The sequence below is a fragment of the Nocardioides sp. J54 genome, from assembly GCF_000519005.1.
Classification (GTDB): domain Bacteria; phylum Actinomycetota; class Actinomycetes; order Propionibacteriales; family Nocardioidaceae; genus Nocardioides.
Map to the genome: position 1 here is coordinate 1 of NZ_JAER01000016.1, position 101,800 is coordinate 101,800.

Sequence of the window (101,800 nt, forward strand, 5' to 3'; positions counted from 1 at the left end):
ACCTACCGATGGGCGGTCAACAAAGAGCTCCGCGACGCCGTCTGCGACTTCGCCGGCGACTCCCGCCGAGCCAACCCCTGGGCCGCGAAGATCTACAACGACGCCCTCGCCCGCGGCAAGGACCACCCCCACGCCACCCGCATCCTGGCCCGCGCCTGGCTCGGCGTGATCTGGCGATGCTGGCAGAACCAGACCGCCTACGACCCCCACCAGCACGGCGCCCTCCAGGCACTGCTCAGCGGTGTCGAAGCGGCCTGACGTTGACACAGGGCTACTCATCGGTCCTCCTCAGGAGTAAGGGCGGGGGCGGGCCAGTGGGCCCGGATCCGGCAGACGGCGGGGTCGGGGCGGCCGAGCATGTCCTCGCCGGGCTCGACGACCAGCTCCTCGACGACGCCGCCGGCGTCCTCGATCGCGGCGCGGAGGGCCCCAGGGTCGACGCGGCGGACCAGGCCCTCGGGGCGGACCGGCGTCCCGGGGGCGCCGTCCGGGCCGTCGTAGGCGGCCTGCAGCTCGAGGAAGAGCTGGCCGCCTCCCGGCCGCAGCGCCATCCGGCACAGCCGCCACAGCTGGTCGAGCGCAGCGTCGTCGAGGCACCCCACCAGGTGCCGGGCGTAGAGGTGGTGCGGGGCGCGGGCGAGGCGGGTCCCGAGCAGGAGCGTCGAGCGGAGCTCGCCGAGGATCAGCTGGTCGACCTCGACGTCGACCCCGCGCCGGCGGGCACGGCCGCGGACCATGGTCAGGCTGCGCCGGGAGTGGTCGACGGCGAGCGTGCGGTGGCCGCGCCGGGCGAACCAGAGCGCGTCGCGGCCGGTGCCGCTGCCGAGGTCGACGACGCCGGGCGAGTCCGGTCCCGGCCGCCCGAGATGGTGCCCCACCCAGCGCGCGAACGGCGACGGCCCGGCCGGCACCTCCCGGACGTCCGGGCCACTGAGGAAGCCGGTCCACAAACCCATCTCGGTGCGGAAGCCGCGCAGCCACCCGTCCAGGCGGCGTACGCCAGCCGCCGGGTCGGCGTAGCGGAACGACGGGTCGGGGGTGCGCCAGCGCGGGCCGTAGAGGAAGGCCAGCATCCGCTCGGGGTCGCGGGGGGCCGGGAACTCGTGGCCGTGCAGCTCGATGGTGGAGAACGGCTCGATGGCGCTGCGCGGGAGCGACCCGCTGCGGTTGCCGAGCTGGTAGAAGGTGTCGCCGACGTGGAACGCCACGAACACGTCGATGTGGCACTGCCGCCCGTCGGAGAGCGGCAGCAGCAGCTTGATGTCACCACCCGACATGCGCAGCAGGTTCCAGCCACGCTCACGCATCGCCCGGGTGATCCGGTAGGACTCGGCGATGATGTCGGCCGGCGAGGTGTGGTCGGAGAGGTAGCACAGGTCGGTGTCGGAGTCGTGGGCGAGCATCCGCCCCTCCCGGACCGCCCCGAGCAGCGCCCCGTAGTTCAGGTAGGCCGCGACCCCGGCGTGCTCGCGCAGGTCGTCGATCGCGCGGCGGGTGCCGGCGAGGATCTCCTCGCGCACCTCCTCGCCGGTCGCCGCGAAGGAGCGGGTGAGGTGGCCGACCTTGTCGACACTGAGCCGGTGCCCCGCACGGTCGACGACCGCGAGACGACCCTCGCCGGTGCCGAGGCCGACCTCCGCGTCGTACAGCACCTCGGTGCCGGTGGCGTCGGTGACCCGCACCCGACCGCGGCCGGAGAGGTAGGGACGCAGCACCCCGGGCCACGGCACCAGCACTCCCCCGCCCTGGCGCTCGCCGTCGCGGTCCGGCGTCGTCGACCACACGTAGTGGCCGTCGATCTCGACCAGGAAGGGCCGCGAGGCGGCCGGGAGGAGGATGCCGTCGTCGGAGACGGCGGCGCTCATGACGCTCCGCGGTGCGCCAGCGCCTTGCGCAGGGCGGTCGAGGAGGTCTGCAGCGTGTAGGGGAAGTAGGTCACCTCGACGCCGAGACGGGCCATGTCCTCCTCGAGGCGTCGCCCCTTGGCGGTGTCGCGCCAGTCGTCACCCTTGAAGATCCGGTGGAAGCCGACGTCGCGCCACGAGTCCACCTTGCTCGGCGTGGCCTCGGCGTAGACGGCGTCGACGATGCCGATGGCCTCGACGATCTCCAGCCGCTCCGCGAGCGGGACGGTCGGCAGCACGCCCTTCGTCTCCACGCACACCTCGTCGGCCACCACGCCGGCGACGAGGACGTCGCACCACTGCCGCGCCTGGCGCAGCGCATTGAGGTGTCCCACGTGGAACAGGTCGAAGGCACCCGGCACGTAGCCGATCACGGGACCCATTCGAAGCCTCCTTCGGGCGCGCCGTCCTTCGGCACGTATTCCTACTGTATCACTAGAGTTAATCTCCAATGACGTGGAGGCGGGCACGGGAGCCCGTCAGCGCAGCGGTCGACCCCCGACGTCGCGCGGGTTGCCGACCAGCAGGATGATCCCGTCGATCATCGACCAGAGGCCACCGACACCACAGGTGAAGAGGCAGACCAGCAGCTGGGCGACCGCGAGGCCGGTGTGACCGGTGTAGAAGCGCCCGACGCCGAACGGCAGCAGGATCTGCAGCACCCCGGCGACGACCTTCTGCTTGTCGGAGTAGGGCAGGCCGCTGAGCGGGTCGACGCCCCACGGCGCCACGGGCGAGTGCCCGTAGCCGTAGCCGGGGGCCGGCGCACCGTAGGGCGGGTACGGCGGAGGCGTGGGCTGGTACGGGTTCTGCGGGCCCTGCGCCGAGGAGTCCGGGCGGGGCTCCTCCTCCGGGTCCGGGCGCTTGGTGAAGTCGACCATGGGCCTGAGCCTAGGCCGGGCGGCGCTCAGCCGAGCAGGCGGTGCACGACCCCGTCCGCGAGCAGCCGCCCGCGCCGGGTCAGCACCACCCGGCCGGCGGCCAGCGCGGCCGGCTCGACCAGGCCCTCGTCGACCAGGCCGGGCAGCTCGTCGCGCCCGGCGTCGTCGAGCAGCGCCGGGTCGAGCCCCTCGCGCAGCCGCAGCTCCAGCAGCACCCGCTCGACCCGCCGGGTCTCCTCGTCGAGGACCTCCCGAGCGTGGGCCGGGCTGTCGCCGGCGGCCAGCCGGGCGGCGTACGCCGCGGGGTGCTTGACGTTCCACCAGCGCACGCCCCCGAGGTGCGAGTGCGCCCCGGGCCCGATCCCCCACCAACCGGCGCCAGCCCAGTAGCCGAGGTTGTGCCGGCAGCGGGCCGCGTCGTCGCGCGCCCAGTTGGAGACCTCGTACCACCCCAGCCCGGCGGCGGCGAGCCGCTCGTCGCCCTGGACGTACTTGTCGGCGAGGTCGTCGTCATCGGGCATCGGCAGCTCGCCGCGGCGGACCCGGCGCGCCAGTGCAGTGCCGTCCTCCACGATGAGCGAGTACGCGGAGACGTGGTCGGGTGCGCAGGCCAGCGCGGCCTCGAGGGTGGTCGCCCAGTCCTCCGCGCTCTCCCCCGGGGTGCCGTAGATCAGGTCCAGGCTGACCTGGTCGAAGCCGGCGGCACGTGCCGCGGCCACCACTCCCGGGACCCGCAGCGGGTCGTGGGTGCGGTCGAGCACGGCGAGCACCGACGGGACGGCGGACTGCATGCCGAAGGACACCCGGGTGTAGCCGGCCGCGCGGAGCTCGGCGAGGTAGGCCGCGTCGACGCTGTCGGGGTTGGCCTCCGTGGTGACCTCGGCGCCGGGCGCCAGGCCGAACTCGTCGTCGATGGCGCGCAGCAGCCGGCCGAGGTCGCCCGCAGGCAGCAGCGTCGGGGTGCCGCCGCCGAGGAAGACGGTGTCGACCGGGCGCTCCCGGTCACCGAGCACGCGGCGGGCCAGCCGGACCTCGGCGACCGCCTGGTCGACGTACGACGCCCGGGAGACGCCGGGGCCGAGCTCCTCGGCGGTGTAGGTGTTGAAGTCGCAGTAGCCGCACCGCACGCGGCAGAAGGGCACGTGGACGTAGAACCCGAACGGGTCGTCGCCCAGCGCGGCCAGCGCCTGCTCCGGCAGCGACCCGTCGGACGGGGCGGGGTCCCCCTCGGGCAATGCGGACGGCACCCGGCCATCCTCTCAGGAGGTCGGGCCTTCCCGGACCTCGAGGGGTGGGGACGGGAAGGGGGCTGCCCGTTCGCCGTGCTGGCGACGGACAGCCCCCTCCACCGGGACCGTCAGGGACGGAGCGGCCGGCTCAGCCGTAGAAGCTCTCGATGAGCTCCTTGTTGTTGTCCTCCACGACGTTGCGCTTCACCTTCAGCGACGGGGTGAGCTCGCCCGACTCGATGCTGAGGTCGTGGTCGAGGAGCTTCCACTTCTTGATCGTCTCCCAGCGGTTGAGCTGGGCGTTGAGCTGGTCGACGTACTCGCCCACCATCGCCTGCACCGCGGGGTCGTTGACGAGCTCGGTGTAGGAGAGGCCCTCCTTGCCGTTCTCGGCGGCCCAGCCGGCGATGGCGTCGGGGTCCAGGGTGATCAGCGCGGAGACGAAGTTGCGCTCGGCGCCGAAGACCATGAACTGGCTGACCAGCGGGCAGATCGCCTTGAACTTCGCCTCGATGGCCGGCGGGGCGATGTACTTGCCGCCCGAGGTCTTGAAGAGCTCCTTGATGCGGCCGGTGATCGTGAGGTAGCCGTCCTCGTCGAGCTCGCCCTTGTCGCCCGTGCGCAGCCAGCCGTCCTCGGTGATCGCCTCGGCCGTGGCCTCGGGGCGGTTGTGGTAGCCGGCCATGATGTGCGGGCCGCGGAGCTGGACCTCGCCGTTCTCGGCGATGCGGACCTCGGTGCCCGGGAAGGGCTGGCCGACGGTGCCGATCTTGTAGCCGTCGGGGTGGTTGACGGTGGCGCCCGCGGAGTTCTCCGTCATGCCGTAGCCCTCGAGGATGAGGATGCCCGCGGCGTGGAACCACGTGGCGATCTCGGCGTTGAGGGCCGCGGAGCCGGAGATGAAGAAGCGGACCCGGCCGCCGAAGCGCTCGCGCACCTTGGAGAAGACGAGCTTGTCGAACAGGCCGTGCTGCAGGTTCAGCAGGAACGGGACCGGCTTGCCGGCCATCTTCAGCTCGTCGACCTTCCGGCCGACCTCGAAGGCCCGGTTGAAGATCTTCTCCTTGAGGCCGCCCTCGGCCGCCTGCATCGTGACGATGCGTGCGTAGGCCTTCTCGAAGATGCGCGGCGCGGCACCCATGAAGGTCGGCTTCACGACGCCCAGGTTGTCGACGATCTTCTCGACGCGGCCGTCGATCGCCGTGGCGAAGCCGCAGGCGAGCTGGGTGGAGAGCAGCACCTTGCCGAAGGCGTGGGCCATCGGCAGCCAGAGGAACTGCAGGTCGGTCTCGTCGAGGATGTTCTGGGCCTTGATGGCCTCGCCCTCGAAGACCCAGCCGCGGTGAAGGGTGCGCACGCCCTTCGGCTTGCCGGTGGTGCCGGAGGTGTAGATCAGGGTCGCCAGCTGGTCGGGCTTGATGCCGTTCGCCAGCTCCTGCAGGACGCCCTCGTGCTCGGCGAGGTAGGTGTCACCCAGCGCGGCGAGGTCGGCCAGCGAGATCACCCAGTCGCCGTCGGCCGCGGACGCCTCGAAGACGATGACCTTCTCGACCGCAGGGAGCTCGTCGCGGTGGGCCCGCAGCTTCTCGACCTGGGTCTCGTCCTCGGCGAACACGAAGCGGCTGCCCGAGTCGCCGATGATGTACGCCGTGTCCGGCCCGCCCGTCGTGGGGTACACCGTCGTGGTGGCGCCACCGGCACACAGGATGGCCAGGTCGGCGAAGATCCACTCGTAGCGCGTGGCGGAGGCGATGGCGACGCGGTCCTCCGGCGCCAGCCCGAGGGCGAGGAGGCCTCCCGCGAAGCTGCTGACCTGCTGGGCGGTCTCCCGCCAGGTGATGGACCGCCAGGCGTCGCCCTCCGGGTAGCGGAAGGCTTCACGGCTGCCGCTCGTCTCGACCCGGTCCCAGAACTGGATCGCACAGTTCTGGGGCATGGTGTCCATGAAAGTCGTGTCGTGGTTGATGGGCATGTCGCTCCTGCATGCTCGTGAGCCGGCGTAACTGGTGAGTAACCTAGGCCACTCAGTCGTCCGAGGGTAGCGTCCCCGCCATCTGACGGACACAAATGTCAACCTTCTCCTGAACCTTCGCCGGCAGGCCCTCGACCACCTGCAGGTCGGGCAGCCGGCTGCGGTCCGTCGTCAGCGCGACGAACATGTCGCGGATGGTCACGCCGTGGCCCGGCCAGTAGACGACCTCGACCGGGGCGCCGGCCTCGATCGTGCCGGGCTGGAGCACGCGGAAGTACGGTCCGGGCCGCGCCTCGGCGGTGAACCTCCTGACCCAGGCCCGGGTCTCGTAGCCGGACTCCCCCATCCAGCACTTGAAGTCGTTGCAGGGGATCCGCACCGAGATGGCCTCGAGCAGCACCCCGTCCACCTCGTCGCCGATCCGCAGCCGCGTGCCGACCTCGAGGGCGTTGAGGTCGATGCCCTCGGTCGTGAGGTTCTCCCCGAAGTGACCGTCCCGGATGGAGCGGTCGAGCTGCTCCTCCCAGAAGTCGAGGTCCTCCCGGGCGTAGGCGTAGACCGCCTGGTCACGACCTCCGTGGTGGCGGGTGTCGGAGACCCGGTCGCCCTCGACGCCGAGCTCGTGCACCCGGACCGGGCCGGTCACGGGACGCTTGTCGATGGAGGTACGGCCGATGCCGGCCCAGTCCCGCTCCCGGGGCTGGCCGACGCTGACGGTCAGGAGGCGCGCTGTCACGGGAGGCATTCTCCCCCGATCAGTCCTGGACCGCCTTCGCAATGGTCACCAGGCGCGTCACCGCGTCCGTCCCGAGCCGGTGCCGGGCCAGGTCCACCGCCCGCACCACGACCCAGTCCCGCGCCCGGTGCTCGTCGAGCCCGGCGGCGTCCACGGCGGCGTGGAAGCGGGCGCGGAGCCCGTCGCGCACCCGGCCCGCGAGCTCGTCGTACCGGTGCCAGAGCAGGGGCGCCACCTCGACGTGCGGGTCGCCGTTGAGCGGCCGCGGGCTGGTCGCGAGCCACGGTGCGCGCTCCGCCGCCAGCACCGTGCCGTAGTGGAGGTCGGTGTGGACCACGGTGCCGTCGGTGTCCGGGTCGGCAGCGAAGCGTCCGGCGAGGTGGCGCGCCTGCTGCACCAGCCGCGGTGGCAGCGGGACGTCTCGCGGGAGCGCAGCGAGCGCCGCCGCGACCTCGGCGGCGTGCTCGGAGAGGCGCCGCAGCTGCGGGAACGCGGGCCGGTGCAGCTCGCGGTAGAGGCCACCGACGACCTCGCAGGCCTCGACGTCCCAGTGGTCGCGCAGGTCGGTGCGGCTGGCCCGCTCGAGCAGCAGCGCCCCGCGACCGGGGTCGGCGCGCAGCAGGCGCACCGCGCCGCGACCGTGCCAGTGCTGCAGGGCGAGGTGGGCGTGGGCGGGCTGCTCCCCCACCTTGAGCACCGCCGGCGTGCCGTCAACCGTGGTGACGGGTACGACGGCACAGCGCTCGCCGTCCCAGCTCTCACCACCGTCGGCGAGCTCCCACTCGTCGAGCAGGTCGCGCACCGTCGCCGGCAGCGGCGCGGTCACTTCTTCGGCTTGTCGCCCGCCGGCCCGGAGGTGGACAGCGCGGCGACGAAGGCCTCCTGGGGCACCTCGACGCGGCCGACCATCTTCATCCGCTTCTTGCCTTCCTTCTGCTTCTCGAGCAGCTTCCGCTTGCGGGTGATGTCACCGCCGTAGCACTTGGCGAGGACGTCCTTGCGGATGGCGCGGATGTTCTCGCGGGCGATGACCCGCGAGCCGATCGCCGCCTGGATCGGCACCTCGAACTGCTGGCGCGGGATGAGGTCCTTGAGCTTGCCGGCCATCATCACGCCGTACGAGTAGGCGGCGTCCTTGTGGATGATCGCCGAGAAGGCGTCGACGGCCTCGCCCTGGAGCAGGATGTCGACCTTGACCAGGTCGGCCGCCTGGTCGCCGGCGCGCTCGTAGTCGAGGGACGCGTAGCCCTTGGTGCGCGACTTCAGCTGGTCGAAGAAGTCGAAGACGATCTCGCCCATCGGCAGCGTGTAGCGCATCTCGACGCGGTCGGCGGAGAGGTAGTCCATGCCCTGCAGCGCGCCGCGCTTCTCCTGGCACAGCTCCATGATCGTGCCGATGAAGTCGGAGGGGCTGAGGATGGTGGCCTTGACGACCGGCTCGCGGACCTCGGCGACCTTGCCGTCGGGGTACTCGCTCGGGTTGGTCACCTCGATGACCTTGCCGTCCTCCATGTGGACCTCGTAGACCACGTTGGGGGCGGTCGAGATCAGGTCGAGGTTGAACTCGCGCTCGAGGCGGTCACGGGTGATCTCCATGTGGAGCAGGCCGAGGAAGCCGCACCGGAAGCCGAAGCCGAGGGCGCCGGAGGTCTCGGGCTCGAAGGTGAGCGCCGCGTCGTTGAGCTGGAGCTTCTCCAGCGACTCGCGCAGCAGCGGGTAGTCGTCGCCGTCGATCGGGTAGAGCCCGGCGTAGACCATCGGGTTCGGGTGCTGGTAGCCGCCGAGCGGCTCGGTCGCGCCACCGTGCTGCGCGGTGACGGTGTCACCGACCCGCGACTGGCGCACGTCCTTCACGCCGGTGATCAGGTAGCCGACCTCGCCGACGCCGATCTCGCCCGCCTTGACCGGCTCCGGGCTGATCACGCCGACCTCGAGCATCTCGTGCACCGCGTTGGTCGACATCATCTTGATCCGGTCGCGGTGGGTGAGCTTGCCGTCGACCACGCGGACGTAGGTGACCACACCGCGGTAGGTGTCGTAGACCGAGTCGAAGATCAGCGCGCGCGCCGGGGCGTCCGCGTCGCCGACCGGCGCCGGGGTCTGCTTGACGATCTCGTTGAGGACCTTCTCGACGCCCATGCCCGTCTTGGCGCTCACCCGGAGCACGTCGTCGGGGTCGCAGCCGACGATGCCGGCCAGCTCCTCGGCGTACTTGTCGGGGTCGGCGCTGGGCAGGTCGATCTTGTTGAGCACCGGGATGATGTGCAGGTCCGCACCCATCGCGAGGTAGAGGTTCGCCAGGGTCTGCGCCTCGATGCCCTGGGCGGCGTCGACGAGCAGGATCGCCGCCTCGCACGCCTGCAGCGAGCGGGACACCTCGTAGGTGAAGTCGACGTGGCCGGGGGTGTCGATCATGTTGAGGACGTAGGTGCCCGGCTCGGCGCCCTCCTCGTTGCCCTCGGTGACCGTCCACGGCATCCGCACCGCCTGGGACTTGATCGTGATGCCGCGCTCGCGCTCGATGTCCATCCGGTCGAGGTACTGCGCCCGCGCCGCGCGCTCGTCGACGACACCCGTGAGCTGCAGCATCCGGTCGGCGAGGGTCGACTTGCCGTGGTCGATGTGCGCGATGATGCAGAAGTTGCGGATGATCGCGGGGTCGGTGTGACCCGGCTTGGGGGCGGAGATCGGCATGATCCGCCCATTCTTCCAAAGCGCCGCGGGTTCGGTGAATCCAGACCGCCCCCTGGCGCACCGGCGGCACCGGGCCGCCATCATGTGCGGGTGCTCCCGACTCGCATCCCCCACGGCCGGACCGCGCGACGCGTGGAGTGGGCGCACCTGCCGCCGGTCGTCCGGGCGGCGGTCGAGGGGCACCTCGGCGGGCCGGTCGTGGAGGCCGCGTCCCAGGGCGGCGGGTTCACCCCCGGCTTCGCGTCGGTGCTGACCTGCGCCGACGGCTCGCGCCACTTCGTCAAGGCCGCGTCCCTGAAGGCGCAGCGGACCTTCGCCGAGTCCTACCGCGAGGAGGCCCGCAAGCTGCGCGTGCTCCCGGAGGCAGCGCCGGCCCCGCGGCTGCGGTGGACCGACGAGGTGGCGGACTGGTTCCTGATGGGGATCGACCACGTCGACGGCCGGGCGCCGCACCGGCCGTGGACCGACGCCGACGTGGCCCTGGCCTCGGCGGCGCTCGTCGAGGCGGCCGAGGTGCTCACCCCCGCGCCGGCCGGCCTCGACCCCGCGGTCGACGAGCTCGCCTCGTGGGCCGGGCTGTGGCAGCGCATCGACCACCCGCGGGCCGCCGAGCTCGGCTCCCTCGCAGCCCGGTACGCCGACGTGGTCGGCGGCGACACGCTGGCCCACACCGACGTCCGCGACGACAACATCCTGGTGCTCGACGAGGAGCGGGCCGTGCTCTGCGACTGGAACTGGCCGGTCGTGGGCGCCGCGTGGCTCGACTCCCTGCTCCTGCTCATCGGGCCGCGCGGGGACGGGCTCGACGTCGAGTCCCACATCGCCCGGCACCCCCTGCTGTCCGTCGTACCCGCTGACGACGTGGACGTCGCCCTGGCCCTGGTCCTCGGCTACTTCTCGGTCTCCGCGGACCAGCCGGTCCCGCCGACGTCGCCGCACCTGCGCGCGGCCCAGGCGTGGCAGCGCGACGTCCTCCACGACTGGCTGGCCGAGCGCCGCGGCTGGCAGCGATGAGCCGGGCGCGTCGGCCCGGCCGCGATTTGGGGCGCCTGAACAGCCGCTGTTAGCCTTGCTGGTCGCGTCTCCGCGCACCCGTGCCTGCCCTCCGGGCGGCCCGGGATCCCCGCGGTCACGCGCTCCGGACCAGTCCAGACATCCACCCGAGAACGTAGAGGCGATTCACCCGTGGCCAACATCAAGAGCCAGATCAAGCGCAACAAGCAGAACGAGAAGCGTCACGAGCGCAACAAGGCCGTCAAGTCCGGCCTGAAGACCGCGATCCGCAAGTTCCGCGAGGCCGCCGAGGCCGGCGACAAGGACAACGCCGTCGCCCTGGCCCGCGAGGCCACCAAGCAGCTGGACAAGGCCGCCTCGAAGGGCGTCATCCACAAGAACCAGGCTGCGAACCGCAAGTCCTCGATCTCCAAGCAGGCCGCCTCTCTCTGAGCCCACTGCTCTGGCTCCGGTCCGGAGCCATCACGTCGAAGGGAGTCCCCGTCAGGGGGCTCCCTTCCGTGATTTCTGCTCCCGGCGCTACCGGGTCCGCAGCGCGGTGATCGTCAGGACCAGCCGCTCGAGGGCGTACGACGCGTCGCTGGCCGCGCCCTTGATGTCGGCGTCGGCCTGGGCGACTGCGCGCACGGCCCGGGCGAGGCCGGCCTCCGACCAGCCGCGGGCCTGCTCGCGCAACGAGCGCAGCTTCCACGGCGGCACGCCCACCTCGCGGGCGAGGTCGGCGTCGCGCATCCCGCGCGGCGCGCTGACCAGCCGGGCGAGGCCACGGGCGCTGCCGGCGAAGGCGGAGGTGATCAGCACCGAGGCGGTGCCGGCGTCGAGGGCCCAGCGCAGCTCCTCCAGCGCGACCTGGCCGCGGCCGGCGAACGCCGCGTCGGCGACGGCGAAGGACTTGGCCTCGGCGCGGCCACCGAAGTAGCGACGGACCTGCGCCTCGCTGATCCGCTCCCCCGGGAAGTCGTTGGTGAGCTGGCTGGCCGCGCCGGCGAGCGAGCGCAGGTCGCGGCCGATGGCCTCGATGAGCACGTCGGCGGCCTCGCGGTCGATGCTGGCGCCGTACCTGCGGACCTCGTTGGCGACGAAGCCCGGGAAGTCGGAGGGCCTGAGCTCCTCGGACTTGTGCTCGGTGACCGTCTTCAGCTTGCGCAGCTTGTTGAGGACTCCGCTGCCCTTCTGCCCGCCACCGTGCACGAGTACGAGGGCGACCTCGTCGGCCGGGGCGGCGGCGTAGGCGAGCAGTCCGTCCACCGACTCGTCAGGCAGGTTCTCCAGGCCGCGGACGACGACGCACCGCACGGCCGAGAACAGCGAGGGCGCGGACATCTCGCCCAGCGAGGCGAGGGTGAGGTCGGCGGCGGGGCTGTCGGCGAACTCCGCCTCCGGGTCGTGCTCGCGCACCGCGGCCTTGACCTCGTCGACGGTGCGGGCGCCGAGGAACTCCTCCTTGCCGGTGACCAGGATGACCCGTCCCAACACGTCAGCGGCCCGCATGGAGCCAGCCTCCCACACCGTCCCGACGGTGGTTCACCGGGCGGCGACCCGCAGGCCGTCGTCGTCGACGACGACCGCGACGTCGCCGTCGTCGTCGGTGCGTCCCACCTGGGCGCCGACCGACCTGAGGTGCTCGAGCAGCGGTCCCGAGGGGTGGCCGTAGTCGTTGTCGGCACCTGCGGACACCAGCGCCGCCTCGGGCTGCAGGGAGGCCAGCCACCGCTCGTCCTGGTGCCGGCTGCCGTGGTGCGGGACCTTGAGCACGTCGACGTCGAGCCCGGGCAACCGACGGGCGAGGGCGGCCTGCGCGGTCGGCTCGACGTCCCCGGTGAGCAGGGCGCGCACGCCGGCCACCTCGACCAGCAGCACCACGCTGGCGTCGTTGGCCCCGCTGCCCGCCGCGCCCGGGGAGGGGTGGACGACCTGCACCGTCGCCTCGCCGACGCGCCGGGCCGCCCCGTAGGCCCCCACCTGCACCGGCACGTCGGCGCGGTCGAGGGTGCGACGGACCGCGGCCGCAGCCCCGGGTGGGTCGTCGACCGGCGAGACCTCCACCGCAGCCACCCGCCGGTCCCGCAGCACCCCCGGCAACCCGTCGACGTGGTCGGCGTGGAAGTGGGTGAGCACCAGCAGGGGCACGTCGCGGACCCCCAGACGGTCGAGGCAGCCGGCCACCGCGTCCGGGTCGGGACCGGCGTCCACCACGACCGCCGCGGCCGGTCCGGCCCGGACGACGAGGGCGTCGCCCTGGCCGACGTCGCACGCGACCAGCACCCACCCTGCCGGCGGCCAGCCCGCCGCAGGCGCCGACCACGGCCGGCCCGGCACCCCGAGGACGACGAGGAGGAGCAGCACGGCCGCCGACACGCTGGGGCCCCGTCGCCGGGCGAGCCGGGGCAGCGCCACCGCCACGGCCACGCACACCACCGCCAGCGCCCCGACCGCGACGGGGCCGCTCCCCCACGGCACCGCCGCGCCGGGCAGGTCGGCGCCGTGGCGGGCGACCTCGACCACCCACGCGACGCACCACGCCGCCACCGTCCCGACGGCGGCGCCGAGCGCAGGCACGACCAGGCCCACCAGCCCTGCCCCCAGGCCGAGCACCGTGGCCGGGCCGACGGCGGGCCCGGCCAGCAGGTTCGCCGCGACCGCGACGAGGCTGACCTGGCCCGAGAGCACGGCGATGACCGGCGTGCAGGCGAGCTGGGCCGCGGTCGGGACCGCCACCGCCTCGGCGAGCCCGCGCGGCAACCACCGGGCGAGCGCCGACGAGAGCGGCGGGCCGAGGAGCACGATCCCGCTCGTCGCCAGCACCGAGAGCGCGAAGCCCGCCGACGTGGCCAGTCCGGGGTCGAGGAGCAGGAGGACCACGAGCGCGACGCCGAGGGCGCGCAGGCCGCGGCGCCGACCGTCCGGGCCGAACGCGAACAGCCCGACGGTGCCCATCGCCGCCGCTCGGAGGACGCTCGGCTCGGTGCGCGTGAGCAGCACGAAGCCGACGATGCCCGCCAGCCCGACCAGCACCAGCCACCTCCCCCGCACGCCGACGAGACGGGCGGCGAGCAGCAGGGCGCCGACGACGAGGGTGAGGTTGGTGCCGCTCACCGCGGTCAGGTGGGTCAGCCCGGTCACCCGGAAGTCGGACTCCACCTCGGCGGGGAGGCCGGCGTCGTCGCCGGTCACCAGCGCGGGCACCAGGCCCGCCTGGGCCGGGGGTCGGTCGGCCACGGCGTCGCGGATGGAGGCTCGCACCGCGCCGGCGGCTCGCCACCACGGGTCGGGGTCACGGATCCGCACCGGCGCCCGGTCGGCGAGGAGCAGGGCCACCACGTGACGGTCCTCCGCGGGCGCCAGTCGCCCCTCCGCCGCGACCCGCTCGCCGAGCTCGGTGCGCGCCCAGCTCGCCCCGCCCAGCACGACCAGCGTCGCGCCCAGCACCTGCCGGACGCCGCGGACGGTCACCTCCTGCACCCGCAGCCGCACCACGAACCGGTCCCCGAAGCGACCCTCGACCGGCCGCGGGTCGGAGACGACGGTGGCGACGAGGTCGGCCGTCGCCCGCTCCTCGGCCCACGCGCCGAGCGGGTTGGCCGCGACGGCTGCCTGGCGCAGCAGGGCGGAGGACAGCACGGCGGCAGCGATGCCCAGCGCCGCCAGGCACCAGCGCCGCCGGGGACCGGACCGGCCGTTCCTCGCCGATCTCCCGGACCTGCCGGGCACGAGGACCACCGATGCCGCGAGCACCAGCGGCGCCCAGCACCACGCCCCGGCGTGCGCGGCGGCGATCCCGGCGAGCCACGCCACCAGGCCGAGGGCCGGGAGCCGGGGGTCGTGCCGTGGGGACGCCCGGGGCGGCGCCTCACCCACGACGCGCCGTCCTCGTAGGGTGGCGGCCGTGACCCGCTACTCCGCACCCGAGCTGGCGCGCGGTGCGCTCGGTGCCCTCGTCGGGATCGCCGTCGCCGGGGCCACCGCCCGTGCGGTCCCGGGCGGTCCGGAGATGCTGCCCTTCATCGTGGCGCCGATGGGTGCCTGCGCGGTGCTGCTCTTCGCGGTGCCCGCGAGTCCGCTGGCGCAGCCCTGGCCGGTGCTCGGCGGCAACGTCATCTCGACCGCGGTCGGCCTCGGTGCACACTGGCTGGTCGACGACGTCCTGCTGGCCGCTGCCCTCGGGGTCGGCGCCGCGATCGGCGTGATGATGCTGCTCGGGTGCCTCCACCCGCCGGGCGGTGCCTGCGCGCTGCTGGCCGCGACGGCCACCCCGGAGATCCACGACCAGGGCATCCTCTTCGCGCTCGCCCCGGTCGCCGTCAACACGGTCGCCCTGCTGGCCATCGCGGTCGCGGTCAACAACCTGACCGGCCGCCGCTACCCGCACCGGCCGGCGCCACCCGCCCCGCCCGGTGCCGCCACCGAGCTCGGCATCACGACGCCGGACGTCGAGGAGGCGATGAAGCGGCTCGCCGACCGGCTCGACGTGCTGCCCGCCGACGTCGTGGCGATCGTCCGGGACGCGGAGACCCATGCCCTCGACCGCAGGCTCGGCTCGATCCCGGTCTCCCGGATCATGAACCGCGACGTCGCGGTGGCCCACCCGTTCGAGTCGATCTACCGGGCACGGACGCTGATCGTGCAGCGGCAGGTCAAGACGCTGCCGGTCGTGGACGAGGAACGGCGGGTGATCGGCGTGGTGTCGATCATCGACCTGTTCACCCGCGACCTGGTCGAGCTCGAGACCGTCGAGTCGATCATGCGCACCGAGGTGACCACCATCCGTGAGGACACCCCCGTCGCCGAGCTGGTGCCGGCGATGACGTCGGAGGGCTACAAGAACGTCCCTGTCGTCGACGCGGAGGACCGGCTCGTCGGGATGATCACCCGCGGCGAGCTGATCGCCGTGCTGCACCGGGCACTGCTCGGCGCCACCTGAGGCGACCCGGCGCCCGGCAGGGGTCACCCCGTCAGTCACACCGTCACCAGCGGGGCGAGCCGGGCCAGCGTCTTCTCCCCGATCCCGTCGACCTCGAGCAGCTCGTCGACGCTGGTGAAGCCTCCGTGCTGCTCCCGCCACGCGATGATCGCCTGGCCGGTGACGGGACCCACGCCCGGCAGGGTCTCGAGCTCCGCCTGACCGGCGAGGTTGAGGTTGACCGGCACCGCGGCGGGCGCCCCGGGGACGGCAGGACTGCCGTCGGGGCCTGGCGCACCGGCGGGCGGGCCAGGCCGTCCGACCACGACCTGCTCCCCGTCGACCAGCACCCGGGCGAGGTTGAGCGAGGTCAGGTCGACGCCCTTGCGCGCCCCGCCCGCGGCCTGGAGGGCGTCGGTGACCCGGGCGCCCGCATCGAGGACGACGATCCCGGGCCGACGCACCTTGCCGGCGACGTCGACGGTCACGGTCCCGCCGCCTGACCCACCCGTCGCGGACGACGACGCTGCCGCCGTCGGTGAGGGCAACGGGACCAGTGCCGGCACCGGCTCCGCACTGACCGGTGCGACCGCCGGCCCCGGGTCGTCGCGCACCACCCACCAGGTGGTCACCGCGAGCCCGAGCGCGACCACCACCGCGACGACGGCCACGTGGGCCGGCGCGAGGGACGGCAGCCCCGGCACGCGGGCCGCGACCGGTCCGCGCCGCCGTCGGGCAGCGTGCCGTCCGGGGGTCGGGACGACGGGCGGCTCCGGCGGCACCACCCCCGGGGCCGCGACGGCCGCAGGAGCGGTGCTGCCCCGGTCGGCCACCCGGGTGTGGTCGGCCCACCACGCCTGGCCCGTCGCCACCGCAGTGTCGTCGGCCACCTCCGGGGCGACGTCGGCCGTGCCGGACCGACCTCCGCCGGCACCAGCGGCGATCAGGGCCAGGCGACGGGCGGCCGCCTCGTCCGCGGGAGGGCGTCGGGAGTGCATGGCGGCACGCTAGGCGCCCTCAGGGGAGGTCCCGCCGGCCGCGGCGACAGCCTGTGGACGGGCACCGCGCCGGTCGCGACCTGTGGACGGTTCGCGGCTGTCCGTGGGGCTACCGGTGACGCAGGTGCATCAGAGGTCGAGCACCGGCGCGACGCAGATCGCGAGCATGCCCGGGCCCGCGTGGGCGCCGAGCACGCCTCCGATCTCGGCGCACCGCACCGGCTCCCCGCTCGCGGCCGGCACCAGCCGGTCGCCGAGCTGCTCGGCGAGGCGCTCGGCCATCGCGGCGGCCCGGTTGCCGGCGCCCAGGTGCGCCACGCAGGCCTCGACCTGTCGCTCCCCCGCGGCCTCCACGGCCATCGCCTCCAGCTGCGCGATGGCCTTGGCGGCGGTGCGCACCTTCGCCCGGGGGACGATGACGCCGTCGTCGATGCCGAGCAGCGGCTTGACGGCGAGCACACCGCCGAAGACGGCGGCCGCGGCGCCGACCCTGCCACCGCGGCGGAGGTACTCGAGGGTGTTGACGTAGAACAGCGACGTCGCCGCCTCCGCCCGGGCACGGGCGGCCTTGGCGGCGTCCTCGGCGCTGCCGCCGGCCTCGACGACCGCGAGGGCCGACTCGGCGGCGTACCCCGTCGCGACCCCGACCTGGCGGCTGTCGACGCAGGTGACCGGGACCGGCGCCGTCCGCGAGGCGACGAGCGCGGACTCGAAGGTGCCGCTGACCTCGGCGGAGAGGTGGATCGACACGATCTCGGTCGCGCCCTCCTCGGCCAGCCGGGCGTACAGCTCGCCGAGGACCGCGGGGGCCGGACGGGACGTGCTGACGGCGCGCTTCTCCCGCAGCGCCGTCGCGACCTGCTCGGGCGTGACCCCGTCAGCGCCCTCGTCGAGGACCTCGTCGTCGATGATCACCTGGAGCGGGACCACCCGGACCCGGCCCGACGCCGCCAGCTCGTCCGAGACGGTCGAGGCGGAGTCGGTGACGACGACGATCGACATGCCGCCGAGGTTATCCCGAGCCGGGGGTCAGACCACGATGTTGACCAGCTTGGGCGCACGGACGATCACCTTGCGCACCTCGCGGCCGTCGATCGCCTTCTGCACCGCCGGGTCGGCCAGCGCCGCAGCCTCCAGGTCGGCCTCGCTGATGTCGGGCGAGACCTCCAGCCGGCCGCGGACCTTGCCCTGAATCTGGACGACCGCGGTGACGGCGTCCTCGACCAGCAGCGCGGGGTCGACGGTGGGCCAGGCCGTCTGGGCGACCGACGGCTGGTGGCCCAGCCGCTCCCACATCTCCTCGGCGGTGTACGGCGCGACCAGCGACAGCAGGATCGCGACGGCCTCGGCGGCCTCGCGCACCGCGGGGTCGGCCGGGCCGCAGCCGGAGTCGATCGCCTTGCGGGTGGCGTTGACCAGCTCCATGGTGCGGGCGACGACCACGTTGAAGCGGTAGGACTCCAGCAGGTGCGCGGCCTCGTGCACCGTCTTGTGGGTGACCTTGCGCAGCGCGACGTCGCCGCCCGCCGGGTCCGTGCCGGGCGCGGAGGTGACGTCACCGGACAGGCGCCAGGCGCGCTGCAGGAAGCGCGCGGAGCCGGCCGGCGACACGTCGGCCCAGTCGATGTTGTCCTCGGGCGGGCTGGCGAAGACCAGGGTCAGCCGGACGGCGTCGACGCCGAACTCGTCCAGCTGCTCGCCCAGGCTGACGCCGTTGCCCAGCGACTTGCTCATCTTGCGCCCGTTGTTGATGACCTTGCCCTGGGACAGGTACGCCGAGAAGGGCTCGTCCCAGTCGATCAGGCCCATGTCGCGCAGCACCTTGGTGAAGAAGCGCGCGTACAGCAGGTGCAGGACGGCGTGCTCGTCGCCGCCGATGTACAGGTCGATCGGGCCCCACGCCTTCGCCAGCGCCGGGTCGAACGCCTGGGTGTCGTCGTTGGGCGACAGGTAGCGGAAGAAGTACCAGGACGAGTCGACGAAGGTGTCCATGGTGTCGGTGTCCCGGGTGGCGGGGCCGCCGCAGGTCGGGCACTCGACGTTGACCCACTCGGTCGCCGCACCCAGGGGCGAGGTGCCCTTGGGCTTCAGGTCGGCGCCGCGCAGCTCCGGCAGCTCGACGGGCAGCTGGTCCTCGGGGACCGGGACCTCGCCGTCGACCGGGCAATGGATGACCGGGATGGGGGCGCCCCAGTAGCGCTGGCGCGACAGCAGCCAGTCGCGCAGGCGGAAGTTGACCGTGCCGCTGCCGTGGCCGTCGGCCTCCAGCAGCTCGACGACCTTGTGGATGCCGGCGGCCTTGTCGGCCAGCCCGTCCAGGGGGCCGGAGCTCACGTAGGTCCCGTTGCCGTTGGTCGCGATGCCGGAGGTGGCCGGGTCCTCCTCGCCGGTGTCGACGACCATGCGCACGGGCAGGTCCATCGCCCGGGCGAAGTCCAGGTCGCGCTGGTCGTGCGCCGGCACGGCCATGATCGCACCGGTGCCGTAGTCGGCCAGGACGTAGTCCGAGGCCCAGACCGGGATCCGCTCACCGTTGACGGGATTGACCGCGTGCACGCCCAGGAAGACACCCGTCTTCGGACGGTCGGTGGCCAGCCGGTCGATGTCGGAGGCCTTGCGCACCTCGACCAGGTAGTCGTCCAGCGCCTGGCGCTGGTCGTCGGAGACCAGCTCGGCGGCCAGCTTCGCGTCGGCGGCGACGACCATGAAGGTGGCGCCCCACAGGGTGTCCGGACGGGTCGTGAAGACCGTGATCGGGTCGCGGCCCTCGACCTCGAAGGTGACGTGGGCGCCCTCGGACCGGCCGATCCAGTTGCGCTGGGCGTTGACGACCTTGCCGATCCAGGTCTTCTGCAGCTCGTCCAGGCAGTCGTGCAGCTCCTGGGCGTACTCGGTGGTCTTGAAGTACCACTGGGTCAGCTCGCGCTTGGTGACCTCGGCGCCGCAGCGCTCGCAGGTGCCGTCGGCCAGGACCTGCTCGTTGGCCAGCACGGTCTGGTCGTTCGGGCACCAGTTGACCGGGGAGTTCTTGCGGTAGGCCAGGCCGCGCTCCCGGAACTTCAGGAACAGCCACTGGGTCCACCTGTAGTACTCGGGGTCCGAGGTGTGCAGCCGGCGCGACCAGTCGAAGCTGACGCCGTACCGCTTCATCGACGCGGCCTGCGTCTCGATGTTGCCGTAGGTGTACGTCGCCGGGTGCTCGTCGTTGCGGATGGCGGCGTTCTCGGCGGGCAGGCCGAAGGAGTCCCAGCCCATCGGGTTCAGCACCTCGTAGCCGCGGAAGCGCCAGTAGCGGGAGATGACGTCGTGCAGGGCGAACACCTCGGCGTGACCCATGTGCAGGTCACCGCTCGGGTAGGGGAACATCGTCAGCGCGTAGCGCTTCTCCCGCTCCCCCGAGGTCACGGCGTCGTCGTCGGCGCGGAACGGGTCGAGCCGCTCCCACACGGGCAGCCACTTCTCCTCGACCGCGTGGACGTCGTAGTGGACCTCGTTCTCGCTCATCGTCATCCCTTGTCATCGTTCCCTGCTGCTGGCACAGAAAAGCCCCTCGGGCATCGAGGGGCGGCCGCGTCGACGTCTTCGACAGTGGTCGACGCGGCTATCCAAGAAGCAGGATCATCCGCACAGGGGCATGGTACTCCTCCGCACGCCCGCGGCGCTCACCGCCGCGGGCGTCGCGGCCCTCACTGCTCGCCGGTCTGCACCCGCCAGAGCGCGGCGTAGGCCCCGCCCTGCGCGACCAGCTCGTCGTGGGTGCCGGCCTCGGCCACCCGACCGCCGTCGAGCACCCAGATGCGGTGGGCGTGGCGGACGGTCGAGAGCCGGTGCGCGACGACGATGGTGGTGCACCGCTCGCCGGCCCGGCGCAGCGACTGCTGGATGGCCGCCTCGGTCTCGTTGTCCACCGCACTGGTGGCCTCGTCGAGCACGAGGATGGCCGGGTCGCGCAGGAGCGCGCGGGCCAGGGCGATGCGCTGGCGCTGGCCACCGGAGAGGGTGATGCCGCGCTCCCCCACCCAGCTGTCGTAGCCGTCGGGCAGGCGCTCGACGAACTCCGCCGCGGCGGCCGCCTCCGCGGCGGCCCGGACCTCCGCAGGGGTGGCGTCCGGGCGGCCGTAGGCGATGTTCTCGGCGACGGTGCCGGAGAACAGGTAGACGTCCTGGGCGACGTAGCCCATCGACCCGCGCAAGGAGTCCCAGTCCAGCTCGCGCACGTCGGTGCCGTCGAGCAGCACCTGCCCGGAGCGGGGGTCGTCGAAGCGCAGCACCAGCCGCAGCAGCGACGACTTGCCCGCGCCGGTGGGGCCGACGATGGCGTGCGTCTCGCCGGCGGGTACGACGAGGTCGAGGTCGTGCAGCACGTCCGGCCCGTCGGCGTACCCGGAGCGCACGCCGCGCAGCTCGACGCAGCCGCGTACCGGCTTCTCCAGCGCCTGTGTGCCGGCGGGCACGTCGACCGGCTCGGCGAGCAGCGCGAGGATGCGGGCGGTGGACGCCCGCCCGCGCTGGTAGAGGTCGAGCACCTCGGCGACGGTGGTCAGCGGCCAGAGCAGGCGCTGGGTCATGAAGACCAGCACCGAGTAGAGGCCGAGCTCGAGGTCGCCGTCGAGCGTCGCCCAGCCGCCGAGCAGCAGGGTGCAGGTGAAGCCCGAGAGGATGGCCATCCGCACCAGCGGCACGAAGGCGGCCGAGGAGCGGATGGCGGCCACGTTGGCCTCGCGGTAGGCCGCGGAGGCGGTCGCGATCCGGTCCCGCTCGCGGTCCTCGGCGGTGAACGCCTTGATCGTCGCGATGCCGGCGAGGTTGGCGCCGAGGGCGCCGGACAGGTCGGCAACCGACTCCCGGACCCGGTCGTAGAGCGGCTCGAGGCGCTTCTGGAAGAAGAGCGAGCCGACCACGATGACGGGGATCGGCAAGAAGGCGTAGAGGGTCAGCTCCCACGACGCCACCGCGAACACGGCACCGACGAGCACGACGTTGAGCGCGGTCTGCAGGATCGCCGGGAGGCCGAGGTCCAGCAGCCGCTCGAGCTGGTTGACGTCGTCGTTGAGCGTGGCCAGCGTCGAGCCCTGCGGGCGCGACTCGTGCCAGCCCAGGTGCAGGTGCTGGGCGTGGTCGTAGGCCTCGACGCGCAGGTCGTGCTCGATGCCCTGGGCCAGGCCGCGCCAGAGCACGTCGGCGGCGTACTCCGAGGCGGACTCCACGACCCAGACCACGAGGTTGATGAGCGCGAGCCAGCCGAGCTGGGCGTGGCGGGACTCGACGCCGAGCAGGTCGCCCACGAACGAGTCGGAACCGCGGACCACGACGTCGACGGCGGCGCCGATGAGCAGCTCCGGCACCACGTCGGCGACCTTGTTGACCGTCGACATCACGACGGCGAGCACGAACCGTCCGCGGAACCCGCGGTAGCGCTTCCACAGCGCCGCCAGGGGGCGCTCGATCACCGGGTCCACGGGCTTCCTTCCTCGGGCGGGCGGAGGCGACCCTAACCCGCTGGCCCGGCGCACGGTCAGCCGGGCCGCGCGCCGCCCTGCGCCCGCTACGGTGCAGCCATGACCGTCACCGACCTGTTCCGACTCGACGGCAAGGTCGCCGTCGTCACCGGCGCCAGCTCCGGGCTGGGCGTCGACTTCGCGAAGGCGCTGGCCGAGGCCGGCGCCGACGTCGTCCTCGGGGCGCGCCGCGTCGAGCGCCTGGCCGACACCGCCGCGCTCGTCGAGGCCGCCGGCCGCCGCGCCCTGTCCGTGCAGACCGACGTCGCCGACCCCGCGTCGTGCCAGGCGCTGGTGGACGCCGCGATGGCCGAGCTCGGCCGCGTCGACGTGCTGGTCAACAACGCCGGCGTCGGCACCGCCGTCCCCGCCACCCGGGAGACGCCGGAGCAGTTCACCCAGGTCATCGACATCAACCTCAACGGCAGCTACTGGATGGCCCAGGCGTGCGGCCGGGTGATGCAGCCGGGCTCGAGCATCATCAACATCTCCTCGGTCCTCGGCATCACCACCGCCGGGCTGCCCCAGGCGGCGTACGCCGCGTCGAAGGCCGGCGTCATCGGCCTCACCCGCGACCTCGCCCAGCAGTGGACCGGCCGCAAGGGCATCCGGGTCAACGCGATCGCGCCGGGTTTCTTCACCTCGGAGATGACCGACCAGTACCCGCCCGGCTACCTCGAGTCGCAGCAGCAGCGGATCCCCGCGGGCCGCAAGGGCGACCCGCGCGAGCTCGCCGCGACGCTGGTGTTCCTCGCCTCCGACGCCGCCGGTTACATCACCGGCCAGACCCTCGCCGTCGACGGCGGCATGACCATCACCTGACTGCCGACCGGGTCACGACCAGGGGCGGTGCTCCGGGTAGGCGACCACCACCGACGGCCGCGGGAACGCCCCGTCGTGCGGCCAGGTGCTCGCCGGCTGCTCGAAGGTCGCGCCGTCGACCTCGCCGGGGTGCTGCACCGCGACGAAGAGGGACCGGTCGTGGTCCGCGACCAGCGGACCGCAGGCCTCCGCCCCCTTGGGGACGGTGCAGAACTGCTGCACCCGGCCGCGCTCCGGGCCCTCGACCGGGACCCGGAACACCCCGTCGTTGCTGCCCAGCGCATTGCCGTCGGTGGAGATCCACAGGTTCCCGGCGCCGTCGAACGCGACGTTGTCGGGGCAGCTGATCGGGCTGACCCGGGACTTGTCGAAGCCACCGAACCAGGTCTCCGGGGCGGACGGGTCACCGCAGACGAGGAACAGGTCCCAGGTGAAGGTCGTCGCCGCGTGGTCGCCGCGGTCGGGCGTCAGCTCGAGGACGTAGCCGTTGCGGTTGCCGCTCGCGGTCGTCAGCGGCGCGCCGAGCCCGGCGCGGACCCGGGAGGAGCCGACCGGGTTCGCCTCGTCGACCGGTAGCGCCGCACCGCCACGCGCCGAGTTGTTCGTCAGCGCGGCGTACACCTTGCCGTTGACCGGATTCGGCTCGACGTCCTCGGGCCGGTCCATCCTGGTCGGTCCGACCCGGTCGGCGGCGAGCCGGGTGAAGAGCAACACGTCCTGGACCGACATCCCGGGCACGTACGACCGACGGTGGCTCGTCAGCGGGACCCAGGTGCCGCTGCCGTCGTGCTCCCCGTCGTCGGTGCCGTCGCCGACCAGCCGGGCGACGTAGAGCGTGCCCTCCGTGAGCAGGCGCAGGTTGCGGCGGCGGGCGGCAGCGGAGCCGGCGGGGTCGTAGGTGCCGGCCGACACGAACTTGTAGAGGTAGTCACCGCGCTCGTCGTCCCCCATGTAGGCCACGGCCCGGCCGTCCGCGGCGATGACGACGTTCGCTCCCTCGTGCTTGAACCGGCCGAGCATCGTGTGCTTGCGCGGCGTCGATGTCGGGTCGAAGGGGTCGACCTCGACGACCCAGCCGAAGCGGTGCGGCTCGTGCGGCTCGCGGGACAGGTCGAAGCGCGGGTCGACGCTGCTCCAGCCCTTCCCGGCGCCGGTGATGCCGTAGCGGGCGTACTCCACTGCGTAGCGCGGGTCGGGGCCGGCGCCCGCGTCGAAGTACTGGTTGACGTTCTCCTCACCCGACAGGACGGTCCCCCACGGCGTGGTGCCGCCGGCGCAGTTGTTGAAGGTGCCGAGGACCCAGCGGCCGGCAGGGTCGACGGAGGTCCGGACCCGCCGGTCGCCGGCCACCGGCCCGGTGAGCTCGAACCGGGTGGCGTCGTGGATGCGCCGGTTGTGGCGGGCCCGGCCCACCGGCGCGCGGCGCCAGGAGCCGGGCCGCCCGGCGCGGTGGACCTCCACGACGGACATGCCGTGGTTGGCGATCGCGATCCGCTTCACCTCGTCGCCGTCGTACGCGCCGGCGGGGAACATGAGGTTCTCGTCGGTGTACTCGTGGTTGACCACGAGCAGGGCGCGGTGGTCGTCCAGCGGCAGCAGGCCGACGTAGTCGCAGTTGTAGCCGAACTGCCGTCGGGCGGCCGCGACCGACTGGGCGAAGGGGTCGAAGCCAGGCGCCCCCTTCACCACCGGGTCGCCCCACCCGACCACGACCCGGTGCCCGAACCCGCGAGCGGTCGTGAAGGCGTCGCGCCGGTTGGGCTCGACCGGGACGAACGCCGCCCGCGCGAGGGAACCGTCCCGCGCGCCGGGTCCGGGCGGTCGGCCGGGTCCGCCGGGGTGCCCCGGACGCCCCGGGGCGGCCGCAGCGGCGCCACCGGTCGCGACGACGCCGCCGACGAGCAGCGCGCCGGCCGACAGCGTGCCGCCGCGCAGCACGCTGCGCCGGCCGACGGCACGGGCGATCTCGTCACGGACGTGGCCGTGGTCGGTGGGGTTCGGCTCGGGCTGGTCGCACGCGTTGCCGCACCGGTGCAGGCAGGTCAGCCAGGACCGGGAGCCGTGGCGGGTGCCCTGCCCGACGAGGGTGAGCTGCGGACGGTTGCCGGGGTGCACGGAGGTCATGGGTCGAGCCGACCAGCGCCCGGTGAACCCTCGTCGGACCCTCGGTGGCGGGCCGGTGAAGGCTGCGTGGCTCGCGTGGGTCCAGCGGGTCCACCCGGCATGATGGCGTCCGTGGCTCCCCGACCCGGCTCCGCGCGAGAGGTCGGCGGTCTCTTCCTCCGGCTGGGGACGATCGCGTTCGGCGGGCCGGCGGCGCACGTCGCGCTGATGCGCGAGGAGCTGGTCCGGCGCCGGGAGTGGGTCAGCGACCAGCGGTTCGCCGACCTGATGGGCGCGACGAACCTGGTCCCGGGCCCGAACTCGACCGAGCTGGCGATCCACCTCGGCCACGAGCGCGCCGGGTGGCGGGGGCTGCTGCTCGCCGGGGCGGCGTTCATCCTCCCGGCGGCGCTGATGGTGACGGGCCTGGCCTGGGCCTACGTCGAGTACGGCGGCACGCCGGCCGTCGACGGGCTCCTCTACGGCGTGGTGCCGGTCGTGGTCGGCATCATCGCCTGGGCGCTGGCCGGCCTCGGCCGGACCGTGCTCGCCTCACCGTGGCTGGTCGTGCTGGCCGGCGCGGCACTGGCGGCGTACCTGCTCGGCGCGAACGAGCTCGTGGTGCTCGCCGCCGGCGCCGTCGTCGCGGTGCTCGCCCACGGCCTGCGCTCGGCGGCGGACCGGCAGCACGCGCTCGTCCTCCCCCTCCTCGCGGGCACGCCGGTGTTCACCGACCCCACCGGCAGCCAGCTGGCCCAGCTGTTCCTGACCATGCTCAAGATCGGCGCGGTGCTCTACGGCAGCGGCTACGTGATCCTCGCCTTCCTCGAGGGCGACTTCGTCGACCGGCTCGGCTGGGTGAGCCACCAGCAGGTCCTCGACGCCGCATCGGTCGGCCAGGTCACCCCCGGTCCGGTGTTCACCACCGCGACCTTCCTCGGCTACGTGGTGGCCGGGTTGCCCGGCGCGGTGCTGGCGACGGTGGCGATCTTCCTGCCGTCGTTCGTGTTCGTCGCGCTGCTGACCCGGCTGGCCACCTGGCTGCGCTCGCGGGCGTGGACCTCGGCGCTGCTCGACGGGGTGAACGCGACCGCGCTGGCCCTCATGGCCGGTGTCTCGCTGGAGCTGGGACGCTCGGCGCTGGTCGACCCGCTGACCATGGGGCTGGCCGTCGCGACCGTGGTCCTGCTGTGGCGCACCCGCCTCAACAGCGCGTGGTTCATCGCGGCCGGCGCGCTCGTCGGCGTCGTCCGGCTCCTGGCCACCTGACGGCTAGCGGACCGGGTGGTGGCTGGTGATCGAGATCCGGTTGAAGGCGTTCATGGTCACCGCGACCCACGCGACCGCTGCGAACGCCTCGTCGCCGAGCACCGCGCGGGCCTCGTCCTCGGCGTAGCGACGCTCGGCCTCCTCGGGCAGCCGGGTGATCGACTCGGCCAGCTGCAGCGCGGCCTGCTCCTGCTCGGAGAACAGGTCGGTGTCCTCCCACGCCGCCAGCACGGCGAGGCGACGATCGCTCTCCCCCGCCTCGATGGCGCGCTTGCGGTGCAGGTCGAGGCAGTAGGCGCAGCCGTTGACCTGGGAGACCCGCATGTTGACCAGCTCGACGAGGCGGCGGTCGACGCCGGCGGCCTCCGCGGCAGCACCGACCTCCTCGGCGAGCCCCGCGGCTGCGCGGTACGTCGCCGGCTGGGCCTTGTCGAGGAAGACGTGCCGTCGCCGGCCGGTGGCCTCGCTCATCGCCCCGGGTCGGTGACGTCGTCGTACTCGGGGTGCTTGGTCAGCCACCGTGCGACGTAGGGGCAGTGGGCGATGACCCGCTTGCCCCGGTCCCGCACGTCGGCGAGCGCGAACTCGACGACCGCACCGGCGAGGCCCCGGCCGCCGTACGCGTCGTCCACCTCGGTGTGCACGAAGTCGACGTGCTCGTCGTCGGGCAGCCGGTACTGCGCGAACCCGACGACGTCCTCACCGTCGCGGACCTCGTAGCGGTGCTGCTCGGGCGCGTGCACGTAGGTGATGGCGTCGCCGCCTGCGTCGGTCATGCCGCCATCCTGCCGTGGGCCCGGTGAAAAGGCACGGAGGCCGCCCGTCGCCGGGCGGCCTCCGTGGTCGGGCTCAGTAGGACGTGACGGTCAGCGCAGGTCGAACCGGTCGGCGTCCATGACCTTCACCCAGGCGGCGACGAAGTCGTTGACGAACTTCTCCTTCGCGTCGTCGCTGGCGTAGACCTCCGCGACGGCCCGCAGCTCGGAGTTCGAGCCGAAGATCAGGTCGTTGCGGGTGCCGGTCCAGGTCTTGCCGTCCTCGGTGACGCCGGTGAAGACCTTCTCGGTCTCGTCGGTCGGGGTCCACGTGGTGCCGAGCTCGAGCAGGTTGACCAGGAAGTCGTTGGTCAGCACGCCCGGGCGGTCGGTGAAGACACCGAGGTCCGAGCCGTCCCAGTTGGTGCCGAGCACGCGGAGGCCGGCGACGAGGACGGTCATCTCCGGGGCGCTGACACCGAGCAGGTTGGCGCGGTCGATGAGGAGGTACTCCTCCGGGAACTTCGTGGACTTCGGCAGGTAGTTGCGGAAGCCGTCGGCCTTCGGCTCGAGGTGGCTGAAGAGGTCGACGTCGGTCTGCTCCTGCGTCGCGTCACCGCGGCCGGTGGTCGTGGTGACCTTGATGTCGACGCCACCCGCAGCAGCGGCCTTCTCGATGCCGACCGAGCCACCGATGACGATGGTGTCGGCGAGGGAGGCACCGTGCGCCGTGGCGATCTCCTGCAGCGTGGCGAGGATCGCGGACAGCTCGGCCGGACGGTTGATCGCCCACGACTTCTGCGGCTCCAGGGCGATGCGGGCGCCGTTGGCACCACCGCGCTTGTCGGAGCTGCGGAAGGTCGAGGCCGAGGCCCACGCGGTCGAGACGAGCTGCGACACGGTCAGGTCGGAGTCGGCAATGGCGGCCTTCAGCTGGGCGACCTGGTCGTCGGTCAGCGGGGTGCCGGCCGGGATCGGGTCCTGCCAGACGAAGTCCTCCTCGGGGACCTCGGGACCGAGGTAGCGCGCCTTCGGGCCCATGTCGCGGTGGGTCAGCTTGAACCAGGCGCGGGCGAACGCGTCGGTGAACGCGGCCTGGTCCTCCTTGAACCGCAGCGAGATCTCGCGGAACTCCGGGTCCTCGCGCAGCGCGATGTCGGAGGTCAGCATGCGCGGCTCGCGCTTGGCGTCGCCGAACGACTCGGGGACGAGGTCGGCGCCGCCGTTGTTCCTGGGGCGCCACTGCTTCGCACCGGCCGGGGACTCGAAGAGCTCCCAGTCGTAGGCGAAGAGGATGTGGAAGAACTCGTTGTCCCAGCGCGTCGGGTGGTAGGTCCAGGTGACCTCCAGGCCCGAGGTGATGGCGTCGATGCCCTTGCCGGACTTGTACGACGACTTCCAGCCCAGGCCCTGCTCCTGGATCGGGGCGGCCTCCGGCTCGGGACCGACGGCGTCGGCCGGGCCGGCGCCGTGGGTCTTGCCGAAGGTGTGGCCGCCGGCGATCAGGGCGACCGTCTCCTCGTGGGTCATGCCCATGCGGGTGAAGGTGTCCTTGATGTCCGCGGCGGAGGCCAGCGGGTCCGGGACGCCGTTCGGGCCCTCGGGGTTGACGTAGATCAGGCCCATCTGCACCGCGGCGAGCGGGTCCTCGAGGTCACGCTCACCGGAGTAGCGCTGGTCGTCGAGCCACTCGGTCTCGGGACCCCAGTAGACGTCGTCGTCGGCCTCCCACACGTCGGGGCGGCCACCGCCGAAGCCGAAGGTCGGGAAGCCCATGTCCTCGAGCGCGACGTTGCCGGCGAGGATCATCAGGTCACCCCACGAGAGGGCCTTGCCGTACTTCTTCTTGACCGGCCAGAGCAGGCGGCGCGCCTTGTCCAGGTTGCCGTTGTCCGGCCAGGAGTTGGTCGGCGCGAAGCGCTGCTGGCCGTGGCCACCGCCACCGCGGCCGTCCATGACCCGGTAGGTGCCGGCGGAGTGCCACGCCATGCGGACGTAGAGCGGGCCGTAGTGGCCGAAGTCGGCCGGCCAGAGGTCCTTCGAGTCGGTCAGCGTGGCCTTGATGTCGGCCTTGACGGCGTCGAGGTCGAGCGAGAGGAACGCGCTCTTGTAGTCGAAGTCCTCACCCTGCGGGTTCGCGACCGCCGGGTTCTTGGCGAGGATCTTGAGGTTCAGCTTGTTCGGCCACCACTGGTGGTTGGGCGAACCCTGGGTCGGGTGCGCAAGACCGTGCATCACCGGGCACTTGCCGGCGGGCTGGTCGGCGTCGTGCGGGCCCTCGGTGACGAGCGGCTCGGTGTGGTCGGTGTTGTCGGGCATCAGGATCCTTTCGGGACCTTTACTGGGGGCGGTGTGAACACTCGGGGCAAGTGCCCCAATAGATGACCTCGGCCTCGTCGACGACGAAGCCGTGGGAGTCCGACGCCGTCAGGCACGGCGTGTGCCCCACGGCGCAGTCCACGTCGGCGATCGACCCGCAGGAGCGGCACACGACGTGGTGGTGGTTGTCGCCGGTGCGCGTCTCGTAGCGCGCGACCGACCCGGCCGGCTTGATGCTGCGCACCAGACCCACCTCGGTGAGGGTGTGCAGCGAGTCGTAGACGGCCTGGTGGGACACCTCGGGGAGCAGGGTGCGCGCCGCCGCGATCACGGACTCGGTGTCCGCGTGCGGGTGGGCGTGCACCGCCTCGAGGACCGCCAGGCGCGGCCGGGTGACGCGGAGCGCGACGTCCCGCAGCTGCTGCTGGAAGTCGGGCTGGGTCATGGCTCCATCTTGCCACTTATCTTGAATCAGTCAAGATTTCACACGGCGTGTCGAGGTCTGCCCGGTGCCGGCACGGGTACCTCCACGGCATGGACATGTCACCTGCCTGGCTCCTCCTCGGACTCGTCGTCGCGATCTTCATCGTCGGTGGGCTGGCGTTCGCCTTCCTGGCCGACCGTCGGCGCAACGAGGACGTCTCCAACGACACCGAGCGCCTCGACCCCGACCCGACGAGCCCGCCCAGCGACCCGTCGGACCGCCACGGCGGCTGATCCGCGCACCTCGGGGTATCGAGGGGCGTGCCGACGACGCCCCACCTCCGCATCCCTCAGGTCGCCCGACCGGACGGGCCGACCGTCGTCGTCCCTGCGCCGGTCCGCGTGGCCTCCGTGCCGTCGGGGCACGTGTACGTCCGGCCCTTCTCGCCGGAGGTCGGCGGTGGCCCGCAGCGCCTCCCCGACCCCGACCCCTCAGGGGGCCCACGGGCAGCGGGCGCGGTCTGGTGGCCGCCCGTGATGCTCGACCCCGCATGGGCGGCCGATGCCGACTTCGACGCCTTCCACGTGCACTTCGGCTTCGACGCCTGCAGCCCGGCACAGCTCGCCGAGCTGGTGGACGTGCTGCGCCGACGAGGCAAGCCACTCGTCTACACGGTGCACGACCTGCGCAACCCCACCACGCGTCGCCCGGGGAGCACGACGCCCAGCTGGACGTCCTGGTGCCCTCGGCCGACGCCCTGATCACCCTCATCCGGGGAGCGGCAGACCAGGTGCGTCGTCGCTGGGGGCGGAGGGCGACGGTCGTCCCGCACCCGCACGTCGTCGACCTGGCCAGGATGCAGGCGCTCCAGGACCGTCGTTCCCGCACGCCTCGCGGACCGTTCCGCGTGGGCCTGCACGTCAAGAGCCTGCGTCCCAGCATGGCCCCGATGACGATCCTGCCGACGCTGCTGGCCGTGGTGCGCGAGCTGCCCGACACCGTCCTCCAGGTGAACGCGCACCGCGACGTCCTCGACGAGGACGGGGCGCGACGCGACGAGCAGCTGGCGGCGTTCCTCCACGCGGCAGCCGACCGCGGGGAGCTGGACCTGCGGGTGCATGACTACCTCAGCGACGACCAGCTCTGGGCCTACCTCTCGTCGCTGGACGTCTCCGTGCTCCCCTACCGCTTCGGCACGCACTCCGGATGGCTGGAGGCGTGCCGCGACCTCGGCACGACCGTGGTCGCGCCCTCGTGCGGCTTCTACGCCGACCAGGGCCCGGTGCTGTCGTACCACCACGACGAGACGTCGTACGACGCCGACTCCCTCGCGGTCGCCCTGCGCCGCGCCCACGGCCTCCGGCCCGCCCTCGGCGCGTCGGTCGACGAGCGCCGCGCACAGAGGGACGAGGTCGCTGCCGCCCACGACCGGGTCTACCGCGCCGTCCTCGACGGTTCGGTCCTGGGGTGAGGCCGTGCGCGTCTGCCTGATCGCGTCCAGCCGGCACCCGGTCTGCGAGCCCTTCGCCGGCGGCCTCGAGGCGCTCACCCACCAGCTCGCCCTTCGCCTGTCCGGCCGCGGCCACGACGTCACCCTGTTCGCGGCGCCGGGCAGCGACCCCGACCTGCCCGTCACGCTCGTCGAGGCTCCTGCCTTCCTGCCGAGCGAGGTCGCGCAGCGGGACGTCAACGCCCCGTCGCGCACCTGGATGGCGGAGCACCACGCCTACCTCACCTTGATGCTGGACCTGGCCGGTCGGCGACCTCGCGCTTCGACGTCGTGCACAACCACAGCCTCCACCACCTCCCGGTCGCGATGGCGCCGATGCTCGAGGTGCCGGTCCTGACCACGCTGCACACACCCCCGCTGCCGTGGCTGGAGTCAGCCATCGCCGCCGCGCCCGGCACCTCGGCCTTCACCGCCGTCAGCCGACGGACCGCCGAGGCGTGGTCGCACGTGGTCCGGGCGGTGCCGGTCCTGAACGGGGTCGACCCCGCGGCCTGGCCGTTCGGGCCCGGTGGCGGGCCCGCCGTGTGGACCGGCCGACTGGTGCCGGAGAAGGCGCCGCACGACTCGATCGACGCGGCCAGGGCGGCAGGCCTGCCCATCGTCCTCGCCGGCCCGGCGCCGGACGACGACTACTTCGACGAGCTCGTCGCCCCGCGGCTGGGTCGCGACGCCGTGCACGTGGGCCACCTCGACCACCGTGCCCTGGCGCGGTTGCTCGGCCGGGCGTCCGTCGCGGCGGTGACCCCGCAGTGGGACGAGCCCTACGGCCTCGTCGCCGCCGAGGCCATGGCCTGCGGCACGCCGGTGGCCGCCTATGCCCGCGGCGCCCTCCCGGAGCTGGTCCACGACGAGGTCGGCGCCCTCGCACCGGCGGGTGACACGGCAGCACGCGCCGTGGCCCTCCGGACCGCCGCCTCCCGCGACCGCACCGCGGTCCGCGACCACGCCGTCCGGCACCTCTCGGTCGACCGGATGGTCCGTGAGTACGAGGCGCAGTACGCGGCCCTCGCCCGCCGGGAGGCCGCAGCATGATCGGCTACTACGTCCACCACCACGGTCGCGGCCACCTCCACCGGGCGCTGGCGATCGCCGCCCAGCTGGCGGAGCCGGTGACCTTCCTGTCCTCCCTGCCCCCGCCCGCCGAGTGGCGGGCCCGGCCCGCCGCGCGCCGCGGCGAGTGGGTCGTGCTCGACCGCGACGACCGCGGCGTCGCCCCGGCCGACCCCGACGCGGGAGGCCGGCTGCACTGGGTCCCCGTCGCGGACGCCGGGCTGAGCCGGCGGATGCACCAGGTCTCGACGTGGCTGGACCGCGCGCGCCCGCGGCTGGTCGTCGTCGACGTCTCGGTCGAGGTCGCCCTGCTGGCGCGGTTGCACGGGGTGCCGGTGGTGACGGCCGTGCTGCCGGGGCGGCGCGCCGACCCGGCCCACCTGCTCGGCTTCGACGTCGCCAGCGAGGTGGTGGGCTTCTGGCCCGAGGGCATGACCGACGCCCTCCTGCCCGACCTGCCGGAGCGGGTACGACGTCGCGTGCGTGCCGTCGGGGCGCTGGCCCGGTTCCCGGTGGATCCGGTGGCGCCCGTGGAGCCGCCCTGCCCCGCACCCGACAAGGCGGCACCACGCTCGGCCGTGCTGCTGGCGGGTGCCGGCGGGACCGCGCTCGACGACGCCGCGGTCGACACCGTGGTCGGGTCCACCCCGGGCTGGCGGTGGACGGTGCTCGGTCCCGGCAGCTGGGTCGACGACCCGCGCCCCGCGCTGCGGTCGGCCGACGTCGTGGTGACCCACGCCGGGCAGAACGCCCTCGCAGAGGTCGCGGCGCTGCGGCGACCCGCGGTCGTCGTACCCCAGCAGCGGCCGCACGACGAGCAGGTCACCACCGCGCGGGCGTTGCGCGACGCGGGCTGGCCGGTCCTCGTCGAGGAGCAGCTCCCGCTCGACGGCTGGTCCGCCCGGCTCGACGCAGCGGCCCGGCTCGGTGGCGGTCGCTGGACGGCGTGGTGCGACGGTCGTGCGGCAGAGCGGTTCGCCGCAGTGGTCGACGCGGTCGGCACGGAGCCGGGACAGGTGGCGTGAGCGCCGTCGGCACGGTCGCCGTGGTGACGGTCGTGCACGGCCGTCACGATCACCTGCGCCACCAGCAGCGCTCCCTGGCGCGCGGCCGGCGGCGCCCGGAAGCCTGGGTCGTGGTCGCGATGCAGGACCCGGCCGTCCGTGACGTGCTCGCCGAGGGGCAGCACGAGACCGGCCTCGCGGCCGACGTGGCCGACCTGCCGGCCGACCCCGGTGCACTCCCCCTGGCCGCGGCCCGCAACCGGGGCATGTCCCGCGCCCTGGCTCGGGGCGCCGAGGTCCTCGTCGGCCTCGACGTCGACTGCCTCGCCGGGCCCGACCTCGTCGCCGGCTACGGGTCCGCGGTCACCGGTGCGCCGGACCGGTTGTGGGCCGGCCCGGTCACCTACCTGGACCCGCCACAACCAGGCGGCTACCCGATCGACGACCTCGCTTCCCTGGACGCCCCGCACGGCGCCCGCCCGGCACCGGCCACCGGTGAACGCGTCGACGGCGGCGACCTCCGCCTGTTCTGGTCGCTGTCCTTCGCACTGTCGGCGCGGGCGTGGCGACGCACCGACGGCTTCGACGAGGCCTACGTGGGGTACGGCGGCGAGGACACCGACTTCGCCCGGCGCGCCGGCGCGGCCGGCCTCCGGATGGCCTGGACGGGCGACGCGCGTGCCTACCACCAGCACCACCCGGTCAGCCGCCCCCCCGGTGGAGCACCTCGACGACATCCTGCGCAACGGCCGCCTCTTCCGCGACCGGTGGGGCGAGTGGCCGATGCAGGGCTGGCTCGACGAGTTCTGCGAGCTCGGCCTGGTCGTCCGGCAGGGTGACGACTACCTGCGCGCCGCGCCACATGACAGAAGGGCCGCGGTCTGATCCTCTCGGATCTTCCGCGGCCCTCCTGGTCCGGTGGAGGTGAGGGGACTCGAACCCCTGACCCCCTGCATGCCATGCAGGTGCGCTACCAGCTGCGCCACACCCCCGTGGGTCTCGTTGCTCCGCCGAAGCGGGGCAACGGACAGGAATATTAGCCAACTCTCCCCACGACGTGAAATCGGGGGGCCGGTTTTCCGCCCGGGCGTCCGGTCAGGCGTTGTACGACGCCAGAGCCCACCCGCCGGTGACCCGCTGCTCGAGCACGACGCGACCGCAGTTGCCCAGCGCACGCAGGTCCTGGCCGACGCTGAGCGGCCACCCGAGGAACGCGGCCAGGCCGGTGCGGATCGCCGCACCGTGGGAGACGGCGACCCCGCACTGCCCCTCGCCGAGCGCGGCGGCGAGGTCGCGCAGGCAGGCGGCGTAGCGGTCGGCGACCTCCTGCGGCGACTCGGCCCCTGGGATGCCCTCCCAGTCGCCGCTGCGGAAGCGGGCGAAGGCCTCCGGGTCGCGCTCCCGGATCTCGTCGTGGGTCAGCCCCTGCAGCTCGCCGAGGCGGAACTCGCGCAGCCGCTCGTCGTGGGTCGGCACGAGGCCGGCCTCCTTGGCGACCGTCTCCGCGGTCACCCGGGCGCGGGCGAGGTCGCTGGTCCACACCAGCGCCGGCGCCATCGCGGCGACGACCGGCGCGACGGCGCGGGCCTGCTCGAGGCCGACCTCGTCGAGCTCGCTGTCGAGCTGGCCCTGCACCCGCTGCGTGGCGTTCCAGGACGTGCGCCCGTGCCGGAGCAGGACGATGCGGCGCGCGGTCACCCCGCCCGTCTCCCCGCCGGTCACTCCGCGGGCGGCGCCGGCGGTCCGGTGACCTCGGCCGGCAGGTCGATGACCGGGCAGTCGCGCCACAGCCGCTCGAGGGCGTAGAACTCGCGCTCCTCGGTGTGCTGGACGTGGATCACCACGTCGCCGTAGTCGAGCAGCACCCAGCGGCCGTCGCGGTGGCCCTCGCGCCGGATCGGCTTGGCGCCGACCTCGCGGAGCTTGTCCTCGACCTCCTCGACGATGGCGCGGACCTGGCGGTCGTTGGCGCCCGAGGCGAGCAGGAAGGCGTCGGTGATGGCGAGCTGCTCGCTGACGTCGAACGCGAGCTGGTCGGTGGCGAGCTTGTCGGACGCGGCCAGCGCGGCGACGCGGATCAGCTCGACAGCGTGCTCAGAGGCAGTCATTCAGGTTCCGTTCCGGTGGTGGGCGGGTAGAGCCCGTGCTTGGTGATGTACTGCACGACGCCGTCCGGGACGAGGTACCAGATCGGCTGGCCGGCCCGCTGCCGCTCACGGCACTCGGTGGACGAGATCGCCAGCGCCGGCACCTCCACCATGGTCACACGGTCGTGCGGGATCTTCGCCAACGTCGCGGGGTCCATGTCCGCCCCGGGGCGCGTGCAGCCCACGAAGTGGGCGAGGTCGAAGACGTCGTCGGCGTCGCGCCAGCTGAAGATGTCGGTCAGCGCGTCGGCGCCGGTGATGAAGTACAGGTCGGCGTCCGGACGCTCCGTGCGCAGGTCGCGCAGCGTGTCGACGGTGTACGTCGGTCCGGCCCGGTCGATGTCGACGCGGCTGACCGTGAACCGCGGGTTCGCGGCGGTGGCGATCACCGTCATCAGGTAGCGGTGCTCGGCGGGCGAGACCTCGCGGTCGGCCTTCTGCCAGGGCTGGCCGGTGGGGACGAAGACGACCTCGTCGAGGTCGAACCACCCCTGGACCTCGGAGGCGGCCACCAGGTGGCCGTGGTGGATGGGGTCGAACGTGCCGCCCATCACCCCGATCCGGGTGCGGCCGTCGGCCCCTGGCACTGCGGTCCCTTCGACCGGTGCGTCAGCTGTGCTCTCGGCCGCCGCCGAACCAGACCAGGCCGAGCAGCAGGAAGAGGAGGAAGGCCAGCACGCCGCCACCGACGAGCCACGGGTTCACGGCGGGCTCACCGCCGTGCTCCTCCGCGGCGCTGGCGACGGTGAGGGCGGCGAGGCTGATCTGGCTGAGCATGGCGGCATCGTATCCGGTCCCCCGACGGCGTCCGACACGTGGCGCCCCACCAGCCGACAGCACCGACGGCCGGCGCTAGTGGATGGCGACGTCGACGCCGAGGAAGAGGAACGTGAACCGGATGGTCCGGCCGAGCAGCACGGTCGGGATGAAGGCCCACAGGGGCATCCTGAGGATGCCGGCGAGCGCGGCCATCGCGAGCAGCGGCGGCAGGCCGGCCGACGCGGCGAGGAACATGACGGCGACGCCGTACCAGGGCCGGCCCTGCATGCGGCCCATCCACTTGTCGTAGGTGGCCCTGACCTTCGGGGCGGAGAGCTTCTTCTGGGCCCACCGCGACTCCGAGCCCCGACGGGCGGCCTCGTAGACGACGACCTTGCCGACGGTGGCGCCGGCGCCGGCCGCGATGCCCAGGGCGATCGCGGCGGCGGTGGTGCGGTCAGAGGCCGCGGCGCCGACGATGTAGACCTCGATGGGGAGGAACGGGAGCAGCGCGGAGGCGAGGCTGAACGCGAAGGTCGTCAGCCACAGGATCATCCCGAGGCAGCCCTCTCGTGCTGGGGCACCGGGGCGTGCTCGGGCACCGGGACGCCGAGCTGGAGCAGCCAGCGCAGGGAGACGCACTTCAGCACCAGCAGGCCGACCGCGATGATCGTGCCGAGCCAGACCCAGCCGCTCACGAGCAGGATCACGGCGAAGGCGCCGGAGTTGGCGGCCTTGCCGACGCGCGACCAGTTCCAGAGGTAGATGCGGCGGTCGACGACGTGGAAGTAGTTGGGGCTGCGGATCGGCCAGGCGAGGAACGCCAGCGACAGGTACATGTCGATGACGATGAACTCGAAGAGGTAGATCCCGATCGGGATGCCGATCCAGGTCATCGGGTCGGTGTCGATCCAGCCGCCCGGCTGGAGCCAGATCAGGCCGACGTAGAGCGCGCCGCAGCTGAGCCGGTCGCACATCATGTCGACGACCGCGCCGATCCGGGTCTCGCAGTCGCGCCACCGGGCCCACTCGCCGTCGATGCTGTCACCGACCCAGTAGGTCACCAGGCCGATGACGATCCACGCCAGGCTCTCGTCGTACGCCGCCCACACAGCGATCGCGAGCGTGATCGCGGTGCGGACGAAGGTGATGATCGTGGCTCCGGTGAAGAGCCTTTCGACGGAGGGATCGGCGTAGATCCGGTCCGGTGAGCCTGCCATGCCGCGAAACCTATCGTTGAGTCCCCCGGCGCGCCGGGACGGGTCAGCGGACGTGGCCGTCGCCGATGACGACGTACTTGGTCGACGTCATCTCCGGCAGGCCCATCGGACCGCGCGCGTGGAGCTTCTGGGTGCTGATCCCGATCTCGGCGCCGAACCCGAACTCGCCGCCGTCGGTGAACCGGGTGGAGGCGTTCACCAGCACCGCCGCGGAGTCGACCTCCGCGACGAACCGGCGGGCGGCTCCCTGGTCCTCGGTGACGATGGCGTCGGTGTGGCCGCTGGACCAGGTCCGGATGTGCTCGAGGGCGGCGTCGATGTCGGGGACGACCCGTGCGGCGATGTCGAGCGAGAGGTACTCGACGGCCCAGTCGTCGTCGGTCGCGGCCACGACACCGTCGAGGGCGCCGAAGGCGTCGTCGCCGTGGACGGTGACGCCGGCCTCCTGCAGGGCGGCGGTGACCCGCGGCAGGAACTCCGCGGCGACATCGGCGTGCACGAGCAGGGACTCGGCCGCGTTGCAGACGCTGGTGCGGTGGGTCTTGGCGTTGAGGACGATCGGGAGCGCCTTGTCGAGGTCGGCGGCCCGGTCGACGTAGACGTGGCAGTTGCCCACGCCCGTCTCGATGACGGGCACGGTCGAGTCGTTGACGACCGACTGGATCAGGCCGGCACCACCGCGCGGGATGAGGACGTCGACGAGGCCGCGGGCCCGCATCAACGCCCTGACGCTGTCGTGGGAGTCGCCGGGCACCAGCTGGACGACGTCGGCCTCCAGCCCCGAGGCGGTCACGGCATCGCGCAGCACCGCCACGATCGCGGCGTTGCTGGACCGCGCCGAGGAGCTGCCGCGCAGCAGGACCGCGTTGCCGGACTTGAGGCAGATGCCGGCGGCGTCGGCGGTCACGTTGGGCCGGGCCTCGTAGATCATCCCGACGACCCCGAAGGGCACGCGGACCTGGCGCAGCTCGAGGCCGTTGGCCAGGACGCTGCCGCGGACCACCTCGCCGACGGGGTCGGCGAGGCCGGCGACGTCGCGCAGGCCCTGGGCCATGCCCTCGAGGCGCTCGTCGGTGAGCCGCAGCCGGTCGATGATGTTGGCCGGGGTGCCGTCGGCCTCGGCCCGGGCGACGTCCTCGGCGTTGGCCGCGAGGACCTCCGGGGAGCGGTCGAGCAGGGCGTCGGCCATCGCGTGCAGCGTGGCGTCCTTCTGCGCCCGCGTCGCGAGGGCGAGCCCCCGGCTCGCGACCCGCGCCCGCTGGGCGACTTCACGTACGGCGGCCTCGGCACTCATGGCTCAAGGATAGGGCGCCGAGCGCCGGCGCCGCCCGTCAGGCGCAGGGGCGGGACGTCGGCTCGGGACCGACGCGGTGGGTGGCCCGGGGGCTCTTCCACATCCGCATGAACATGCGGTCGTACTCGCGGGTGACCAGGGCGCCGTGCAGCTCCAGGGTGACCTCGTCGCTGCCCAGCCCGGGCGGCGACCAGTTCTCGGACCCGGTCCAGACCAGCCGGTCGCCACGTCCGCGGTAGGAGCCGTTGACCGTGACGTACTTGAGGTGCGAGTAGCAGCTGGGCCCGTAGACGATCTTGTCCGGGTCGGAGGTCGACGTCCGCGGCCCCCAGTCCCAGTCGGCCGACTTCACGGGGATCCCCGCACGCTTCAGGATCCGCACGACCTCCTTGCTCATCAGGGAGCCGATGACGCGGACCCGGCAGCCGTTCCCCTTCTTCCGCGCGAGCAGGCCCGCGAGCCGCTCCCCCCGCCGGGCGTACCAGGCGCGCATGTTGACGGTGACGACCGTCCGGCCCGCGGCGTTGCCGAAGCCCTCGGGCGCGCGGCAGCCGACGTCCTGCAGCCGGCGGTACGGCGCGTCCGTGACCGCCCTGCCGACGGTGGTGCGCCCCGGGGTGCTGGTGCCCGGCCGCTGGAAGAAGGCCGAGACCTCCTCGCTGGAGAAGGTCACCCGCCGGGGAGAGGCGGCACGGTCCCGGCGCATCTCGTCGAACAGCTTCCACCACGCGGTGAACAGCCCGTCGTTGCCCGCGATGGCGACCGAGTCGTTCCACTGCCCGTGCACGGCTGGTCCGGCGAGGTTGGCCGAGCTGCTGATGAACAGCCGCCTGGCGGTGCCGGTGCGGGTGAAGGAGTAGATCTTCAGGTGCATGTTGCCGCCGGGGCTGCTGTTGCGGCAGGCCCGCTTGCAGACGTAGAGGAAGCTGGTCCGGGCGGGGTTCTTGCCGATCGCCCGCTGCACCCTCGCCTCGAGCCGGCCGACCAGGTTGGCGTTCACGATGACCTGGACCCTCACACCGCGGCGGTGGGCACGGATCAGCTTGTCGGCGCTGGCCTTGAGACCGAGGTTGTAGGTCGCGATCCGGATCGTCTCGCCGCGCGGGGTGTGGTCGATCGCGGCGTTGATCCGCCGCGCGATGACGGTGCGCTCGGCCCGGGTGCCGATCGGCCAGTTGAAGGTGATGCCGGTGTAGGGGGTCCACGGCGCCCGGGCACGCGGCACCTCCCCCTGTGCCGGCGCCGCCTCGGGCTCGGCGGACGCCGGCGGCACCGCCGCGAGCAGGCCGAGGGCGACGACGAGGACGGCGAGCACCGCGACCAGGGGCACGGGACCGGGGCGGCGCGGCACATCTTCCATGAATGCAAGGTATATCTATTGACTTACTGATTCCAACGCGGCATCTCCCGTTCGCAACCAAATGGGGGCCGCGCGCGTCAGGATCAGCGGGGGACCCCCGACCCGACCGAGAGGAACAACCCGTGAAGCTCCGACCCGGCGTGACCGTCGCCGCGCTCGCCACCGCGACGCTCACCGCGCTCACCACGCTCACCGCACCCACCGCGCCGGCCGCCCCCGGGCCGGCCCGCGCGGCCGAGGAACCCTCGTCGCCCGTCGCCCTGACCGGCGCCCCGGTCGTCGAGGTCGGCAACTACGACGGTTTCCTCTACGGCGACATCGGCCTCAACCTGGTGGCCCGCGACCAGGCCTTCGAGGTCCGCGCCCACCGCACGAAGTGGATCGACCAGATCGAGACGTACTGGCAGTCGCCGAACGGCCCGGTGCAGATCCCGGCTGGCCCGAACGACCGCTGGGACGCGCTCGACAACTTCATCGTGCTCGAGATCCGGCGGGCCAAGGACGGGGAGCTGGTCCGCACCCGGCGCCTCGACGTGTGCCTGAACCAGTGGAACACCCAGCGCAGCCACCCGGACGCACCGCTGCGCTCGCCATACCCCATGTGGTGCCCCGCCAACCCGTTCACCAAGGGCTCGGTCCAGGGCATCCAGCAGGGCTGGATCAGCAACATCGACATCAGCGAGAGCCGGCTGCGCCTGCCCCGCGGCAGGTACGACGTGACGGCCCGGATCGCCAACCGCTACGTCTCCACCCTCGGCATCGCCCCGGACGACGCCCGCCGCAAGTACCGGCTGGTGGTCACCAGGCCCAGTGACGACGACTACTACTACTACGGCCGGCGCGACCACGGCACGACGTCGACGCGCCTGCGGCCCGCAGCGGTGAAGCCGCGGGCGAAGCAGGCCGGCGCGCCGACCGACGCCGTCCCGGACCTCCGGTCGCTGCCGGCCTTCAGCATGCGCCTGTCGCCCAACAAGAAGTACCTGCGCTTCTCGGCGACGGTGTGGAACGCCGGTGACGGCCCGCTGGTCGTCGACGGCTTCCGGCGCGGGACGCAGGACGTCATGGACGCCTTCCAGTACTTCATCGACTCCGAGGGCAACCAGACCGGCTACCGCCAGGTCGGCACGATGATCTGGCACAAGGCCCCCAGCCACAACCACTGGCACTTCAAGGACTTCGCGAAGTACTCGCTGCTCAACGCGGACAAGACCGAGGTGGTCGTCTCGCGCAAGGAGTCGTTCTGCCTGGCCAACACCGACGCGGTGGACTACACCGTGCCCGGGGCGGACTGGCAGCCCGAGAACACCGACCTGCACACCTCCTGCGGCGACCAGTCGTCGATCTCGCTGCGGGAGGTCCTCTCCCCCGGCTCCGGCGACACCTACGAGCAGTTCCGCGCCGGCCAGGCCTTCCGGGTCGACAACCTCCCCAACGGCATCTACTACATCGCCGTCGAGGGCAACCCGAACCGCAACCTGGTCGAGTCGAACACCGGCAACAACCGGGCCCTGCGCAAGGTGAAGCTCAGCGGCAAGGGCGCCAACCGGAAGCTCAGCTTCTACCGGGTCGGCATCATCGACGACCGCGGCTACGGCTCCGAGGAGCACTGAGCCCCACCGGGCACGACCCGTGGAACGGCGAACGCCGCGGACACCATCCGGTGTCCGCGGCGTTCGCGTCGGGGCAGAGCCTCGCTCAGCCCTTGCGCTTCTCGATCTCGGCGGTCACGGCCGGGAGGACCGTGTGGAGGTCGCCCACGACGCCGAAGTCGACGAGCTCGAAGATCGGGGCCTCCTCGTCCTTGTTGACGGCCACGATCGTCTTCGAGGTCTGCATGCCGGCGCGGTGCTGGATCGCACCCGAGATGCCGTTCGCGACGTACAGCTGCGGTGAGACCACCTTGCCGGTCTGGCCGACCTGGAAGGTGTGCGGCTTCCAGCCGGAGTCGACGGCGGCACGCGAGGCGCCCACGGCAGCACCGAGGGCGTCGGCGAGGGCCTCGACCGCGGTGAAGTCACCGCCGGTGCCACGACCACCGGAGACCACGATGGCGGCCTCGGTGAGCTCGGGGCGGCCGGTGGACTGGCGCGGCTGGGCGGCGACGATCTGCGCGGTCTTCGCGGCGTCGGAGATCCGCGCGGCGAACTCCTCGACGGCGCCGGCGCCGGCACCCTCCTCCGGAGCGGCGGCGTTGGGCTTGACCGCGATGATCGGCGTACCCTTGACGACCTTGGCGTCGACGGTGAAGTTGCCGGCGAACACCGACTGGGTGGTGACGATGTCCTCACCCTCCACCTTGACGTCGACGGCGTCGGTGATCAGGCCCGAGGAGAGCTTGATCGACAGGCGGCCGGCGATCTCCTTGCCCTCGGCCGAGGCCGGGATGAGGATCGCGGCGGGCGAGGTCTTCTCGGCCAGCTGCTGCAGCACCTCGGCCTTGGGGGCCACGAGGTAACCCTTGATCTCCGTGTCGTCGACGACGTAGACCTTGTCGGCACCGTAGGCCTTGACGGCGTCGGCGACGGCGGCGGACTTGTCCGCACCGCCGATGAAGACGGCCGAGGGCGAGCCGATCCGCTTGGCGATCGCCAGCAGCTCGTAGGTGGGCTTGCGGACAGCGCCGTCGACGTGGTCGACGAGAACCAGGACTTCAGACATGTTGTTTCTGCTCCTCAGCGCTTCTCAGATGAACTTCTTCGACGCGAGGAACTCGACCAGCGCGGTGGCGCCCGAGCCGTCCTCGTCCTTGACGATCTCGCCGGCGGTGCGCGGCGGGCGGGCCGCGGTGGCCTCGACCTTCGTCCACGCAGCGTCCAGGCCGACCTCGGAGGCGTCGACGCCGATGTCGGCGAGCGAGAGCGTCTCCAGCGGCTTCTTCTTCGCGGCCATGATGCCCTTGAACGACGGGTAGCGGGCCTCGCCCGACTGGTCGGTCACGGACAGGACCAGCGGCAGGGTGCCGCCGATGACCTCGGTGGCGGTGTCGCCGTCACGCTTGATGCGGACCTGGTCGCCCTGGGTCTCCACCACGGCGGCGAGGGTGACCTGCGGCAGGTTGAGCCGCTCGGCGAGCATCGCCGGGACGACGCTCATGCCGCCGTCGGTCGACGCGAGGCCACCGACGACGAGCTCCGGGACGCCGATCTTCTCGATCGCCTTGGCGAGCACCAGCGACGTCGCGGCGGCGTCGGAGCCGGCGATGGCGTCGTCCTGCACGTGGACGGCCTTGTCGGCGCCCATCTGCAGGGCCTTGCGCACGGCGGCCTCGGCCTCGGCCGGGCCCACGGTCAGCGCGGTGACGGTGATCTCCTCGTCGGCGCGCTTCTCCTTGATCTGGAGAGCCTGCTCGACGGCGTACTCGTCGAGCTCCGACAGCAGACCGTCGACACCCACGCGGTCGACGGTGTTGTCCGCCTCGAACTTCCGGTCACCCGTCGCGTCCGGGACGTACTTCACAAGGACGACAATGTTGGAGAGAGTCATGGTTGTGGCCGGACCGGCCCCTTCCTGTGCTTCGTGATTCCCCGCAGCGTGGCCCGCGGCGGGGAGCAACTGAGGTCCGTTGCCGGACAGCGTCTTGCAGGTTACCGTCCGGTCACGGCGGTCGGAATCCGCGTCTCAGTGGATTCCCTCACACCGGCGCGGTGCGCCGTGGTGGGTCAGGGTCGCAGGATGCGCTCGAGCGCCCGGCCGACCACCAGGTAGACGACGCAGGCGATCCCGTAGTTGAACAGCGCCGTCTTGACCGCGCCGTTCGGGTCCTCGAAGGCCTTCACCGGGTTGTCCAGGTCGAAGAACCCGAGGTCGAAGGTGTCGGCGAGGTCGCGGACGGCCTGGACCAGGCTGTTCTCCTCGTTCGCCTCGAGGGCGTAGGAGAAGGCGGCCGCGGCCAGCACGAGGGCGAGGGTCACGCAGATGATCCAGACCACCCGGGCTGCGTTGTCCCGCACCCGGGCCAGCACCAGCGAGCGGCTGCCCGAGGTCGTGCCCGTGGGCTCGGCCGAGCTGGTGGGCTCGTCGGCGTCGGCGTCGGCCTTGTGCTCTCCCGGCATCTCGTCCCCTGTCCCTTCTGTCCCTCGCTCGGCGCTGTCGTCCCCGGACATGCCGGTCACCGACCTTCGAAGGTGGCCTTGCCCGGGCCGTTCTCGACGAACGACGCCATCCCGGTCCGGCTGTCCTGCGTGGCGAAGACGGCGGAGAAGTGCTGCCGCTCGATCTGCAGGCCGGTCTCGATGTCGACCTCGAGGCCGCGGTCGACGGACTCCTTGATCGCGCGCAGGGCGTAGGGCGCGGCGGTGGCGAACTTGGCGGCCCAGGCCCGCGCCTCGTCGTACACGTCGGCGGCGGGCAGGACCCGGTCGACCAGGCCGATCGACAGCGCCTCCTCCGCCTTGACGAAGCGGCCGGTGAACAGCAGGTCCTTGGCGGTGCTGGGGCCGACCAGGCGCGGCAGGCGCTGGGTGCCTCCGGCGCCGGGGATGATGCCCAGCAGGATCTCGGGCTGGCCGAGCACGGCGTTGTCGGCGGCGTAGCGGACGTCGGCCGCCATCGCCAGCTCGCAGCCGCCGCCCAGCGCGTAGCCGTTGACGGCCGCGATGACGGGCTTGGGGATGCGGGCGATCGAGTTGACCGCGTTCTGGAGCTTCTCGACCCGGTCGACCATGTCCGTGTAGGACATGCCGGCCATCTCCTTGACGTCGTTGCCGGCGGCGAACACCTTCTCCCCACCCCAGAGCACGACCGCACGGATGTCGGCACGGTCGGTGCACTCGGCCGCAGCGAGCGAGAGCTCGTCCTGGACCTGGAGGCTGATGGCGTTCATGGTCTTCGGTCGGTCGAGCCGGATCGTCGCGACGCCGTCGGCGACCTCGAGGCGAACGAATTCGCTGGTCATCTGCTCCCTCTCGGTGGGTCTCGGGGTTGGGCCCCCGTCCCGCATTCTGCCGCTACCCGCTCGCGCGGGTGACATGAACCCTCCAGTTCGGCGGGTCCTCCCCGGCGGCGCGGCACAATGGGCCGGGTGACTCCCACCCTGTGGCGAACGCTCGGAGAGCAGGCGGCGGTGTGGCCGGGACGCAACTGGCCCCTCGGCGCGACCTGGTCCCCGGAGTCCACCAACTTCGCCGTCCACGCGCCGAACGCATCGGCCGTGTGGCTGTGCGTCGGGCTGCCGGGCCCGGGCGGGGCTGAGCGGCGCTACCCGCTCACCGAGCAGTCCCTCGGCATCTGGCACGGCGCGCTCCCCTCGATCGAGCCCGGGACCCGCTACGGCTACCGGGTGGAGGGTCCGTACGCCCCCGAGGAGGGGATGCGCTTCGACCCGAGCCTGCTGCTCCTCGATCCCTACGGCCTGGCCGTGTCCGGCGGGCCCGGCTCGGCGTGGAGCGTCGTGGTCGACCCGACCTTCGACTGGCAGGGCGACACCCCGATCCGCCGCCGCTGGCTCGACACGGTCGTCTACGAGCTGCACGTCAAGGGGTTCACGAAGCTGCACGACCGGATCCCCGAGGAGCTGCGCGGCACGTACGCCGGGCTCGGGCACCCCGTCGTCACCGACTACCTCAACGACCTCGGTGTGACCGCGGTCGAGCTGCTCCCGGTGCACCAGTTCTTCCCCGAGCCGGCCCTGGTCGAGCGCGGCACCGTGAACTACTGGGGCTACAACTCGATCGGCTACTTCGCGCCGCACGCGGCCTACTCCTCGAGCGGCGACATGGGCCAGCAGGTGACCGAGTTCAAGGAGATGGTCCGCAGCCTGCACGCCGCCGGCATCGAGGTGATCCTCGACGTGGTCTACAACCACACCGCCGAGGCGGGGCCGGACGGGCCGACGTACTCCTTCCGCGGGCTCGACGACCGCGGCTTCTACCGCCGGGTCCCGCCGGCCCCCGACGGCGACGGCGCCTTCGACGACACCTACTGGGACGTCACCGGCTGCGGCAACACGGTGAACGCCGAGGACCCGCTCGCGCTGCGGCTGATCCTCGACTCGCTGCGCTACTGGGTCACCGAGATGCACGTCGACGGCTTCCGCTTCGACCTGATGTCGGCGCTCACCCGCACCGCCGGCCCGGACGGCATCCCCGTCGACATGGCCTGCAAGCTGCTGACCGCGATCGGCCAGGACCCGGTGCTGCGGCACGTGAAGCTGATCGCGGAGCCGTGGGACGTGTCGATGGACGGCTACCTCGTCGGCCGGATGCCACCGCCGTGGGTGGAGTGGAACGACCAGTACCGCGACACGATCCGCGACTTCTGGCGCGGACAGTCCCACGGCACGCAGCAGGTGGCGACCCGGCTCGCGGGCTCCTCGGACCTGTATGCCGACGACGGGCGCTCGGCCTACAACTCGGTCAACTTCGTCACCGCGCACGACGGGTTCACCGTGCGCGACCTGGTGTCCTACGACCACAAGCACAACGAGGCCAACGGCGAGGACAACCGCGACGGCACCGACAACAACCGGTCGTGGAACCACGGCGTGGAGGGCGAGACCAACGACCCGGAGGTCGTGGCCCTGCGCCGGCGGCAGGCCGCGAACCTGATGGCGACGCTGTGCCTGTCCAACGGGGTTCCGATGCTGACGGCCGGTGACGAGCGCGGGCGCACCCAGCGCGGCAACAACAACCCCTACTGCCAGGACAACGAGATCTCGTGGGTCGACTGGCGCGCCGACGACGCCTGGCTCGACGTGTACGAGGTGACCCGGGCAGCCCTGCGCCTGCGCCGCGAGCACCGCACCCTGCGCCAGCGGCACTGGTTCGAGGGGCGCCCGACCATCGTCGGCGGCCCCAAGGACCTCGCCTGGCTGCACCCGACCGGTCGCGAGATGACTGCCGACGACTGGCACGACGCCGGCCTCGCGACGGTCGGGATGTTCGTCTCCGGCCGCCCGCTGCGCCAGCCCGGCCCGCGCGGCGAGCAGCTGATCGACGCGTCCTTCCTGCTGTGGTTCCACGCCGGCGCGGAGCCGGTCGAGGTCTACCTGCCGGACAACGACTGGGTGCACGCCGGGGACGTCGTGCTGTCCACCGACCCCGGCCTCCCCGTCGGGCGCCGGGTCGAGGTCGGCGGCCGGCTCGCCATCGGCCCCCGCAGCGTGGTCGTGATGCGGGAGGCCGACGCCTGAGCGACCGGGTCCTGGACGGCTGCGGCGCTCAGGCCAGCGCGACGACGCCCAGCTCGGCGGGCGCGACGAGCAAGGGGTGCCGCGGGACGACGCGGACGGTGTAGCCGAAGGGGCCGGGCCGGCCGAGCTCGATCTCGGCGTCGAAGCGGTGCCGCCCGCCGTCGTACGACTCGACGCGGGTGAGCGGGGTCGTCGTGGACTCGACGAACGCGTCCTCGGCGTCGACCCGGCCGTGCACCAGCTGGACCTCGACGTCGTCGGGACCGAGCTCGCCGAGGGCGACGTAGGAGTGCACGGTCATCCGTGAGCCGACCTCGGTGACGTCGCCGACGCCGACGGCCTCGACGTGCTCGACCCGCACGCCGGGCCAGGCGCCGCGCACGCGGGCCTTCCACCCGGCCAGCTGGCGGGCGCCGTCCTCGGTCGCGGCGAGGGTGCGTGCGTTGGCGGCGGCCGGCGCGTAGAGCTGGGCGATGTAGTCGCGCACCATCCGGGTGGCGAGCACCTTCGGGCCGAGGTTGGCCCAGGTGTGGCGCAGCATCTCGACCCATCGGCCGGGGACACCCTCGTGGTCGAGGTCGTAGAAGCGCGGCGCGACCTCGTTCTCGATGAGGTCGTAGAGCGCGGCCGCCTCGAGGTCGTCGCGCTTGTCGGAGTAGTCGTCGAGGCCGTCGGCGGACGGGATGGGCCAGCCGAACTCGGGCTCGTACCACTCGTCCCACCAGCCGTCGAGGATCGACAGGTTGAGCCCGCCGTTGAGGGCGGCCTTCATGCCGGAGGTGCCGCAGGCCTCGTAGGGGCGCAGCGGGTTGTTCAGCCACACGTCGCAGCCCGGGTAGAGCGGCTGCGCGAGGGAGATGTCGTAGTTCGGCAGGAACACGATCCGGTGCCGCACGTCCTCGGCGTCGGCGAAGCGCACCAGCTCCTGGATCAGCCGCTTGCCGCCGTCGTCGGCGGGGTGGGCCTTGCCGGCGACGACCAGCTGGACGGGTCGCTCGGGGTGCAGCAGCAGCGACTTGAGGCGCTCGGGGTCGCGCAGCATCAGCGTGAGCCGCTTGTACGACGGCACGCGGCGGGCGAACCCGATCGTGAGGACGTCGGGGTCGAGGGCGTCGTCGATCCAGGCGAGCTCGGCCGGGGCGGCACCCCGCTCCTCCCAGGAGCGACGCAGGCGGCGCCGGGCGTCGGCGACGAGGCGCTCGCGCAGCAGGCGCTTGGTGCGCCACACGTCCGGGCCGGGGACCTTGGTGAAGGCCGCCCAGAACGCCTCGGTGTCGTCGCCCTCCCAGTCGGCACCCTGCGCGCTGGCGAGCCCGGCGACCTCGGGGGCGACCCAGGTCGGGGCGTGCACGCCGTTGGTGATCGAGGAGATCGGGACCTCGGCCTCGTCGAAGGCCGGCCACAGGCCGTTGAACATGCCGCGGCTGACGTGGCCGTGCAGCTGGGAGACGCCGTTGGCGCGCTGCGCGAGCCGGAAGCCCATCACCGCCATGTTGAACACGCCCGGGTCGCCGCCCTCGTAGTCCTCGGCGCCGAGCGCGAGCACCTGGTCGACCGGCACGCCCGGCGTCGCGCCCTGCTCGCCGAGGTACTGCTCGACGAGGGTGCGCGGGAAGCGGTCGATGCCGGCCGGGACCGGGGTGTGGGTCGTGAAGACGGTCGAGGTGCGGCCGACCTCGAGGGCGGTCGCGAAGTCGAGGTCGCCCTGGGCGGTGAGCTCACGGATCCGCTCGATGCCGAGGAAGCCGGCGTGGCCCTCGTTGGTGTGGAAGACCTCGGGCTCGGGGGCGCCGGTGATCCGCGACCACGCGCGCAGCGCGCGCACGCCGCCGACGCCGAGGAGCAGCTCCTGCCGCAGCCGGTGCTCGGTGTTGCCGCCGTAGAGCCGGTCGGTGACGAGCCGGTGCTGCCCGGGGTTGTCCTCGAAGTCGGTGTCGAGGAGCAGCAGCGGGACGCGGCCCACCGCGGCCACCCAGATCCGGGCGAGCAGGTCGGGCGCGCCGGGCATCCGGATCGAGATCACGGCCGGGGCGCCGTCCTCCTCGCGCAACAGCGACAGCGGCAGTCCGTCGGGGTCGAGGACCGGGTAGCTCTCCAGCTGCCACGCCTCGTGCGAGAGCGCCTGGCGGAAGTAGCCGTGCTTGTAGAGCAGGCCGACGCCGGTGATCGGCGCGCCGAGGTCGCTGGCCGCCTTGAGGTGGTCGCCGGCGAGGATGCCGAGGCCGCCGGAGTACTGCGGCAGCACGGCGGTGATGCCGAACTCGGGCGAGAAGTAGGCGATCGAGGCCGGCCAGGTCTCCTCCGGCGCGGCGGCGCTGGCCCGCTGGTACCACCGCTCCCCCGTGAGGTACGACGCCAGGTCGGCGCGCACCTCGGCGACCCGCGCCACGTAGGACGCGTCGGCGGCCAGCTCGCGCCAGCGCTCCGCCGGGGCCTCGCCCAGCAGGCGCAGCGGGTCACGGACCTCCTGCCACAGCTCGGGGTCGATCTCCTCGAACAACGCCTGGGTCGGCGGGTGCCACGACCATCGCAGGTTGGCCGCGAGCTCGCCGAGCGCGGCGAGCTCCTCGGGCAGGAGCGGGCGGACCGTGAAGCGTCGGATGGCACGCATGGGTCGACGGTAACCCACCTCGACTTGAACGATCCAATGGCCGCCCGGGGACTCGGTGGTGGGAGAGGTGGTGCGAGAAAAGCACGAGACGGGCGAGGCAGCCCCCATGACCCGCCTCGCCCGTCTGTTGCCATCTCCAACCGTCGAGGGGCGCGGGGGTTACGCACCTTCCCTAGGCTGGCTCCCGATGAGCACCGCAGCCCTCCGCTCCGTGACCGACCACCAGGACCACGTCGCCGCCCTGCTCGCCCGCCCCGGCGGGCCCGGGGACTGGCCGACCGAGCGGGTCCCGCTCGCCGACGCCGGCGGGCGCGTGCTCGCCGAGCCGGTCCGCGCCGGCGAGCCGCTACCTGCCTTCGACAACTCCGGGATGGACGGCTACGCCGTGCGTGCGGCCGAGGTCGCCGGCGCGACCCCGGAGTCACCGGTGCGCCTGCCGGTCGCCGGCGACGTGCCGGCCGGCGCCCCCGTCGGCGAGCTCGCCCCGGGCACGACGGTGCGGATCATGACCGGCGCACCGGTGCCCCGCGGCGCCGACGCGGTGGTCGAGGTCGAGGTGACCGACGGCGGAACGGAGACCGTGGCGATCACCGCCGAGCGCGCGGCCGGGACCTTCGTGCGCCGGGCCGGCAGCGACGTCGCGGTCGGCGACGAGGTGCTCGCCGCGGGCGCGCTGCTGGGGGCCGCCCAGGTCGGGGTGCTCGCCGCGCTCGGCGTCCGCGACGTCGTCGTACGGCGCCGGCCGCGGGTGCTGGTCGTGTCGACCGGGTCGGAGCTGGCCGAGGAGCCGGTCCCCGGCTCCGGGCAGATCCGCGACGCCAACGGCGCCCTGCTCGCCACGGCGGTCGAGGACGCCGGCGGGGTCGCCGTGCGCAAGCTGTGGGTCGAGGACGACGTGCCGACCTTCCTCGCGCTGCTCGACGGCGAGCTCGCGTCGGGCGAGGTCGACCTCGTGCTGACCTCGGGCGGCGTCAGCGCCGGCGCCTACGAGGTGGTCAAGGACGGGCTCGGGCCGCGCGGCGTGGAGTTCGTCAAGGTCGCGATGCAGCCCGGCATGCCGCAAGGCTCGGGCGTCGTCTCCGGCGTGCCGGTCGTCTGCCTGCCCGGCAACCCGGTGAGCGCGCTCACCTCCTTCGAGGTGTTCGTCCGGCCCGCGCTGCGCGCCGCCTTCGGGCACCCCGTCCCCCACCGCCCGGTGGTGCGGGCGCGGCTCACCGAGCCGCTGACCCCGCTGCCTGCCAAGCGGCAGTGGCGGCGGGCGCGGCTCGACCGCGTCGAGGGCACCGTCACCCCGTGGGGGCCGCCGGGCTCGGCCTTTCTCGGGTGGTTCGCAGGAGCGGACGCACTGATCGACGTGAAGCCGGGTACCACCGCGCTCGCTGCGGGCGACACGGTCGACGTGTGGGACGTGGCCAACCCGTAGGACACACCGTTAGGTTCGAGACATGGTCGGACGAATCCCCGTCATCGACGTGAAGCCGGTCCTCGCGACCGGCCCGACCGAGGGAGCCCTCCCCGTGAAGGCGGTGGTGGGAGAGCCCTTCCCGGTGAGCGCCACCGTCTTCCGCGAGGGCCACGACCGGCTCGGCGCCGAGGTCGTCCTCGTGGACCCGGAGGGCAACCGGCGACCACCGGTCCGGATGCGGCCGCTCACCCCCACCGACCGGCACACCGTGGACCGGCACGAGGCGTGGGTCGTCGCCGACGGTGAGGGCCCGTGGTCCTTCGAGGTGCACGCGTGGTCCGACCCGGTCGCCACCTGGCAGCACGCCGCCGGCATCAAGGTCCGCGCCGGCATCGACGTGGAGCTGATGTTCGCCGAGGGCGCCCTGCTGCTCGAGCGGGTGCTGAAGGACCCCACCCTCAAGGACGGGCTGAAGAAGGACAAGGACGCCCAGCGCGAGCTGAAGGCCGCGGTCAAGGCGGCCCGCGACGCCGGACGACCCGCCGAGGCGAGGCTGGCCCAGCTCGAGTCCCCGGAGCTGCGGGCCGTGCTGGCGTCGTACCCGCTGCGCGACCTGCTGACCGTCGAGGGCCCGTTCCCGGTGTTCGTCGACCGCCCGCGGGCTCTCTTCGGCAGCTGGTACGAGTTCTTCCCGCGCTCCGAGGGCGGCTTCGCCGGGTCCGCGAAGCGGCTGCCCGCGATCGCGGCGATGGGCTTCGACGTGGTCTACCTGCCGCCGATCCACCCGATCGGCGAGGTGAACCGCAAGGGACCGAACAACACCGTCGCTCCCGAGGGCGAGCCGATCCCCGAGGACTGGGACGGGTCGCCGTGGGCGATCGGCAGCCGGCACGGCGGGCACGACGCCATCCACCCCGACCTCGGCACGATCGACGACTTCGACGCGTTCGTCGCCGAGGCCCGCTCGCTCGACCTGGAGGTCGCGCTCGACCTCGCGCTGCAGGCGGCGCCGGACCACCCGTGGGTCGAGGCGCACCCCGAGTGGTTCACCACCCGGGCGGACGGGTCGATCGCCTACGCCGAGAACCCGCCGAAGAAGTACCAGGACATCTACCCGGTCAACTTCGACGCCCACCCCTACGACCACCCCGACAGCCTCGCCACCGAGGTGCTGCGGGTCGTGCGCCACTGGATGGACCACGGGGTGCGGATCTTCCGCGTCGACAACCCGCACACCAAGCCGGTCGCGTTCTGGCAGTGGCTGCTCGCGAAGGTGCGCGAGACCGATCCCGACGTGCTCTTCCTCGCCGAGGCGTTCACGAAGCCGCCGATGATGCAGACCCTCGGCGCGGTCGGCTTCCACCAGTCCTACACCTACTTCACCTGGCGCACCGCCAAGGTGGACGTCGAGGACTACCTCGAGGAGGTCAGCCAGGAGTCGGCGCACCGGATGCGGCCGAACTTCTTCGTCAACACCCCCGACATCCTCCACGAGTTCCTGCAGTACGGCGGCCCGGCGGCCTTCCGCATCCGGGCCGTGCTCGCGGCGACCTCCTCCCCCACGTGGGGCGTCTACTCGGGCTACGAGCTCGGCGAGCACGTGGCGGTGCGCCCGGGCAGCGAGGAGTACCTCGACTCGGAGAAGTACCAGGTCCGCCGGCGGGCCTGGGCCGCGGCGACGGCCCCCGGCACCGTCGGGGCCGACCTGACGTCGTACATCACCCGGCTGAACGCGATCCGCCGCGAGCACCCGGCGCTGCAGCAGCTGCGCAACCTCACGGTGCACGCGACCGACTCCGACCACGTCCTGTGCTTCAGCAAGACCGCCACCCCGGGCGGGGTCGACGGCCCCGACGACCGCGTCGTCGTCGTGATCAACCTCGACCCGCACCAGCCGCAGGAGACGATGGTGCACCTCGACCTCGCGGCGCTCGGCCTGGCGCCCGGGTCGTCGTACGCCGTGCACGACGAGCTCTCCGGGGAGACGTGGACGTGGAGCGAGCACAACTACGTCCGGCTCGAACCCGCGCAGCCCGCCCACATCCTCACCGTGAAGGAGCGTCCGTGAGCTCGTCCCCCCAGACCGTGCTCAACGACGAGCCGGAGTGGTTCCGCACGGCCGTCTTCTACGAGGTCCTCGTCCGGTCCTTCCGCGACTCCAACGCCGACGGCACCGGTGACTTCCGCGGGCTGACCGAGAAGCTCGACTACCTCCAGTGGCTCGGCGTCGACTGCCTGTGGGTGCCGCCGTTCTTCACGTCGCCGCTGCGTGACGGCGGCTACGACGTCGCCGACTACACGGACATCCTGCCGGAGTGCGGCAGCGTCGAGGACTTCCACGCATTCCTCGACGCCGCGCACGAGCGCGGGATCCGGGTCATCATCGACTTCGTCATGAACCACACGAGTGACGCGCACCCGTGGTTCCAGGCCTCGCGCACCGACCCGGACGGTCCGTACGGCGACTTCTACGTCTGGTCCGACACCGACGAGCTCTACCAGGACGCGCGGATCATCTTCGTCGACACCGAGCCGTCGAACTGGACCTACGACCCGGTGCGCGGCCAGTACTACTGGCACCGCTTCTTCCACCACCAGCCGGACCTCAACTTCGACAACCCGAAGGTCCACGAGGCGATGCTCGACGCGATGGCGTTCTGGCTCGACATGGGCCTCGACGGCTTCCGCCTCGACGCGGTGCCCTACCTCTACGAGCGACCGGGTACGAACGGGGAGAACCTGCCGGAGACGCACGAGTTCCTCAAGAAGGTCCGCCGGTTCGTCGACGACAACTACCCCGGGCGGGTGCTGCTGTGCGAGGCGAACCAGTGGCCGACCGACGTGGTCGAGTACTTCGGCGACCCCGCAGTCGGCGGCGACGAGTGCCACATGGCCTTCCACTTCCCGGTGATGCCGCGCATCTTCATGGCGGTGCGGCGCGAGTCGCGCTTCCCGATCTCGGAGATCATGGAGCAGACGCCGCCGATCCCCTCGGGCTGCCAGTGGGGCATCTTCCTGCGCAACCACGACGAGCTGACCCTGGAGATGGTCACCGACGAGGACCGCGACTACATGTGGGGCGAGTACGCCAAGGACCCCCGCATGAAGGCCAACATCGGCATCCGCCGACGGCTGGCCCCGCTGCTCGACAACGACACCAACCAGATCGAGCTCTTCACCGCGCTGCTGCTGTCGCTCCCCGGCTCCCCCGTCCTCTACTACGGCGACGAGATCGGGATGGGCGACAACATCTGGCTCGGTGACCGCGACGGCGTGCGCACCCCGATGCAGTGGACGCCCGACCGCAACGCCGGCTTCTCGGCCGCGACGCCGGGCAAGCTGCACCTGCCGGTCATCCAGGACCCGGTCTACGGCTACCAGAGCGTCAACGTCGAGGCGCAGCTCGAGAACCCCTCGTCGCTGCTGCACTGGACCCGGCGGATGATCCACATCCGCCGCCAGCACGACGCCTTCGGGCTCGGCGAGTTCGAGGACCTCGGCGGCTCCAACCCGACCGTGCTGTCCTACGTCCGGGTGCTGCACCGCGAGGACGGCGACGAGGTCATCCTCTGCGTCAACAACCTCTCCCGATTCCCGCAGCCGGTCGAGCTCGACCTGCGGCGGTTCGAGGGGCGCGTGCCCGTCGAGCTGATCGGCGGGGTCCCCTTCCCCGCGATCGGGGAGCTGCCGTATCTCCTGACCCTCAGCGGGCACGGCTTCTACTGGTTCCGACTCACGGACCCCGAGGCGACAGGGAGGCCGGTGCTGTGATCGACGATCAGCTCGCCGCGTTCATCGGCCGGAGCCGCTGGTTCGGCGGCAAGGGCCGCGAGTTCACGGTCAGCCGCACCCGGCAGGCCGGCACCGTCGGCACCTCCCCCGAGGTGGTGGTGCTCCTGGCCGAGGTCGCCTATGCCGACGGCGAGTCCGAGCTCTACCAGGTGCCGCTGGCGGTGTACGACGAGCCGCAGGACCGGCTCGAGCACGCGCTCGTCGGCCGGCTCGACGACGGTCGCCCGGGCTACGACGCGGTCCAGGACCGGGACGCGATGGCGTCGTACCTGCGGGCGTTCCTGGACTCTCCGGAGGGTGACGCGGCCGGTGGGCCCGACGTGGCTGACGGACTGCGCTTCGTGCGCCTGGCCGGGCACGACCTCGACCCCGGCGCGACGGCGAGCCCGTTCAGCGGCGAGCAGTCGAACTCGTCGGTGTTCTTCGGCGAGGACGCGGTGCTCAAGCTGTTCCGCAGGCTGACGCCCGGCGAGAACCCCGACGTCACCACGCACCGCGCGCTGACCGAGGCCGGGTCGACCCACGTGGCGGCGCTCTACGGGTGGATCGAGAGCGGCGGGCACCAGCTCGGCATGCTGCAGCAGTTCCTGCGCACCGCCAGCGACGGCTGGGGCCAGGCGCTCGCGAGCGTGCGCGACCTCTTCGCCGAGGCCGACCTGCACGCCGAGGAGGTCGGCGGCGACTTCGCCTCCGAGGCGGCCCGGCTGGGCGAGGCGCTCGCCGAGGTGCACCGGCAGCTGCGCGACGCCTTCCCGACCTCGACCATGTCCGCCTCGGTGCTCGCCGAGGTGATGACCCAGCGCCTCGACGGGGCGATCGGGGTGGTGCCGCAGCTCGCCGAGCACGCCGACGGCGCCCGCGCCGTCTTCGCCGCCGTCGCCGGGCTCGGCGAGGTGCCCGTGCAGCGCGTGCACGGCGACCTCCACCTGGGCCAGACCCTGCGCACCGTCGCCGGCTGGAAGTTCGTCGACTTCGAGGGCGAGCCCGCCAAGCCGCTCGCCGAGCGCCTGCTGCCCGACTCCCCCTGGCGCGACGTCGCCGGCATGACCCGCTCCTTCGACTACGCCCCGCACGCCGTCGCCGCCTCGATGCCCGAGGAGGACCCGGACGTGCAGCACCAGCGCGCGGTCCGCGCCGCCGAGTGGGCCAAGCGCAACCGCCGGGCGTTCCTCGGGGCGTACTGCGGCGAGGGCGGCCTCGGCCCCGCCGACCGCACCCTGCTCACGGCGTACGTCGTCGACAAGGCGGTCTACGAGTGCCTCTACGAGGCCCGCAACCGCCCGAACTGGCTGTCCATCCCGCTGGCCGGCGTCGCCCGGCTCGTCGGTGACGCCGGCAGGTGATCAGCGGGGACACGGGGGCGCTTCAGTCGCCGCAGCCTCTGCAGGCTGCGGTTGCGTGGCCGGCACAGTGGGGCAAGGCAGCGACGACACCGCTGGGTAGGTGGTCGGGTTCGCCGGTCCGCCTGCGGTTGGGTAGGCGGAGCGCGGGTCGGTCCCGGACAGGCTGCGGTTGCGTAGCCGGTACAGCTCCGAAAGGCAGCGAACGAGGGGGGACGGCGGGAGGTCGGGTCCGGCGGTCGACCTGCGGTCCCGTAGCGCTCGTGGGCTGGTCTTGCTCGGCGCCCGACTCCCGGTGGTTGAGGTGCGACGAGCGCTCGTCTCCCGGTGGTTGAGGTGCGACGAGCGCTAGCGAGGAGCCTCGCGGTGCTGATGGCGCGAGCGCGTCGCCAGTCGAGGTCTGCGCGCAGGCCTCGCAGGCTCGGCCCGCACTTGCCCTCGACGCGCCTTCGGCGCGGGCGCCGCGCTGCCGCGCACGCGGTTGCCTGCGTAGGTTCAGCCCTCGCCTGGCGGCAAGCCCTTCTCCCGGTGGTTGAGGTGCGACGAGCGCTAGCGAGGAGCCTCTTAACCACCGGGCCCTGACGGCGGGCTGTGGACAGAGAATCTCCCGAATCTCCAGTCCACAGGCGGGTTTCCGCCCGATCAAAGTGTCGGTGCTCTCTGGAAGAATCCAGTCATGGAGCTCGGAACCAGCACCCCGTCGACACCATCGTCGACACCCTCGACAGCATCACGGCTGTCGAGGATCGCCGACGAGTCCGAGGCCCGGGCCCACCTCGAGGTCAGCGAGTGGCGCAACATCGTCGCCTGGGCAGACGCCAACACCATCGACAACCCCGACCAGGACGGCCAGGCGGCGACGATGCGGGACGGGTTCCTCGACACCGGCATCCCCATCGCCGGCCCCGGCGCACCCCTGGTCTCGGAGTTCGCGCTGATGGAGCTCATCGCCGTGCTCGGCCGCACCCCCGACGGGGGTCGCCTCTACGTCGGCAAGATCCTCGAGTGCGCCTGGCGGCTCCCCGAGCTCTACACCGCGGTCCTCGACAACAAGCTCGCACCCTGGCGGGCGATGCGGATCGCCGAGCTCACCCACCCCCTCACCCAACGCGCAGCAGCCTGGGTCGACCACCAGCTCGCCATCGCCGTCGAATCCGTGACCTGGGCCCAGATCGACCGCCTCGTTGAGGAAGCCATCGCGCGGTTCGACCCCGAACGAGCCGAAGCCGAACGGCGCAAGCGCGCCGACCAGCGCCGGTTCACCATCACCGGTGCCGACAACGGCCTGGTCTACGTCGACGCCCTCATGGACGCAGCCGACGGCCACGACCTCAACCAGACCATCACCCGCCGCGCCCACCTGCTGGGCCAGCTCGGCGACACCTCCTCCCTCGACGTCCGCCGCTCCAAGGCCGCCGGCGAGCTCGCCCGCCAGGACCTCTCCCTCGACTTCCTCATCGTGAGCGATCCCGACACCGGCGAGGTCATCGCGAGGTCGCCGGGCCGGCGCAGCGTGCTCAACCTGCACATCACCGACACCACCCTGACCGGTGACAACCCCGTCGGACGCTGCGAGGAAACCCGTGGACCGGTCCTCGCCAGCCAGATCAGGGAGTGGCTGTCACTTCCCGGCTCCACGATCATCGTCCGACCCGTCATCGACGTCGCCGACTGCGTCCCGGTGGACTCCTACGAGATCCCCGACCGCCACCGCACCCGCGTCCAGCTGCGCGACCACACCTGCCGGTTCCCGAGCTGCACCACCCCCGCCGCCAGGTGCGACCTCGACCACGCGATCGAGCACAACAAGGGCGGTCCCACCTGCCCCTGCAACCTCGTCCCCCTCTGCCGCCGCCACCACCGCGCCAAGACCCACAGCACCTGGACCTACCGCGTCCTCCGACCCGGCCACTACCTGTGGACCAGCCCGAGTGGTGCCCGCTTCCTCGTCACCCCCCGCCGGCACCACCACCCTCACCACCCCCGAACCCGAACGACCTTGACCCCGCCCCACACCCCGCCGGACGGCGGGGTCAACGGCATGCTCAACGCCCCAACTGCCGCTGGTTGAGGTGCGAGGCGCCCCAGCGCCGAGCCTCGAAACCAGCGGCCCCGGTGCACCCGACTGTGCCCACGACAGTCCGCCACCAAGGCCCGGAGGTTTCGAGGCTCGGCCGCGGGCGGCCTCGCACCTCAACCACCGGGAGTACGACGAGAACGGACCGCGCGACGGCGGCGGGGAATCCCCTGCTCGACGGCCACCAGCCCGCCGGTGGTTGAGGTGCGAGGCCGCCCGCGGCCGAGCCTCGAAACCAGTGGCCCCGCTGCACCCGACTGTGCCCACCACCGTCCGCCAGCAAGGCCCGGAGGTTTCGAGGCTCCTCGCTAGCGCTCGTCGCACCTCAACCACCGGGGGAAGGCTTGCCGCCAGGCGAGGGCCGGACCTACGCAAGGCAACCGCGCGCGGCAGCGCGGCGCCCGCGCCGAAGGCGCGTCGAGGGGCCCCGGTGCACCGGACTGTGCCGGCCACAACCCGCCCGTAACGCCCGGAGGTTTCGAGGCTCCTCGCTAGCGCTCGTCGCACCTCAACCACCGGGAGAAGGCTTGCCGCCAGGCCCAGTGCGCCGACCCCCGGGGGGCAGCCGCGTGCGCGGCAGCGCGGCGCCCGCGCCGGAGGCGCGTCGAGGGCAAGTGCGGGCCGAGCCTGCGAGCGCCCGCACGCAGCCCACGACAGGCGACGCGCTCGCGCCATCAGCACCGCGAGGCTCCTCGCTAGCGCTCGTCGCACCTCAACCACCGGGAAACCAGCGCCGATTGGGCAGAAACTGCACGATCCGAGGCCGATTTCCTGCCGTTCGTGACCAATCGGCGGCCGCGCAGCGCGGCGCGGACGAAGTCCGTGCCGACANGCGCGCCGCCAGCCGTCCGTCAGGGACCCGCAGTCAAGGACGCCGAAGGCGCCGCGCAGCGGGCGAGCGGAGCGAGCTCCTTGACGGCGGGGGACGGACGGCTACGGTGCGCGGCCGCCGAGACCGGCCACCAGCGAGAGTCACCCGGGCGCCCGCCGTACTGTGCCCACCACAGCCCGCCACGCAGGCCCGGAGGTTTCGAGGCTCCTCGCTAGCGCTCGTCGCACCTCAACCACCGGGGGAAGGCTTGCCGCCAGGCGAGGGCTGGACTTACGCAAGGCAACCGCGCGCGGCAGCGCGGCGCCCGCGCCGAAGGCGCGTCGAGAGCAAGTGCGGGCCGAGCCTGCGAGCGCCCGCGCGCAGCCCTCGACAGGCGACGCGCTCGCGCCACCAGCACCGCGAGGCTCTCGCTAGCGCTCGACGCACCTCAACCACCGGGGGAAGGCTTGCCGCCAGACGAGGGCTGGACCTACGCAAGGCAACCGCGCGCGCGGCAGCGCGGCGCAGGGGCGTCGGCACAGCACCAGGGGGCGGGCCTCACAGCAGCTCCACCGGCTCGCGGTCCGCGCCGGAGTCGACGACGGCGACGTCGCGGTCCTCGATGGCGCAGTGCCAGGCCCAGCAGAGCTGGCCGGCGGCGACGCCGATGAGCGCGGCGGTGGCGAAGCCGAGGGCGGAGCCCTCGAGGTGCGGGGTCACGGCGACGGCGGTGGTGGCGTTGAGGACGAGCGCGAGGAAGGACGACATCGACACCACGGCGCCGAGCCGCTCGGGGAACAGGTCGAGCAGGAGCAGCTGCATGGTCGGGTAGGTGATGCCGTTGCCGAGGGCGATCAGGCTGACGCCGACCACGGCCCACGGCAGCTCGTCGGCGCCGGGCGAGGCGGCGACGAGGACGCCGACGACGCCACCGACGAAGGCGGTGGTGCACCCGATGGAGGTGAGCCGGCGGGCGGTGATCCGGCCGGCGGCGCGGCCGCAGATCCACGAGCCGACCATCATGCAGCCGATCATCGGGACGAAGAGCTTCCAGAAGTCGAGCTCCCCCTGGCCGAGCACGTCGACGACGAAGATCGCGGCCCCGCCGATGTAGAGGAACTGCGCGCCGAAGATCAGGGCGGTCGACCACGCGAGCCGGTGGAAAGCAGGCCGACGGGCGACCGCGGCCAGGCCGCCGACGACGGCCCCCACCCGCAGGGAGGTACGACGCTCGCGCGGGTGCGTCTCCGGCAGGAGCACCACGACGGCGAGGACCAGCGCGACGCCCAGCGCGGCCTGGAAGACGAACACCAGCGGCCACTCACCGAGCTGGAGGACGAGGCCGCCGACGATCGGGCCGATCGCGGGCGCGATGCCGAAGATGACGGCGACCCGGCTCATCAGCCGCTGCGCGGTGGCGCCGGTGAAGAGGTCGCGGATCACGGTGCGGCTCACGATCGTGGCGCCGCCGGCGCTGAGGCCCTGGACGGCGCGCCCGACGAGGAGCCAGGCGAGGCTGGGGGCGAAGGCGCAGGCGACGGACGCGGCGACGTAGACCGTCAGCGACACCACCATGACCGGTCGTCGCCCGACGGCGTCGGAGATCGGCCCGTGCAGGACGCTCATCACCGCGAAGGAGGCGAGGTAGACGGTGACCACCAGCTGCAGCTGCGCGGCGCTGGTGTCGAGCGCGTCCTCCATCTCGGCGAACGCCGGGAACGGGGTGTCGATGCTGAACGGGCCGATCATCGACAGGCACGCCAGCACGGCGGGCACGAGGACCAGGAGCCGCCACCCCGGGCGGTCGGCGGTGGGAGTCGTCACTCGGGCTATCAGATCACCTCAGTCGTCGACGTACTCCAGCAGGTCGCCGGGCTGGCACCCGAGCACCCGGCACATCGCCTCGAGGGTGCTGAAGCGGACGGCCTTGGCACGGCCGTTCTTGAGGACGGCGACGTTGGCCGGGGTGAGCCCGACCTTCTCGGCGAACTCCCCCACGCTCATCTTGCGGCGGGCGAGCTCGACGTCGATGCGCACGACGATCGCCATCAGATGACCTCGTCCAGCTCGGACTGCAGGTCGCGGGCCCGGCTGTCGAGCGCGACCGCCTGGGCGAGGAGGAGGCGCAGCACGTGGACGAGCAGTGCGATCCCGGCGACGACGAGCGCGATGCCGCAGACGAGCCCGACGATGCCGGGCGCGACCGCCTCCCCGGGTGCGAGCACGACGGCCAGCGCGAAGGTGAGCACCGCCCCGACGGCGGTGGCGCCGGTGACCACGTCGACGTACCGGAAGGCCGCGTGGGAGAAGACGGTGCCGCGGCGCACCATCGTCGAGAGCCGCCACAGGCACACCGCGACGACCTGCAGGCAGCCGATGCCGAGCACGATGATCGTGATGACCGAGGCGCGGGCGACCGGTGGCGCTCCGTCGAGGTCGACCCACAGCAGCGGCATCATCACCCCCTGCACGAACACGGACCCGAGCAGGGCGCAGGCCAGGACGACCTTGAGGGCGATCACTGCGCGCTTTCCCACGAGCAGCTCCTTCTATCGTGACACGGGAAGAACACATCGACTGTCGTCCATGATCTATCGAAAGTCAATAGGTCACCACAGTGATGCACCACGCGGACGGGTGCCGCGGCGGGTCCCGGGTACCTCGACCACTGCCCCACCCCGCCCGACCTCGTTAGACTCGAGAGGATGCCGCAGCCCGTGCACTCGACCCTCGGAGAGATCGACCTGCACCTCGTCGCGGAAGGCCGCCACGAGCTGCTCTGGCAAGCCCTCGGCGCTCATGTGCGCGAGGAGCCCGAGCCCGGCACGAGCTTCGTCGTGTGGGCCCCCAACGCCCGCAACGTCAGCGTCATCGGCGACTTCAACGGCTGGGACGGCGGCGCCCACCGGATGGTCGCGATCGGCAGCGGGCTGTGGGAGACGTTCGTCCCCGGCGTGGGGTCGGGCGCGACGTACAAGTTCGTCGTCGAGGGCGCCGACGGCGTGTGGCGGCACAAGGCCGACCCGATGGCGTTCCACGCCGAGGTGCCGCCGGCCACCGCATCGCGGGTCTTCTCCAGCACCCACGTGTGGGCCGACGACGAGTGGCTCGCCCAGCGCGCCCAGCGGCAGCCGGTCAACGAGCCGATGGCGACCTACGAGCTGCACCTGGGGTCGTGGAAGCGGCACCCCGACGGCTCCTTCTGGACCTACGACGAGCTGGCGGACCCCGAGCACGGCCTGCCCGGCTACCTCGCCGACCTCGGCTTCACCCACGTCGAGCTGATGCCCGTGATGCAGCACCCGTTCGGCGGGTCGTGGGGCTACCACGTGACGTCGTACTTCGCTCCCGACGCCCGCTTCGGCGACCCCGACGGCTTCCGGCGCCTCGTCGACGCGCTGCACGCCGCCGGCATCGGCGTCATCCTCGACTGGGTGCCCGGCCACTTCGCGACCGACGAGTGGGCGCTGGCCCGCTTCGACGGCACCGCCCTCTACGAGCACCCCGACCCGCAGCGCGGCTGGCACCCGGAGTGGGGTTCCTACATCTTCGACTTCGGCCGCCCCGAGGTCCGCAACTTCCTGTTCGCCAACGCGCTCTACTGGCTCGAGGAGTTCCACGTCGACGGCCTGCGCGTCGACGGCGTGGCGTCGATGCTCTACCTCGACTACGGCCGCAACCACGGCGAGTGGCAGCCCAACAAGTACGGCGGCCACGAGCACCTCGAGGCCGTGCAGTTCCTGCAGGAGCTCAACGCCACCGCCTACAAGCGGGTGCCCGGCATCGTCACCATCGCCGAGGAGTCCACTGCGTGGCCCGGCGTCACCGGCGCGACGTCGGGCGGCGGGCTCGGCTTCGGCTTCAAGTGGAACATGGGCTGGATGCACGACAGCCTCGGCTACCTCAAGCACGACCCGATCCACCGCGCCTACCACCACGGCGAGATGACCTTCTCGCTCGTCTACGCGTTCTCCGAGAACTACGTGCTCCCGATCAGCCACGACGAGGTCGTGCACGGCAAGGGCTCGCTGGTGCGCAAGATGCCCGGCGACCGCTGGCAGCAGCTGGCGACGCTGCGCGCCTACCTCGCCTACATGTGGTCCCACCCCGGCAAGCAGCTGCTGATGATGGGCAGCGAGTTCGCCCAGGAGTCGGAGTGGGCCGAGGCGCGCGAGCTCGACTGGTGGCTGCTCCAGAAGCCCGAGCACCGCGGCGTCCTCGACTTCGTCCGCGACCTCAACGCCCGCTACCGCGAGCAGCCCGCGCTGTGGCGCCTCGACAACGACCCGGCCGGCTTCGCCTGGATCGACGGCCAGGACGCCGGTCACAACGTCCTCTCGTTCGTGCGCCGCTCCGGCGAGGAGGGCGTGCCCGACCTGGTCAGCGTCACCAACTTCGCCGCGGTCCCCCACGACTACCGCCTCGGCCTCCCGGTCGCCGGCACGTGGACCGAGGCGCTGAACACCGACGCGGAGGCCTACGGCGGCAGCGGGGTCGGCAACCTCGGCGTGGTGCACGCCGAGCCGGCCGCCCCGATGGAGGCCGGCGCACCCGGCGGCAGCCCCGCGTACGCCAACCTCGTCCTCCCGCCCCTCGCCACGCTGTGGCTCGTGGCACCCCGCCCCGAATTGCCACCGATCCACTAGGGTTCGGGCTGTGTCGGACCAGCCTCAGATCAGCCACGCGACCGTCGACGACGGCACCGCCCGGCTGACCTGGACCTCGGACCTGACCGACCGCGGCTGGCAGGCCGCCGTCGACGTCGTACGACGACAGGTGGCTGCCGCCCTGACCGACCACGAGCGGGTCGAGGTCAAGGTCGCGGTCGACGACGCCGAGGCACAGCGCATCGCGACCTGGTCCGGGTTGCGCCGCGAGGGCGTGCAGCGCGGCCGCACCGGTGACGTCGTCGTCTACGCCCGGCTGGTCGACGACCTGCCGGTGCACGAGCCCGGCGGCTTCCGCAGCCTGCTGAACTCCTTCCTGCCGCGCAAGCGCGGGATCGCGCAGATGCTGGTCCGCGACGACACCGCCGCGCCGGACGGTCCGCGGGTGCTGATGTGCAACCTGACCTACAAGACCGACTGGGACCTGCCCGGCGGCGTGATCGAGGTCGGCGAGTCGCCGCGCCTGGGCGTCTCCCGCGAGGTCGAGGAGGAGCTCTCCCTCGACATCGCGGCGGGCGAGCTGGTGCTCACCGACTGGTTGCCGCCGTGGGGCGGGTGGGACGACGCGATCTGCCTCGTCTTCGACGGCGGGGTCCACCCGGCCGCGATCGCCGACCAGGTGGTCCCACAAGCCCGCGAGATCACGACCGCCGCGTTCCTCACCCTCGACGAGGTCGAGGAGCGGGCCGCCGACTTCACCGCCCGGCGGGTGCGAGCGGCGCTGGCGAGCCTGGCGGGGACGGGTCCGGCGTACACCGAGTCGGGTCGCTGACCCTGCCCCGGCGGCGTGCCTGCGCGACGAGCACCCCGAGCACGAGGATCGCGCCGCCGGCGAGCTCGCCGCGCGCCGGGACCTCGTCGAGGAGCAGCCACGCCGAGCCGATCGCGACCGGCGGCACGAGCAGGATCCACGGCACGACCGCCGAGGACGGGTTGCGCGACAGCAGCCCGTTGAACAGGCCGTAGCCGACGAGCGAGGCCAGCCCGGCCGTGTAGAGCGTGGACAGCGCCGCGCGCCACCCGAACGCGGCGATGCCGTCCGCAACCGCCGCGGGACCATTGAGGACGAGGGAGAGCACCACCAGCGGCACCGGCACCACGAGCGCGGACCACACCGTGAGCGACAGCCCACCGGTCGCCCCGGAGGCGCGCGAGACGACGTTGCCGATCGCCCACATCAGGGCCGCGGCCAGGCACAGCAGCAAGGCGATGGCCGGCACGTTCCCGCCCCGCCCGAGGCCGACCACGACCAGGCCGACCACCCCGAGCAGCACCCCCGCGACCTGCGGGCGGGTCGGGCGCTCGCGCAGCGCCACCGCGGCGATCGCGATGGTCAGCACGACCTGGGCCTGGAGCACGAGCCCGGCGAGCCCGGGCGGCATGCCGGCGTCCATGGCGACGTAGAGGAACGCGAACTGGCCCAGTGACATGAAGACGCCGACCGCGGCCACCGTGCGCCACGGCACCGGCGGGGGCGGCAGCAGGAAGACCGCCGGGAGGACCACCGCGAGGAAGCGGGCGGCGAGGAAGAGCAGTGGCGGGACCTCGCCCATCCCCCAGTCGATCACGACGAAGTTGAAGCCCCAGACGACCGCGACGAGGGCGGCGAGCGCCTGGTCCTTGTGACTCACGTGCTCCAGCATCGTCGCCACGACCGTGAAGCACCAGCAAACAGTTGTGCGTGATTCCGTGTAGCGTTGCTGCATGATCGACCTCGACGCCCTCGCCGGCCTGCGTGCCGTCGCGACCCACGGCTCCGTCGTCGCCGCGGCCGCCGCCACCGGCTTCACCCCGAGCGCGATCTCGCAGCAGGTCAAGCGCCTCGAGCGGCAGACCGGGGTCCCGCTGCTGGAGCGGGTCGGCCGCGGGGTGATGCTCACCAGCCACGCCCAGCACCTGGTCGACGCCGGCGAGCGGGTGCTCGCCGACCTCGAGCAGCTCGAGGCCGGCCTGCAGCAGCGGGCCGGCGTCGTGGCGGGCCGGGTCCGGCTCGCGGCGTTCTCCACCGCGATGCGCGGGCTCGTCGCGCCCGTCGTCCGGTCGCTGCGCGACGCCCACCCCGACCTCGCGCTCACCCTCGTCGAGCGCGAGCCGTGGGAGGCCGTCGACCTGGTGGCGTCGGGCCAGGCCGAGCTCGGCATCGTGCACCGCTGGGGCGGGGTGCCCCTGTCGGTGCCGGACCACGTGGTCAGCACCCCGGTCGCCACCGACGTCGCCGACCTCGTCGTGCACCGCGACGACCCGCTCGCCGCGCGTGCGTCGGTGACGCCCCACGACCTGCTGGACGTCGGCTGGATCGCCACGCCCGAGGGCACGATCTGCCGCCAGTGGCTCTCCCGGATGTACGACGGCACCGGGCGCCCGCCGCGGGTGGCCCACGTCTCCGCGGAGTTCGAGTCCCACCTCGCGCTGGTGCGGGCCGGCCTCGGCGTCGCGCTGGTCCCGCGGATGGGCCGGGCGCCGCTGGGCGAGGACCTGGTCGCGGTCCGCGTGCTCGACCCCGAGCCGGTGCGCCTCGTCGACGCCCTGCACCGGCGCACGATGGCCGACTCCCCCGCCGTGCAGGCGGTGCTGGCGGCCCTCGCCGGGCTCAACCCGGCTCAGTCGGATCCGACAGACCCCACGGGGCCGGCAGGCCCGACGACCGAGTCGCCGGCCGGGAGCCGGTCGAGCACCTCGCGGGCGAAGTAGGTCGCGCCGGCCACCGCGCCGGGCATCACCGCGATCCCGCCGAGCGGAACCAGGAAGCAGGCCTGCACGCAGACCCCGAAGCCGGTCACCGCGCCGCGGTGCGCCTTGAGCAGTGCGGCCCGCTCGGCGCGGTCCATCCCGCGCGCCTCGAGCGGGCGGGACACCAGCTCGTTGGCGAGCAGCCGGCCGGCCAGCACGAGGCCCACCGCGAAGCCGACGAAGGCGCCCACCAGCGGCAGGAGGCCGATCACGAAGACGAGGACCGCGGTCACGACGCCGAGCAGCACGAGCTGGAGCCCGTCGACGATGCCGCGCAACCAGCCGACGCCCTGGTCGGGGACGTCACCGCCGAGGGAGACCTCGACCTCCTTCCAGATCTTCTCGTAGAAGGGGTCGCCCACCGCGAGGGTCAGGCCGGTGAAGGTGACGATCGCGAGCATCCCGGCCCCGGCGAGGACGAGCACGAAGAGCAGCGCCCGGAAGGTCGTGCGGACCGCGCCGGCCCAGTCGTCGGCGAACGGCGTGGCCCAGTCGATGAGGTCGTCGGCGTACATGACGAGCAGGACGAGGACCGTCAGCACCAGGGCACCCACGATCAGTGCGGGCACGATGCCCAGCAGCATCAACCCCGGCCGCTCGCGCCACAGCCGCATGCCCTGCAGCAGGAAGCCCGCACCGTCGCGGACCCCGAGCCCGCGCTGGGCCGGCATCAGAACAGGGCCGAGGCGAGGGCCTGGCGACCCTTGAGCACCCGCGGGTCGTCGTTGCCGACCGCGCCGAAGAGCCCGACGAGGTGCTCGCGGGCCTTGTCCCGCTCCTTGCCGGACGTGCGGCGGACCAGCTCGACGAGGCGCGCGAACGCGTCCTCGACGTGGCCGCCGAGCATGTCGAGGTCGGCAACCAGGGTCTGCGCGTCGACGTCGTCGGGGTTCGCCGCCGCCGCGGCCCGGGCTGCGTTGAGGTCGACGCCCTGGGTGCGCTGCAGCACCTTCGCCATCGCCAGGCCGGCCGCGGCCTCCTGGTCGGCCGGGTTGGCGTCGACGAGCTTCTGGTACTCCGCGACCGCGGTGTCGATGTCGCCGGCGGCCAGCGCGTCCTGCGCCGGCGCGTAGCGCGGGTCGACCTGGGGCTCCTCGCCCTCCTCGCCGCTCGGTGCGGCGCCGAAGGCGTTGGGCTGGTGCCGCCCGGCGATGCCCTGCGCGGTGAGCTGCTGGGCGAGCTGGTTGAACAGCGCGCGGATGTCGTCGATCGGCGCCGCGCCGGGGATCGGCTGGGTCGCCGGCCGGCCGTCGAGGATGACGAGCATCAGCGGCACCTGCGGGATCTGCATCGCCTGCGCGATCTGCGGGACGGCGTCGACGTCGATGGTCGCGGCGAGGAACCGGCCGTCGTACTCGTCGGCCACGGTGGCGACGTCGCGGGCGAGCTGGGCGCTCTCTGGCGACTGCGACGGCGAGTGGAAGACGAGCACGACCGGCGCCGTCATCGACGCCTCGAGCACGCTCTGGAAGTTGGCCTCGTCGACCGCCACGGAGTACGCCGAGCTGCTGCCGGCGCCGCTCGCAGGCCCGCCTGCGGGGGCGCCGGGCGCACCGCCGGCCGGTGCCGCGCCGGGGGCCTGGGCGGCGGGCCGCTTCAGCGCCGAGAGGTCGATGGCTCCGGGTCGGGAGAACGGCTGCTGCGTCATGGCAGCAAATCCTACGGAACCGGCGTCAGTTGGGGACGCGCGGCCCGCGCAGGCCCGAGCGCTGGACGACCCGCTGGATGGCGAGGTCGCGCTCGTCGGGGCGTCCGACGTACCGGATGTCGCGCAGCCCCTGCTCCTGGGCGGCGGACTCGAAGCAGAAGTGCCCGAAGCCGAGCAGCCGGCCGTGCAGCGGCTTCTTCACCGAGATGTCGAGGATCCGGCTCAGCGGCATGGTGGCCAGGCTCTGCGAGAGCACGCCGTGCACCCGGAAGACCCGCATGTTGGTGATCACGAAGCGGTCGCGGAGCACGGCCAGCCCACCCCAGGCGGCGTGCCCGAGCAGGCCGACGGCGAGGACGATGAGGAACCAGGCGACCTCGACGGCGACGAACCAGCTGCCGACCAGCAGCACCATCGCGAGCGCGGCCTCGGCGGCAGGACGCAGGTAGGCGAACCAGTGGTGGGTCACCTCGTCGACGACGACCTCACCCTCGTCGCGCAGCAGGTGCTTGCCGATCCTCGGGTCGCCGAGCCGCAGGACGACCCCTGCGACGAAGCTCATGGGCGCCCCGGCTCCCCGGGCGTCAGCCCATGGCGCCGACGAAGTCGATGACCCCGTCGAACGCCTTCGTGGTCAGGTCCCACCCGTTGCTCGCGGCGCTCTTGGACGTCTCGGCCAGACCGGAGGGGTCGGTGAACATCCAGAACCCGAGGAACACGACCACCACGAGGGCGATCAGCTTCTTGGCGTCCATCGGCGGGCGTCTCCATCCTGGTCTGGGTCGCTGGGGGCACAGCTCGTCACATTGGTACCAAAGGTCCCACCCGTCGCGCGGGAGGCGCGCTGGGCTCAGCCGCACCAGCCCGGGGCGAGGCCGTTGGCCGCCGTCGGCGCCGGCACCGTGCCGGCGCGCAGCCAGGCGTCGAAGAACCCGTCGAGGTCCTGCCCGCTCACGGTCTCGGCCAGCGCCTCGAACTGCGCGGACGTGGCGTTGCCGTCGTGGTGGTCGGCGACCCAGCGCCGCAGCAGGGTGCGCATGGTCGTGGCGCCGATCCTGTTCTGCAGCGCGGCCAGCGTGAGCGCACCGCGCTGGTAGACGGCCTGGTCGAAGATCCGGTCCTTGCCCGGGTCGCCCAGGTCCAGCCTCCAGAACCGGTCGCGGCGGAACCCGCACAGGCCAGCGTAGGTGTCGCGCAGCTGGTCCACCACGGACAGCCCGCCGTGCGCTGCCTCCCAGGCGTACTCGGCGAAGGTCGCGAAGCCCTCGTTGAGCCACATGTCGCGCCACCGGCGCAGCGACACGCTGTCGCCGAACCACTGGTGCGCCACCTCGTGCACGACCACGCCGGGGTAGATCCAGGCGCCGTACGTCGGCCGGGTCTGGTTCTCCAGCGCGAAGTCGACGTCGATGGCGGTCACCAGCCCGCCCGTGGAGGTGAACGGGTAGTCGCCGAGCCACTTCTGCAACCAGTCGGTGACCGGGCCGGTGCGGCGCAGCTGGCGCAGCGCGCGGGCGCGGGTGCCGCTGGGGAGCTGGCGGGAGACGGCGTAGAAGTAGGGGATCCCCTGGGCCGTGCGACCGCGCTCGGTGACGAAGCTGCCGGCAGCGAAGTAGGCGAGGTAGGTCGCCATCGGGTCGCTCATCCGCCAGTGCGTCGTGGCCCGCTTGCCGTGCACGACCCGCTTCAGGCGGGTGCCGTTGCTCACCACGGTCTTGCCGCGCGGCACGTTCACCCGGATGTCGAAGCGCGCCTTGTCGGAGGGGTGGTCGTTGGACGGGAACCACCACGGCGCCATGTGCGGCTGGTTCATCGTGACGACCTCACCGGCGTTGGCCAGCCAGCTGCGCTCGCCGGCGTAGCGGTGGGCGCCGGGGCGGCCGCGGTAGGTCACGTCGACCTCGAACACCGTGCCGGCGCGGATCGCGCGGGCCGGGACGACCCGCAGCTCGTGCGGGCGCGGCCGCGAGAAGCGCGCGGCGCGGCCGTCGACGCGGACGCGCGACGCCGGCAGCAGCAGGTCGAGCGAGAAGCTGGCGAGGTCGCGCTTCGCGCGCATCGTCGCGACGGTGCGTCCGCGCAGCTCGCGCTTCGCGAAGTCGTAGCGGACCCGGACGTCGTAGTGCAGGGCGTCGGTGCCGCCGTTGCCGTCGAGCGGCCAGTAGGGGTCGGGGCCGCGCACGGAGCCGGCGACCGCCTCGCGGGGCAGCGGCTGCGCGGAGGCGCCGGCGAGCCCCGGGACCACGAGCATCATCAGGACCAGGAGGACCGACCGCCAGCGCACGACGTCACCCTACGGCCTCGCGGCCGGTAAATAGGTTGCCGCGTCGCCTGGCTGCGGGGACCATCGGTCCCGTCGTCCGCAGCCCGCGGACCCGTCGAGAGGAGCGTGACATGTCCATGACTGTCGTCGGCCTGCCCGCAGACCGATCCCTCTCGACCCCCAGGAGCACCCGACGTGTCCCAGGAGCACCTCTCCACCTCGATCGAGGCTGACCTCGATCCCCGTTTCACCTTCGACTTCACCGCCTACGACGAGGACCTCGAGCCCGGCCAGCGCTGGTCGACCTGGCTCGACGTCGAGCCGCTGTGCCGCGGCCCCGAGCCCCGCCCCGACTGGGTGGTGACCTCGCAGGGCGCCGTCGACACCGAGCTCGGCATCCTCAAGACCGGCAAGGAGGCCGACGTCTTCCTGGTCGACCGCACCGACCCGCACGATCCGGCGCAGTCGGTCGTGCTGGCGGCGAAGCGCTACCGCTCGACCGAGCACCGCACCTTCCACCGCTCGGCCGCCTACACCGAGGGCCGCCGGATGCGTCGCTCGCGCGACGAGCGCGCGGTCAACCGCAAGAGCACCTTCGGCCGCGAGGTCGCCGCCGGCGAGTGGGCCGTCTCCGAGTGGGCCGCGCTGGTCCGCTGCTGGGAGCTCGGCCTGCCGGTCCCCTACCCCGTGCAGGTCGACGGCACGGAGATCCTCATGGAGTGGATCACCGTGGACGGCGAGACGGCCCCCCGACTGGCCCAGGCCCGGCCCGAGCCGGGGACGCTGGCCTCCTACTTCGACCAGCTGCGGGCAGCGATGGCCACGCTCGCCCGGGCGGGTCTCGTCCACGGCGACCTGTCGCCGTACAACCTGCTCGCGGCGGGTGACCGGCTCGTCGTCATCGACCTCCCCCAGCTAGTCGACCTCGTCGGCAACCCACAGGGATTCGACTTCCTGCTCCGCGACTGCACCAACGTGTGCTCGTGGTTCGCCCGGCGCGGGCTCGAGGTCGACCCCCAGGAGCTCTACGCGGAGCTGGTGGCACACGCCTTCTGAGGGCGGGCGGCGTCGACGTCAGGCCAGGAACGCGCTGATCTCGTCGTGGTAGCCGGGCGGCTCGAGCAGGAACGAGTCGTGCCCCCACGGCGAGGACAGCTCGGTGTGCTCGACGTCGACGCCGCGCGCCGCGAGCTCGTCGCGCATCCGCAGCGAGTGCGGCGTCGGGAAGCGCCAGTCCGAGTCGAAGGACAGCAGCCGGAAGCGCGCCGACGGTACGACGTCCGGGTAGGCCGCGAACGGGTCGAAGTAGTCCATCGACCGGGTCAGGTAGAGGTAGCTCAGCGCGTCGAAGCGCTGGAGGAAGCGCTCGCCCTGGTGCTGCAGGTAGTGCTCGACCTCGAAGTCGGCCGAGAGGCGCCGCTCGGCGCCCGTCGTGTCGCGGCGCAGCGCGAACTTGGTCTCGAGCGACTCCGCCGACACGTAGGTGATGTGCGCCATCATCCGCGCGACCTTCATCCCGTGCCGCGGGCTGACGCCCTGCTCGGCGTACCACCCGCCGCGGTAGTCGGGGTCCTCGAGGATGGCGGCGCGGGCGACCGCGGAGAAGGCGATGTTCTCCGTCGTGAGTCGCGAGCTGGCCGCGACCACGACCGCGCGCTCGATGCGCTCGGGCTCCTGGTGGGCGAGCTCGAGGACCTGCATGCCGCCGAGCGAGCCGCCCACGCCGGCGTACACGCGCTCGACGCCGAGGTGGTCGAGCAGGCGCCGCTGCACCAGCACGAGGTCGGCGATGTCCACGACCGGGAAGTCCGGCCCCCACATCCGGCCGGTGGCGGGGTTGATGGACAGCGGTCCGGTGGTGCCGGAGCAGCCGCCGAGCAGGTTGGAGCTGATGACGAAGAAGCGGTCGGTGTCCAGCGCCTTGCCCGGGCCGATGAGGTTGTCCCACCAGCCGCGCCTCTTCGCACCGAGGTGGAGCCCGGCGGCGTGCGCGTCACCCGTCAGCGCGTGGCAGACGAGGATCGCGTTGTCGCGCGCGGCGTTGAGGGTCCCGTAGGTCTCGTAGGCGACCTCCACGTGGGGCAGCTCCGCTCCCCGGCTCAGCACCAGCGGGCCGTGCTCGGTGAGCACGGCCCGCTGGGTCTCGACGTAGCCGAGTGTCGTCACGGCGGACGAACCTACCGCTGCCTCACTTCGCGGCGTTCAGCGCCTGCTCGAGGTCGGCGATGAGGTCCTCGACGTTCTCGATGCCGATCGAGAGGCGGACGAGGTCCTCGGACACACCGGCGGCCTCGAGCTCGTCGGGCGTGAGCTGCGAGTGCGTGGTGGTCGCGTTGTGGACCGCCAGCGACTTGGCGTCGCCGATGTTGACCAGGTGGCTGAACAGCTCGAGCGACTCGATGAACTTCTTGCCGCCCTCGCGACCGGACTTCACGCCGAAGGAGACCAGGCCGCCGTAGCCCTTGCCGGTGAAGTAGCTGTCGGCCACCGACTTGTAGGGGCTGTCGTCCAGGCCCGGGTAGGACACCCAGGCGACGGCGTCGTGGCCCTGGAGGTACTTCGCGACGGCCAGCGCGTTCTCGCTGTGGCGCTCCATGCGCAGGTGCAGCGTCTCCAGGCCCTGCAGGAACAGGAAGGAGTTCAGCGGCGCGATCGCGGCGCCGGTGTTGCGCAGCAGGACCGTGCGGGCACGGATGATGTAGGCGAGGTTGCCGACGGCCTCGGTCCACACCACGCCGTGGTAGGCGCCGTCGGGCTGGGTGAGGCCCGGGAACCGCTCCGAGTGCGCCGCCCAGTCGAAGTTGCCCGAGTCGACGATGACACCGCCGATGGAGGTGCCGTGGCCGCCGATGTACTTGGTCGCGGCGTGCACCGCGACGTCGGCGCCGTGCTCGAAGACCCGCGCGAGGTACGGCGTGGTCGCGGTCGCGTCCACGATGAGGGGCAGGCCCTGCTCGTGCGCGGCGTCGGCCCACGCACGGACGTCGACGACGTTGACCTTCGGGTTGCCGATGGTCTCGGCGAAGACCAGCTTGGTCTTGTCGTCGACGTGCTTCGCGAGCTCCTCGGGCTTCTCCGGGTCGACGAAGCGGACCTCGATGCCGTACTGCGGCAGCGTGTGCGCGAACAGCGCGTAGGTGCCGCCGTAGAGGGTGGACAGCGCGACGATGTTGTCGCCGGCGTAGGTCAGGTTGAGCACCGAGTAGGTGATCGCCGAGGAGCCGGACGCCGTCGCGAGGGCACCCACACCACCCTCGAGCTGCGTCATCCGGTCCTCGAAGACCGACTGCGTCGGGTTCATGATGCGGGTGTAGATGTTGCCCGGCTCGGCGAGCGCGAACAGGTTCGCGGCGTGCTCGGTGTCGTTGAAGACGTACGACGTCGTCTGGTAGATCGGCACCGCGCGCGAGTTGGTCGCGGGGTCGGGCTGCTCCTGGCCGGCGTGGACCGCCAGGGTCTCGGGACGGTAGGTCATCGTTGGCTCCTGTCGAGGGGTGCGATCATGTCGCCTCTTCCGCGAAACTGTAGTGAACCGCTCAAGTATTCCGGTCCAGAATGGTCCAACGTGCGGACCCCGGCGCCCGTCACGGCGCCTCCGGTAGCGTCCCGAGGCGTGAGAAGCACCCGCAGCCGCAGCCTCGTCGTCGAGGCCCGCAGCGACGTCGACCGGCAGTGGCAGGCCGGCGCCGGCGAGGCGGCCAGCTCCCACCTGTCCGGCGTCGACATCACCCGGGCGGTGCTCTACTCCACCGCCGAGCTCTACGACCGCGACGCCTACGCCGACACCTTCGACGCCCGCGCCTACGCCTGGGCTCGCTCCTCGTGCGGGCCCGCCGAGGCGCTGGCCGAGGTGCTGCACGACCAGGCGATCGACACCGCGCTCGCCGCGTGGGTCGCCGAGCGCTCGCTCGTCGGGGTGATGGGCGGGCACGCCGCCGACCGCGGGACGCCCACGTACGCCGACGCCGCGCGCCTCGGACGGCTCCTCGGTGTGCAGCACGTGGTGGCGACCGGTGGGGGTCCGGGCGCGATGGAGGCGGCGAACCTCGGCGGGCGGATGGCCGGCCTGCCCGAGGAGGCACTCGCCGAGGCGCTCGACCGGGTGTCCGTCGTACCGTCGTTCCGGCCGTCGATCGACGGCTGGGTCTCCTCGGCGCGGCACGCGCTGGAGCTCAGCCCCGAGCCGACCCCCTCCCTCGGTGTGCCGACCTGGCACTACGGCCACGAGCCGCCGAACCTGTTCGCCACCGACGTCGCGAAGTACTTCCGCAACGCGCTGCGCGAGGCGATCCTGCTGCAGGTCTGCGACGCCGGGATCGTGTTCCTGCCCGGCGCCGGCGGCACGGTGCAGGAGGTCTTCCAGGACGCGTGCGAGAACTACTACGCACCGGAGGACGAGGTCGCGCCGATGGTGCTGGTCGGGAAGACCTACTGGACCCAGACCCTGCCGGCGTGGCCGCTGCTGCAGGCGCTGGCCCGCGGCCGGGCGATGGAGGAGCACGTGCACCTCGTCGACACCGTCGAGGAGGCGGCCGAGCTGTTCGCCGGAAACCACACGTGACCCAGGTCATGCAAGGGTCGTTGCTGGTCCGTGGAGATCTCTCGTCGTGACCTGATCCGCAAGACCATCGCCGCGGGAGGCCTCGCTGCGGCGGCCACCGCGCTCCCCGGCGTGCTGCGCTCGGCGGCGAGCGCGCAGGGCTCGACCGTGCAGCAGACCTTCGCCACCGGTGCCCCCGGTCCGGGCGGCTACCGTCCGGTGATCTCCGTGACCGGGGAGGCGCACACGGTCCGCCCGGGCCTCGGCGTCGCGGCGGCGCCCGGCCGCGCCCGGCAGGGCATGATCGCCTTCGTCCAGCTCAGCGACATCCACATCGTCGACGCGCAGTCGCCGCTGCGCCTGGAGTGGACCGACCGGCTCGACGACCCCAGCCCGCTCCCCGGCGTCGGGCTGTTCACGTCGTCGTACCGCGCGCACGAGATGCTCGCCGGCCAGGTCTCCGACTCGATGGTCCGCGCGATCAACCGGATCGCGACCGGCCCGGTCACCGGCAAGCCGCTCGCGCTCGCCATCCAGACCGGCGACAACTCCGACAACTCCCAGCTCAACGAGGTCCGCTGGAACATCGGGATCCTCAACGGCGGCACGGTGAAGGTCGACTCCGGCAACCCCAACAAGTGGGAGGGTGTCGCGGACAGCAACCCGGCCACCTACGACCTCGGGTACTGGCACCCGCACGGCAGCCCCGCGGGCAAGCCGGCCGACCGCCCCCGCGCCGAGCACGGCTTCCCGGTCGTCCCCGGCCTGCTCGACGCCGCCCGCCGCTCCTTCGCGGCGGAGGGCCTGGACATCCCGTGGTACTCCGTCTTCGGCAACCACGACGGCCTGGTGCAGGGCAACTTCCCCACCAGCACGCTGCAGCTCAACCTGCTCGCGCTCGGCTCGCTGAAGATCATCTCGCCGCCGCTCGGCCTGCACCCGGCCCAGCTGCTCGACGACCTGATGACCAACCCGGCGGCCCTGCTCACCAACCTCCTCGGCGGCGCCCTCAACACCGTCGTCCGCGTCGTGCAGCCCGACCTGAACCGCCGCCTGCTGACCCGCAAGCAGGTCGTCGAGCAGCACTTCGCGATGGGTGGGCAGCCCTTCGGCCACGGCTTCACGACCACGAACCGGCAGAAGGGCACGGCGTACTACCACTTCGACAAGGGTGACGTCCGGTTCGTCGCCATGGACACCGTCAACCCGAACGGGTACGCCGACGGCTCGCTCGACCAGACCCAGTTCGCGTGGCTGACGAACCTGCTCGACCAGTCCACCGACAAGGTCGTGATGGTCTTCAGCCACCACACCTCCGACACGATGGGCAACCCGCTCATCGCGACCGGCGGCAACCTGGAGCCGCGGGTCACGGGAGGCGCGGTGCTCGACGCGCTGCTCGCCCGCCCGCAGGTGGTCGCGTGGATCAACGGCCACACCCACCGCAACAAGATCACGCCCCGGACCCGTCCGGGCGGCGGCGGGCTGTGGGAGATCACGACCGCCTCGCACATCGACTGGCCGCAGCAGGCGCGGATCATCGAGGTCGCCGACAACGCCGACGGCACGCTGTCGATCTTCACCACGATGGTCGACCACTCCGGCCCGGCGTCCTCGGGCGCCGGGACCGCCAACGCCCAGCAGCTGGCCGGCCTGGCCCGCGAGCTCGCCGCCAACGACTGGCACGACCACGCCGACGGGTCCGGCGCGCCGGAGGACCGCAACGTGGAGCTGCTGGTCCCGAACCCCCTCAGCTGAGGGGCGTCACTCCGAGGCGGCGAGCTGGCCGCAGGCCGCGTCGATGTCGCTGCCGCGGGTGTCCCGCAGCGTGGTCGCGATGCCCCGGGCGGTGAGGCGACGGACGAACTCGTCCATGTCGTCCTCGCGCGAGCGGGTGAACCGGGAGCCGGGCACCTCGTTGAGCGGGATCGGGTTGACGTGGACCCAGCCGGTGCCACGGCCGTCGCCGGACAGCACGTCGGCGAGCAGGTCCGCGCGCCAGCCCTGGTCGTTGATGTCCTTCATCAGGGCGTACTCGATGGAGACCCGGCGACCCGTCTTCGCGAAGTACTCGTAGGCTGCGTCGACCGTCTCGGCCACGGAGAACCGGGTGTTGATCGGGACGATGTCGTTGCGGAGCTCGTCGTCGGGCGCGTGCAGCGACAGGGCCAGGGTCACCGGGATGCCCTCGCCGGCGAGCTGCCGGATCCGGGGCACCAGTCCGACCGTGGAGACGGTGACGTGGCGCGCCGAGAGGCCGAGCCCGGACGGCGCCGGCTCGGTGAGGCGTCGTACGGCGCCGAGGGTGGCCTTGTAGTTCGCGAGCGGCTCGCCCATGCCCATGAACACGACGTTCGAGAGTCGGCCCGGGCCGCCCGCCACGTCGCCGTTCGCCATCGCGCGGGCACCGACCACGACCTGGTGCACGATCTCGGCGGTGGACATGTTGCGCTGCAGGCCGCCCTGGCCGGTCGCGCAGAACGGGCACGCCATGCCGCAGCCGGCCTGGCTGGAGATGCAGATCGTGGCCCGGTCCTTGTAGCGCATGAGGACCGACTCGACGAGGGAGCCGTCGAAGAGCTTCCACAGCGTCTTGACGGTCTTGCCCTTGTCGGCGGTCTGCTCGCGGATCGAGGTCATCAGGTCCGGCAGGAGCGCCTCGACCAGCGCCGCACGCTGCCCGGCGGGCAGGTCGGTCATCTGCTCCGGGTCGTCGACGAGGCGGGAGAAGTAGTGGGTCGCGACCTGCCTGGCCCGGAAGCCGGGCAGGCCCATCTCGACCAGGAGGTCCTTGCGCTCGTCGACCGTCAGGTCCGCCAGGTGGCGGGGAGGCTTCTTGCGCCCACGCGGCTCCGCGAGGACGAGGGGAAGCGGCGTCGGGGCGGCCGCGGGCTGGTCGGACATCTCCTCGATTGTCCCACCCCGGCGGTGGCAGGCCGAATCGTGCGGGTCAGGCGTCCTTCTTGAGCAGGAACCACAGGACCGCGGCGGCGACTCCCCCGACCACGATGATCGTGGAGACCATCCCCAGCAGCATGTACCGCGCGAACCGGCGGGTCCGGGGCGGCACCAGCATCGCGATCGGCACGACCAGCAGCAGGAGCACGAAGGGGAACAGCTCCTCCGCGCGCTCGTACCCGGCGATGCTCTTGATGACGGCGGCGTACAGGCCGGGGACCACGATGATCGACGCCATGCCGGTGAAGAAGCCGGCGAGCGGGAAGAAGACGGGGTGCCCGCGGTGGAACCAGTCCGGCCGGCGGGACCCCGCGGCCGCGCCGTCCGTCTCGTCCGCCAGCGTGCGGTCGCCGATTCCCTCGCTCATGTCCGGCCGATCGTATCCGCCCCGGCCCCAGCGCGTCGTGCTGGCCGTCCTCTGGGGCGACCTGTGACAGTAGTGAGGTGACCGATCAGCACCCAGCGCTGACCTACAGCAGCTACCTCGCCCTCGACGACGTCCTCGCCGCGCAGCACCCCCGCTCGGACGAGCACGACGAGCTCCTCTTCATCGTCATCCACCAGGTCTACGAGCTCTGGTTCAAGCAGATGCTCCACGAGCTGGGCGGGCTCCAGGCCCGGCTGGAGGCGGGTGACACGCCGCGGGCCCTGCACACGCTGGGCCGGGTGCTGGCGATCCTGAAGGTCGCGGTCGCGCAGGTCGACGTCCTCGAGACCATGACGCCGCGCCAGTTCACGAGCTTCCGTGGCCGTCTCGACGCCTCCAGCGGCTTCCAGTCCGAGCAGTTCCGCGAGCTCGAGGCCACCCTCGGCCGCCGTGACGTCCGGGTCTTCCAGCACTACCCGGAGGGCAGCCCGGGCCGGGAGCGGATCGCCGCGGCCATGGCCCGGCCGTCGGTCTTCGACTCCTTCCTGCGCTACCTCGCCACCCAGGGGTACGACGTCCCGCCGGCCGCGCTCGAGCGTGACCTCACCGCGCCGTGGGAGCCCTCGCCGCAGGTCCAGGACCTGCTGCTGGCCGCCTACGCCGACGACGGCGGCGCGGCACAGGTCGCGGAGCGCCTCGTGGACCTCGACGAGGGCCTGCAGGAGTGGCGCTACCGCCACGTGAAGATGGTCGAGCGGACCATCGGCGCCAAGCCCGGCACTGGCGGCTCGGCCGGTGCGGCCTACCTGTGGGGCACGGTGACCACGCAGCTGTTCCCCGACCTCTGGGCGATCCGGAGCCGGATGTGATCGCCCCCGCCGAGCTCGCCGCCCACTACTCCCGGTTCCGTGTCTGCGAGCGGCTCCTGCTGACCGGGCACTCCCACCAGGCCTGGCCCGACGTCGCCCGGGACGCGGTCATCGAGGCGTGGGACGACGCCGCCTCGGAGGTCGACCGCAAGTGGGAGCGCGCCGCGGCGAAGGGCGACCGGTTGCGGGCCGGGGTCCGCACGCTGCTCGACGACCCCGGCAGCGAGGTCGCGCTCGCCGCGAGCACCCACGACCTCGTCGTGCGCTTCCTCTCGGCCCTCGACCTGGGCCGGCGCCCCCGGCTGGTGACCACCGACGGCGAGTTCCACTCCGCGCGCCGCCAGCTCGCCCGGCTCGCCGAGGCCGGCCTCGACGTGGTCCGGGTCCCGGCCGGGCCGGTCGAGTCCCTCGCCGAGCGGCTGGCGGCGGAGGTCGACGACCGGACCGCCGCGGTGGTGGTCTCCTCGGTCCTGTTCGAGACCTCCCGCCTCGTGCCCGGCCTCGACCAGCTCGCCGCCGCCTGCGAGCGCCGGGGCGCCGAGCTGCTCGTCGACGCCTACCACCAGCTCGGCGTCGTGCCGCTCTCCCTCCCCCGGGCCGGCCTGGCCGAGGCGTGGGTCGTCGGCGGCGGCTACAAGTACCTCCAGCTGGGCGAGGGCAACTGCTTCCTCCGGGTGCCGCCGCACGCCGCCGGGCTGCGACCGGTCGTCACCGGCTGGTACGCCGAGTTCGGCGACCTGGCCGGTGCGCCTCCCGGTGGGGTCGCGTACGCCGCCGGGGCCGCGTTCGCCGGGGCGACCTACGACCCGACCAGCCACTACCGGGCCGCGCGGGTGCTCGACTTCTTCGACGAGCACGGTCTCACGCCCGAGGCGTTGCGCGAGCGCTCGCTGCACCAGCGCGGCCTGCTCGTGGAGGCGTTCGACGAGCTGGACCTTCCCGACGACCTCGCCACCCGGGACCGGGAGGCGCCGGCCGAGGCCTTCGGCGGGTTCCTGGCCGTGCTCTCCGACCGCGCGGCGCAGCTGCAGGAGGGGCTGGCCGCTGCCGGGGTGCACACCGACAGCCGGGGCCGGCACCTGAGGTTCGGCCCTGCGCCGTACGTCACCGACGAGCAGCTGCGCGCGGCGATGACCGCGCTGGGCGAGGTGGCGCGGCGGCTCGGCTGACGGATCAGGTGAAGATGCCGTAGTGCAGGAGCAGCCAGATCGGGGCGATCGTCGCGAGCAGTGAGTCGAGACGGTCCATCAGGCCGCCGTGGCCGGGGATCACCTGGCTCATGTCCTTGATGCCGAGGTCGCGCTTGATGACCGACTCGCACAGGTCGCCCAGGGTGGCCATCACGACGGCGATGAGGCCGAGCGCGACGCCGATCCACCACTCGCCCTCGAGCAGCCACACGACGAGGGCGACACCCGCACCGACCGTGGCGATCGCGGACCCGGCGAAGCCCTCCCACGACTTCTTGGGCGAGATCACCGGCGCCATCGGGTGCTTGCCGAACAGCACGCCGGCGACGTACCCGCCGATGTCGGAGGCGATCGTGACCAGGATGAACGTGATGATGCCCTGCACGCCGGCGTCGTCGAGGCCGCCGCCGGTGCGACCGCCCTCGGCCAGCATCAGCGCCACGAAGGAGCCCAGGAAGGGCAGGTAGACGAGCGCGAAGACCGATGCGGTGGCGTTCTTGACGTAGCCGTCGACGCCGCGGCGCAGCAGCCACAGCATGATGACCAGCGCGCTGACGGCGGTGGCGGTCACCAGCGCAGCCGAACCGTACAGGTAGGCGACCACGACCATGACGACGCCGCCCACCATGAGCGGCTGCTCCGGCAGGTCGATGTCCTTGGCGAGCAGGCCCTTGCGCAGCTCCCAGACCGCGACCACCACGGCGATCGCGACGATCACCATGAAGGCGGGCTTCCAGAAGAGCAGCGACGCGGCGACCGCGCTCAGCAGGACGACGGCGGAGGCGACCGCGGCCTTGAGGTCACGGCCGGCCCGGCCGTGGTCCTTCTGGGGGGCGGTGCCGGGCACGAACGGGTCAGACGACGGCGACGTCGACATGGAAGTGGAGCGGCTCGAGGATCAGACCTCGAGCAGCTCGGCCTCCTTGTTCTTGAGCAGCTCGTCGATCTGGTCGGTGTGCTTCTTGGTGAGGCCGTCCAGGCGCTTCTCGGCGCCGGTGACGTCGTCCTTGCCGACCTCGCCGTCCTTCTCGAGGCGCTCGAGGTTCTGCTTGGCCTTCTGGCGCACCTGGCGCACGGCGACCTTGCCGCCCTCGGCCTTCTCCTTGGCGAGCTTGATGAACTCGCGACGGCGCTCCTCGGTCAGCTCCGGGAACACGCAGCGCAGCTGCTTGCCGTCGCTGGCCGGGTTCACGCCGAGGTCGGAGTCGCGGATCGCCTTCTCGACGTTGTTCAGCGCGCCGACGTCGAAGGGCGAGACGATGATGATGCGGGGCTCGGGGGCCGTGAACGACGCGAGCTGCTGCAGCGGCGTCGGCGTGCCGTAGTAGTCCACCATGATCTTGCTGAACATGCTGGGGTGCGCCCGGCCGGCCCGGATCGCCGCAAACTCCTCACGGGTCGCGTCGACCGACTTGCCCATCTTCTGGTCGGCCTCGTTGAGGATGTCGTTGATCACCGGTTCTCCTTCTTGCTGGTCACACCTGTTGGTCGAGCCCGTCGATCGAGCCTCTGGGCGAGCCCGTGGAGGCGTCAGCCCGCGCTGACCCGCGTGCCGATCCTCTCACCCCGGACCACGCGGAGGATGTTGCCCTCGGGCTCCATGCCGAAGACGATCATCGGGAGCTTGTTCTCGCCGCAGAGGGCGAAGGCCGTCTGGTCCATGATCCGCAGGCCCCGCGCGATGGCCTCGTCGTAGCTGATCTCGTCGAACTTGGTGGCGGTCGGGTCGACGTGGGGGTCGGCGCTGTAGACGCCGTCGACCCCGCTCTTGGCGACCAGCACCACGTCGCACTTGCTCTCGAGGGCCCGCTGCACGGCCACCGTGTCGGTGGAGAAGTAGGGCATGCCCATGCCGGCGCCGAAGATCACGACGCGGCCCTTCTCCATGTGGCGGATGGCCCGGCGCGGGATGTAGGGCTCGGCGACCTGGCCCATCGTGATCGCGGTCTGCACGCGGGTCTCGACGCCCAGCTTCTCCAGGAAGTCCTGGAGCGCGAGGCAGTTCATGACGATCCCGAGCATGCCCATGTAGTCGGCGCGCACGCGGTCCATGCCGCGCTGCTGGAGCTCGGCGCCCCGGAAGAAGTTGCCGCCCCCGGTCACCACGGCGATCTGGACACCCGCGTCGACGACCGCCTTGATCTCACGGGCGATCGCCTGGACGACGTCGGGGTCGACGCCCACCTTGCCGCCACCGAAGACCTCGCCCGAGAGCTTCAGCAGGACTCGCTTGTAACCGGGCACCAGGGTCCTTCCAGTCGGTGGGTGGGAGCGGTCCCGAGGCTATCAGTGCCCCTCCGCGACGGCGCGCTCGATCATGCCGTCGAACCAGCGCACGTAACGGGCCCACGACCGCCTGCCGGTGGCGTCGATGTCCACGACCACCTCGTCGCGCGGCAGCGAGGGGGTGCCGAAGTTGTCGCTGCCGGTGAGCACGTGCCGGTGCGGGGTCCCGTCCGCGTCGGTCCAGCTCAGCAGGCTGAGCTTGCTGTGCACGTCGTCGCCGTCGTCGTACGCCGCGCTGTGCACCTCGACGCCGGCGTCGCGCAGGACGCGGACGATCTCGCGCCCGATGTTGAGCGCGATCACCTGGACCCGTGCCCCGGCCCGGGCCTTGGCGGCGACGATCTCCGCGATCCGGCGTCCGCGCTCGCCGTGCCAGGCGTACATCGCGAACCGCAGGTGGGTGCCGCGGGCGGGCAGGTCGCGCAGCACGGCCTGCACCGGGTCGGTGTCGAGGTCCCAGCCGGGGAAGAACCACACCCGGTGCCGGCCCAGCACGGGGGCGTAGCCGGGTCCGCGGGGCGGCTCGAGGCCGACCTGGTCGCGGAAGTCGCGGTCGAACACCCGCCAGACGTCGCGGCGGCCGACGAAGACGTACATGTCGCTGTACTGCTGGGTGGAGTAGTACGACAGGTTGGCCGAGCCGACCACCACCACCCGTCGGGAGTCGCCGACCTTCGTGAAGGTCCACGTCTTCTGGTGGGTCGCCGTTCTCGGCCCCCGCCCGGACCCGCGGGAGAGGTAGATGAAGGACTCCTTGCGCCGGCTCGTGCCGATCGCCTCCTTCATCCTCGCGACCGCCTTGAAGTCCTTCGACGCGTGGCGGTTCGCGATCACCTGGACCGCCACGCCGCGCTCGTGGGCGTCGATGAGGGCGTCGGCCACGGGGCGCAACGAGAACGACCGGGTGATGATCCGGATCCTCTCCCCCGGCGGCGTGCGCGCGACCAGCTCGAGCAGGCGCGCGACGACGGGGTGCTCGGCCGCCTGGGTGTCCGGGTCGTCGACCGGGGTGCCGAGGACGACGCCGGGGCGCACCTCGTAGGGGCCGGCGACGTAGCCCGTCGGCCCGGCGGCGGCCCCGTGGGGCTCGTCGGAACGCGCACCGGTGCAGGCCGTCGTGACGAGCAGCACCGCCAGCAACGGCCCGAGCAGCCGGCGGGTCCCCGCTCCGGGGCCGGTCATCGCTGGCGCTGCACCCGGACCCGGAACTTGTCCTTGTTGTCCCCGTCGATGTCGGAGTCCCGCGTGCGGGAGATGTGGTGGACCTTCGTCTCGCCGCCCTGGACGGGCTGGGCCTCGATGATCGTGTCCCGCTCGTACTGGTGCGACTTGTCGGTGTTCCGGTAGTAGCGGTAGATCAGCCAGTAGGTGCCCACGGCACCGGCGGGGCCGGCGGCGAGCAGCCACAGCGGGGCGTCGTCCCCGTCGGCGAGGACCAGCAGCTGCGTGAGGATCTCCGGGATCATGCCGTCGCCACCAGGATCGCGCCGGCGATGCCCTCGAGGAAGGTGCCGACCGTGAACGCCGCCAGCACCAGCCTGGGCTGCGAGACCGGGATGCTGCCCATCGTCTCCCCCGTCCGCGCGTTGACCGCGATGTAGTGCAGCAGGCCGTTGCTCTCCTGCTGGTAGGAGTACAGCCAGACCGGCAGGTACATCGAGACCCAGCGGGAGCCGGCGACGTCGACCTTCTCCTGCTCCCAGCGCACCCCCCGGTCGAAGCGGCCGAGCGAGCCGCGCACCTGCGAGCGCCCGATCGAGAGGAGCTGGTCCTCGAGGACCGGGGTGACCGCGTCCACGTTGAGGTCGCGCTTCTCGCTGGTGAAGCCGACGAGGTAGCTCGCGTTCCAGCGGACTGCGTTCTTCGTGTCGAACGGCAGGATCGTGTTGATGATGTTGTTGGTGTTGGCCGGGCCGATCTGGGCGCGCTCCGAGGACCCCTCGACGGTGAGGTCGTCGACGGTGAAGGCGACCTGGCGATGCACCTGGTAGACGTCGGCGGCGTAGTAGGTGACCCGGTTGTCACCCTGCTTCTCCGTCCAGCGCCGGGTCTGCACCTCGCCCTTGCCCCAGTACTCGGTCTCGGCGCGGGCGTCGATGACCAGGTAGGGCAGGTAGACGCCGAGCACGTTCTCCGGCACGAACTCCTTCTTGAACCGCCGGTGGGCGAACAGCCGGCGCGAGGAGGCGAACTCCCGGATCTTCTCGACCGCCTCGTCCTTGGTCAGCCGGAACGGCAGGACGGCGTCGGGCACGGCACCGTTCGGGATCTGCTGGTTGACGTTGAGCGTGTGCCGGCACCAGTGGCACCGGGCGTTGAGGGAGCTCTTCGTGTCGACGACGACCTCGGCCCCGCACGCCTCGCACTTGAACGTGAGCACGTCCGCGACGTCGGCCTGGATGTCCTGGGCACCGCTGGCGACCACCGTGCCCTCGAGGGTGTCGATGCCCTCGCCGAGGCCGAACTCCTCCTCGACGCGTGCCTCCTGCCACTCGTTGCGGCAGAACAGGCACACCAGCATCCCGGTCGAGCCCCGCAGCCGGACGTCCGTCGACCCGCACTTGGGGCAACGGTTGAGTCCGTCCCTGAGCGACTCGTTGACCGTCTCGATGCTCGGGGCGTCCTGGTCCCCTCCCTCGGCTGCCGCCCTCGCGGCTGCCAGCTCCTCCTCGAGCGAGAGCGGCGGACCGTCGAAGGTCGGCTGCTTCGGCTCCGCGGGTTCCTGCGTCATCTCGGCGTCCGTCGTGCTCGGCGGGTCAGAGTCCCAGAGCCTTGGCCTTCGCGGCGTCGTAGTCCTCCTGGGTGATCAGCCCGGCGTCAAGCATCTCCTTGGCGCGCTTGAGGACCGTCATCGGGTCGTCGGCCGCCGGGGCCGCGGGCTGGGCCGGGGCGGCCGGCTGCGCGGGCGCCTGCTGGGCCGGGGCCTGCTGCGGCGTGGCCGGCTGCTGGAGGCCACCGAGGCCCATGCCGCCGGTCGCCATGCCCATGCCGATCAGGCCGCCGGGGCCCGCGTTCTCACCGGCCGACTCGATGCCCGCGGCGACGGACGCCTGCAGGTTGGAGTTGCCGCGCGAGCCGGACAGGGCGTCGGCACGCTGGACGTTCTTGAGCAGCTCGCGGGTGTTGGCGTCGTACTCGATGGCGACGAGCGCCACCTTCACGATCTCCAGGCCGCGGTCGGTGCGCCACTGGTAGTTCTGCTCCACCGCGGCCGACAGCGACTGGGCGAACCCGATCGAGTCCTGCTGCAGGCGGGTGATCCGGTTCCCCTTGGCGGGGTCGTTGGTGTACATCGAGAACGCCGGCGCCAGCGACCCGACGACCTCGTTGAACAGCTGCTCGCCGGCCGGGTTGTCGATGTCGGTGAAGTCGAAGGTCCGGTGGCCGCCGATGACCTCGGCCGGCACGAAGTTCCGGATGAACGTCAGGGGGTCGGTGATCTTCAGCGTGTAGGTGCCGCGGGTGATGGCGCCGACCTGGGTGTTGAGGAAGGCGTCGTCCCAGTAGATCTCCGACTGGGTGCCGAACTTGTTGTTCGGCAGCTCCTTGAGGGTGACGAAGACCGCGTTCTGCTGCGCCGAGGGGCGCCCGCCGAACTTGAACCGCTCCCACGACTGCTTGATGACCGAGTCGACGAGGCCGCCACCGGAGAACACCGACTGCGAGGCCGGCTCGTCGGAGTTCCAGATGTAGGCGCCCGGCTCGGCGGCGAAGCCGGTGAAGGCGCCGTCCTCGAGCAGGACCAGGCCGTAGCCCTCGGGGACGATGATCTTGGAGCCGTTGGTGATGACGCCCTCGGAGCCGCGGGTGTTGCTGCCGCGGCCGGCGTTCTGGCCCTTCGCGACGGCCGGGAAGACCGCCGTGGTGGACGAGACCCCGTCCGGGACCCCGTAGAAGTCGAGCCACTGGTCGCCGAGCGTCCCGCCGACGGCGCCGATCGCAGCCTGGATGAGTCCCACCTGACATCTCCTTCACCTGAGCGAACCGCGCCCGCGGAGGCAGGCGCCACCGACACACCTGTCCCTGGGCCGGGGTCAACAAACCTAGCCGAGACGACGACGGCCGGCACCACTTTCGTGGTGCCGGCCGTCGGATGCCGGTGAAGGCGGGTGCGTCAGACGCTGGCCTCGAAGCGGGCGAACCGCTTGACCGTGGTGCCGGCCTCGTCGAGGACGGCCTTGACCGTCTTCTTCGACTCCGAGACGGACTCCTGCTCGAGCAGGACGATCTCCTTGAAGAAGCCGTTGAGACGGCCCTCGACGATCTTGGCGACAGCAGCCTCGGGCTTGCCCTCCTCGATCGTCTTCTTCGTCAGGACGTCCTTCTCGGCCTCGACGATGTCCGCGGGGACCTCGTCGCGGGTGAGGTACTTCGCCTTGAGCGCGGCGATCTGCATCGCGGCGCCGCGGGCGGCAGCCTCGTCACCCTCGTACTCGACCATGACGCCGACGGCCGGCGGCAGGTCGGCGGCACGCTTGTGCAGGTAGACCGCGACGGGGCCGTCGAAGTACGCGACGCCGCCGAGCTCGATCTTCTCGCCGATGGTGATGGCGAGGTTCTCGACGACCTGGCCGACGGTGCTGTCGCCCAGTGGCAGCGCCTTGGCGGCCTCGGTGTCGGTGGCCTTGCCAGCGTCGACCGCCTGGGCGATCTGCTGCGCGGCCTTGATGAAGTCCTCGTTCTTGGCGACGAAGTCGGTCTCCGACTTCAGCTCGATGAGCGCACCACCCGCGTTGGCCACCAGGCCGGCGGAGGTCTCCCGCTCGGCGCCACGGGCGGCAGCCTTGGCCGCGCCCTTGACGCGGAGCAGCTCGACGGCCTTGTCGAAGTCGCCGTCGGTCTCGTCGAGCGCCTTCTTGCAGTCCATCATTCCGGCGCTGGTCAGCTCACGGAGCTTCTTGACGTCAGCAGCAGTGAAAGCCATGAATCCTCTTCGCTCTCTGGAAGGAGTGTGGTGGTCGCTCAGGCCTCGGCCGGGGCGTCGGCGGCCTCGGTGGAGGCCTCCTCGGCGGGGGCCTCGGCGGCGGGGGTCTCGGCCGACTCGGCGGCGGGGGCCTCGGCAGCGTCGGCGGCGGGCGCCTCGGCGGGCTTCTCAGCACCCTCGAGCAGCTCGCGCTCCCACTCGGCCAGCGGCTCCTGCGCAGCCGGGCTCGACGAACCGGCACCGGAGCGGGCCATGAGGCCCTCGGCGGCGGCGTCGGCGATCACGCGGGTGAGCAGGCCCACCGCGCGGATGGCGTCGTCGTTGCCCGGGATCGGGAAGTCGACGTCGTCGGGGTCGCAGTTGGAGTCCAGGATCGCGATGATCGGGATGCGCAGCTTGCGCGCCTCCTCGACGGCGAGGTGCTCCTTGTTGGTGTCGACGATCCACACCGCGGAGGGGGTGCGGGTCATCTCGCGGATACCGCCGAGCGACTTGTTCAGCTTGTCGCGCTCGCGGCGCATCTGCAGCAGCTCCTTCTTGGTGCGGCTGCTGCCCGCGACGTCGTCGAAGTCGATCTCGTCGAGCTCCTTGAGGCGGTTGATCCGCTGGTGCACGGTCGAGAAGTTGGTGAGCATGCCGCCCAGCCAGCGCTGGTTGACGTAGGGCATGCCGACGCGGGTCGCCTGCTCGGCGATCGCCTCCTGGGCCTGCTTCTTCGTGCCGACGAACATGATCGTGCCGCCCTTGGCCACGGTCTCCTTGACGAAGGCGTAGCTGCGGTCGATGTAGGCCAGCGACTGCTGCAGGTCGATGATGTAGATGCCGTTGCGGTCAGTGAGGATGAACCGCTTCATCTTCGGGTTCCAGCGACGGGTCTGGTGTCCGAAGTGGACGCCGCTCTCGAGGAGCTGGCGCATGGTCACGACAGCCATGATTTCTCCTGTTTCATTTCAGTTGGTCCTGTCGTCTGCACGCGATCCGACCGCCCGACCCGGAGGATCGTGCGGACTGAGGATCGACGCCCACGGGCGATCGGGGCCGGTTCTCCAGGAGAGACCCCGTCGTGGTCAGCGGACGAGCGAATTCCGGTCCAGGCGGACCGGTACTGCTCAGCCTACGGCGTGACGCCTCTCCCGGCCCAATTGCGGCCGGGAGCCGTCCACAGGACGGGGTCCGTCGGCGCGTCGTCCACAACCCGCTCCCCCGGGACCCGGTCACCGCCGGCGCCGGGGCGCACGCTCGCACCGTGCCCTCGTCCCGACGCCCCACCCTCGTCCTGCTCGCGCTCGCAGCCCTCTCGCTCCTCCTGCTCCTCCTGCTCCCGGCCCCGCCCGGCCGCGCGGCTCCGGGCGACGACCCGGTCGGCGAGTGGCCCCTGCGCCCCCGGCCGGAGGTGGTCGACCGGTTCGACCCACCGGCAGTGCCGTGGGGCGCGGGGCACCGCGGGGTGGACCTCGCCGCCCGCCCCGGGCAGGTCGTGCACGCCGCGTTGCCGGGCCGGGTCACCTTCGCCGGGCGGATCGCGGGACGCGGGGTGGTCACGGTCAGCCACGGGGACACCCGGACGACCTACGAACCGGTCGCTGCGACGGTGGAGGTGGGCGACCTGCTTCCGGCCGGGGCGCCGCTCGGCCGCCTGGAGCTGGCCGGGTCGCACTGCTTCCCCCGGGCCTGCCTGCACTGGGGCTGGCTGCGCGGGGAGACCTATCTGGACCCGCTGCGCCTGGTCGGTGCCGGCCCGGTGCGGCTGCTGCCGCTGTGGCGGGACGCGCCGTGGCCGCTGCCGGCCGGCCTCAGGCCCGCGGGTGCGCCTGCTGGTAGGCCCGGCGGAGGCGGTCGGTGGTGACGTGGGTGTAGCGCTGGGTGGTGGCCAGCGAGGCGTGGCCGAGCAGCTCCTGGACCGAGCGCAGGTCGGCGCCGCCCTCGAGGAGGTGGGTCGCCGCCGAGTGCCGGAGCCCGTGCGGTCCGAGGTCGGGGGCGCCGGGCACGTCGGCGAGGCGGCGGTGGACCAGGGTGCGCACCGCACGCTGGTCGATCCGCCCACCGCGGGCTCCGAGGAAGAGGGCCGGGCCGGAGCCGGGACGCGCGAGCGCGGGTCGCCCGTGGGAGGTCCACCGGTCCAGCGCCTCCGCGGCGGGACGCCCGAAGGGCACGGTCCGCTCCTTGCGACCCTTGCCGAGGACGCGCACGACGTTGCGGTCCCGGTCGACGTCGTCGACGTCGAGCGCGCAGAGCTCCCCGACCCGGACGCCCGTGGCGTAGAGCAGCTCGAGCATGGCGACGTCGCGCAGCCCGAGCGGGCTGCCGTCGTCGGCGAGCTCGGCTGCGGCGGAGATCAGCTCCCGCGCCTCGTCGACGCGCAGCAAGCCGGGCAGGGTGCGGTGCGGCTTCGGGGACCCGAGCGCGGAGCCGGCGTCCGCGGGGGCACGGCCCGTGCGAGCCAGCCACCCGGTGAAGACCCGGGCCGCGGTGGCGCGGCGGGCCAGCGTCGTGCGGGACAGCCCCGAGGCCTGCTGCCGGGCGAGCCAGCTGCGCAGCGTGCGCAGGTCGAGCTCGGCCGGACCAGCGAGGTCGAGGCGGGCGGCGTGGTCGAGCAGGCTCCCGACGTCACCGAGGTAGGCCTTGACCGTGTGCCTCGCGAGGTCGCGCTCGGAGACCAGGTGGCGCTCGTAGTCCCCGAGCAGGCGGGCGGCCCACTCGGGAAGGGCCGCCTCGACGGCGGCCGCGGCGTCGGACGGGCTCACGTCCTCATCGTAGGGAGCCGGAACCGGCTCACCGACGCCCGCGCTCGGTGAGTCGCCAGCCGGTCGGCAGCTGCTCGACGAGCCCCTCGGACGCGAGCGCGCGCAGGACCTGGTCGACCTCCGCGACGCCCAGGCCCGCGACCCGGGCGACCGACGCGGACGGCGCCGGGGCCGACGTGGGCACGGCGTCCACGACCTGGCGGGCCCGCACGCTGAGCCGGTCGCGGGGCGCCTCGGGTGCCCGGGGCTCGTCGACCAGCGCCTCCCCCGCCGCCCCGACGAGCTCGAGCACGTCGGCACCGCCGGTGACCAGCGCCGCCCCGCCCCGGCGCAGCAGCTGGTGCACACCCTCCGACGACGCACTGGTCAGCGGACCCGGGGTGCCCATCACGACCCGGCTGAGCCTCTCGGCCCAGCTCGCGGTGTTGAGCGCGCCGCTGCGCAGCGCCGCCTCCACGACCACCGTGCCACGGGTGAGCGCGGCGATGAGCCGGTTGCGGGCCAGGAAGCGGATCCGGAAGGGCGCGGACCCCGGGGGCGCCTCCGAGACGATCGCGTGGTGCTCGGCGAGGTGGTCGAAGAGCGGGCGGTGAGCGGTCGGGTAGACCCGGTCGACCCCGCAGGCGAGCACCGCGACGGTGGGCGCCCCGGCGCTGAGCGCGCCGCGGTGGGCGGCGTAGTCGATGCCGAAGGCCCCGCCGCTGACGACCGCCCGCCCCGCGGCGCCGACGACGGCGGCCACGTCACCGGCGACCTCGTCACCGTAGGTGGTCGAGGTGCGGGACCCGACGACCGCGACCGCCCCGGCGAGCTGGTCGAGCCTCCCCGGACCGCGGACCCACAGGCCGACCGGGACGTCGCCGCGCTCGTGGAGGGCGCCCGCGCCGGCGAGGTCGTCGAGCTGGTCGGGCCACTCCTCGTCCCCGGGGACGACGAAGCGGATCCCCCTGGCCGCGGCCCGCTCGAGCACCCGGGCGGGGTCGACGGTGGCGAGCCGGGCGGCCGCCGCGGTGAACGACTCACGCAGGTCGGCGTGGTCGCGGAGCACCGCCAGGAACTCCCCCGGGCCGAGCTGCCTGGCCAGGCCGAGGGCACGAAGGTCGCCGGGCTCGGCGACGAGGCTGATCGTCGCGCGCGCCAGCCGCTCGTCCTCGCTCATGCCGCGCCCTCCACGCCACGCACGGTGCTCAGGTCGAGGGCCCGCCCCATCCGCAGCCGTAGGGCGACGTCGACCTCCTCGACACCCGGGGTCACGTCCCGCTCGAGCCGGACGGCGCGGAGGTCGGCCACCGTCCAGGCCAGCCGCTGCACGCGCACCGCACCCCGCGCGCTCAGCCGACCGCCGTGCGTCTCCTTGTCGATCAGCCGCCGCGCCTCCTCCGCGACCGGCCAGGTGTCCTTGAGGCGCGGGCTCGGCACCTGTGCGTTGAGGCGCCAGCCGTGCTCGGCGAACCGCTCCCGTTGTCGGGCCCGCGCCGCGGCGACCCGCTCGCGGACGGCCGCGGACGGCTCGGCCGGCTGGAACGGGTCGTGGCTCGACGGCGATGCCGGCCGGACGTGGCGCAGCACGTCGATCCGGTCGGCGATCGGCCCGGACAGCCGCGCCTGGTAGCGCCGCCGGACCGGGTCGGGGCAGCTGCAGCGGTTGGTGCGGTTGTTGGCGGTGTAGTTGCCGCACGGGCACGGGTTGCTCGCGACGACCAGCATCCCGCCGGCCGGCAGGGTGACCGACTCGTCGCGGCGCGCGATCGTGATGTCGCCGCTCTCCAGCGGCTGGCGCAGCGCCTCGATCACGTCGGCGCGGAAGAGCGGGAACTCGTCGAGGAAGAGGACTCCGCAGTGCGCCCGCGAGATCTCGCCGGGGTGGACCCGGCCGTGGCCGCCGCCGATCACGCTCACCTTGCTGGCGTCGTGGTGCGGCGCGGCGAAGGGTGGCCGGACGACCATCCCGGAGGACGGGTCGAGGACGCCGGCGAGCGAGTGCAGCGCGGTCAGCTCGAGGGACTCCTCGGGCGTGAGGTCGGGCAGGATCGTCGGCAGCCGCTCGGCGAGGCTGGTCTTCCCGCAGCCCTTGGCGCCGGACAGCATCAGGGCGTGCCCGCCGGCGGCGGCCACCTCGGCGGCGTACTTCTCGTCGAGCATGCCGCGCAGGTCGGCGAGGTCGAGGTCGTCGAGCCGGTCGGCACCCCGCCACTGCACCAGGTGCGTGCCGGAGGCCGGGGCGACCGGTGGCGCGTCCGGCAGCGGGTCCCCGACGAGCACGGCGACCACCTGGGCGAGCGAGCGGACGCCGATCACGGTCAGGTCCGGCACCATCCGCGCCTCCTCGACCTGCGGCTCCGGAACGACCACCCGGCGCACCCCACCGGCGGCGGCCGCCATCACCATTGGCAGGACCCCGACCGCCGGGCGGAGGCAGCCCGCGAGGGTCAGCTCGCCGATGAACGCGGTCCTGTCGACCTGGCGGTGCTCGACCTGGCCGGTCGCGGCCAGCACCGTCACCGCCATGGCGAGGTCGAAGTGGGTGCCGGACTTGGGCAGGTCGGCCGGCGACAGCAGGATCGTCGTCCGTTGCGCCGCGGGCCAGGTGAGGTCGCTGTTGACGACGGCCATCCGCACCCGGTCCAGGCCCTCGCGCAGCGCCGCGCCCGCGCGTCCGACGACCACGACGTCGGCCTTCCCCGGCGACACGTCGACCTGGACGTCGACCAGGTGACCGCGGGCCCCGTCGAGGGCCACGCAGCGGGTCGTCGCGAACGCCATCAGAGGAGCCCGGCGACGTGCTCGAGGGTGGGCGCGCCGCGGCGGCGCAGCATCACCGCGACCAGGTCGACCCGGATGCCGTCCGGCGTCACGTCGTGCTCGGCGGCCCAGCGCTCGCCGAGCCGCTTGAGCCGCTCGAGCTTCTCGTCGGTGACCGCCTCGTGAGGCGTGCCGGCGACGAGGCTGGTGCGGGTCTTCACCTCGCACACCACGAGGGTGGTGCCGTCGCGGGCGACGATGTCGACCTCGCCCTCGGCGCACCGCCAGTTCCGCTCGAGCACGGTCATGCCGAGCTCCACGAGGTGGCGGGCGGCCCGGCCCTCGCCGTACGCCCCGATCGCCTTGCGGGCCTGCGCAGTCGTCGTCATGCCCGCCAGCGTCACGCCGACCGGCGACGACGGGACAGGACCACGAGCCGCGCCTGTGGACGACGGGCGTCGTCCACAGGCAGCAGCGCGTGGGCGGGACGCTCAGTGCACCCGCGTGACGGGTGGGGTCAGCCGACCAGCTTCGGCGAGTCGCACTTCGGGGTGCGGAACTTGTAGATGTCCGCGCCGCTGAGGTCGATGCCGAGCGCGTTGAGCAACGGGCTGAGCAGCACCGTGTCCAGGCTCTGGATCAGCGGGTTCACCAGCCCGGACAGCAGCCCGTTGATGATCGGGCCGAGGACCACACCGACGGGGAGCCCGATCAGCTTGATGGCGTTGGTGTTCACGGTCAGCACCGGGAGGCCGCCGGTCCCCGAGCCGATCGTGTTCGGGATGTCGTAGTCGCCGTCCTTGGTGATCTCGATGTTCGCCACCCCCGAGGTCGTGGTCGACCCCTTGATGGTGATCGGGCCACCCACGACCGGGATGCCGAGCAGGTAGACGGTGATCTCGAGCTTCAGGTCGACGTCGAGCAGGCCGTCGGAGACCCGGATGCTCAGCCCGGTGTTCGGCGAGCAGCGGACGTCGGTCAACGCCCCCTTGGCCGACGCGACCTTGACCGAGCCGCTGAGGCTGATGTCGGTCTTCCCGACCAGCGCGAGGTCCAGCTTGAGCGCGTTCGCCGACAGGTTGACCTGGATCTGGCTCGACTCGGCGGTGACCTGGTTCTTCCGACCGCAGGCCAGACGAGGCGCCTCGATGGCCGAGAGGCTCACACCGACGTTGGCCAGCGGTCCGAGGTTCACGGCCGCCTGCGGGATCGTGAGTGCGTTCTGCCCGGTGGCAGCGGCGGCTGCGGCCGTGACCAGGTCGAGCAGGTTGAGCCCCGCGTCGAGGCCCGTGGAGCCGCCGGTGCCGAGGTCGATCAGGTCCCCGGCGTTGAGCTTGACGTCCTCCAGGCCGACCGCGATCGACTGCAGGAGGCCGACGTACGCGGCGTGACCCTGCTGGGCCAGCACCTCGGCGGTGGCCAGGTAGAAGTCGGCGAGGCTGAGCAGCTGGCCGCCCTCGACCAGGGCGCCGAGCGTGCCGGCGCCGACCTTGGCGCCGAGCAGGTCGAGCAGCTGGATGTCGGCGTTGGCGAGGCCGTTGTAGTCGATCGCGCCGACGTTGACGTTGCTGCCCAGTGCGCCCAGCAGCGGGCCGAGGATGGGCGAGGCGCCGGTGTTGACGCGCGCGGCGTAGGACCCGATCGAGAAGCAGGCGCCGCCCTCGGACTGCGCGACGGCGGTACGACGTGCGTCGCCGGTCGCGACGCCCGTGATCCCGTCGAACGCGAAGTCGACGGAGGTGTCGGCAATGACGCGCACGGCGTTCGGAACCTCGCCGCTCGCGACCGGCACGAACTCGCCGTCGACGAGCTTGCCGAGGTCCCAGCTCAGGTCCGGCGCAGCGCCGACGGTGTCGTCGTTGCGGGCCACGCTCTTGGCCATCTCGGTGTCCATGGTGGCGGCGAGGGCACCCCGGGTGCGCCCGTCGAGGTTGCGGGCGAGGTCGAGCGCGACGACGTCGGCCAGGGCCTGCATGTCGCGGCGGGCGGTGCGCTGCATGCCGAGGTCGACCGCGAACGCGGAGATCACGAGCAGCACGAGCGTCAGCCCGACGCCCATGACGACGGCGACGACGCCGCGCTCGTCCCGGGCGCGGCGGAGCCGGCGCTCCATCAGCTGACCCTCGCGACGGCGCTGTACTTCAGGTTGTCGGGCAGCACGATGCCCATGCCGGGCACCGGCAGCAGCGGGCTGCCGTCGTAGTCGTAGTTGATCGTCACGGTGACGCAGCGGACCGAGGCGGCCTCGCCGGCACAGGTCGCGACGTCGACCGCGCACGACCCGGCGGGGTCACCGTTGCGGCTGAGCGAATTGCCGCTGCAGGTGACGCCGTAGCTGTCCAGTGCGTCGTTGAGCGCCGCGAGCGCCGCAGGCACCTGGTCGGCGTCACGCTGGGCGACCGCGGCCGCGCGGGCGCCCTCGGCGGCGGCCTGGCTGATGGCCTGGCGGAAGCTCAGCATGTAGCCGTAGCTGATGATGCCGAAGACCAGGAGCAGCAGGATCGGCATGATCAGCGCGAACTCGACCGCGGCGGCACCCCTCTCGTGCCCTCGTGCACGCGCACGAGCGCGCCCCCACAGCACTACACGCCTCATCGGCCGGCCTCCCCGCCTCAAGCTCCCATGACGCCCCCGAGTGGCGATGTCCGGAGGATAGTGTTCGCGTTCACAACGAGGGAACGAATCCCGGGTAACTCTGCCCGGCCGGGGGATTTCGCCTAGTCCTTTAGTACTAGTCATCCCACGAGGCGCGGAGTCGCGCAGGTGACGCCCACGGCGTACACGTCGGCGCCGGCGAGGCGCAGGCCCACCATCCGCGCGACGGGGCCGATGAACTGCTGGTTGATGTTCTCGACGAGCGGCGTCAGCGTCTTCTCCACGAATCCCTTCCCCGACGTGGTGAGCACCTCGAGGATCGGGCCGGTGATCGCGGTGACGGCGGGCAGCTGGGCCACCTGGCCGTTGAACTTCACCGACGTGACCGTCGGGACGATGGAGGCCACGTCGAGGGTCATCGCCGAACCGACGGAGACGGGGGTCTCGTCGTTCGGGGGCAGGCGCAGGTCGGCACGACCGCCGCCGCCGCTGCTCGACGTGCCGATGGTGAGCCGGACCTCGACCTCGAGCGAGATCTTGCTGCCGAGGTCGAGGATGTTGCCGAGCAGGTTGGTCAGGACGCTCGTCAGGCCCAGGCCGAGCAGGTTGGAGAGCTTCACGTCGGCGGCGACCGAGACGTCCGCGTGCAGCTGGTACGACGCCAGCCCGCTCGCGACCTGCACGCTGAACGTCGCGGGGTCGACTGCCGACCCGTCGCCGCAGTGCACCTGCGGCGGCGAGACCAGCCGGCCGGTGCCGCTGCCGGCCACGACCTCGAGGGAGCCGCTCCCCTTCGGGGTCTGCAGGGTGCCCAGGCCCGGGATGTTGAGGCTGGGCATGTTCGTGAACTTGATGCCGAGCGTGCCGTCGAGCTGGGCGGTGTCCGCGACGGCCTGGGCGGAGTTCGGCACGCCGCAGGCGAGCTCGGCGGCGGCGACGAGGGTGATGCCGCCGGTGAACTGGAACCCGACGCCGGGGACCCCGCCCTGGATGTTCGGCACGCCGATGAAGTGCTCGCCGTCGGAGAGCCGGGCCGAGGCGACGAGGTCGAGCACGTCGAGGTCGATCCCGAGGGCCGCACGGTCGGTGGGGGCGACGTTGAGGACGTCACCGAGGGAGATGGTGCCGACCGACGCGGTGACGGCGGAGGACGCGATGCGGTGCAGCGCGGTGATGGCGACCGCGTTGTCCTCCGGCTCGTTCGAGAGCGCCTCGATCGTGGCGAGCACCAGCTCGGCGTACGTGATGGTGCCGCCGAGCAGGCGCTCCGGGCTGCCGATGACCGTCGTGGCGGCGAGGTCGAGGAGGCGCACGTCGGCGAGCGCGAGGCCGCGGTAGCCGACGAGGTCGAGGTTGACGCCCAGCAGGTCGTTGAGCGGGGCGAGCACGGTGCTGTCACCGCTGCGGATCGCCGCGACGAAGGACCCGAGCCGGAAGCAGGCGGTCGATGAGCTCTCGGCGGCCGCGGTGCGGGTGGCCTCCCCGGACTCGTCGCCGGTGATCGAGGCGAACGCGAAGGCCACCTCGGTGTGGGCCACGACCCGGACCGCCGACGGGACGCCGGAGCTCATCTGCTGGAAGCCCGAGGTGTCCATGTGGCCGACCTCGTAGTCGAGGTCGGCCCCCTCGCCGACGATGTCGGCGTTGCGCGCGGCGCTCTCGGCCAGCACCTCGTCCAGCACCGGCGTGAGCTCCGCGACGGTGCGGCCGTCGAGCTCGCGGGCGAGGTCGAGCGCGACCAGGTCGGCGACGGCCTGCATGTCGGCGCGGGCGACCCGCTGGAGCCCGATGTCGACGACGAAGGCGGAGCCGACCATGAGGACTGCCGTCACCACGACCATGACGAGCGTGACCGCTCCCCGCTGGTCGTCGCGGGCACAGCCGCGCCGGTGCCACATGGCGCCCTCCCCCGATGCCGTGTCGCAGCAGGGCCGACCGGTGCCGGCCCTGACATACATGGATCGGCCTGGAGGGGCCTGCGCGCAAGTCCCGGGGGCGGAATCGGGACGTTCGTCCCGGGGGATCCGTCCGTTCGGTCAGCTCTTGGGGAGCTCGATGTCCGAGGTGGCGAGCTCCTCGACGTTGACGTCCTTGAAGGTCAGCACCTTCACGTTCTTCGCGAACCGGGCGGGGCGGTACATGTCCCACACCCAGGCATCGGCGATGGTCACCTCGAAGAAGACGTCCGTGCCCTCGGAGCGCGCCTTCACGTCGACCGAGTTGCACAGGTAGAACCGGCGGTCGGTCTCGACGACGTACTTGAAGATGCCGACGACGTCGCGGTACTCCCGGTAGAGGTTCAGCTCCTGCTCGGTCTCGTACTTCTCGAGGTCCTCGGCGCTCACGTGGCCGACTCTAGCCGTCCTCCGCCACCGCGGCCGGGAGCGGCTCCAGCCCGGCCGCGCGTCGCACGTTGACGAAGCGCATCCGGTGCACCGGCGAGGGCCCGTGCTGCTCGAGCGCGGCGGTGTGGGTGGCGGTGATGTAGCCCTTGTGGGTCTTGAAGTCGTACTCCGGCCACTGCTCGTCGAGCTCGAGCATGAGCCGGTCGCGGGTCACCTTCGCGAGCACCGACGCGGCGGCCACGCAGGCCGCCACCCGGTCGCCCTTCCAGACGGCCAGGCCGGGGGCACCGAGCCCGTCGACCGGGAACCCGTCGGTCAGCACGTACGACGGCGCGACGGCCAGCTTCGCGACGGCGCGCCGCAGCGCCTCGACGTTGGCGACGTGCATGCCGAGCCGGTCGCACTCCTCGTGCGGGATGACCACGACCGACCAGGCGACGGCGCGCTTGACGATCTGCTCGTAGCACCGCTCCCGCGACGCGGCGGTCAGCAGCTTGGAGTCGGCGAGGCCGGGCACGATCCCGGCCTTGCCGGGCGGCAGGATCGCGGCGCCGGCCACCAGCGGGCCCGCGCAGGCCCCGCGGCCGGCCTCGTCCACGCCGGCGACAGGCTCGAGGCCGTGGCGACGCAGGGCACGCTCGTAGCCGTAGATGCCGGCGTCGCGTCGTACCGTCGCTCCCCGGGGCAGCGTCGTCACGTGCCCACCCCGCTAGCTCCGGCCCAGCGCGTCGACCTTCTCGGCCTTCTCGACCAGGTCGGCGGGCGGGGCGTCGGGGACGTCGGCGAAGGCCTCGGGGCGGCTGATCCAGCGCCAGCGGTCGCGCGGCCAGATCAGCGTGAAGACCTTGCCCACCACCAGGTCGGTGTCGACCCAGGGGCTCTGGGTGCACGGGTCCTCGTCGGCGCTGCACAGGTGGGCGCGGGAGTCGGCGGAGTGGCCGCGGTTGTCGCCGAGGACCAGCAGCTTGCCGACCGGGATCGGCCCGATGGTCCAGCTGCACGGCCGGGCCAGCGCCGAGCCGCGCTCGGTGACCCAGTCCTCGACCGGCGCGGTGCAGCTGCCCGGGTCGGGGCCGAGGTAGTCCGACTCGTCGATGGCCTTGCCGTTCACCGAGAGCCGGCCCTGCTCGTCGCAGCACACGACGATGTCGCCCTCGGTGCCGATCACGCGCTTCACGAGGTGGCCGCCGGTCGGGTAGAGCCCGACCTTCGACAACAGGCTGGCGAGGCCGGTGGGGCCGGCGGAGTCGGCCGGCCCGAGCCACTCGCCCGGGTCCTCGAAGACGACGACGTCGCCGCGCTGCGGGCTGCCGCCGAACCAGTAGGACACCTTCTGGACCAGGATCCGGTCGTTCTCGACCAGGCCGGGCTCCATCGACTCCGAGGGGATGTAGAACGCCTGGACGAAGAACGCCTTGATCACGATGGCGAGGCCGAGGGCGACGGCGAGCAGCAGGATGCTCTCCTGCCACACGGGCAGGTGCTTGCGGGTCGCTGCGTGGCTGCGTCGGGACCCGCTGCCCTCGCTGGCCGGGGCGTCCTCGGGGCGCTCCGGGGAGCCGTCGGTCTCGTCGGTCGTCACGAAGGTCGAGTCTAGGCAGGCCGGCCCCGTGAGATGCACGAAGGCCCGACCGGAACCGGTCGGGCCTTCGTGGAGCGCTTCGTCGAGCGGAGGCTCAGACCTCGCGACGCTCCTTGATCTTGGCGGCCTTGCCGCGCAGGTTGCGCAGGTAGTACAGCTTCGAGCGGCGCACGTCACCGTAGGTGACGACCTCGATCTTCTCGAAGATCGGCGAGTGGAGCGGGAAGGTCCGCTCGACACCGACGCCGAAGGAGACCTTGCGAACGGTGAAGGTGCGACCGACGCCCGAGCCGTGGACGCGGATGACGACGCCCTGGAAGACCTGGACGCGGGACCGGTTGCCCTCGACGACCTTCACGTGCACCTTGACGGTGTCACCGGCGCGGAAGTCGGGGATGTCGTCGCGCTTGGCAGCGTTGCCGAGCTCGGTGACCAGGGCAGGACTGGGGTTGCTCATGATTCTCCTCGCGAGTGCCACAGGTCAGCCGCGGTAGTAGTGGATCGAGGTGGTGCGCGGTCGACGGTTCCCCTGTGGCAGAAGCGTCCGCGACACCGACAGAGAATCCTCGCACAGTGACCACGACCACCGGAAATCCGGACGGGCGGACCGCCGGGTGCTGCCAGACTGGTGCCATGACCGCGCCCGGGGACGACGCGACGCCCCTCGACTGGGAACCGCACCGGTACGAGATCCGCCCCTGGCGCCAGCGGATCATCCGCGGGCCGGCCGCCGACCGCAAGCTGCGGGAGGTCACCGTCTCGCTGCCGCCGTTCATCCGCGACCTCGAGCTGCCGCTCGACCGCACGCTCGGCGCCATGACGGCCGCGAGCGCCGGCGACCTGAGCCACCTCGACCTGGTCCACGGCCGCACCCTCAGCGCCCTCAACCACCTCCAGCTGCGCACCGAGGCGGTCGACTCCTCCAAGATCGAGAACGTCGACGCCAGCCTCGCCGACTACGGCCGCGCCCTGCTCGGCGTCGGCGCCAACGCCTCCGCGGTATCGATGGCCTCGGCCACCCGCGCGCTGGCGACGATGATCACCGACGCGGACTCCCACCGCGCCGTACGACGCGAGGCGATCATCACCGCGCACCGCGAGCTGTTCCGCCGCCACCCCGACGAGGCGCACCGCGCGGGTCAGCTGCGGACCACGCAGAACTGGGTCGGCGGCAGCGACTACTCCCCCATCGGCGCCCTCCACGTGCCCCCGCCGCCGGAGACCGTCGACGCCTACCTCGACGACCTGTTCGCCTTCGCCAACCGCGAGGACATCCCGGCCGTCGCCCAGGCCGCGATCGTGCACGCCCAGTTCGAGTCGATCCACCCGTTCATCGACGGCAACGGCCGGATCGGCCGCACCCTGATCCACGCCGTGCTCCGCCGGCGCCGCTCGACCCGCCACCTGACGGTCCCGATCGCCTCCGCCCTCGTCGCGCACCGCGAGACCTACTTCGACGCGCTCAACGACTACCGCGACGGCCGCGCCCGCACGATCATCGCGATGATGGCCACCGCCGTCCGGATCGCCACCGCCGAGTCCTGGACCACCGCGAAGAACGTCCAGGAGGTCCGCGAGCGCTGGGGCGCCACCGTCCCCGAGGCCCGCCCCGGCCAGCCCCTCTTCCGCCTCCTCGACCTGCTCACCGAGGAGCCGATCATCAACGCCGACCTCGTCGCCTCCCGCCTCCGCCTCCCCGAGGCCGACGCCCAGGACGCCGTCGACCGCGCCACCGCCGCCAAGATCCTCACCCGCGCCCGCCGCTCCCGGAAGGCCCCGGTCTGGCTCGCCCAGGACGTGCTCCACGAGGTGGAAGACCTGAGTGCGCGGATCCAGGCCTCTGCGCGGAGGTTGCGGAAGGACTGAGCGCTGCGGGTGCGTAGGCGCCTGATCTCCGCGCGCTGCGGTTGCGTAGCCGGTGCGGTTCCGAAAGGCAGCGACAAGGGAGTACGGCGGGTGGCTGGGTCCGCCTGTCGGCTTGCAGTTCCGTAGGTGGAGATGCCATTGGTCCCAGCGGGCTGCGGTTGCGTAGCCGGTACAGCTGCGAAAGGCAGCGACGAGGAGGCTGGGTGGATGGTCGAGGCCGGCGGTCGGCTTGCGGTTGCGTAGGTGCCTGATCTGCGCGGGTTGCGGTTGCGTAGCCGGCACAGCTCCGAAAGGCAGCGACGAGGGGATACCGCGGGTGGCTGGGTTCGACAGTCGGCTTGAGGTCCCGTAGGCGACGCCAGCTCCCGGTGGTTGAGGTGCGACGAGCGCTAGCGAGGAGCCTCGAAACCACCGGGCCTTGAAGCCGGATTGTGGATACAGAATCGGGAGAATC

Annotated in this window: 95 protein-coding genes and 1 tRNA gene; 30 read left to right on the forward strand and 66 right to left on the reverse strand. The window is 72.5% G+C overall.

Annotated elements, in window-relative coordinates; translation table 11 throughout:
* Nucleotides 1-258, forward strand: a 258-nt coding sequence (locus NOCJ54_RS29895; protein ID WP_028655767.1) for a hypothetical protein, incomplete at its 5' end; no start/stop codon positions are given.
* A 17-nt stretch (nt 259-275) separates the two neighbouring features.
* Here the strand turns inward: NOCJ54_RS29895 and NOCJ54_RS0112495 are convergent.
* The 8 genes from NOCJ54_RS0112495 to lepA all read right to left on the reverse strand — a co-directional run bounded on the left by NOCJ54_RS0112495 (nt 276) and on the right by lepA (nt 9,416).
* Nucleotides 276-1,865, reverse strand: a complete 1,590-nt coding sequence (locus NOCJ54_RS0112495; protein ID WP_028655768.1) for a methyltransferase domain-containing protein — start codon at nt 1,863-1,865, stop codon at nt 276-278.
* A complete protein-coding gene (locus NOCJ54_RS0112500; RefSeq protein WP_028655769.1) occupies nt 1,862-2,287 on the reverse strand; it encodes an adenylyltransferase/cytidyltransferase family protein in 426 nt (141 codons plus the stop codon). The genes NOCJ54_RS0112495 and NOCJ54_RS0112500 overlap by 4 nt, the downstream gene beginning before the upstream one ends.
* A 96-nt stretch (nt 2,288-2,383) precedes the next feature.
* Entirely contained in the window at nt 2,384-2,785 is a 402-nt protein-coding gene (locus tag NOCJ54_RS0112505) for a TM2 domain-containing protein (protein WP_028655770.1), read from the reverse strand.
* Nucleotides 2,786-2,811: 26 nt separating this feature from the next.
* A complete protein-coding gene (gene hemW / locus NOCJ54_RS0112510; protein ID WP_028655771.1) occupies nt 2,812-4,032 on the reverse strand; it encodes a radical SAM family heme chaperone HemW in 1,221 nt (406 codons plus the stop codon).
* Nucleotides 4,033-4,162: 130 nt separating this feature from the next.
* Complete coding sequence (locus NOCJ54_RS0112515; RefSeq protein ID WP_051485798.1) at nt 4,163-5,986, reverse strand: AMP-dependent synthetase/ligase; 1,824 nt, start codon at nt 5,984-5,986, stop codon at nt 4,163-4,165.
* A 52-nt stretch (nt 5,987-6,038) separates the two neighbouring features.
* On the reverse strand, nt 6,039-6,722 hold the full coding sequence (locus NOCJ54_RS0112520; protein WP_232221771.1) for an MOSC domain-containing protein: 684 nt from the start codon (nt 6,720-6,722) through the stop codon (nt 6,039-6,041).
* A 19-nt stretch (nt 6,723-6,741) separates the two neighbouring features.
* On the reverse strand, nt 6,742-7,548 hold the full coding sequence (locus NOCJ54_RS25550; protein WP_036517806.1) for an aminoglycoside phosphotransferase family protein: 807 nt from the start codon (nt 7,546-7,548) through the stop codon (nt 6,742-6,744).
* On the reverse strand, nt 7,545-9,416 hold the full coding sequence (lepA, locus tag NOCJ54_RS0112530) for a translation elongation factor 4 (protein ID WP_036517808.1): 1,872 nt from the start codon (nt 9,414-9,416) through the stop codon (nt 7,545-7,547). The genes NOCJ54_RS25550 and lepA overlap by 4 nt, the downstream gene beginning before the upstream one ends.
* A 90-nt stretch (nt 9,417-9,506) precedes the next feature.
* Between lepA and NOCJ54_RS0112535 the strand changes: the two genes are divergently transcribed.
* Together NOCJ54_RS0112535 and rpsT are read left to right on the forward strand one after the other, a co-directional pair.
* Nucleotides 9,507-10,430 (forward strand): hypothetical protein, encoded by a 924-nt coding sequence (locus tag NOCJ54_RS0112535; protein WP_157514888.1) that lies wholly within the window; start codon nt 9,507-9,509, stop codon nt 10,428-10,430.
* Between the two features lie 171 nt (nt 10,431-10,601).
* Complete coding sequence (gene rpsT, locus NOCJ54_RS0112540) at nt 10,602-10,862, forward strand: 30S ribosomal protein S20 (protein ID WP_028655776.1); 261 nt, start codon at nt 10,602-10,604, stop codon at nt 10,860-10,862.
* Between the two features lie 87 nt (nt 10,863-10,949).
* Here rpsT and holA read toward each other — a convergent pair whose 3' ends face one another.
* Together holA and NOCJ54_RS25555 are read right to left on the reverse strand one after the other, a co-directional pair.
* Entirely contained in the window at nt 10,950-11,921 is a 972-nt protein-coding gene (gene holA, locus NOCJ54_RS0112545; protein ID WP_036517811.1) for a DNA polymerase III subunit delta, read from the reverse strand.
* A gap of 33 nt (nt 11,922-11,954) precedes the next feature.
* Nucleotides 11,955-14,288, reverse strand: coding sequence for a ComEC/Rec2 family competence protein (locus tag NOCJ54_RS25555; protein WP_051485799.1), 2,334 nt, complete (start codon nt 14,286-14,288; stop codon nt 11,955-11,957).
* A gap of 28 nt (nt 14,289-14,316) precedes the next feature.
* Here NOCJ54_RS25555 and NOCJ54_RS0112555 point away from each other — a divergent pair, with 28 nt between their 5' ends.
* Nucleotides 14,317-15,351: an HPP family protein gene (locus NOCJ54_RS0112555; protein ID WP_036517835.1), complete on the forward strand. Its 1,035-nt coding sequence runs from the start codon at nt 14,317-14,319 to the stop codon at nt 15,349-15,351.
* Between the two features lie 35 nt (nt 15,352-15,386).
* Here the strand turns inward: NOCJ54_RS0112555 and NOCJ54_RS0112560 are convergent, their stop codons facing one another.
* The 4 genes from NOCJ54_RS0112560 to NOCJ54_RS0112575 form a co-directional block, all read right to left on the reverse strand.
* Entirely contained in the window at nt 15,387-16,328 is a 942-nt protein-coding gene (locus tag NOCJ54_RS0112560) for a helix-hairpin-helix domain-containing protein (protein ID WP_084255139.1), read from the reverse strand.
* A gap of 129 nt (nt 16,329-16,457) precedes the next feature.
* On the reverse strand, nt 16,458-17,330 hold the full coding sequence (locus tag NOCJ54_RS0112565; protein ID WP_028655780.1) for a DegV family protein: 873 nt from the start codon (nt 17,328-17,330) through the stop codon (nt 16,458-16,460).
* Nucleotides 17,331-17,357: 27 nt separating this feature from the next.
* Nucleotides 17,358-19,838, reverse strand: a complete 2,481-nt coding sequence (gene leuS / locus NOCJ54_RS0112570) for a leucine--tRNA ligase (RefSeq protein ID WP_028655781.1) — start codon at nt 19,836-19,838, stop codon at nt 17,358-17,360.
* Between the two features lie 176 nt (nt 19,839-20,014).
* A complete protein-coding gene (locus NOCJ54_RS0112575) occupies nt 20,015-21,787 on the reverse strand; it encodes an ABC transporter ATP-binding protein (protein WP_028655782.1) in 1,773 nt (590 codons plus the stop codon).
* Nucleotides 21,788-21,886: 99 nt separating this feature from the next.
* Here NOCJ54_RS0112575 and NOCJ54_RS0112580 point away from each other — a divergent pair, with 99 nt between their 5' ends.
* On the forward strand, nt 21,887-22,648 hold the full coding sequence (locus tag NOCJ54_RS0112580) for an SDR family NAD(P)-dependent oxidoreductase (RefSeq protein WP_028655783.1): 762 nt from the start codon (nt 21,887-21,889) through the stop codon (nt 22,646-22,648).
* A 12-nt stretch (nt 22,649-22,660) separates the two neighbouring features.
* On the opposite strand, the gene NOCJ54_RS0112585 is transcribed toward NOCJ54_RS0112580, so the two are convergent.
* Entirely contained in the window at nt 22,661-24,772 is a 2,112-nt protein-coding gene (locus NOCJ54_RS0112585; RefSeq protein ID WP_036517813.1) for a PhoX family protein, read from the reverse strand.
* A 111-nt stretch (nt 24,773-24,883) separates the two neighbouring features.
* Between NOCJ54_RS0112585 and chrA the strand changes: the two genes are divergently transcribed.
* Nucleotides 24,884-26,020, forward strand: coding sequence for a chromate efflux transporter (gene chrA / locus NOCJ54_RS0112590; RefSeq protein ID WP_232221772.1), 1,137 nt, complete (start codon nt 24,884-24,886; stop codon nt 26,018-26,020).
* 3 nt (nt 26,021-26,023) lie between these two features.
* Here chrA and NOCJ54_RS0112595 read toward each other — a convergent pair whose 3' ends face one another.
* The 4 genes from NOCJ54_RS0112595 to NOCJ54_RS0112610 all read right to left on the reverse strand — a co-directional run bounded on the left by NOCJ54_RS0112595 (nt 26,024) and on the right by NOCJ54_RS0112610 (nt 29,539).
* Nucleotides 26,024-26,491 (reverse strand): carboxymuconolactone decarboxylase family protein, encoded by a 468-nt coding sequence (locus NOCJ54_RS0112595; protein ID WP_028655786.1) that lies wholly within the window; start codon nt 26,489-26,491, stop codon nt 26,024-26,026.
* Complete coding sequence (locus NOCJ54_RS0112600) at nt 26,488-26,796, reverse strand: GNAT family N-acetyltransferase (protein ID WP_028655787.1); 309 nt, start codon at nt 26,794-26,796, stop codon at nt 26,488-26,490. The genes NOCJ54_RS0112595 and NOCJ54_RS0112600 overlap by 4 nt, the downstream gene beginning before the upstream one ends.
* 90 nt (nt 26,797-26,886) lie before the next feature.
* Nucleotides 26,887-29,094 carry a catalase/peroxidase HPI gene (katG, locus tag NOCJ54_RS0112605; protein ID WP_028655788.1) on the reverse strand — a complete coding sequence of 736 codons (2,208 nt, stop codon included), beginning with the start codon at nt 29,092-29,094 and terminating at the stop codon, nt 26,887-26,889.
* 19 nt (nt 29,095-29,113) lie between these two features.
* Entirely contained in the window at nt 29,114-29,539 is a 426-nt protein-coding gene (locus NOCJ54_RS0112610) for a Fur family transcriptional regulator (RefSeq protein ID WP_028655789.1), read from the reverse strand.
* 89 nt (nt 29,540-29,628) lie between these two features.
* Here NOCJ54_RS0112610 and NOCJ54_RS0112615 point away from each other — a divergent pair, with 89 nt between their 5' ends.
* From NOCJ54_RS0112615 to NOCJ54_RS25570, 7 genes are read left to right on the forward strand one after another with little or no spacing between them, the layout of a single operon-like run.
* Nucleotides 29,629-29,811 (forward strand): hypothetical protein, encoded by a 183-nt coding sequence (locus tag NOCJ54_RS0112615; protein ID WP_028655790.1) that lies wholly within the window; start codon nt 29,629-29,631, stop codon nt 29,809-29,811.
* Nucleotides 29,812-29,838: 27 nt separating this feature from the next.
* A complete protein-coding gene (locus NOCJ54_RS29470) occupies nt 29,839-30,279 on the forward strand; it encodes a hypothetical protein (protein ID WP_157514889.1) in 441 nt (146 codons plus the stop codon).
* Entirely contained in the window at nt 30,258-30,989 is a 732-nt protein-coding gene (locus tag NOCJ54_RS29900; RefSeq protein WP_198020204.1) for a hypothetical protein, read from the forward strand. Before NOCJ54_RS29470 ends, NOCJ54_RS29900 begins: the two co-directional genes overlap by 22 nt.
* 4 nt (nt 30,990-30,993) lie before the next feature.
* A complete protein-coding gene (locus tag NOCJ54_RS29905; RefSeq protein ID WP_198020205.1) occupies nt 30,994-31,365 on the forward strand; it encodes a hypothetical protein in 372 nt (123 codons plus the stop codon).
* Nucleotides 31,299-32,060 (forward strand): glycosyltransferase, encoded by a 762-nt coding sequence (locus NOCJ54_RS29910; protein ID WP_198020206.1) that lies wholly within the window; start codon nt 31,299-31,301, stop codon nt 32,058-32,060. Before NOCJ54_RS29905 ends, NOCJ54_RS29910 begins: the two co-directional genes overlap by 67 nt.
* Nucleotides 32,057-33,103 carry a glycosyltransferase gene (locus NOCJ54_RS0112630; protein WP_028655791.1) on the forward strand — a complete coding sequence of 349 codons (1,047 nt, stop codon included), beginning with the start codon at nt 32,057-32,059 and terminating at the stop codon, nt 33,101-33,103. The genes NOCJ54_RS29910 and NOCJ54_RS0112630 overlap by 4 nt, the downstream gene beginning before the upstream one ends.
* Nucleotides 33,100-33,921, forward strand: coding sequence for a glycosyltransferase family 2 protein (locus NOCJ54_RS25570; protein WP_198020207.1), 822 nt, complete (start codon nt 33,100-33,102; stop codon nt 33,919-33,921). The genes NOCJ54_RS0112630 and NOCJ54_RS25570 overlap by 4 nt, the downstream gene beginning before the upstream one ends.
* A gap of 80 nt (nt 33,922-34,001) precedes the next feature.
* Here the strand turns inward: NOCJ54_RS25570 and NOCJ54_RS0112640 are convergent.
* From NOCJ54_RS0112640 to NOCJ54_RS0112680, 9 genes are all read right to left on the reverse strand, one after another.
* Nucleotides 34,002-34,074, reverse strand: a tRNA-Ala gene (locus tag NOCJ54_RS0112640).
* Nucleotides 34,075-34,177: 103 nt separating this feature from the next.
* Entirely contained in the window at nt 34,178-34,780 is a 603-nt protein-coding gene (locus NOCJ54_RS25575; RefSeq protein WP_036517838.1) for a histidine phosphatase family protein, read from the reverse strand.
* A gap of 20 nt (nt 34,781-34,800) precedes the next feature.
* Nucleotides 34,801-35,190, reverse strand: coding sequence for a ribosome silencing factor (gene rsfS / locus NOCJ54_RS0112650; protein ID WP_028655792.1), 390 nt, complete (start codon nt 35,188-35,190; stop codon nt 34,801-34,803).
* Nucleotides 35,187-35,780 (reverse strand): nicotinate-nucleotide adenylyltransferase, encoded by a 594-nt coding sequence (gene nadD, locus NOCJ54_RS0112655; protein WP_028655793.1) that lies wholly within the window; start codon nt 35,778-35,780, stop codon nt 35,187-35,189. The genes rsfS and nadD overlap by 4 nt, the downstream gene beginning before the upstream one ends.
* A gap of 58 nt (nt 35,781-35,838) precedes the next feature.
* Complete coding sequence (locus NOCJ54_RS29915) at nt 35,839-36,006, reverse strand: hypothetical protein (RefSeq protein WP_198020208.1); 168 nt, start codon at nt 36,004-36,006, stop codon at nt 35,839-35,841.
* A 75-nt stretch (nt 36,007-36,081) separates the two neighbouring features.
* On the reverse strand, nt 36,082-36,543 hold the full coding sequence (locus NOCJ54_RS28310; RefSeq protein ID WP_051485800.1) for a VTT domain-containing protein: 462 nt from the start codon (nt 36,541-36,543) through the stop codon (nt 36,082-36,084).
* Nucleotides 36,540-37,208, reverse strand: a complete 669-nt coding sequence (locus tag NOCJ54_RS25585) for a CDP-alcohol phosphatidyltransferase family protein (protein ID WP_051485801.1) — start codon at nt 37,206-37,208, stop codon at nt 36,540-36,542. Before NOCJ54_RS25585 ends, NOCJ54_RS28310 begins: the two co-directional genes overlap by 4 nt.
* A 43-nt stretch (nt 37,209-37,251) precedes the next feature.
* Nucleotides 37,252-38,502 carry a glutamate-5-semialdehyde dehydrogenase gene (locus NOCJ54_RS0112675; protein ID WP_028655794.1) on the reverse strand — a complete coding sequence of 417 codons (1,251 nt, stop codon included), beginning with the start codon at nt 38,500-38,502 and terminating at the stop codon, nt 37,252-37,254.
* Between the two features lie 37 nt (nt 38,503-38,539).
* Nucleotides 38,540-39,862, reverse strand: coding sequence for a phospholipase D-like domain-containing protein (locus tag NOCJ54_RS0112680; RefSeq protein WP_084255145.1), 1,323 nt, complete (start codon nt 39,860-39,862; stop codon nt 38,540-38,542).
* Nucleotides 39,863-39,984: 122 nt separating this feature from the next.
* Here NOCJ54_RS0112680 and NOCJ54_RS25590 point away from each other — a divergent pair, with 122 nt between their 5' ends.
* A complete protein-coding gene (locus tag NOCJ54_RS25590; RefSeq protein ID WP_051485802.1) occupies nt 39,985-41,475 on the forward strand; it encodes a lysyl oxidase family protein in 1,491 nt (496 codons plus the stop codon).
* Nucleotides 41,476-41,560: 85 nt separating this feature from the next.
* Here NOCJ54_RS25590 and NOCJ54_RS0112690 read toward each other — a convergent pair whose 3' ends face one another.
* The 4 genes from NOCJ54_RS0112690 to NOCJ54_RS0112705 all read right to left on the reverse strand — a co-directional run bounded on the left by NOCJ54_RS0112690 (nt 41,561) and on the right by NOCJ54_RS0112705 (nt 44,759).
* Complete coding sequence (locus NOCJ54_RS0112690; protein ID WP_028655796.1) at nt 41,561-42,523, reverse strand: electron transfer flavoprotein subunit alpha/FixB family protein; 963 nt, start codon at nt 42,521-42,523, stop codon at nt 41,561-41,563.
* Between the two features lie 24 nt (nt 42,524-42,547).
* Nucleotides 42,548-43,321, reverse strand: coding sequence for an electron transfer flavoprotein subunit beta/FixA family protein (locus NOCJ54_RS0112695; RefSeq protein WP_028655797.1), 774 nt, complete (start codon nt 43,319-43,321; stop codon nt 42,548-42,550).
* Nucleotides 43,322-43,524: 203 nt separating this feature from the next.
* On the reverse strand, nt 43,525-43,917 hold the full coding sequence (locus NOCJ54_RS0112700) for a hypothetical protein (RefSeq protein ID WP_232221773.1): 393 nt from the start codon (nt 43,915-43,917) through the stop codon (nt 43,525-43,527).
* 56 nt (nt 43,918-43,973) lie between these two features.
* Nucleotides 43,974-44,759, reverse strand: a complete 786-nt coding sequence (locus NOCJ54_RS0112705) for an enoyl-CoA hydratase/isomerase family protein (RefSeq protein ID WP_028655799.1) — start codon at nt 44,757-44,759, stop codon at nt 43,974-43,976.
* Nucleotides 44,760-44,885: 126 nt separating this feature from the next.
* Between NOCJ54_RS0112705 and glgX the strand changes: the two genes are divergently transcribed.
* The gene (glgX, locus tag NOCJ54_RS0112710; protein WP_028655800.1) at nt 44,886-46,994 is read left to right on the forward strand and encodes a glycogen debranching protein GlgX; all 2,109 of its coding nucleotides are present in this window, start codon (nt 44,886-44,888) and stop codon (nt 46,992-46,994) included.
* Between the two features lie 28 nt (nt 46,995-47,022).
* On the opposite strand, the gene glgP is transcribed toward glgX, so the two are convergent.
* Nucleotides 47,023-49,605 (reverse strand): alpha-glucan family phosphorylase, encoded by a 2,583-nt coding sequence (gene glgP, locus NOCJ54_RS0112715; RefSeq protein ID WP_028655801.1) that lies wholly within the window; start codon nt 49,603-49,605, stop codon nt 47,023-47,025.
* 187 nt (nt 49,606-49,792) lie between these two features.
* Here glgP and NOCJ54_RS0112720 point away from each other — a divergent pair, with 187 nt between their 5' ends.
* From NOCJ54_RS0112720 to NOCJ54_RS0112740, 5 genes are all read left to right on the forward strand, one after another.
* The gene (locus NOCJ54_RS0112720) at nt 49,793-51,028 is read left to right on the forward strand and encodes a molybdopterin molybdotransferase MoeA (RefSeq protein ID WP_028655802.1); all 1,236 of its coding nucleotides are present in this window, start codon (nt 49,793-49,795) and stop codon (nt 51,026-51,028) included.
* Between the two features lie 22 nt (nt 51,029-51,050).
* Nucleotides 51,051-53,078: a maltotransferase domain-containing protein gene (locus tag NOCJ54_RS0112725; protein ID WP_028655803.1), complete on the forward strand. Its 2,028-nt coding sequence runs from the start codon at nt 51,051-51,053 to the stop codon at nt 53,076-53,078.
* Nucleotides 53,075-54,781 carry a maltose alpha-D-glucosyltransferase gene (gene treS / locus NOCJ54_RS25595; RefSeq protein ID WP_036517817.1) on the forward strand — a complete coding sequence of 569 codons (1,707 nt, stop codon included), beginning with the start codon at nt 53,075-53,077 and terminating at the stop codon, nt 54,779-54,781. Before NOCJ54_RS0112725 ends, treS begins: the two co-directional genes overlap by 4 nt.
* The gene (locus NOCJ54_RS0112735) at nt 54,778-56,145 is read left to right on the forward strand and encodes a maltokinase N-terminal cap-like domain-containing protein (RefSeq protein WP_028655804.1); all 1,368 of its coding nucleotides are present in this window, start codon (nt 54,778-54,780) and stop codon (nt 56,143-56,145) included. The genes treS and NOCJ54_RS0112735 overlap by 4 nt, the downstream gene beginning before the upstream one ends.
* Before the next feature lie 673 nt (nt 56,146-56,818).
* Nucleotides 56,819-58,213, forward strand: coding sequence for an HNH endonuclease signature motif containing protein (locus NOCJ54_RS0112740; protein ID WP_028655805.1), 1,395 nt, complete (start codon nt 56,819-56,821; stop codon nt 58,211-58,213).
* A gap of 1,375 nt (nt 58,214-59,588) precedes the next feature.
* Here NOCJ54_RS0112740 and NOCJ54_RS25600 read toward each other — a convergent pair.
* From NOCJ54_RS25600 to NOCJ54_RS0112755, 3 genes are read right to left on the reverse strand one after another with little or no spacing between them, the layout of a single operon-like run.
* Nucleotides 59,589-60,854 (reverse strand): multidrug effflux MFS transporter, encoded by a 1,266-nt coding sequence (locus NOCJ54_RS25600; RefSeq protein WP_157514890.1) that lies wholly within the window; start codon nt 60,852-60,854, stop codon nt 59,589-59,591.
* 18 nt (nt 60,855-60,872) lie between these two features.
* A complete protein-coding gene (locus NOCJ54_RS0112750; protein ID WP_028655806.1) occupies nt 60,873-61,079 on the reverse strand; it encodes a helix-turn-helix domain-containing protein in 207 nt (68 codons plus the stop codon).
* Entirely contained in the window at nt 61,079-61,567 is a 489-nt protein-coding gene (locus NOCJ54_RS0112755; protein WP_028655807.1) for a DUF2975 domain-containing protein, read from the reverse strand. The genes NOCJ54_RS0112750 and NOCJ54_RS0112755 overlap by 1 nt, the downstream gene beginning before the upstream one ends.
* A gap of 168 nt (nt 61,568-61,735) precedes the next feature.
* On the opposite strand from NOCJ54_RS0112755, the gene glgB reads away from it, so the two are divergent.
* Together glgB and NOCJ54_RS29920 are read left to right on the forward strand one after the other, a co-directional pair.
* Nucleotides 61,736-63,676, forward strand: coding sequence for a 1,4-alpha-glucan branching protein GlgB (glgB, locus tag NOCJ54_RS25605; protein WP_084255153.1), 1,941 nt, complete (start codon nt 61,736-61,738; stop codon nt 63,674-63,676).
* 10 nt (nt 63,677-63,686) lie between these two features.
* Nucleotides 63,687-64,469, forward strand: a complete 783-nt coding sequence (locus tag NOCJ54_RS29920) for an NUDIX domain-containing protein (protein WP_028655808.1) — start codon at nt 63,687-63,689, stop codon at nt 64,467-64,469.
* Here the strand turns inward: NOCJ54_RS29920 and NOCJ54_RS25610 are convergent.
* The gene (locus NOCJ54_RS25610) at nt 64,393-65,328 is read right to left on the reverse strand and encodes an EamA family transporter (protein ID WP_186449852.1); all 936 of its coding nucleotides are present in this window, start codon (nt 65,326-65,328) and stop codon (nt 64,393-64,395) included. The two genes, NOCJ54_RS29920 and NOCJ54_RS25610, sit on opposite strands and share 77 nt — an antisense overlap.
* A gap of 73 nt (nt 65,329-65,401) precedes the next feature.
* Between NOCJ54_RS25610 and NOCJ54_RS25615 the strand changes: the two genes are divergently transcribed.
* Nucleotides 65,402-66,388, forward strand: a complete 987-nt coding sequence (locus NOCJ54_RS25615; RefSeq protein WP_084255155.1) for a LysR family transcriptional regulator — start codon at nt 65,402-65,404, stop codon at nt 66,386-66,388.
* Here the strand turns inward: NOCJ54_RS25615 and NOCJ54_RS0112780 are convergent.
* The 5 genes from NOCJ54_RS0112780 to NOCJ54_RS25620 all read right to left on the reverse strand — a co-directional run bounded on the left by NOCJ54_RS0112780 (nt 66,298) and on the right by NOCJ54_RS25620 (nt 70,359).
* Entirely contained in the window at nt 66,298-67,098 is an 801-nt protein-coding gene (locus NOCJ54_RS0112780; protein ID WP_028655809.1) for an EI24 domain-containing protein, read from the reverse strand. The genes NOCJ54_RS25615 and NOCJ54_RS0112780 overlap by 91 nt on opposite strands.
* The gene (locus NOCJ54_RS0112785) at nt 67,098-68,075 is read right to left on the reverse strand and encodes a co-chaperone YbbN (RefSeq protein ID WP_028655810.1); all 978 of its coding nucleotides are present in this window, start codon (nt 68,073-68,075) and stop codon (nt 67,098-67,100) included. Before NOCJ54_RS0112785 ends, NOCJ54_RS0112780 begins: the two co-directional genes overlap by 1 nt.
* A 25-nt stretch (nt 68,076-68,100) precedes the next feature.
* Nucleotides 68,101-68,637 carry a PH domain-containing protein gene (locus tag NOCJ54_RS0112790; protein WP_036517821.1) on the reverse strand — a complete coding sequence of 179 codons (537 nt, stop codon included), beginning with the start codon at nt 68,635-68,637 and terminating at the stop codon, nt 68,101-68,103.
* A gap of 22 nt (nt 68,638-68,659) precedes the next feature.
* Nucleotides 68,660-68,830 (reverse strand): hypothetical protein, encoded by a 171-nt coding sequence (locus NOCJ54_RS29475; RefSeq protein WP_157514891.1) that lies wholly within the window; start codon nt 68,828-68,830, stop codon nt 68,660-68,662.
* A gap of 95 nt (nt 68,831-68,925) precedes the next feature.
* Nucleotides 68,926-70,359, reverse strand: coding sequence for a M1 family metallopeptidase (locus tag NOCJ54_RS25620; RefSeq protein WP_051485804.1), 1,434 nt, complete (start codon nt 70,357-70,359; stop codon nt 68,926-68,928).
* A 174-nt stretch (nt 70,360-70,533) separates the two neighbouring features.
* Here NOCJ54_RS25620 and NOCJ54_RS0112805 point away from each other — a divergent pair, with 174 nt between their 5' ends.
* Entirely contained in the window at nt 70,534-71,394 is an 861-nt protein-coding gene (locus tag NOCJ54_RS0112805) for a serine protein kinase RIO (RefSeq protein WP_028655812.1), read from the forward strand.
* A gap of 18 nt (nt 71,395-71,412) precedes the next feature.
* Here NOCJ54_RS0112805 and metX read toward each other — a convergent pair whose 3' ends face one another.
* Nucleotides 71,413-72,504 carry a homoserine O-acetyltransferase MetX gene (gene metX / locus NOCJ54_RS0112810; protein ID WP_028655813.1) on the reverse strand — a complete coding sequence of 364 codons (1,092 nt, stop codon included), beginning with the start codon at nt 72,502-72,504 and terminating at the stop codon, nt 71,413-71,415.
* 22 nt (nt 72,505-72,526) lie between these two features.
* Complete coding sequence (locus NOCJ54_RS0112815; RefSeq protein WP_028655814.1) at nt 72,527-73,813, reverse strand: O-acetylhomoserine aminocarboxypropyltransferase/cysteine synthase family protein; 1,287 nt, start codon at nt 73,811-73,813, stop codon at nt 72,527-72,529.
* Between the two features lie 138 nt (nt 73,814-73,951).
* Here NOCJ54_RS0112815 and NOCJ54_RS25625 point away from each other — a divergent pair, with 138 nt between their 5' ends.
* Entirely contained in the window at nt 73,952-74,899 is a 948-nt protein-coding gene (locus tag NOCJ54_RS25625) for an LOG family protein (RefSeq protein WP_036517824.1), read from the forward strand.
* Nucleotides 74,900-74,929: 30 nt separating this feature from the next.
* Complete coding sequence (locus tag NOCJ54_RS0112825; RefSeq protein WP_028655815.1) at nt 74,930-76,636, forward strand: TIGR03767 family metallophosphoesterase; 1,707 nt, start codon at nt 74,930-74,932, stop codon at nt 76,634-76,636.
* Nucleotides 76,637-76,642: 6 nt separating this feature from the next.
* Here the strand turns inward: NOCJ54_RS0112825 and rlmN are convergent, their stop codons facing one another.
* Together rlmN and NOCJ54_RS0112835 are read right to left on the reverse strand one after the other, a co-directional pair.
* Nucleotides 76,643-77,782: a 23S rRNA (adenine(2503)-C(2))-methyltransferase RlmN gene (gene rlmN, locus NOCJ54_RS0112830; RefSeq protein WP_028655816.1), complete on the reverse strand. Its 1,140-nt coding sequence runs from the start codon at nt 77,780-77,782 to the stop codon at nt 76,643-76,645.
* A gap of 46 nt (nt 77,783-77,828) precedes the next feature.
* On the reverse strand, nt 77,829-78,203 hold the full coding sequence (locus NOCJ54_RS0112835) for a hypothetical protein (protein WP_051485805.1): 375 nt from the start codon (nt 78,201-78,203) through the stop codon (nt 77,829-77,831).
* Between the two features lie 77 nt (nt 78,204-78,280).
* On the opposite strand from NOCJ54_RS0112835, the gene NOCJ54_RS0112840 reads away from it, so the two are divergent.
* A complete protein-coding gene (locus NOCJ54_RS0112840; protein ID WP_028655818.1) occupies nt 78,281-79,072 on the forward strand; it encodes a tryptophan 2,3-dioxygenase in 792 nt (263 codons plus the stop codon).
* A complete protein-coding gene (locus NOCJ54_RS0112845; protein WP_036517826.1) occupies nt 79,069-80,241 on the forward strand; it encodes a kynureninase in 1,173 nt (390 codons plus the stop codon). The genes NOCJ54_RS0112840 and NOCJ54_RS0112845 overlap by 4 nt, the downstream gene beginning before the upstream one ends.
* A 4-nt stretch (nt 80,242-80,245) precedes the next feature.
* On the opposite strand, the gene NOCJ54_RS0112850 is transcribed toward NOCJ54_RS0112845, so the two are convergent.
* The 9 genes from NOCJ54_RS0112850 to rpsB form a co-directional block, all read right to left on the reverse strand.
* Nucleotides 80,246-81,109: a phosphatidate cytidylyltransferase gene (locus tag NOCJ54_RS0112850; protein ID WP_232221774.1), complete on the reverse strand. Its 864-nt coding sequence runs from the start codon at nt 81,107-81,109 to the stop codon at nt 80,246-80,248.
* A 51-nt stretch (nt 81,110-81,160) separates the two neighbouring features.
* Nucleotides 81,161-81,715 (reverse strand): ribosome recycling factor, encoded by a 555-nt coding sequence (frr, locus tag NOCJ54_RS0112855; RefSeq protein WP_186449854.1) that lies wholly within the window; start codon nt 81,713-81,715, stop codon nt 81,161-81,163.
* Between the two features lie 77 nt (nt 81,716-81,792).
* The gene (gene pyrH / locus NOCJ54_RS0112860; protein WP_028655822.1) at nt 81,793-82,506 is read right to left on the reverse strand and encodes a UMP kinase; all 714 of its coding nucleotides are present in this window, start codon (nt 82,504-82,506) and stop codon (nt 81,793-81,795) included.
* Nucleotides 82,507-82,548: 42 nt separating this feature from the next.
* Nucleotides 82,549-83,730 (reverse strand): phospholipase D-like domain-containing protein, encoded by a 1,182-nt coding sequence (locus NOCJ54_RS0112865; RefSeq protein WP_028655823.1) that lies wholly within the window; start codon nt 83,728-83,730, stop codon nt 82,549-82,551.
* Entirely contained in the window at nt 83,727-84,014 is a 288-nt protein-coding gene (locus NOCJ54_RS0112870; RefSeq protein ID WP_051485806.1) for a hypothetical protein, read from the reverse strand. The genes NOCJ54_RS0112865 and NOCJ54_RS0112870 overlap by 4 nt, the downstream gene beginning before the upstream one ends.
* A complete protein-coding gene (locus NOCJ54_RS0112875; RefSeq protein WP_028655825.1) occupies nt 84,011-85,279 on the reverse strand; it encodes a TFIIB-type zinc ribbon-containing protein in 1,269 nt (422 codons plus the stop codon). Before NOCJ54_RS0112875 ends, NOCJ54_RS0112870 begins: the two co-directional genes overlap by 4 nt.
* A gap of 25 nt (nt 85,280-85,304) precedes the next feature.
* Entirely contained in the window at nt 85,305-86,507 is a 1,203-nt protein-coding gene (locus NOCJ54_RS0112880) for an SHOCT domain-containing protein (RefSeq protein ID WP_028655826.1), read from the reverse strand.
* A gap of 155 nt (nt 86,508-86,662) precedes the next feature.
* Entirely contained in the window at nt 86,663-87,472 is an 810-nt protein-coding gene (gene tsf / locus NOCJ54_RS0112885; RefSeq protein ID WP_028655827.1) for a translation elongation factor Ts, read from the reverse strand.
* A gap of 38 nt (nt 87,473-87,510) precedes the next feature.
* Nucleotides 87,511-88,404 carry a 30S ribosomal protein S2 gene (rpsB, locus tag NOCJ54_RS0112890; RefSeq protein ID WP_028655828.1) on the reverse strand — a complete coding sequence of 298 codons (894 nt, stop codon included), beginning with the start codon at nt 88,402-88,404 and terminating at the stop codon, nt 87,511-87,513.
* Between the two features lie 314 nt (nt 88,405-88,718).
* Between rpsB and NOCJ54_RS25630 the strand changes: the two genes are divergently transcribed.
* Complete coding sequence (locus NOCJ54_RS25630; protein ID WP_198020209.1) at nt 88,719-89,318, forward strand: murein hydrolase activator EnvC family protein; 600 nt, start codon at nt 88,719-88,721, stop codon at nt 89,316-89,318.
* On the opposite strand, the gene NOCJ54_RS0112900 is transcribed toward NOCJ54_RS25630, so the two are convergent.
* From NOCJ54_RS0112900 to rplS, 11 genes are all read right to left on the reverse strand, one after another.
* Nucleotides 89,266-90,216 carry a tyrosine recombinase XerC gene (locus NOCJ54_RS0112900; RefSeq protein ID WP_028655829.1) on the reverse strand — a complete coding sequence of 317 codons (951 nt, stop codon included), beginning with the start codon at nt 90,214-90,216 and terminating at the stop codon, nt 89,266-89,268. The two genes, NOCJ54_RS25630 and NOCJ54_RS0112900, sit on opposite strands and share 53 nt — an antisense overlap.
* 28 nt (nt 90,217-90,244) lie before the next feature.
* Nucleotides 90,245-91,375: a DNA-processing protein DprA gene (dprA, locus tag NOCJ54_RS0112905; protein WP_028655830.1), complete on the reverse strand. Its 1,131-nt coding sequence runs from the start codon at nt 91,373-91,375 to the stop codon at nt 90,245-90,247.
* Complete coding sequence (locus NOCJ54_RS0112910) at nt 91,372-92,979, reverse strand: YifB family Mg chelatase-like AAA ATPase (protein ID WP_028655831.1); 1,608 nt, start codon at nt 92,977-92,979, stop codon at nt 91,372-91,374. Before NOCJ54_RS0112910 ends, dprA begins: the two co-directional genes overlap by 4 nt.
* Entirely contained in the window at nt 92,979-93,347 is a 369-nt protein-coding gene (locus tag NOCJ54_RS0112915; RefSeq protein WP_028655832.1) for a YraN family protein, read from the reverse strand. The genes NOCJ54_RS0112910 and NOCJ54_RS0112915 overlap by 1 nt, the downstream gene beginning before the upstream one ends.
* Before the next feature lie 128 nt (nt 93,348-93,475).
* Entirely contained in the window at nt 93,476-95,071 is a 1,596-nt protein-coding gene (locus NOCJ54_RS0112920; RefSeq protein WP_028655833.1) for a pilus assembly protein TadG-related protein, read from the reverse strand.
* Nucleotides 95,071-95,697 (reverse strand): TadE/TadG family type IV pilus assembly protein, encoded by a 627-nt coding sequence (locus tag NOCJ54_RS29925; protein ID WP_084255157.1) that lies wholly within the window; start codon nt 95,695-95,697, stop codon nt 95,071-95,073. The genes NOCJ54_RS0112920 and NOCJ54_RS29925 overlap by 1 nt, the downstream gene beginning before the upstream one ends.
* Nucleotides 95,694-97,451 (reverse strand): pilus assembly protein TadG-related protein, encoded by a 1,758-nt coding sequence (locus NOCJ54_RS0112930; RefSeq protein ID WP_028655835.1) that lies wholly within the window; start codon nt 97,449-97,451, stop codon nt 95,694-95,696. Before NOCJ54_RS0112930 ends, NOCJ54_RS29925 begins: the two co-directional genes overlap by 4 nt.
* A 138-nt stretch (nt 97,452-97,589) precedes the next feature.
* Nucleotides 97,590-97,898: a DUF2469 domain-containing protein gene (locus NOCJ54_RS0112935; protein WP_028655836.1), complete on the reverse strand. Its 309-nt coding sequence runs from the start codon at nt 97,896-97,898 to the stop codon at nt 97,590-97,592.
* Between the two features lie 10 nt (nt 97,899-97,908).
* On the reverse strand, nt 97,909-98,595 hold the full coding sequence (locus NOCJ54_RS0112940) for a ribonuclease HII (RefSeq protein WP_028655837.1): 687 nt from the start codon (nt 98,593-98,595) through the stop codon (nt 97,909-97,911).
* A 12-nt stretch (nt 98,596-98,607) separates the two neighbouring features.
* On the reverse strand, nt 98,608-99,480 hold the full coding sequence (gene lepB / locus NOCJ54_RS25635; protein WP_051485807.1) for a signal peptidase I: 873 nt from the start codon (nt 99,478-99,480) through the stop codon (nt 98,608-98,610).
* A 94-nt stretch (nt 99,481-99,574) separates the two neighbouring features.
* On the reverse strand, nt 99,575-99,937 hold the full coding sequence (rplS, locus tag NOCJ54_RS0112950) for a 50S ribosomal protein L19 (RefSeq protein ID WP_028655838.1): 363 nt from the start codon (nt 99,935-99,937) through the stop codon (nt 99,575-99,577).
* Nucleotides 99,938-100,113: 176 nt separating this feature from the next.
* Between rplS and NOCJ54_RS0112955 the strand changes: the two genes are divergently transcribed.
* Nucleotides 100,114-101,346, forward strand: a complete 1,233-nt coding sequence (locus NOCJ54_RS0112955; protein WP_028655839.1) for a Fic family protein — start codon at nt 100,114-100,116, stop codon at nt 101,344-101,346.
* Nucleotides 101,347-101,800 lie beyond the last annotated feature (454 nt).

Coding starts and splice junctions, on each gene's coding strand:
- NOCJ54_RS0112725 (WP_028655803.1), top strand. CDS start 51,051: ATGGTCGGACGAATCCCCGTCATCGACGTGAAGCCGGTCCTCGCGACC.
- rplS (WP_028655838.1), bottom strand. CDS start 99,937: ATGAGCAACCCCAGTCCTGCCCTGGTCACCGAGCTCGGCAACGCTGCC.
- NOCJ54_RS0112565 (WP_028655780.1), bottom strand. CDS start 17,330: ATGTCGATCGTCGTCGTCACCGACTCCGCCTCGACCGTCTCGGACGAG.
- glgP (WP_028655801.1), bottom strand. CDS start 49,605: ATGCGTGCCATCCGACGCTTCACGGTCCGCCCGCTCCTGCCCGAGGAG.
- NOCJ54_RS0112835 (WP_051485805.1), bottom strand. CDS start 78,203: ATGAGCGAGGGAATCGGCGACCGCACGCTGGCGGACGAGACGGACGGC.
- NOCJ54_RS0112630 (WP_028655791.1), top strand. CDS start 32,057: ATGATCGGCTACTACGTCCACCACCACGGTCGCGGCCACCTCCACCGG.
- NOCJ54_RS0112700 (WP_232221773.1), bottom strand. CDS start 43,917: ATGCCGGGAGAGCACAAGGCCGACGCCGACGCCGACGAGCCCACCAGC.
- leuS (WP_028655781.1), bottom strand. CDS start 19,838: ATGACGATGAGCGAGAACGAGGTCCACTACGACGTCCACGCGGTCGAG.
- NOCJ54_RS25615 (WP_084255155.1), top strand. CDS start 65,402: ATGATCGACCTCGACGCCCTCGCCGGCCTGCGTGCCGTCGCGACCCAC.
- NOCJ54_RS0112815 (WP_028655814.1), bottom strand. CDS start 73,813: ATGACCTACCGTCCCGAGACCCTGGCGGTCCACGCCGGCCAGGAGCAG.
- NOCJ54_RS0112505 (WP_028655770.1), bottom strand. CDS start 2,785: ATGGTCGACTTCACCAAGCGCCCGGACCCGGAGGAGGAGCCCCGCCCG.
- NOCJ54_RS29475 (WP_157514891.1), bottom strand. CDS start 68,830: ATGGACGCCAAGAAGCTGATCGCCCTCGTGGTGGTCGTGTTCCTCGGG.
- NOCJ54_RS0112675 (WP_028655794.1), bottom strand. CDS start 38,502: ATGAGTGCCGAGGCCGCCGTACGTGAAGTCGCCCAGCGGGCGCGGGTC.
- katG (WP_028655788.1), bottom strand. CDS start 29,094: ATGCCCGACAACACCGACCACACCGAGCCGCTCGTCACCGAGGGCCCG.
- NOCJ54_RS0112750 (WP_028655806.1), bottom strand. CDS start 61,079: ATGGCGATCGTCGTGCGCATCGACGTCGAGCTCGCCCGCCGCAAGATG.
- NOCJ54_RS0112595 (WP_028655786.1), bottom strand. CDS start 26,491: ATGAGCGAGGCCACCGGCCGGCGACGGCACGTCTTCCTCGACAAGGCC.
- NOCJ54_RS0112585 (WP_036517813.1), bottom strand. CDS start 24,772: ATGACCTCCGTGCACCCCGGCAACCGTCCGCAGCTCACCCTCGTCGGG.
- NOCJ54_RS0112920 (WP_028655833.1), bottom strand. CDS start 95,071: ATGGAGCGCCGGCTCCGCCGCGCCCGGGACGAGCGCGGCGTCGTCGCC.
- dprA (WP_028655830.1), bottom strand. CDS start 91,375: ATGAGCGAGGACGAGCGGCTGGCGCGCGCGACGATCAGCCTCGTCGCC.
- tsf (WP_028655827.1), bottom strand. CDS start 87,472: ATGGCTTTCACTGCTGCTGACGTCAAGAAGCTCCGTGAGCTGACCAGC.
- NOCJ54_RS29915 (WP_198020208.1), bottom strand. CDS start 36,006: ATGCTCAGCCAGATCAGCCTCGCCGCCCTCACCGTCGCCAGCGCCGCG.
- NOCJ54_RS0112785 (WP_028655810.1), bottom strand. CDS start 68,075: ATGACGCAGCAGCCGTTCTCCCGACCCGGAGCCATCGACCTCTCGGCG.
- NOCJ54_RS29925 (WP_084255157.1), bottom strand. CDS start 95,697: ATGACTAGTACTAAAGGACTAGGCGAAATCCCCCGGCCGGGCAGAGTT.
- NOCJ54_RS0112500 (WP_028655769.1), bottom strand. CDS start 2,287: ATGGGTCCCGTGATCGGCTACGTGCCGGGTGCCTTCGACCTGTTCCAC.
- rpsB (WP_028655828.1), bottom strand. CDS start 88,404: ATGGCTGTCGTGACCATGCGCCAGCTCCTCGAGAGCGGCGTCCACTTC.
- NOCJ54_RS0112930 (WP_028655835.1), bottom strand. CDS start 97,451: ATGTGGCACCGGCGCGGCTGTGCCCGCGACGACCAGCGGGGAGCGGTC.
- NOCJ54_RS0112560 (WP_084255139.1), bottom strand. CDS start 16,328: ATGCACTCCCGACGCCCTCCCGCGGACGAGGCGGCCGCCCGTCGCCTG.
- NOCJ54_RS0112910 (WP_028655831.1), bottom strand. CDS start 92,979: ATGGCGTTCGCGACGACCCGCTGCGTGGCCCTCGACGGGGCCCGCGGT.
- NOCJ54_RS0112915 (WP_028655832.1), bottom strand. CDS start 93,347: ATGACGACGACTGCGCAGGCCCGCAAGGCGATCGGGGCGTACGGCGAG.
- NOCJ54_RS0112870 (WP_051485806.1), bottom strand. CDS start 84,014: ATGATCCCGGAGATCCTCACGCAGCTGCTGGTCCTCGCCGACGGGGAC.
- NOCJ54_RS0112705 (WP_028655799.1), bottom strand. CDS start 44,759: ATGACCAGCGAATTCGTTCGCCTCGAGGTCGCCGACGGCGTCGCGACG.
- NOCJ54_RS0112580 (WP_028655783.1), top strand. CDS start 21,887: ATGACCGTCACCGACCTGTTCCGACTCGACGGCAAGGTCGCCGTCGTC.
- NOCJ54_RS0112720 (WP_028655802.1), top strand. CDS start 49,793: ATGAGCACCGCAGCCCTCCGCTCCGTGACCGACCACCAGGACCACGTC.
- NOCJ54_RS28310 (WP_051485800.1), bottom strand. CDS start 36,543: ATGATCCTGTGGCTGACGACCTTCGCGTTCAGCCTCGCCTCCGCGCTG.
- NOCJ54_RS0112780 (WP_028655809.1), bottom strand. CDS start 67,098: ATGCCGGCCCAGCGCGGGCTCGGGGTCCGCGACGGTGCGGGCTTCCTG.
- NOCJ54_RS0112865 (WP_028655823.1), bottom strand. CDS start 83,730: ATGACCGGCCCCGGAGCGGGGACCCGCCGGCTGCTCGGGCCGTTGCTG.
- NOCJ54_RS0112680 (WP_084255145.1), bottom strand. CDS start 39,862: ATGGAAGATGTGCCGCGCCGCCCCGGTCCCGTGCCCCTGGTCGCGGTG.
- NOCJ54_RS0112790 (WP_036517821.1), bottom strand. CDS start 68,637: ATGAGCTTCGTCGCAGGGGTCGTCCTGCGGCTCGGCGACCCGAGGATC.
- nadD (WP_028655793.1), bottom strand. CDS start 35,780: ATGGGCGGCACGTTCGACCCCATCCACCACGGCCACCTGGTGGCCGCC.
- NOCJ54_RS0112740 (WP_028655805.1), top strand. CDS start 56,819: ATGGAGCTCGGAACCAGCACCCCGTCGACACCATCGTCGACACCCTCG.
- NOCJ54_RS0112955 (WP_028655839.1), top strand. CDS start 100,114: ATGACCGCGCCCGGGGACGACGCGACGCCCCTCGACTGGGAACCGCAC.
- lepA (WP_036517808.1), bottom strand. CDS start 9,416: ATGCCGATCTCCGCCCCCAAGCCGGGTCACACCGACCCCGCGATCATC.
- NOCJ54_RS0112600 (WP_028655787.1), bottom strand. CDS start 26,796: ATGACCGACGCAGGCGGCGACGCCATCACCTACGTGCACGCGCCCGAG.
- rlmN (WP_028655816.1), bottom strand. CDS start 77,782: ATGTCCGACCAGCCCGCGGCCGCCCCGACGCCGCTTCCCCTCGTCCTC.
- NOCJ54_RS0112495 (WP_028655768.1), bottom strand. CDS start 1,865: ATGAGCGCCGCCGTCTCCGACGACGGCATCCTCCTCCCGGCCGCCTCG.
- NOCJ54_RS0112515 (WP_051485798.1), bottom strand. CDS start 5,986: ATGCCCATCAACCACGACACGACTTTCATGGACACCATGCCCCAGAAC.
- holA (WP_036517811.1), bottom strand. CDS start 11,921: ATGCGGGCCGCTGACGTGTTGGGACGGGTCATCCTGGTCACCGGCAAG.
- NOCJ54_RS0112875 (WP_028655825.1), bottom strand. CDS start 85,279: ATGACGCAGGAACCCGCGGAGCCGAAGCAGCCGACCTTCGACGGTCCG.
- NOCJ54_RS25585 (WP_051485801.1), bottom strand. CDS start 37,208: ATGGCAGGCTCACCGGACCGGATCTACGCCGATCCCTCCGTCGAAAGG.
- NOCJ54_RS0112610 (WP_028655789.1), bottom strand. CDS start 29,539: ATGACCCAGCCCGACTTCCAGCAGCAGCTGCGGGACGTCGCGCTCCGC.
- NOCJ54_RS0112615 (WP_028655790.1), top strand. CDS start 29,629: ATGGACATGTCACCTGCCTGGCTCCTCCTCGGACTCGTCGTCGCGATC.
- rsfS (WP_028655792.1), bottom strand. CDS start 35,190: ATGACTGCCTCTGAGCACGCTGTCGAGCTGATCCGCGTCGCCGCGCTG.
- glgB (WP_084255153.1), top strand. CDS start 61,736: ATGCCGCAGCCCGTGCACTCGACCCTCGGAGAGATCGACCTGCACCTC.
- NOCJ54_RS0112690 (WP_028655796.1), bottom strand. CDS start 42,523: ATGTCTGAAGTCCTGGTTCTCGTCGACCACGTCGACGGCGCTGTCCGC.